The 115343-nt window shown below is 42.3% G+C and carries 91 protein-coding genes, 1 tRNA gene and 1 rRNA gene (1 of these 93 running past the window's edge); 33 read left to right on the forward strand and 60 right to left on the reverse strand.

Translation table 11 applies throughout. From position 1 onward, the window contains the following. Nucleotides 1–47: 47 nt before the first annotated feature. Nucleotides 48–1586: ribosomal RNA gene (locus BIW53_RS11995) — 16S ribosomal RNA — on the reverse strand. A gap of 641 nt (nucleotides 1587–2227) precedes the next feature. Here BIW53_RS11995 and BIW53_RS12000 point away from each other — a divergent pair. The 3 genes from BIW53_RS12000 to BIW53_RS12010 all read left to right on the forward strand — a co-directional run bounded on the left by BIW53_RS12000 (nucleotide 2228) and on the right by BIW53_RS12010 (nucleotide 5736). Next, complete coding sequence (locus tag BIW53_RS12000) at nucleotides 2228–3646, forward strand: alanine/glycine:cation symporter family protein (RefSeq protein ID WP_070992270.1); 1419 nt, start codon at nucleotides 2228–2230, stop codon at nucleotides 3644–3646. 123 nt (nucleotides 3647–3769) lie between these two features. Next, nucleotides 3770–3846 (forward strand) — tRNA-Pro (locus BIW53_RS12005). Between the two features lie 579 nt (nucleotides 3847–4425). Then, entirely contained in the window at nucleotides 4426–5736 is a 1311-nt protein-coding gene (locus BIW53_RS12010) for a hypothetical protein (RefSeq protein WP_139158838.1), read from the forward strand. A gap of 164 nt (nucleotides 5737–5900) precedes the next feature. Here the strand turns inward: BIW53_RS12010 and BIW53_RS12015 are convergent, their stop codons facing one another. From BIW53_RS12015 to BIW53_RS12025, 3 genes are all read right to left on the reverse strand, one after another. After that, nucleotides 5901–7235, reverse strand: a complete 1335-nt coding sequence (locus BIW53_RS12015; protein WP_139158839.1) for a bifunctional DNA primase/polymerase — start codon at nucleotides 7233–7235, stop codon at nucleotides 5901–5903. Nucleotides 7236–7324: 89 nt separating this feature from the next. Further along, the gene (locus BIW53_RS12020; protein WP_070992273.1) at nucleotides 7325–7561 is read right to left on the reverse strand and encodes a MerR family transcriptional regulator; all 237 of its coding nucleotides are present in this window, start codon (nucleotides 7559–7561) and stop codon (nucleotides 7325–7327) included. A gap of 301 nt (nucleotides 7562–7862) precedes the next feature. Continuing rightward, a complete protein-coding gene (locus BIW53_RS12025; RefSeq protein ID WP_070992274.1) occupies nucleotides 7863–8054 on the reverse strand; it encodes a hypothetical protein in 192 nt (63 codons plus the stop codon). 95 nt (nucleotides 8055–8149) lie between these two features. Between BIW53_RS12025 and BIW53_RS12030 the strand changes: the two genes are divergently transcribed. Then, entirely contained in the window at nucleotides 8150–8416 is a 267-nt protein-coding gene (locus BIW53_RS12030; protein WP_070992275.1) for a helix-turn-helix domain-containing protein, read from the forward strand. Between the two features lie 186 nt (nucleotides 8417–8602). Here the strand turns inward: BIW53_RS12030 and BIW53_RS21215 are convergent, their stop codons facing one another. Next, nucleotides 8603–8731: a hypothetical protein gene (locus tag BIW53_RS21215; RefSeq protein WP_281179878.1), complete on the reverse strand. Its 129-nt coding sequence runs from the start codon at nucleotides 8729–8731 to the stop codon at nucleotides 8603–8605. Nucleotides 8732–9605: 874 nt separating this feature from the next. Between BIW53_RS21215 and BIW53_RS12035 the strand changes: the two genes are divergently transcribed. The 4 genes from BIW53_RS12035 to BIW53_RS12050 all read left to right on the forward strand — a co-directional run bounded on the left by BIW53_RS12035 (nucleotide 9606) and on the right by BIW53_RS12050 (nucleotide 14153). Then, a complete protein-coding gene (locus BIW53_RS12035; protein ID WP_070986916.1) occupies nucleotides 9606–9827 on the forward strand; it encodes a hypothetical protein in 222 nt (73 codons plus the stop codon). Then, nucleotides 9820–10701 (forward strand): site-specific integrase, encoded by an 882-nt coding sequence (locus BIW53_RS12040; protein ID WP_070992276.1) that lies wholly within the window; start codon nucleotides 9820–9822, stop codon nucleotides 10699–10701. Before BIW53_RS12035 ends, BIW53_RS12040 begins: the two co-directional genes overlap by 8 nt. An 89-nt stretch (nucleotides 10702–10790) precedes the next feature. Beyond that, nucleotides 10791–12914, forward strand: coding sequence for a retron Eco8 family effector endonuclease (locus tag BIW53_RS12045; RefSeq protein WP_070992277.1), 2124 nt, complete (start codon nucleotides 10791–10793; stop codon nucleotides 12912–12914). Nucleotides 12915–13049: 135 nt separating this feature from the next. After that, on the forward strand, nucleotides 13050–14153 hold the full coding sequence (locus BIW53_RS12050) for a reverse transcriptase family protein (protein ID WP_070992278.1): 1104 nt from the start codon (nucleotides 13050–13052) through the stop codon (nucleotides 14151–14153). Nucleotides 14154–14215: 62 nt separating this feature from the next. Here the strand turns inward: BIW53_RS12050 and BIW53_RS12055 are convergent, their stop codons facing one another. The 7 genes from BIW53_RS12055 to hrpB all read right to left on the reverse strand — a co-directional run bounded on the left by BIW53_RS12055 (nucleotide 14216) and on the right by hrpB (nucleotide 24985). Then, nucleotides 14216–15397 carry a helix-turn-helix domain-containing protein gene (locus tag BIW53_RS12055; RefSeq protein ID WP_070992279.1) on the reverse strand — a complete coding sequence of 394 codons (1182 nt, stop codon included), beginning with the start codon at nucleotides 15395–15397 and terminating at the stop codon, nucleotides 14216–14218. 3 nt (nucleotides 15398–15400) lie between these two features. Beyond that, complete coding sequence (locus tag BIW53_RS12060; protein ID WP_070992280.1) at nucleotides 15401–16096, reverse strand: hypothetical protein; 696 nt, start codon at nucleotides 16094–16096, stop codon at nucleotides 15401–15403. Nucleotides 16097–16275: 179 nt separating this feature from the next. Further along, complete coding sequence (locus BIW53_RS12065) at nucleotides 16276–17535, reverse strand: tyrosine-type recombinase/integrase (protein WP_070992281.1); 1260 nt, start codon at nucleotides 17533–17535, stop codon at nucleotides 16276–16278. A gap of 1065 nt (nucleotides 17536–18600) precedes the next feature. Beyond that, complete coding sequence (locus BIW53_RS12080; RefSeq protein WP_245699406.1) at nucleotides 18601–19326, reverse strand: glutaredoxin; 726 nt, start codon at nucleotides 19324–19326, stop codon at nucleotides 18601–18603. 407 nt (nucleotides 19327–19733) lie between these two features. Beyond that, nucleotides 19734–20672 (reverse strand): S41 family peptidase, encoded by a 939-nt coding sequence (locus BIW53_RS12085; protein WP_070992284.1) that lies wholly within the window; start codon nucleotides 20670–20672, stop codon nucleotides 19734–19736. A gap of 527 nt (nucleotides 20673–21199) precedes the next feature. Continuing rightward, nucleotides 21200–22405, reverse strand: coding sequence for a hypothetical protein (locus BIW53_RS12090; RefSeq protein WP_070992285.1), 1206 nt, complete (start codon nucleotides 22403–22405; stop codon nucleotides 21200–21202). A 153-nt stretch (nucleotides 22406–22558) separates the two neighbouring features. Further along, nucleotides 22559–24985, reverse strand: coding sequence for an ATP-dependent helicase HrpB (hrpB, locus tag BIW53_RS12095; RefSeq protein ID WP_070992608.1), 2427 nt, complete (start codon nucleotides 24983–24985; stop codon nucleotides 22559–22561). 345 nt (nucleotides 24986–25330) lie between these two features. On the opposite strand from hrpB, the gene BIW53_RS12100 reads away from it, so the two are divergent. Next, a complete protein-coding gene (locus tag BIW53_RS12100; RefSeq protein ID WP_070992286.1) occupies nucleotides 25331–26674 on the forward strand; it encodes an ABC transporter permease in 1344 nt (447 codons plus the stop codon). 8 nt (nucleotides 26675–26682) lie between these two features. Beyond that, complete coding sequence (locus tag BIW53_RS12105; protein WP_070992287.1) at nucleotides 26683–27897, forward strand: ABC transporter permease; 1215 nt, start codon at nucleotides 26683–26685, stop codon at nucleotides 27895–27897. Nucleotides 27898–27980: 83 nt separating this feature from the next. Here the strand turns inward: BIW53_RS12105 and metH are convergent, their stop codons facing one another. Genes metH through BIW53_RS12120 form a run of 3 tightly spaced genes read right to left on the reverse strand, consistent with a single transcriptional unit; the run spans nucleotide 27981 to nucleotide 32613 of the window. Then, on the reverse strand, nucleotides 27981–30611 hold the full coding sequence (gene metH, locus BIW53_RS12110; RefSeq protein ID WP_070992288.1) for a methionine synthase: 2631 nt from the start codon (nucleotides 30609–30611) through the stop codon (nucleotides 27981–27983). Between the two features lie 9 nt (nucleotides 30612–30620). Next, complete coding sequence (locus BIW53_RS12115; RefSeq protein WP_070992289.1) at nucleotides 30621–31676, reverse strand: homocysteine S-methyltransferase family protein; 1056 nt, start codon at nucleotides 31674–31676, stop codon at nucleotides 30621–30623. Next, a complete protein-coding gene (locus tag BIW53_RS12120) occupies nucleotides 31666–32613 on the reverse strand; it encodes a homoserine O-succinyltransferase (RefSeq protein ID WP_070992290.1) in 948 nt (315 codons plus the stop codon). The genes BIW53_RS12115 and BIW53_RS12120 overlap by 11 nt, the downstream gene beginning before the upstream one ends. 166 nt (nucleotides 32614–32779) lie before the next feature. Between BIW53_RS12120 and BIW53_RS12125 the strand changes: the two genes are divergently transcribed. Then, nucleotides 32780–33103 carry a cupin domain-containing protein gene (locus BIW53_RS12125; protein ID WP_415839079.1) on the forward strand — a complete coding sequence of 108 codons (324 nt, stop codon included), beginning with the start codon at nucleotides 32780–32782 and terminating at the stop codon, nucleotides 33101–33103. Between the two features lie 29 nt (nucleotides 33104–33132). Here BIW53_RS12125 and BIW53_RS12130 read toward each other — a convergent pair whose 3' ends face one another. Then, entirely contained in the window at nucleotides 33133–33525 is a 393-nt protein-coding gene (locus BIW53_RS12130) for a tellurite resistance TerB family protein (RefSeq protein ID WP_070992292.1), read from the reverse strand. A 162-nt stretch (nucleotides 33526–33687) separates the two neighbouring features. Here BIW53_RS12130 and BIW53_RS12135 point away from each other — a divergent pair, with 162 nt between their 5' ends. Next, entirely contained in the window at nucleotides 33688–34539 is an 852-nt protein-coding gene (locus BIW53_RS12135; RefSeq protein ID WP_070992293.1) for a hypothetical protein, read from the forward strand. Between the two features lie 59 nt (nucleotides 34540–34598). Here the strand turns inward: BIW53_RS12135 and rluB are convergent, their stop codons facing one another. Genes rluB through rnm form a run of 5 tightly spaced genes read right to left on the reverse strand, consistent with a single transcriptional unit; the run spans nucleotide 34599 to nucleotide 38376 of the window. After that, complete coding sequence (gene rluB / locus BIW53_RS12140; protein ID WP_070992294.1) at nucleotides 34599–35459, reverse strand: 23S rRNA pseudouridine(2605) synthase RluB; 861 nt, start codon at nucleotides 35457–35459, stop codon at nucleotides 34599–34601. Next, nucleotides 35459–36046, reverse strand: coding sequence for an SMC-Scp complex subunit ScpB (gene scpB, locus BIW53_RS12145; protein WP_070992295.1), 588 nt, complete (start codon nucleotides 36044–36046; stop codon nucleotides 35459–35461). Before scpB ends, rluB begins: the two co-directional genes overlap by 1 nt. A 50-nt stretch (nucleotides 36047–36096) precedes the next feature. Next, nucleotides 36097–36906, reverse strand: a complete 810-nt coding sequence (locus BIW53_RS12150) for a segregation and condensation protein A (protein ID WP_415839083.1) — start codon at nucleotides 36904–36906, stop codon at nucleotides 36097–36099. Next, nucleotides 36906–37526 (reverse strand): L-threonylcarbamoyladenylate synthase, encoded by a 621-nt coding sequence (locus BIW53_RS12155; RefSeq protein ID WP_070992297.1) that lies wholly within the window; start codon nucleotides 37524–37526, stop codon nucleotides 36906–36908. Before BIW53_RS12155 ends, BIW53_RS12150 begins: the two co-directional genes overlap by 1 nt. 1 nt (nucleotide 37527) lies before the next feature. After that, the gene (rnm, locus tag BIW53_RS12160) at nucleotides 37528–38376 is read right to left on the reverse strand and encodes an RNase RNM (RefSeq protein WP_070992298.1); all 849 of its coding nucleotides are present in this window, start codon (nucleotides 38374–38376) and stop codon (nucleotides 37528–37530) included. 429 nt (nucleotides 38377–38805) lie between these two features. Between rnm and BIW53_RS12165 the strand changes: the two genes are divergently transcribed. From BIW53_RS12165 to trpA, 6 genes are read left to right on the forward strand one after another with little or no spacing between them, the layout of a single operon-like run. Next, nucleotides 38806–40386, forward strand: a complete 1581-nt coding sequence (locus tag BIW53_RS12165) for an anthranilate synthase component 1 (RefSeq protein WP_070992299.1) — start codon at nucleotides 38806–38808, stop codon at nucleotides 40384–40386. Next, the gene (locus BIW53_RS12170; RefSeq protein ID WP_070992300.1) at nucleotides 40376–40966 is read left to right on the forward strand and encodes an aminodeoxychorismate/anthranilate synthase component II; all 591 of its coding nucleotides are present in this window, start codon (nucleotides 40376–40378) and stop codon (nucleotides 40964–40966) included. Before BIW53_RS12165 ends, BIW53_RS12170 begins: the two co-directional genes overlap by 11 nt. An 8-nt stretch (nucleotides 40967–40974) precedes the next feature. Next, on the forward strand, nucleotides 40975–41982 hold the full coding sequence (trpD, locus tag BIW53_RS12175; RefSeq protein ID WP_070992301.1) for an anthranilate phosphoribosyltransferase: 1008 nt from the start codon (nucleotides 40975–40977) through the stop codon (nucleotides 41980–41982). After that, nucleotides 41975–43342, forward strand: a complete 1368-nt coding sequence (trpCF, locus tag BIW53_RS12180) for a bifunctional indole-3-glycerol-phosphate synthase TrpC/phosphoribosylanthranilate isomerase TrpF (RefSeq protein ID WP_070992302.1) — start codon at nucleotides 41975–41977, stop codon at nucleotides 43340–43342. Before trpD ends, trpCF begins: the two co-directional genes overlap by 8 nt. Nucleotides 43343–43349: 7 nt before the next feature. Beyond that, the gene (gene trpB / locus BIW53_RS12185) at nucleotides 43350–44534 is read left to right on the forward strand and encodes a tryptophan synthase subunit beta (protein WP_070992609.1); all 1185 of its coding nucleotides are present in this window, start codon (nucleotides 43350–43352) and stop codon (nucleotides 44532–44534) included. Beyond that, the gene (gene trpA, locus BIW53_RS12190; protein ID WP_070992303.1) at nucleotides 44534–45340 is read left to right on the forward strand and encodes a tryptophan synthase subunit alpha; all 807 of its coding nucleotides are present in this window, start codon (nucleotides 44534–44536) and stop codon (nucleotides 45338–45340) included. The genes trpB and trpA overlap by 1 nt, the downstream gene beginning before the upstream one ends. 7 nt (nucleotides 45341–45347) lie before the next feature. Here trpA and BIW53_RS12195 read toward each other — a convergent pair whose 3' ends face one another. Further along, complete coding sequence (locus BIW53_RS12195; protein WP_070992304.1) at nucleotides 45348–45620, reverse strand: HU family DNA-binding protein; 273 nt, start codon at nucleotides 45618–45620, stop codon at nucleotides 45348–45350. 157 nt (nucleotides 45621–45777) lie between these two features. Here BIW53_RS12195 and BIW53_RS12200 point away from each other — a divergent pair, with 157 nt between their 5' ends. Both BIW53_RS12200 and BIW53_RS12205 read left to right on the forward strand, forming a co-directional pair. Continuing rightward, nucleotides 45778–46362 (forward strand): inner membrane-spanning protein YciB, encoded by a 585-nt coding sequence (locus BIW53_RS12200; RefSeq protein ID WP_070992305.1) that lies wholly within the window; start codon nucleotides 45778–45780, stop codon nucleotides 46360–46362. 99 nt (nucleotides 46363–46461) lie between these two features. After that, on the forward strand, nucleotides 46462–47103 hold the full coding sequence (locus BIW53_RS12205) for a CPBP family intramembrane glutamic endopeptidase (protein WP_070992610.1): 642 nt from the start codon (nucleotides 46462–46464) through the stop codon (nucleotides 47101–47103). An 89-nt stretch (nucleotides 47104–47192) separates the two neighbouring features. Here the strand turns inward: BIW53_RS12205 and BIW53_RS12210 are convergent, their stop codons facing one another. Continuing rightward, on the reverse strand, nucleotides 47193–48611 hold the full coding sequence (locus BIW53_RS12210; RefSeq protein ID WP_070992306.1) for a sodium-dependent transporter: 1419 nt from the start codon (nucleotides 48609–48611) through the stop codon (nucleotides 47193–47195). Nucleotides 48612–48783: 172 nt separating this feature from the next. Here BIW53_RS12210 and BIW53_RS12215 point away from each other — a divergent pair, with 172 nt between their 5' ends. The 5 genes from BIW53_RS12215 (at nucleotide 48784) to BIW53_RS20695 (ending at nucleotide 51815) form a co-directional block, all read left to right on the forward strand. After that, nucleotides 48784–49083: a YciI family protein gene (locus tag BIW53_RS12215; RefSeq protein WP_070992307.1), complete on the forward strand. Its 300-nt coding sequence runs from the start codon at nucleotides 48784–48786 to the stop codon at nucleotides 49081–49083. A gap of 78 nt (nucleotides 49084–49161) precedes the next feature. Continuing rightward, entirely contained in the window at nucleotides 49162–49407 is a 246-nt protein-coding gene (locus BIW53_RS12220) for a PepSY domain-containing protein (RefSeq protein ID WP_070992308.1), read from the forward strand. A gap of 2 nt (nucleotides 49408–49409) precedes the next feature. Then, nucleotides 49410–50084, forward strand: coding sequence for a response regulator transcription factor (locus BIW53_RS12225; protein ID WP_070992309.1), 675 nt, complete (start codon nucleotides 49410–49412; stop codon nucleotides 50082–50084). Beyond that, nucleotides 50078–51418, forward strand: a complete 1341-nt coding sequence (locus BIW53_RS12230; protein ID WP_070992310.1) for an ATP-binding protein — start codon at nucleotides 50078–50080, stop codon at nucleotides 51416–51418. Before BIW53_RS12225 ends, BIW53_RS12230 begins: the two co-directional genes overlap by 7 nt. Continuing rightward, nucleotides 51405–51815 (forward strand): hypothetical protein, encoded by a 411-nt coding sequence (locus BIW53_RS20695; protein WP_070992311.1) that lies wholly within the window; start codon nucleotides 51405–51407, stop codon nucleotides 51813–51815. Before BIW53_RS12230 ends, BIW53_RS20695 begins: the two co-directional genes overlap by 14 nt. 2 nt (nucleotides 51816–51817) lie before the next feature. On the opposite strand, the gene BIW53_RS12240 is transcribed toward BIW53_RS20695, so the two are convergent. After that, entirely contained in the window at nucleotides 51818–52840 is a 1023-nt protein-coding gene (locus BIW53_RS12240) for an AI-2E family transporter (protein ID WP_070992312.1), read from the reverse strand. Nucleotides 52841–52970: 130 nt separating this feature from the next. On the opposite strand from BIW53_RS12240, the gene BIW53_RS12245 reads away from it, so the two are divergent. Further along, a complete protein-coding gene (locus BIW53_RS12245) occupies nucleotides 52971–53876 on the forward strand; it encodes a TIGR01777 family oxidoreductase (RefSeq protein WP_070992313.1) in 906 nt (301 codons plus the stop codon). A 99-nt stretch (nucleotides 53877–53975) separates the two neighbouring features. On the opposite strand, the gene BIW53_RS12250 is transcribed toward BIW53_RS12245, so the two are convergent. The 3 genes from BIW53_RS12250 to BIW53_RS12260 form a co-directional block, all read right to left on the reverse strand. Further along, nucleotides 53976–55040, reverse strand: a complete 1065-nt coding sequence (locus BIW53_RS12250) for a hypothetical protein (protein WP_070992314.1) — start codon at nucleotides 55038–55040, stop codon at nucleotides 53976–53978. A gap of 306 nt (nucleotides 55041–55346) precedes the next feature. Further along, the gene (locus BIW53_RS12255) at nucleotides 55347–56405 is read right to left on the reverse strand and encodes a hypothetical protein (protein WP_070992315.1); all 1059 of its coding nucleotides are present in this window, start codon (nucleotides 56403–56405) and stop codon (nucleotides 55347–55349) included. 302 nt (nucleotides 56406–56707) lie between these two features. Beyond that, entirely contained in the window at nucleotides 56708–57136 is a 429-nt protein-coding gene (locus BIW53_RS12260; protein ID WP_070992316.1) for a MarR family winged helix-turn-helix transcriptional regulator, read from the reverse strand. Between the two features lie 112 nt (nucleotides 57137–57248). Here BIW53_RS12260 and BIW53_RS12265 point away from each other — a divergent pair, with 112 nt between their 5' ends. Next, on the forward strand, nucleotides 57249–57677 hold the full coding sequence (locus tag BIW53_RS12265; RefSeq protein WP_070992317.1) for an organic hydroperoxide resistance protein: 429 nt from the start codon (nucleotides 57249–57251) through the stop codon (nucleotides 57675–57677). Between the two features lie 272 nt (nucleotides 57678–57949). Further along, nucleotides 57950–60316, forward strand: a complete 2367-nt coding sequence (locus BIW53_RS12270; RefSeq protein WP_070992318.1) for a TonB-dependent receptor — start codon at nucleotides 57950–57952, stop codon at nucleotides 60314–60316. Nucleotides 60317–60380: 64 nt separating this feature from the next. On the opposite strand, the gene BIW53_RS12275 is transcribed toward BIW53_RS12270, so the two are convergent. The 6 genes from BIW53_RS12275 to BIW53_RS12300 all read right to left on the reverse strand — a co-directional run bounded on the left by BIW53_RS12275 (nucleotide 60381) and on the right by BIW53_RS12300 (nucleotide 68270). After that, nucleotides 60381–63062, reverse strand: coding sequence for a DUF349 domain-containing protein (locus tag BIW53_RS12275; protein ID WP_070992319.1), 2682 nt, complete (start codon nucleotides 63060–63062; stop codon nucleotides 60381–60383). Then, nucleotides 63052–63333, reverse strand: coding sequence for a YeaC family protein (locus tag BIW53_RS12280; protein WP_070992320.1), 282 nt, complete (start codon nucleotides 63331–63333; stop codon nucleotides 63052–63054). The genes BIW53_RS12275 and BIW53_RS12280 overlap by 11 nt, the downstream gene beginning before the upstream one ends. 2 nt (nucleotides 63334–63335) lie before the next feature. Continuing rightward, nucleotides 63336–63662 (reverse strand): hypothetical protein, encoded by a 327-nt coding sequence (locus BIW53_RS12285; RefSeq protein ID WP_070992611.1) that lies wholly within the window; start codon nucleotides 63660–63662, stop codon nucleotides 63336–63338. Nucleotides 63663–63740: 78 nt separating this feature from the next. Next, a complete protein-coding gene (locus BIW53_RS12290; protein WP_070992321.1) occupies nucleotides 63741–65471 on the reverse strand; it encodes an alanine/glycine:cation symporter family protein in 1731 nt (576 codons plus the stop codon). A gap of 64 nt (nucleotides 65472–65535) precedes the next feature. Then, nucleotides 65536–66663: a M14 family metallopeptidase gene (locus BIW53_RS12295; RefSeq protein ID WP_070992322.1), complete on the reverse strand. Its 1128-nt coding sequence runs from the start codon at nucleotides 66661–66663 to the stop codon at nucleotides 65536–65538. 161 nt (nucleotides 66664–66824) lie between these two features. Next, the gene (locus BIW53_RS12300; RefSeq protein ID WP_070992323.1) at nucleotides 66825–68270 is read right to left on the reverse strand and encodes a glyceraldehyde-3-phosphate dehydrogenase; all 1446 of its coding nucleotides are present in this window, start codon (nucleotides 68268–68270) and stop codon (nucleotides 66825–66827) included. 144 nt (nucleotides 68271–68414) lie between these two features. Between BIW53_RS12300 and BIW53_RS12305 the strand changes: the two genes are divergently transcribed. Further along, nucleotides 68415–69215, forward strand: coding sequence for a DUF2989 domain-containing protein (locus BIW53_RS12305; protein ID WP_070992324.1), 801 nt, complete (start codon nucleotides 68415–68417; stop codon nucleotides 69213–69215). Nucleotides 69216–69277: 62 nt separating this feature from the next. Here the strand turns inward: BIW53_RS12305 and BIW53_RS12310 are convergent, their stop codons facing one another. The 4 genes from BIW53_RS12310 to BIW53_RS12325 form a co-directional block, all read right to left on the reverse strand. Next, a complete protein-coding gene (locus BIW53_RS12310) occupies nucleotides 69278–69862 on the reverse strand; it encodes an MlaC/ttg2D family ABC transporter substrate-binding protein (RefSeq protein ID WP_070992325.1) in 585 nt (194 codons plus the stop codon). A 282-nt stretch (nucleotides 69863–70144) separates the two neighbouring features. Then, the gene (locus tag BIW53_RS12315; RefSeq protein ID WP_084228149.1) at nucleotides 70145–71140 is read right to left on the reverse strand and encodes a zinc-binding dehydrogenase; all 996 of its coding nucleotides are present in this window, start codon (nucleotides 71138–71140) and stop codon (nucleotides 70145–70147) included. Between the two features lie 104 nt (nucleotides 71141–71244). Next, complete coding sequence (locus BIW53_RS12320; RefSeq protein ID WP_070992326.1) at nucleotides 71245–74412, reverse strand: efflux RND transporter permease subunit; 3168 nt, start codon at nucleotides 74410–74412, stop codon at nucleotides 71245–71247. 3 nt (nucleotides 74413–74415) lie between these two features. Further along, nucleotides 74416–75600 carry an efflux RND transporter periplasmic adaptor subunit gene (locus BIW53_RS12325; protein ID WP_070992327.1) on the reverse strand — a complete coding sequence of 395 codons (1185 nt, stop codon included), beginning with the start codon at nucleotides 75598–75600 and terminating at the stop codon, nucleotides 74416–74418. Nucleotides 75601–75721: 121 nt separating this feature from the next. Here BIW53_RS12325 and BIW53_RS12330 point away from each other — a divergent pair, with 121 nt between their 5' ends. Then, nucleotides 75722–76693, forward strand: coding sequence for a LysR family transcriptional regulator (locus BIW53_RS12330; protein WP_070992328.1), 972 nt, complete (start codon nucleotides 75722–75724; stop codon nucleotides 76691–76693). A 78-nt stretch (nucleotides 76694–76771) separates the two neighbouring features. On the opposite strand, the gene BIW53_RS12335 is transcribed toward BIW53_RS12330, so the two are convergent. The 4 genes from BIW53_RS12335 to glk all read right to left on the reverse strand — a co-directional run bounded on the left by BIW53_RS12335 (nucleotide 76772) and on the right by glk (nucleotide 81071). Further along, nucleotides 76772–78376, reverse strand: coding sequence for a putative bifunctional diguanylate cyclase/phosphodiesterase (locus BIW53_RS12335; RefSeq protein ID WP_084228150.1), 1605 nt, complete (start codon nucleotides 78374–78376; stop codon nucleotides 76772–76774). A gap of 245 nt (nucleotides 78377–78621) precedes the next feature. Next, nucleotides 78622–78861: an HP1242/YdcH family protein gene (locus tag BIW53_RS12340; RefSeq protein WP_070992329.1), complete on the reverse strand. Its 240-nt coding sequence runs from the start codon at nucleotides 78859–78861 to the stop codon at nucleotides 78622–78624. 176 nt (nucleotides 78862–79037) lie between these two features. After that, nucleotides 79038–80051, reverse strand: a complete 1014-nt coding sequence (locus BIW53_RS12345; protein WP_070992330.1) for a LacI family DNA-binding transcriptional regulator — start codon at nucleotides 80049–80051, stop codon at nucleotides 79038–79040. A 21-nt stretch (nucleotides 80052–80072) separates the two neighbouring features. Continuing rightward, nucleotides 80073–81071, reverse strand: a complete 999-nt coding sequence (gene glk / locus BIW53_RS12350) for a glucokinase (RefSeq protein ID WP_070992614.1) — start codon at nucleotides 81069–81071, stop codon at nucleotides 80073–80075. A 298-nt stretch (nucleotides 81072–81369) separates the two neighbouring features. Here glk and BIW53_RS12355 point away from each other — a divergent pair, with 298 nt between their 5' ends. Next, nucleotides 81370–82389 (forward strand): LacI family DNA-binding transcriptional regulator, encoded by a 1020-nt coding sequence (locus tag BIW53_RS12355; RefSeq protein ID WP_070992331.1) that lies wholly within the window; start codon nucleotides 81370–81372, stop codon nucleotides 82387–82389. 275 nt (nucleotides 82390–82664) lie between these two features. On the opposite strand, the gene vioE is transcribed toward BIW53_RS12355, so the two are convergent. The 6 genes from vioE to BIW53_RS12385 form a co-directional block, all read right to left on the reverse strand. After that, nucleotides 82665–83270 (reverse strand): violacein biosynthesis enzyme VioE, encoded by a 606-nt coding sequence (gene vioE, locus BIW53_RS12360; RefSeq protein ID WP_070992332.1) that lies wholly within the window; start codon nucleotides 83268–83270, stop codon nucleotides 82665–82667. Between the two features lie 12 nt (nucleotides 83271–83282). Next, a complete protein-coding gene (gene vioD / locus BIW53_RS12365) occupies nucleotides 83283–84407 on the reverse strand; it encodes a flavin-dependent violacein biosynthesis monooxygenase VioD (RefSeq protein WP_070992333.1) in 1125 nt (374 codons plus the stop codon). Continuing rightward, complete coding sequence (vioC, locus tag BIW53_RS12370) at nucleotides 84407–85696, reverse strand: NADP-dependent violacein biosynthesis oxygenase VioC (protein ID WP_070992334.1); 1290 nt, start codon at nucleotides 85694–85696, stop codon at nucleotides 84407–84409. Before vioC ends, vioD begins: the two co-directional genes overlap by 1 nt. Nucleotides 85697–85699: 3 nt before the next feature. Beyond that, nucleotides 85700–88735: an iminophenyl-pyruvate dimer synthase VioB gene (gene vioB, locus BIW53_RS12375; protein WP_070992335.1), complete on the reverse strand. Its 3036-nt coding sequence runs from the start codon at nucleotides 88733–88735 to the stop codon at nucleotides 85700–85702. 53 nt (nucleotides 88736–88788) lie between these two features. Next, entirely contained in the window at nucleotides 88789–90081 is a 1293-nt protein-coding gene (gene vioA / locus BIW53_RS12380) for a flavin-dependent violacein biosynthesis tryptophan-2 monooxygenase VioA (protein ID WP_070992336.1), read from the reverse strand. Nucleotides 90082–90599: 518 nt separating this feature from the next. Beyond that, entirely contained in the window at nucleotides 90600–92015 is a 1416-nt protein-coding gene (locus BIW53_RS12385) for an MATE family efflux transporter (RefSeq protein ID WP_070992337.1), read from the reverse strand. Nucleotides 92016–92236: 221 nt separating this feature from the next. On the opposite strand from BIW53_RS12385, the gene BIW53_RS12390 reads away from it, so the two are divergent. After that, entirely contained in the window at nucleotides 92237–92686 is a 450-nt protein-coding gene (locus BIW53_RS12390) for a YtoQ family protein (protein WP_139158840.1), read from the forward strand. 76 nt (nucleotides 92687–92762) lie between these two features. Here the strand turns inward: BIW53_RS12390 and BIW53_RS12395 are convergent, their stop codons facing one another. The 6 genes from BIW53_RS12395 to BIW53_RS12420 form a co-directional block, all read right to left on the reverse strand. Next, nucleotides 92763–95186, reverse strand: a complete 2424-nt coding sequence (locus BIW53_RS12395) for a glycoside hydrolase family 15 protein (protein ID WP_070992339.1) — start codon at nucleotides 95184–95186, stop codon at nucleotides 92763–92765. Between the two features lie 9 nt (nucleotides 95187–95195). Beyond that, nucleotides 95196–96689 (reverse strand): MFS transporter, encoded by a 1494-nt coding sequence (locus tag BIW53_RS12400; RefSeq protein ID WP_070992340.1) that lies wholly within the window; start codon nucleotides 96687–96689, stop codon nucleotides 95196–95198. Nucleotides 96690–96691: 2 nt separating this feature from the next. Beyond that, nucleotides 96692–98581, reverse strand: a complete 1890-nt coding sequence (locus tag BIW53_RS12405) for an alpha-amylase family glycosyl hydrolase (RefSeq protein ID WP_070992341.1) — start codon at nucleotides 98579–98581, stop codon at nucleotides 96692–96694. Nucleotides 98582–98690: 109 nt separating this feature from the next. After that, nucleotides 98691–100496, reverse strand: a complete 1806-nt coding sequence (locus BIW53_RS12410) for a glycoside hydrolase family 13 protein (RefSeq protein WP_217495712.1) — start codon at nucleotides 100494–100496, stop codon at nucleotides 98691–98693. Between the two features lie 54 nt (nucleotides 100497–100550). Beyond that, complete coding sequence (locus BIW53_RS12415; RefSeq protein WP_070992342.1) at nucleotides 100551–102044, reverse strand: tryptophan halogenase family protein; 1494 nt, start codon at nucleotides 102042–102044, stop codon at nucleotides 100551–100553. 79 nt (nucleotides 102045–102123) lie between these two features. Next, nucleotides 102124–104946 carry a TonB-dependent receptor gene (locus BIW53_RS12420; RefSeq protein ID WP_070992343.1) on the reverse strand — a complete coding sequence of 941 codons (2823 nt, stop codon included), beginning with the start codon at nucleotides 104944–104946 and terminating at the stop codon, nucleotides 102124–102126. Nucleotides 104947–105598: 652 nt separating this feature from the next. Between BIW53_RS12420 and BIW53_RS12425 the strand changes: the two genes are divergently transcribed. Then, on the forward strand, nucleotides 105599–107218 hold the full coding sequence (locus BIW53_RS12425; protein WP_070992344.1) for an alpha-glucosidase family protein: 1620 nt from the start codon (nucleotides 105599–105601) through the stop codon (nucleotides 107216–107218). 18 nt (nucleotides 107219–107236) lie between these two features. Here BIW53_RS12425 and BIW53_RS12430 read toward each other — a convergent pair whose 3' ends face one another. From BIW53_RS12430 to BIW53_RS12460, 7 genes are all read right to left on the reverse strand, one after another. Then, the gene (locus tag BIW53_RS12430) at nucleotides 107237–108850 is read right to left on the reverse strand and encodes an EAL domain-containing protein (protein ID WP_070992345.1); all 1614 of its coding nucleotides are present in this window, start codon (nucleotides 108848–108850) and stop codon (nucleotides 107237–107239) included. A gap of 131 nt (nucleotides 108851–108981) precedes the next feature. Next, nucleotides 108982–109281, reverse strand: a complete 300-nt coding sequence (gene ihfA / locus BIW53_RS12435) for an integration host factor subunit alpha (RefSeq protein WP_010362644.1) — start codon at nucleotides 109279–109281, stop codon at nucleotides 108982–108984. 2 nt (nucleotides 109282–109283) lie between these two features. Further along, nucleotides 109284–111671 (reverse strand): phenylalanine--tRNA ligase subunit beta, encoded by a 2388-nt coding sequence (gene pheT / locus BIW53_RS12440; protein ID WP_070992346.1) that lies wholly within the window; start codon nucleotides 111669–111671, stop codon nucleotides 109284–109286. 16 nt (nucleotides 111672–111687) lie between these two features. Continuing rightward, on the reverse strand, nucleotides 111688–112668 hold the full coding sequence (gene pheS, locus BIW53_RS12445) for a phenylalanine--tRNA ligase subunit alpha (RefSeq protein WP_070992347.1): 981 nt from the start codon (nucleotides 112666–112668) through the stop codon (nucleotides 111688–111690). A gap of 181 nt (nucleotides 112669–112849) precedes the next feature. Then, nucleotides 112850–113560, reverse strand: coding sequence for a DnaA inactivator Hda (gene hda, locus BIW53_RS12450; protein ID WP_084228152.1), 711 nt, complete (start codon nucleotides 113558–113560; stop codon nucleotides 112850–112852). Then, on the reverse strand, nucleotides 113557–114612 hold the full coding sequence (locus BIW53_RS12455) for a DUF2066 domain-containing protein (protein WP_070992348.1): 1056 nt from the start codon (nucleotides 114610–114612) through the stop codon (nucleotides 113557–113559). Before BIW53_RS12455 ends, hda begins: the two co-directional genes overlap by 4 nt. Nucleotides 114613–114691: 79 nt before the next feature. Beyond that, nucleotides 114692–115343 carry the 3' portion of a GGDEF domain-containing protein gene (locus tag BIW53_RS12460; RefSeq protein WP_070992349.1) on the reverse strand. Its footprint extends 533 nt past the window's final position, so 652 of the gene's 1185 nt are visible here — the last part of the coding sequence; its start codon lies beyond the right edge, outside the window — the gene reads right to left on this strand; the stop codon is at nucleotides 114692–114694.

Consider the following 115343-nt stretch of genomic DNA (forward strand, 5'->3'; position numbering starts at 1 on the left):
AACAATCATCTGTGTGGACACTACGAACAAATTAGTTCTAAATCGTATAAGGAGGTGATCCAGCCCCAGGTTCCCCTAGGGCTACCTTGTTACGACTTCACCCCAGTCATGAATCACTCCGTGGTGAACGTCCTCCCTAAGGTTAGACTATCCACTTCTGGAGCAACCCACTCCCATGGTGTGACGGGCGGTGTGTACAAGGCCCGGGAACGTATTCACCGCGGCATTCTGATCCGCGATTACTAGCGATTCCGACTTCATGGAGTCGAGTTGCAGACTCCAATCCGGACTACGACGTACTTTAAGTGATTCGCTTACTCTCGCAAGTTCGCAGCACTCTGTATACGCCATTGTAGCACGTGTGTAGCCCTACACGTAAGGGCCATGATGACTTGACGTCGTCCCCACCTTCCTCCGGTTTATCACCGGCAGTCTCCTTAGAGTTCCCGACCGAATCGCTGGCAACTAAGGATAGGGGTTGCGCTCGTTGCGGGACTTAACCCAACATCTCACAACACGAGCTGACGACAGCCATGCAGCACCTGTATCAGAGTTCCCGAAGGCACCAATCCATCTCTGGAAAGTTCTCTGTATGTCAAGTGTAGGTAAGGTTCTTCGCGTTGCATCGAATTAAACCACATGCTCCACCGCTTGTGCGGGCCCCCGTCAATTCATTTGAGTTTTAACCTTGCGGCCGTACTCCCCAGGCGGTCTACTTAATGCGTTAGCTTTGAAAAAGTTGTCCGAGGACCCCAGCTTCTAGTAGACATCGTTTACGGCGTGGACTACCAGGGTATCTAATCCTGTTTGCTCCCCACGCTTTCGTACATGAGCGTCAGTGTTGACCCAGGTGGCTGCCTTCGCCATCGGTATTCCTTCAGATCTCTACGCATTTCACCGCTACACCTGAAATTCTACCACCCTCTATCACACTCTAGTTTGCCAGTTCGAAATGCAGTTCCCAGGTTAAGCCCGGGGCTTTCACATCTCGCTTAACAAACCGCCTGCGTACGCTTTACGCCCAGTAATTCCGATTAACGCTCGCACCCTCCGTATTACCGCGGCTGCTGGCACGGAGTTAGCCGGTGCTTCTTCTGTAAGTAACGTCACAGCTGAATGCTATTAACATCCAACCTTTCCTCCTTACTGAAAGTGCTTTACAACCCGAAGGCCTTCTTCACACACGCGGCATGGCTGCATCAGGCTTGCGCCCATTGTGCAATATTCCCCACTGCTGCCTCCCGTAGGAGTCTGGGCCGTGTCTCAGTCCCAGTGTGGCTGATCATCCTCTCAAACCAGCTAGGGATCGTTGCCTTGGTGAGCCATTACCTCACCAACTAGCTAATCCCACTTGGGCCAATCTTTAGGCGTGAGGCCCGAAGGTCCCCCACTTTGGTCCGTAGACATCATGCGGTATTAGCAGTCGTTTCCAACTGTTGTCCCCCACCTAAAGGCATGTTCCCAAGCATTACTCACCCGTCCGCCGCTCGTCATCTTCTAGCAAGCTAGAAATGTTACCGCTCGACTTGCATGTGTTAGGCCTGCCGCCAGCGTTCAATCTGAGCCATGATCAAACTCTTCAATTAAAAGTTTTTTCTGTCCCGAAGGACATGCTCAATGAATTCTGATTTTTGATATTCACCTAATAAAAGATGAGATATCGAATTGACTGTGCTGCAACAAGTAAACTTGTTGCTGTTGGTCACTCACTTTCCATTTAAGGAAAAAACATTGAGACTCTAAATTTGTTTGCATCCCTACCGAAGTAGTTCTGCTGTTAGAACTCAACCTGTACGAGTGCCCACACAGATGATTGCTTCATATTTTTAAAGAACGTTTCGAAATGCTTTCGCGTTTCGAGGGATGTGCATTCTAAGCATTCCCTATTTTTTGTCAACACTTAATTTTTAAGTTTCTTGAGAAGCTTTAAAGTTAAGTTTTACTCGACCCTGACTCAGTTCGATTTGCTTAAGTTGCTTAGCGCTCCGTGTCAGTGGGGTCGCATTATAGGGCGGCGAATAAAAAGCGCAAGCGGTTTTTTGCAGAAAATCACTCTTTTTTTAATCCTTTTTACCTATACACATTTACACACCAGCAGCGAACAAGTTACCCACAAAACCCTGTGGATAACCCTCCTGTTATGACCTTTGAAAAGACTCTTCTATATATATGTGGTAGATTAGCCGCCCTAATTTACTCGTTCATATAATAAGTAGGCTTTGTAGTTATGGCTGATATATTAAACTTTATTAGTGGATTGCTTTGGGGACACGTTCTCATCTATCTATTAATAGCAGCAGGTTTATTCTTTACGCTCCGTTTGGGCTTTATTCAATTTCGACAATTCCCTTATATGGTCAAGGTGATGACTAATAGCCGCAGTGGTGCCGATAATGGGATCTCCTCCTTTCAGGCATTTTGTACATCACTTGCTGCCCGTGTTGGTACAGGCAACATGGCAGGCGTTGCGGTTGCACTTTATTTAGGGGGTGCCGGCGCAATTTTTTGGATGTGGCTTATCGCCCTAATTGGTATGGCCACCAGCTTTGCCGAAAGTACCCTTGCTCAGCTTTACAAAACGAAAGATGAAGACGGTAACTTTCGTGGTGGTCCTGCTTATTATATGGAATATGGTTTGGGTAAACGCTGGATGGGTGTTTTGTTCTCGCTATGTTTGATCCTGGCTTTTGGTTTAGTGTTTAACGCCGTACAGGCCAACTCAATTGCCGCCGCGTTTGAGGTCGCCTTTGATGTACCGAAATATGCTATGGGTGGTATCTTAGTCGTTGGCTCTGCCTTTATTATTTTTGGTGGCTTAAAGACTATCTCGCGCTTTGCGGAATTAGTAGTACCATTTATGGCACTCGCTTATCTGCTCGTTGCTATCTATATAAGTGCTATTAACTACGATTTGCTTCCAGATGTGTTTATGCAAATCATCTATAGTGCATTGGGTATAGAACAAGCAGGCGCTGGGGCCATTGGCTACGCAGTGATGCAGGCGATGATCCAAGGTATTAAGCGTGGCCTATTTTCAAATGAAGCGGGAATGGGTAGTGCTGCCAATGCCGCAGCAACCGCCACACCTAACCCTAACCACCCTGCTTCACAAGGCTATGTACAAATGCTAGGTGTGTTCGTAGATACTGTGGTGATCTGCTCTGCAACAGCTGCACTCATTCTATTGTCGAACCAGCTTGTGCCAGAGTCTGGAGTAACAGGTATTGCGCTGACCCAAGCCGCTTTGGTTGAGCATGTGGGAGAATGGGGCGCGACCTTTATTGCAATCGCCATTTTATTCTTTGCATTTACCTCTATTGTGGCAAACTACTCATATGCAGAAACCAACTTGATGTTCTTAGAGCACAATCATAAACACGGCATGTTGGTTTTCCGATTATGTGTTTTAGGCATGGTAATGTTTGGCTCGATTGGTGAGCTAGGAGTGATCTGGACCATGGCCGACGTATCTATGGGCTTGATGGCAATCGTGAACGTGGTTGCTCTGTTTATGCTTTCAGGTTCGGTTATCTGGCTATATAAAGATTACAACCAACAACTTAAATCTGGCAAAACTCCCGTGTTTGATGCTAACCAACACCCAAAGATTAAGAAGACCCTGCCTGAAGGTATTTGGTTTAAGTAACCCATACGAAAAGTGTGACTGCTTGTTTAGCAGGCAGTTACACCTCAACAAGCTTATTTAATGTCCAAACAAACCAACTACTTATTGCCTTTCAAAAAAATATCCGTATAGTTACACCCAAGTCGGCATATAGCGCAGCTTGGTAGCGCACTGTCATGGGGTGTCAGGGGTCGCAGGTTCAAATCCTGCTATGCCGACCAGCTTTTCCTTACCCTAATCAATAAGTTATATCAATTTGCTTTCTATTTTTCGCACTAAGCGTAAGCAATATCTAACTCTATATCGCACATTTATCGCACCATATTTATCTAAAATTATTTTCTCATTTTTAGGTTGGATTAGGTGTTGATTGGGGGGGATATATAGGAAGACAGCTAATGGCACCTTTGTTACCTTCCTCACGATAGAGTTTTATAAAAGCTTTTCAAATACAAAGTTTCCAATTAACTAACTATTGATTGTAGTAGCTCATACCGAACCATTTACTTTAATTAATTAGGCTGGGATTTAGCCTGACAGGCAAGTTTGAGTGATAAACGGTCAGCCAGGTGAGTTATTTGACGAAGTAATAAAGAGGTTTATTGTTATTCCTCACTCATTAAAATAACCTTCAAAAAGTATTGACCACTACACAATATTTATATCTGGTAATAAGTTACACCATTTGCTAATGATAGAAACTGGTAAAATAAGGACGTATTCTTGCCAAAATAGGCAATATGTCCTCTGATAAAGGTACTAATTTTCAGTCATTAAAACTAGTGGTCCGAGGCATACAAATGAAAATTGATGAATTTACTGATACATATTCTGATGATCTCATACATCTACAAGAAGCTCGTACAGCTCTACTCACACACCCTCTTCGTAATGAAAACAGCGATTTGTGCAACGCTTCTTTCTGCAGGATTTATTCTATTATGATGATAGGAAGCATAGAGGCAATGCTGGAACGATGGTGTGAACGTGATAACTTTAATATTTTGAACGAATACTTTGCTCCGGGTATACCTAATGAAAATCGTATAAAGAATCTGCGAGAGGTTTTCGTTGAGAAAGGAATCAATGTTCAAGCTAAAGTGTTCGAAGATTATCTAGCAATAAAATATATTCGCAATGCTATTGTCCATGCTAGTTGGAAAACTGCCAAAGGTAAACTTAAACAAGACCAACTTGACTGGATCAATGAAAGAGGCTTTCCAACCGATACTCGCAAACTTACGTCTAAAGACTTGGAGCGTTTCGAATGGGTAAACGAAAATATGATGTTCTATATCGCCCTTACTGGATTAGATGGTGTTCGAGCTAGACCTGATTTAGTTGATATCGCAATCTCTCCTTCTCAGTTACATGATACAAATGGCATTATTAATCAATCAGATTGGCCTAAAATGTATTGGTCTAACATTGAAAGGATATCTTCAGAAATAAATAAAATGATCGAAAGTGCAGCTAACCGACCAGGTCTTGGCTGGGCATGTGATTTTACAGAAGTTCAACTTGAGAAAATGCCAAATGATAAATTGGAAAAGCAATTTTACCTTTCAGCATTATCTGCGAAAAAAGACAATTTTGATGGTCTAGTAGACAAGAACAATCTTGCGGATAATGCACTAATGTGCTGGGAACAATTTGTTTCGCAGACTCCAGTATTTGAGACGTTTAATGAAAAAACTGTAAAATTAGCTTTAAAGACTTTGAGAGTAATGCTTCAAAATAATATTCATCCCAAAGATCATATTTTACCACCATTATCTAAAGATGCGCCGTTCGAGATTAAAGAAAAATTGTTTAGTATGTGCTTTGAGCATTTAGGATCTTTGACCATATTAGAAATTATTGAAGCATATGACCTAGGGGAAAAAGCAAAATTTGCTATTGGTAATATTACACCACTAAATTTATTTGCTATTCAGCTACCAATACTTGCACCTGAAAGAAACGATGAATGGCGACAAAAGGCCCAATATATTGCTGACATTTTCGAGATAGGTCAATCATGGTACTCATCAATAGAGGGGTATTCATCACCCCAATCAACTATTGAGTTTTACCGTGAAATGAGCGCTCTTCTAACTAAAGACAGTTAACAACTCAATCTCAGTTACGCCTACGACTCAACTGAATAAGGCGTTACCTATATTCGCGCGTGGCACTTATGTGACTGTAAGAGTTGATAAAGTACTATTTATCAATATCTGACAGAACAAGAGAATTACATCAAACTTTGAGTTGGAAATGCAGGTATTCACCCTTAGCAAAACCAATACCTCTTTACAGTTCGTAACCCTACCCCAGCCCTTTCCGCAACTTGTCTCTGAGTGGGCTTTTTGCCTGTTTCTTTTGTTAGCTGTTTAATGGCTTTCGCCACAATCTCCTGAGAGTTATTTCGCTTTTTAGCAGCCGTACTTTTGGCAGCTTTACTCTGCCTTTGCGTTATTTCATCTTTTGATAGCTTAACTTTGGGTTTCGTACATAAATACTCTGGACAGTAACCAAGCAACTCTTCTAAGTATTCAGCTAAAGTTTCTTTTCTGTAGTTATAAATTGTTATTTTAGCGGTTTTTGTTAAACCGTCTAACTCTTCGAGTGAAAAACCTATCAGCTCCTCATTGATTTTTATCAGCTTTTCAAAAGCTGTCTCTTTATTCAAGTGCTGAAAGGCAACAAATAGAATGAACGCTGTTTTATCTCGTTTGCCTTTAGGCACCTTGCCTTGCTTGCGAAAATGAATTTGAATGGTGTTAATACACTTTAGCCACCAATCCTTGATGTTGTGTCCGTAACGCCTCTGAATTTGTTGTTTGCCTTCATTGCTTTTAGGTTTAAATGGCAACCTAACAACTCTGGACTCTTTTTTGATTTTTAATTCATCTCTTAATGACTCCAAGTTGAGGCAATTTAGTAACTTTTTAAATTGATACTTTGGCCCGCCACTAAAAAACCTTGCTTGTAAGCCTGTGCGTCCATGAACAGAGCCTGGTATGCGCAAATTTCCATAAGCTCTTTTTGATGCAATAGTATCGATATGCCAAAAAGAACTTATGTTTTTTAAACTCTTAATAAATATGTTTGCTACCAACTTCCACAGCTCTTTATTAACTTCTGAAGCTTCTACAGGGTCATAAATCCAATATAAATGTACCCCACCAGAACCAGAGCAAACATAACCTGTAAAGGGTGGTAATTGATTCTTTTTTAATTCTTGAAATACTTCTTCAATCAGATCATGTTCAAGCTCGCGCACCCTTCTTACATCAACTTTTTCAGTAACATCAATATCAATCCAATTAGCCCTGAGGAGCGCTAAATTTATCGCTTTTGGCCAGCTGTAAAACTCGTTTGGACTATAATAATTATTAACCGCTTCACTTTTGCAATTTAATACTCCTTGGACATACCTCGTTGTTTTCCTTTTAAAAGTCTTTAAATCTGTGACCTTACTGGACTTTCTGTTTCCCAATAAAAAGATCTTTCTACCTGATTCGTGATTATTACTAAAAAGTGCCCTCACATATTTGGGTGAATGAAAATCTATTAACTCGTAAAAGTCTTTTGGTGAGGCAATAGCATACTCTGGCCACGACACAGGTGGCCTTTCTTGTAAGGCAAGCATATAATTTGAAGATGCAAAGTGCGGTTGGGGTATCGCCGGTCAAGCAACCCCTTTCGCCTTTCTTACATCTTCACCCCTTCAAAACGAGCAAGCCATTGCTCAACGGTTTCCCATATAAACAAACGTGACTTGCCTAACTTGATTGAAGGTGGCGCTAAACGCTGTATTTGGTAGCTTTCTGGATTTTCACCAGCTTCTATTGCTTTTAATTGAGCACTAATTCGGTTGTGGATTGTGCGAGGTGATACTTGTAGTAGCTCAGCTAAGTCTTTTACTGAAATAATTTGAGGTGATGACATGACAGCCCTCCAATACGTTTAATGGAGCGAAGGGCATCATTCATGCACTTATGCACGACGCTGCATATGCAGCAATGTCTTTCCTCTTTACGTATTGAAGGCAGCCATAAAGGCGCCTGTTTTCAGTCACCGAAGTGACTCCCTTCGCAGGAACGCAGCAAACGTGCGCATTCGTGAATATAAATGATTGAGTGTGAGGTATCAAGAAGTTGGGAGTAACTTTTGCGCTAGTAATTTACTAGTCTTCTAATTTAAGATAACCGTGTATAACACATCAGTCTTTAAAGTCGTATGTACGCTGCTAATAATAAAACTCCCCCCTGTCGTCAGCTTCTCGTGCTTCTTGCTCTGTATATTCGTCACCATAGAAGTTTACGTTACCCATTCCATCATTGTGTTCATCAATAAACTGGTCTTGGTCTGATTTTTTATAGTCATCGATCATGACTTCAAGCGCTATTAACGCGGTTGCTTTCAGTGCTTTTAAAAACATGGTTTAACCTCTCACTTTAAAACTAAGGATTCCTGAGTATCAGAATACCATTAAAGCTAAGAGACTCTTAGTTTTCAAGAATTAATTGATTTACGATGAAAACAAATGACGAGTCGCCCTTTCCAAAGCGCTTAAAAGAAGCACGAAAGAGGAAAGGTTTATCTCAAAAACAGTTAGGTATTTTGGCGGGAATGGACGAGTTCTCAGCCTCTGCGAGAATGAACCAGTATGAAAAAGGGGTTCATGCGCCCGATTTCAAAACTGTCAAAGCACTCGCTAAAGTTTTAAACGTACCAACTGCCTTTTTGTTTTGTGAAGAGGATGATCTTGCTGCGCGAATAGGCATGTATAGAGATGATTAGGTTATTAGTATCCTATCAGAACTTGTTATCACGAATACGAATTTTTTCTAAATGAAGCGCGTAAGAGCATTCTGGGGATCTTTATTGACCCTCATTATGTAAACTGCGAGTCACTTCTTCAGAGTCACTGTAAACAGAATAGTTAAAAGAAAAGCTACCTTCGGGTAGCTTTTCTTTTAACTAATACTACTTTTTTGAAGATTTACTTGGCTTTAGATCTGGGGTATTTCCCGGAGTGTTTTTATTATCGCGTCGTCGTTGATCAGGCTTACCTGTAGAATCAGCAATTGGTTTTGGACCTGGTTTTAGAGCCATTGTGATTTTCCTTAATTATCTGAGAGCAAGTCGCTCCATTACTATATATGAACGACACCTCATATTATCAATGGGCAAAATATAACCAAACATTCACTACAATGTGATTTAATTACTAACAGTATGAATTTATTCCACATTTATACATGATAAAGAATTAAAAATTCTCACACTCATAAAGTCATTGATCAATTAAGTGCAAACAGCTTTGTGTGACGTTTTTAATTTGCGTATTCAGTAACAGTAAAGGACTAGTAACCTTCCTTGCTTACATAGTGAAACAACACTGCAAAAAACACGACCAAACTCAAAATTAAGATATTACCGACAATAACGGGACCCATATTTTTACTCCAACGCTCGCTACTTCACTAAGCCTAATTGAGTTTTTGTACACCTGCAAATTTGCTAAAAACCAAGCCCTTTTAACCGAGGCATCATGAGCAATTTCCTCCTCTTTTAAAAGGGGCTACGCCCCCCGCTATGTCGAAGCGATAAATCGCTCGCTTCATAGCGGGGGGCTTGGATTTGCTGAGCTTATACGCAGATTTTTATTTGCAGATTGAAAGCGATCTTATTTAACGCTAACCTAAACTTGATTTAGCCCTTTGGGCATTGAAGAAAAACGGCGCTGCTCAGCTGCCGACAACACGTAGTGAGGACCCTCACTGTTTTAATATTTATGTCATGCCGCGCCACATTTATGGCGCTTTTCAAATTCGGCGCTTAGTTGCTGCCGCTTCCACGTATCTGAGGTTTTTATTTTAGGCGAGATCAGTCCGAGCCTTGCGCTGTTGCGCTTAACTGGGGCGAATAGGCTTTAGTGCCGCTGAGCAACTGTGTTGCCAGTTAATCTTACAACCAAGGAACAAGCATGACTTTTAACCCAAATACTGAAGTCGCTTTATTAAAAGCGCAAACAAAACTACGTGCCCGTAAACGTCATAAATCATCCAAACTTGATAAGTACCGCACTCAACTTTGTAAACTATATGACGAGGGTGCAACTAAAGCTGAGTTACAACGCTGGCTTGCTATGAGAGGTATCGTTGTACAATGGACGACCGTTAAGCGGTGGCTCGATAAAAATGCCTAAATTTGCCAAGCCCAGTACACAAGCTAAAAACGTAATCAAAGGGCTGACCAAAGCAAAACATATACGCTCTTTAGGCACAGCTAGAAACTACGAACAGGCACTAAAAACGGTTGCCAGCTGGTCAAAGGATATTGGTATAAACGGTATTCAATCTATGACGATTGAGCAAGCTCGTATGTATCTCGATTACAGAGCCGAGATCGTTGGCCAAAAAGCCCTAGATATGGAGCGTCAAGCAATACAAGCTATGATGCAACTAAACGGTAAGCTACAGCCAAAAGAAACACTCTATCGAGTAAAGTCATGTTTAGAAGAAATCAAGCGCTCTCGAGCTTACACTACAGATCAAGCCAGAGCTATTTCACATCGGCAAACAGCAAAGCATCAACTCGCTACACAAATCGCCTATGCCGCAGGCCTGCGCGCCCATGAGCTTTTAACGCTTGCCAAAGCTAGTGAGCGAAGCCCAGACAAACGCCCTGCCCTAGATTCAAAATGGCATGGTCGAAGCGGCGAGCTGTATACCGTGCAAGGTAAAGGCGGCTTAATTCGCCATGTGCTGATTCCAACCACACTCGCTAATAAACTAGAACAACAACGTTTAGCGCAACCGATAACTGATGTAGACAGAAAAATTAACTACCTTCAGCGCTATGACATCGCTGGCGGTAAAAAATGGTCTGATTCTTTCTCTAAGGCGTCAAACCGCGCACTGTTATTTTCGACTGGCGCGCATGGTCTTAGACATAGTTATGCTCAAGAGCGGATGGTTGAGCTGAAAAGCTTGGGGTATAAGTATGAAACGGCCTTAGAGACCGTTTCGCAAGAGATGGGGCATTTTAGGGCTGAGATTACCGAGGTTTACTTATATTAAATATTGGTTACCAAAATGGGTAGCCTTACAGCAATGTATTAGGTAAGGTTAGACTCATTCAATAGAAATAGCTAAATAATTACTTTCTAATGGCAATTAAGAATATAAAAATAACAAACTTGCTATCTTTTGATGAGCTAGAAATAGATGATCTAGAGGATGTCAATTGTATTGTAGGTAAAAACAATGTAGGTAAATCTAATCTACTCAAAGCCTTAGCGTTTTTCTATAACAAACTAGGTGGCTTAGAAGAACTCCCACCTAAATTAAACTCTAACTACTCATTTAAAGGAAGTATATCGTTAACATTCGATACTACGAGGTTGTTTAGGATTTCTAGGCGTAACACATCCAGCAAGTATTTTGATTTTATTAATAGAAAATTAATTCCTTTGCATAAGAGAAGCCCTTTTGCGCTGCAAACCTATGACAAAGACCAAACACTATTCACTTTGACACTATTTGTATATAGCAATGGCTCTGTAAAATGGTCAACCAAAGACAAGAAAACTAGAGACCTAATATTATATCTTTTCCCATTTTTTTATATTGAGCCTCGCCACATGAATTTACATGAATGGGATGGGTTGTGGGATCTCATTGCAAGAATAAAGTCGTTTAACCTATCAAATATCAAAAATGATGATGTAATAGACTTTTTTGATGACATCATAAGTTCCGGAGGCGAAAATTCTTACAAAAAATATATTATGGAGTTGAATGAGGTATTTTCAACAAAGCCAAGCACCCAGAAAGAAAAGGTTTTGAGTTATATTAAAGCTGGACTAAGAGGCTATAGATTTGAAATTGATGACAACGATTTAAAGCTTCAATCAGATGGAACAAACTCCTTCCATTTTATCAACACATTTTTAAGAGTTTTAATTACCATTTCAAGGAGAGAGTACATAACGCCTTTTGTATTCATTGATGAACCTGAAATCGGTCTACACCCCAAGATGATCGAGGTTTTAATTCATGGTATTTATGAGAGTTATAATTATAATATAAATAACAAAAACAATTTTACTAGACCAAAGTTATTTATTACCACACACTCACCGAGCATTGTAAAAGAGGCAATAAAGTGCTTTAGGGATAAACAGCGCGTATTCTGTTTCCAAAAGCAGAAGCAGTCGTCAACGAAAATTCACCCACTTAATTCAACCTACGACAGTGAAAGTTTCATCAACATATTTAGTGATAACGAATCTAGGCTCTTTTTTAGCAGCTTCATTTTATTTGTAGAAGGAGAAAGTGATATGGAAGTATTCGGTAATATGAGGCTATCGAGACACTTTCACCATCTAAAAAGCATCGATATATACAAGAGTAGTAGTAATGTAGTTGGAGAAAGAATTAACCCATCCTATTCAAACTCCTCTATTCCATATTTATTTTTATTTGATGCAGACAAAGCGATTACAATAGCTGGAAACCCGAACAACTATACTTTAAATTTGGAAAAAAATGGGAACTATTTTAGCTTAAAAAAAGAAGCTCTCGAGCTCGAGTATAGAAAGTACAAGTTTGGTTTCAGCCGTCAGTACAAAGAAAGAAAGATAAACATAGGCATGATAATAAAATATTCAAACACGGATCTAAAAGTAGAATTAACGAAACAGATTTTTTCAAAAGACAGTCAATTTGATGTTATTTTCGATGCTATAAAGAGGCATTTGCTTCTTAAAAATGTTTACTTAAATCGAACAACCATCGAAGGTTGTTTAATTCAAGAAGCTAGCGCCCCAATTTTATATAAGTGGCTAAACTATAAGTATAACATCGATATAAGCCCTGTTATAAATAGGGTTAAACAAAGTCGCTACTTAAATGAAAAGATGATAATCGATTATCTACGTGTCATTTTCGATGGTAAAACTGACACCTTAGTAGACTACAGCTCATTCAATCCAGAAGCATTTAGGCAAGCTATTTCAAATGGTAGAAAATTAAGCGCCAAGTTGAAGAAAACAAGCAGAAGAGCCAAGTTCATAATGGAAGAACTTGAAAATTGCACTGTGAAAAATAGACACTTGTCAAAAACAAGCGGATGGATAACTGAATTCTTAAACTATTCAATTATACAAATTGAAGCTGAATGTATAACAGATAAAAAGAAATTTGGAAGTATATTTAAACTGTATTTCCCAGAGTTAGATGATATAATTAAGCGGCTTCAACCCGATAGTAGAGGGGAGATAAAATTGTAAAGTCTTTATCTGAGGGCCTGTTCCTCCAGTCTTCGGACATAGTCCCATTGATTACCACTCAGTTGGCTATATTAGCGTGTAGAGGGGTCACACCTGCGGTGTAATGATGTTCTTTTGTATCGGGTTGAAGCACCTATGAATAATAAAATTATCAAAAACGACTTTTTTGAACAAGCTGTTCTTAAAGGCAAGACACAACTTTTAAATAAATTTACTCCCAGTGCAGTAGAGCGAACCGTTGGCAATGATATATTTTTCGAAATCCCCAAAGATAGTGACCATTTTCTAATTAACAGAAGGATAGAGCAGCTTATTCTTTCGTCTATCCCCGTTAACTCCTCCTGCTGCGGCTTTGTAAAAGGAAAATCTTACCTCGACTTTCTCAAACCACACATTAAAGGCTATTATTTTTTACGGTTGGACATAAAAGATTTTTTCCACTCTATACAGCTTTCTGATATCAAAGCACTTCTTGGTGATTATTTTGAAGATGATAAAAAAAGTTTCAAATATTCGCCGTTAGACATCGCACTAATGAGTTTAACGCACTCTGTTAGCTCAACACATCCTGCAAAAGATATGAGAGGCAAGACAATTTTGCCTATTGGCTTTCCTTCGTCTCCTGTTATTTCAAATATTTTGTTTCGGAAAGTAGATATTACAATACAAAAGTTTTGTGAGGATAAGAAAATAACTTACAGCAGATATGCTGATGACCTACTTTTTTCTTCAACAAGCAGTAGGTTCCTTCATAGTGAGCAGTTTGAGAAAGAGATATCTATCTTCATCTCAATGTTGACGCTAAGGTTGAAAAGAAAAAAAAGAATCGCTGGTGAAAATACTATTTCGTTAAATGGCTACACAATACAAAACAAGAAAAAAAGCAATGTATCATTCCTGAGAGACTACCAGCAAGATCCAATTGGCAGTATTCGATTATCAAATAAAAAGCTCAAAACTCTAAAGAAGCTAGCGGCTAGCCTTATTAAAAAGCATTCTGCCGTTTCAATAATGGAAAATTTATTCGGCTTATCTTTCCAAAAGTTTAAAAGGAATCACTTCCCTGATAAAAACTTTTACAGGAAATACGCTAGGGATCAGCTGCAAAATAAACTAAAAGGGTATCGCTCGTACTTAATATCTTGGGTTATTTTTGACGATAAACACTCTTGTGTTGCTAGTGATTTTTTATTAACCGCAAGGTGCTTGATTGATATTTATGAAAAAAATATCGAATAAACACTCCTTATCCAGATGATTCAAACATATTTAACATGTTCCCCGCCATTACGGGGAACACCCTAAAAAATTTTTACCACATCCGCTTTTTCACTTTTCACATTCCCTGAGCGATAACGGCTTTTGAGCTCTACAACATTATCCATATGGTGTGCGTCGTCAAAGTATCCCATTGGCAAACTCATTAGTTTTTCAGCGATATGAGGCGATAAAACCAACTCATGCACCAACTCAAGTTTGCTCATTAAATTTTCAGTGATCAGGTTAACCGTTCTGGGCAATACTCTAGGTATCTCAAACTCAATTTTGTCATCAAAAGGTTCTTTAGTACGCCACTTCCTCGCCGATAAACGCTTATAAAGATTTAGCTTTTGAGCATCATCAATTACTTCAAGATGATGCAAACGCATAATCATCGCAGCAATTGAAACCTTCCACTTCATTTTTAAAGCAAGTAAAGATTCAACCGTAACGTATTTAACCTCGTTTAAAAACGCCCTTTCAGGCATCAAAAAAGCGCCAGCAAATAAATGCGCCTGCCGTTCAATTTCTGCATGATGCTTCTTGTGTTCGCCATCAGTCACAAATTTGTGTAATACCAAATGTCCTAATTCATGCGCTGCATTAAACCTACTTCTACACCCATTACTTTTGTCGTCAGCTAAAAAAACGAATGGCCGTTTGGTATTCGGGCACCAAAAAGAAGTTCCATCAATTTTTTGATAGCCAATTTCATCCCGAGTAACAAATGCACCACAATTTTCAATAGCCAATACCATATTTGGCACAGGTCCAGATTTAACACCAGCAGCCTCACGAGTAGCCAAAGCAAATACTTCAATTTCCTCGTCAGATAGCTGCAAAAAGTGGGTGCTATTTTCTGGTAACCGTATATCAGGCCAGCTCACATATTTTGAAAGCGTTTCAGTTAACTCAGATAGCCAATTAAGCCTAACTTTTGTTGTCATCCTACCTCTACGAGACGACGAAGCCATGCTCCTATAAAAATACGTACTATCTGCACCATCACTCAACTCCTTGATAAACCACTCAATTGGCTGGTTAAGACACCTACTCAATGCCTCAACCTTCTCAATTTCAGGTTTTAGTTTCCCACTTTCCCAGTTGGTAACAGATGCAGGTGATACGCTAACCATAGTTGCAAGATCGCTTTTGGATATACCTAAAACCTCTCTCGCTTGGGTTAACCGCGCGCCTTGAAAACCACCTATACCCGCTCTCATTTTTTACCTTTTAAATATATCTTTTTCTCGGTCAATCATGACGTCTTTCAGCGCTGGCATTGCCATATCTTCCATCGCTTCCAACTCTTCATTACCATACATACCGAGAATTAATTGCAAACTTACGAATAAATGATAGTCCGTCCAATCTGAATAAGGAACTGCTACATATATCCCCTCAGGCTCCGTAGCATCACTCGCTATTTTACTTTTATGCAGAATATATAAAGCAATATGAATCGTATTTTTAACAGCACTTTTCTGAGTGTTATCAAGAATGTCATCAAAATGCTCGAACCTTAATTGATGCGGCTCAATCACCTCGTTCTTCTTCGCCATCTTCTTTCTATGCTTGGCTGGGCGCTTCTTCTCATCCGTATGTGCTTCACAGTGACTCATCGAAATCGACCCATTACTATAAATAGTATAATACTCCCCTTTTGGCTCCGTGCTTTGAAGAGCATCGGGACCAAACATATTAACGAAGACCTGATCCACTGCATATCGGTGCATCTGTGGCTTAGCTCGATTGGCAACATCAGGGCGGTGCTCTAATGCATATGACACATCACGTGCATACTCTACATGAATCGCATTTTCTAACTGTTCTAAAACTTCTTTGTCTAGATTATCAACAATAAACTTAACAATTCGTTGTTGTGATTCATTAAGACGTTCAAACTTACTTCTATCAACCATTAAATTGAGTCTCCGCAGGTGATTTAGTTAATGTGAAATGTTGGGTTATTTTTTTAGTTATAACGAATATAGCACATTTCACAACTAGTTTTGCAACTACTATGGCTGTTTCTCGAAATTACTTTTATATGTTTATTTGACCAGTAAGAACTTAATCCGGTTGATGTCAATACTAATTATCAGATCTTATTAAACTTTCGCTCCCAAGCCGCTAGTACTCGTACTCTTTTCTCCATATACTCCTGCAAGTTATAAACCTTTTGCATCCCTTGCAATTGGTGGTTGAGTATCTTCTCAACCACTATCGGATCAGCGCCAATATCATCATCACCAAGTCGTGTAGCCATTGTTCTGCGCAGGTCATGGGGCACAAATTTAGGCACACCTAGCTCTTTTTGTTTTCGGTTTACCGCTCTTGAAAGTGAATGCCTATCGATGGGCTGTTCACCTACAGCGCATGTAGTACAGGTGGTACTTGGGAACACGTATTTTGAACCTAAATAGCTGAATGAAGCGCGTAGTTCATCAAGCATAATGATCATATTTTGGGTGATGGGTACTTTGTGGATTCGCTCCCCGCCTTTGTTTTGCTTTACTCGCTCGGCGGGAATGGTCCATATCATTCTATCAAAGTCGAATTCTTGCCACTGCGCGCCCGTCACCTCTATCGGCCTGCAACCAGTTAGAGCTATAAACTTCAAAGCGTAGATCACTTGCGTGCTTACGCCGAGCTTTGGTAGGCGCTCGAATACTTGTATCAGCTCTTCAAACTCAAGAGCGCGTGTACGTGGCTTTTCAATACCGCCAACGTTCTTTTTCTTGGCGGTGCTAATGGGGTTGCCCTGCATTAGGTCACGCTCTACCGCAAAATCAAACATCTGCTTAAGGATCGAAAGGGTTTTATTGGCTTGAGTACCTGCTCCCCTGTCGGTGATTGGGTCTAATACTTTGCTTAAAATGTCTCGGCGGGTAATGTCTTTTAATTTAACGCCCCCTATCGCTGGTAGCACGTCTTTTTCAAACATACGCTCAACTTCTAGAGGATCTTTGCGATTCACCTTGATATAGCGCTCTAGGAACTCTGTGAATAGCAATTCCACCGTTGGCGAGTGATCTTCAATAAATTGTTGCTTAATGCTTTGCTGTTTGGTTTCGTATACGTCTTCACCCGCAGCGATTCGCCCTTTTAAGCTTTCTACCTCTTTACGGACTTCTTTTAAATCTCGTTCGCCAAAATAGCCTAACAGGTAATTACGCTGCTTACCTTTTGCACCACCAAGTCGGTAGTTTAAATAAAGCGCTATACGTGGCTTACTATTGCCTGAAGCTTTTCCTATACGAGCGTGAAACCCACTTAACTTAGTATCATTTATTCGCTTTATTTGAGCAGGAACATTATTGAGCGTAGAGTCACTAAGCAGCATTTTTATCGTAGACATATGTAGCACCAATCTGACTAAATGAACTACATGCAGCATATATGTAGCATAAAAACAGAACAACTACTTATTTCTAATCGTAGCTAATCCCCCCTAATTTAAAATGCAAACAATTGATCTAATTAGCATTAAATGTTGACTTGGTAACTAATTAAATCTAATTAGAGCTACTTAAAACTAATCGCTATTTTTATGGGGTGTCAGGGGTCGCAGGTTCAAATCCTGCTATGCCGACCAGCTTTTCCTTACCCTGTTCAATTAATTAAGTCACTTTTCGCATACCTTCACTTAAGCCTTGTGCAAAATAAGTGCAAACGCCCAGCCAAAAAAACTGCAAAATACGCAGCAATTTTTGTGTGGCTAACACATCAAAAAAACAATCAAGTTACTGGCAGTGAGTAATAAATTTATTCCTTATCGACCTGCTTCTCCCTTTGTTGCTCAGTACTTGCACGACTGCATTATTTGCAACAAATACAGCGCGCAGGGTAAAACCTTAGCAAGTTTAAGTAACTACCCTATTTATCTATCCCTCCTCTATTGACCAATTAACAATCAGCTGATAGCTTGAAATTGCAGTGAGAAGCCAACCAACTTAGTTGTCGCTGCAACATAGCTTCAGTTATGGGCTCCAACTCAAATATAACGAGACACGGCAAGAGCTAAGTCATCGTACATTTCTAAAAAACAGGCGCTGAGATTATCAGCTGCCTTCAAGCACATATGTGCATGTTTTACGCATCAAAAATTCATATACAATTTTAGGAAGGAACTATGACTTTTAAATCATATTGCTATTTTGCAGGATGGTTGTTTATTGCCATCGCCCTATACTGCATTTATCACCTCTTCTTTATCACTATTGGGACCAGCTTGCTTGAAGGAACCCCCGTAAGCGTTAAAGAAGCTATGATAAATTTTGTGATATTGGCGTTTTTTGGGGGGCTTGGGACATTGTTAGTACACTTTAATAAGTCGTAAAGGGGCTACACCCCTTATCTAAGTACATATAAAGAACTCATCTATATAAAGAATCAACACTTTAAAGCAACTCTTAGTTTCTGCTCAAAAATAGCGAACCAACATAAACACTCCGGCGCCAAACATAGCCACATTCTCTGTCAGAGATATAAAGCCTAGAGGCACATCGGTGTCGCCACCAACACAGGCACATTTTAGTTCCTTTTTATCAAGATAAACGGCCTTAAAAACTGAGAATCCGCCGATAAGCCCTATGAATATTGCGATGGGTGCATAATAAATAGCAGGCAAAGTTGTGAGCATACAAACACCAGCGTATAACTCTAAGTAAGGGTACGCATAGGCGTATCTTAGCTGTCGCATAGCTAATACATCGTAAGTGATAAAGGAGTTTGTGAAACTATGAATGTCTCTTATCTTTTGTACCGCGAGTAAAACCATAGTAAACCCAATAAAGGACATCACCCAGCCTGTTACATTATCCGATGGGAACCGTATAGCAAATGTAACCAATAGCGCGACCAAAAATATTGAAATGACCGGCCAATATACGTTTTTCTTTGCCTTATTTGATGGCTTACCTAAATGCTCGCGTAGCGCTTCATAGCCACCAATTCGTTGGTCGTTAATAAACACTTGTGGTGTGGTATCGACATTGTGGGCGGCTTTAAACTCATCCGTTTGCTCTGTTGATTCGAGCAGTCGGTCATCGACTTTGAAGCCTTCTCGCTCTAACAAATCTTTGGCTCTTAAACCAAATGGGCAAATATGCGATGAGGTATGCATTCGATAAAGTGTTACGTTTTTCATTGGTAGCTCTCCCTATTTCATGACAAACATAGGTAGAAATTACCAACCAACTAAATCTCTTAGGTAAAGCCTACCGATTTTGCCGAAAGTTAAGCTTAGTTACTGTACACAATAACAGCCAAAACAAAGAACAGCCACTTTAAAGCAGTCAACTTAGCCTCGCTGATGTTCGTACGATTTACTTATGAATTTATCTTCACACATAAAAACACTCAGCGAAAACAGCATTTCACAGTGATGATAACAGGTATATGGAAAACTGATTTGTCGCTACTATATACGATATTGAATACGATATTGATTTATAGAAGCAACCATATCTTCTAATCTCTAGGTCTTTTTTTTTGCTGTTGCCAGAATAGTCATTTGCGTGGCTTTTGGCTCTGCTCCTGTGCCTGAGCTGCTACCTAATATGCTGTGGTTTGCTGAATAAGACTATACGCCCTTTCAAGTGCACTTTCTCTTGAGGTTATGTAGTCAGGCACAACGCCTTCTTCGTTCCAGGTCATGGATGGGTCTCGGCCTGTTATCAGCGCGCGGGTCATGGCTAACGTCAGGTTGTCTCCTACATTAATGAGTGCTTCTATGCTGGCCAACCCTAGAGTTTCCTCTCCAACAATAACGGCTCGGCCCATTTCTTGTAATGAGTAACTAAACAACTCCCATGGGCCACTAACAAATGAGGAAGTCAATATATAAAGCGGCATATCTGTATCAAACTGTTTGACACCTTCGGTGCCTACAGCAGTGATTTTTTCAGTACCATTTCGCGAATAAATTAACCCAACCGTTTCATTAGGTTTGATAAAAAACCCCAACATCTTTTTGGTCAGCGCTAAGTTACCTTCATCAACAGAACGTAAGTCTACTATTAATGCATCTACATCATGCAATGCTTTAAAATACTGCTCGGCCACTTCGCTACTTTTAAAAAATGTAAAGTTTCCTGAGATTTCAATGTAACCTACATTGTTATCAAGCACTTTGGACTCAATATTTGCTTGAGCGTGACCTAGTGAGCTTGCATGTCCATCGAGTGAAAAGCGGATGAGTTCAAAGCCGCTGTCTCCTGTTGCACTGTATAGCGCGCTATGAACCTGCGTTTTAAGCCAATGATAATCATCGCTTGCACTAAACCCACCAGCGGCGAGTTTGGCCTGCAGTATATCGGCAGCATGTTTTGCTTTTTCAGAGTCGATGTATGTGTCATTTACTGCTTGAGCAATATTTTTAATCACAACATCTGTTTGTGTAAGAGTAGCATCGGGTGTTTGACTGGCTGCAAGTACACTCGCAAAGGCTAAACAACCCACCATCCATAAAGCAGGTAACACTTTGATACGCATTATTTACTTTCCTTGTAGATAACAATTGAGAAGTAGAAACTCTTTTTATACCGAAAGATCTATGGCAACTCTGTTACTTTTCAAGGGGTAAGCACAACTTATTCAGATGAAGCATACAGCAAGCGTAAGAATAGAAACTGTATTTTAAATAATAAACCGTGATATTAAATAGTGAGTTATGTAAAACCACTCGTTTAAGGTGATGAGATTCTGAAACAAGTTCAGAATGACTAAACAAGTTCAGAATGACTAAACAAGTTTAGAATGACGAAACAAGTTCAGAATGACGAAGCAAGTTCAGAATCACGAAGCAAGTTCAGAATCACGAAGCAAGTTCAGAATCACGAAGCAAGTTCAGAATCACGAAGCAAGTTCAGAATCACGAAGCAAGTTCAGAATCACGAAGCAAGTTCAGAATCACGAAGCAAGTTCAGAATCACGAAACCAATTAGGAAAACGTCACTGCTCAAACACACATGTCGTCCTCCTGACGAAGGTCAGGCTCTCTTAAGCAAGTCGCACTAACCTTATTCAGCCCCTTTACCGCGCTCTTCATACTCACTGTGAAAATACTCTCCAAGGCCTTGCATGAGTGCAGCATGAACTTTTTGGTCTTTTTCTATTTGCTGAGACACAATAGCTGGGAGGCCTGATAAAAAGGCATCAAGAAGTCCAGCAGAAAAAGCCTCTGAAGCTGCATCAGAGACGTTATCGTAATTTTCAATCGCAATGTCAACAATATCTCGGGTTGCATCATCTATGTGTTCTTCTACAAATTCATGGGGATCTGCCATTAGCTTATTATAAGCATCGCTCCAAACCTGAGATTCTCCTGTTGTTCCACTGGATGTGGCCGCAAGTGCGTGATATCCAGATTGTGAGTCTATTTGTAAGCCAGCAGGTTGATCCGTACGGTGCTGCAGTTCGTCATTTGACAAGTCACCAACTAACTTAGCGGGATCTTGCTTGGGCTTTAATCCATACGCTGAAGTATTCCCAAGGGCTGTACCTTGTCCATCAGTTGCCTCTCTGATTTTAGGGCTGCCCAGATCTGAGGTAATATTTGCTGTGTAGGCGGTAGCCCCCACCTTACTCGTGTCGGTCACGTCATTCCACGGGCTGACCGTGGCATGAAATGTCGCTTTGGCGTTGCTCGCATTAGCGCTGGTATAATTGGTAGACCCTGATACAGAAACAGAGTACTTCACAGCGGTGTTATGTTTCCAAAGCGCATTTTTTACATAGTTCTCAGAGGTTGATAAGTGTTTACCATTGGCACCTTTTGAGATGGGGTACAGGTTATTATCAAGCGCCGTCCCGCCCAAATTATCATTCAGTAGGTGCCCCTTGACCGACATCGGTCCTTTCGCCTGCGGATAAACACTTTTGATCCACGCCATCAATCCATCTTGCGATGCGTTAACGCTGGCGCTTTGCCCCCTGACTGGATCGGCGGGGTCAAGCCAAGCATTCATGGTATGGCCAACAGTCACTGTTTGTGCGTTATTTGCAGGCCCATAACTACAAGATTGGCCAATATTCTCAATCACCGTTTTGCGCTGAATCGGCTGCTGATTTGCAGCCGCTTGTATTAACGTATTACCCGCTGAAGAGGTGGCTCGGTTATCTTCTAGATATCGGCCCTTGCTCGCAGATTTTGACTGCGCACCGGCACGCTGTAGTGTTGTTTGCTGGGGAGCAACATGCTCGGCATGCTTATTTGTGAGTATCAAGTCCTTGAACCTCTCTAGGATAACGTTTATCTCTGTTTGATGAGAAAACTCTCAACCTCAGATTCACCATCATATAACTATATTATTAAACTATCATGAGATAAAAACAGTGCAAAGTTTAAACTACGAAGCACACGTATTTATTCAATACAGCTACATACGGCTTTTTACCTTATTGGTCGCTTGCGCTGTAGCCGGATCATCGGGCCAGAAATGCTTCGGATAACGTCCTTTCATCTCTTTTTGCACCTCTTTATAGCTAGTTTGCCAAAAGTGAGCCAAATCCTGAGTGAGCTGTAGTGGTCTGTGGGCTGGAGATAACAACTCCATCAACAATGGTAGCTTACCATTACACAAAACTGGAGTGGCCAACAGGCCATATACCTCTTGCATCCTTACCGATAGCTTAGCAGGCCCATGCAATGGGTATTCAATTTTAATACTCGAGCCACTTGGTACTTGAATACGCTTGGGTAAAATCTCATCAAGCCGTTGCTGCTGGTTCCAATCCAGTAGGCCTTTAACGGCTGACATCAAATCAAGCTTTTTCAACTCGGCCAGCTTTTTCACGCTTACTAAATACGGTGCCAACCAATTATCGATACCTTCTAACAATGTAGGTTCGTCTAACTTTTCAAATTCCTGAGGATAAAAACGCTGTGCCAACGTCATGCGGTTAAGTAGCGGTTGTACCTGCTGATATTCATTAAACAACGCCAAACCATGCTTAGCGACTAGATTCAACCAAGCTTGCGTTCTGGCCTCAACGTCCAGCGCTTTAGTGCTTGGCTTAGACTCAATTACTAACGTCCCTAGCTGCACTCGCTGTTCGTGTAAAAAGCGCTCTGACTTTTCGTCAAACTCACATATGTCTTTTTCTACAAACAGGTGTGGTAGTGACTCTTGTAGTAATAACAGGTTAAGCTCTGTGGCGCTAAAGATGCGTTGTCCTTTGTGTCCACCAAGTGACGCAATGGCGATATAGTCACAATCCAACCAATGGGTCTCATGCGCATTCACGCCTGCACCATTAGCCAACACGAAACCTTGCCCTCGACTTTTAGCTAATCTGTCCGGAAACGCCAGCGCTACAAGCAAGCTCAGGTATTCGCAGTTAAGCGTTGAGCGCTCATTGATTTTTAAACGCTTTAACCAAGGTTTTAATGCCTGTGAGAACGATTTGTGCGGCTTTTCAAATTGGCTTTGCAGCGCAACACGCAGCTCGGGAGAAGCAGATACCCGACATTCCAACAAGGCAACTAAATAGCAGGCTAAATGACTGATCCCAGGCTTACTTTGCTCTAATTCCATTGCTTTTAAAAGCATATGAGCAAGACGCGGCTCAGTACCAAATTGGTGCATTTTACGACCTAGTTCCGTCACCTTACCTTGCTTATCAACCGCTTCAAGCATGTTAAGTAACTGATGTGCTTGCTGTAATGCACCAGACGATGGCACATCCAATAAAGGCAATTGCTCAACCTCTGAGCCCCAAATTTTCGCTTCGAGAACAAGACCCGCAATATCTGAGCTTAAGATTTCTGGCACATCGTGTCTGTCTCTGCGCTCAAACTGCTCATGTGAGCCTAGCCGGTATACAACTCCGGGTTCTATCCTGCCTGCACGCCCCGCCCTTTGCACAGCTGATGAACGTGAGATTGAAACAGTCACCAATTCGGTTACACCCGTTTTTAAATTAAATTGCGCCGCTCGACGCTTACCACTATCGACCACGATACGAATGCCTTCGATAGTCAACGAGGTCTCGGCCACATTGGTAGTGAGCACAACTTTGCGCAGACCTGCTTTTGGTGGCGCAATTGCCGCTTGCTGTGTGGCCTTATCTTGTTCACCAAATAGTGTGACGACTTGAATATCGGACGTCACATTTCCTTCAAGGCTTTGGTATATAAAGTTAATGTCTCTTTTTCCCGGTAAGAACACCAAGGCACTTCCGGATTGTTGTTGGAGGGCATTTAATATCAAAGAGGGCATGGCTTCGAGCCATTTTGACTCATCACGCAAAGGATGATAAACCTCACTGACTGGGTGGCTGCGGCCATCCGATGCCACGACTGGACAGTCTAAAAAGGCTTGATAGCGTTCGCTGTCTAATGTTGCAGACATCACTAGAATTTTAAGGTCATCTCGAAATGCAGCTTGGGTTTCCAAAGCAAATGCCAGCGCGGTGTCGGCAGCCAAAGAACGTTCGTGAAACTCATCAAAAATAAGCAAATCGACCCCTGCAAGCTCAGGATCGGATTGTAACATTTTTGTTAAAACACCCTCGGTGACGATTTCTAGCCTTGTATGTTCTGATACAGCAACTTCATTACGAATTTTGAGGCCAATACTTTGGCCTAAAACTTCATTTTGCTGGAGTGCCAGAAACTGAGCGATATTACGCGCAGCAAGGCGTCTGGGTTCTAGCATAACGATACGCTTAAAATAGTTATTTTTCACTAAATTAAGTGGTAACCAAGTCGATTTACCAGCCCCTGGTGGAGCCTGAAGTAGCACTGTATTATGTTGCTGCAACTGAGCAACTAACTTCTCATAAACGGCTTCAATAGGTAACACAACAACACTCAACATCATCTTTTTATTAATGTTAACATGTACAGTCAAGTAGGTATAACCATGACTCTTTCAAACTGAACAACAATCAACCACCTAACTTGCTATCTTTTAAGAAAAATATTATTTTTTCATAAAATTTTCTGTATAAATAAATAAATTCCACATTTAGATTAACTTTTGGTTATTTTTTTGTAAAAATAAGACATCGGATAGGTACCAGTATCCAAAAAAAAGGAACTTTGACTACTTTTAAGGAAAAAGTGATGAATATCAAGCCTTCAACCTACACACGCAGTACAACGTACCAATGCTCATGTCATGTTTTTCTGAGTGTTAAGGAGCATCATGGTTAATTATTATCTCAAACTAGCATGGATTAGCATACGCAAGACGCCTATGCTCAGTGCTCTCATGGTGCTTATTATTGCGATAGGGATAGCTATCACAATGATCACATTCACCGTGAGCTATATGATGTCAAAACATCCGATCCCAGAAAAAGCCGATACACTTCAACTTGTTTATTTAAGTAGTTGGTTTTCTGAGCAGCCTTATAGTGAATATCAAGGTAAGGAAGAAGCCCCTCACCGTATAACCTATCGCGATGCAGTAAATTTGACGCAGGCCAATAAGCGCAGCGACTTAGTAAAATCGCAAACCCTTATTGCAGATCATAAAGCGCTGATCCGCACACCATCACAATCAAAGGCTGAAGGAAAAATGCAGTACATGTATGCAACGACCAACAAGTTTTTTGATATGTTTAATGTGCCGTTCTTGTTTGGTGCTCCTTGGCTAGACAGCGTTGATGAAAATGGTGAGTTTAATGTTGTGATCAGCAAAGAGCTCAATGATAAACTATTTAATGGTGAGAATTCCGTCGGCAAGCAAATTCTTATGGATCAGCATTCGCTAACAATCTCGGGCGTTTTAGATGACTGGAATCCTACACCCAAGTACTTTTTCTATTCTTCCTCTGCGTTTGAAAAGCCGCTGGATATATACATCCCAATAAAAACAAAGATCAACCATGAATTGTATTTAAGTAGCAGTTTTTCAATGTATTGCGGAGTTACCCCAGAAAACCCGAATTTCAAAACTATTTTGGAGTCAGAATGTATTTGGATGTTTTTATGGGTAGAGCTGAACAGTGCCAAAGACAGACAACCTTACACAAGCTTTTTACACGACTATGACGCTCAACAAAAACAACTTGGTAGATTTCCAAGAGACTTGCCCAGTTATACCCGAACCGTTGAAGAATATCTGGTAAGTGAAGAAGTCGTGCCCGATAACAGTAAAGTCGCAGTTTGGTTGGCATCAGCCTTTCTCATTGTCTGTTTACTCAATTGTATGAGCTTGATGATAAATAAATTTTACAATAAAAAAGGCGAAATTGGCTTACGCAGGGCGGTCGGTGCCAGCAAGCTAGACATCGCTATACAATTTGCCTATGAAACGGTGCTAATAGGTCTACTTGGCGGCCTGCTGGGATTACTATTGGCACAGCTAGGTTTGAAGGCAGCGCAAAATGTATTTCACTTTATCAACGCCAGCGTAATGCAAATGAATGGCTCACTTGTCATCGTCACTATCATTTTGGCTGTTTTATCCAGTTGCTTATTTGGACTTTGGCCTATTTATAAGGCAGTACAAATACAACCTTCCAGCCAACTAAAGAGTTTGTAGGAGTGATCATGAATGACATTATGCCTATTTTGAAGTCTCTTTATCAGCGAAAAACCGCCACGTTATTACTGATTTTGCAGATCTCAATCACCCTGACGATTCTGGTGAACACCATTTTTATGTTGCTGCAAAAATGGGACAATATAAATACCAGCACCGGCTTAGAAGAAAAACACACCTTTTCATTCACAACAAATATCCAAGGCGAAAGAAGCGAAATAACTAACTTGATAAAACAGGATATTGAGAGAATTAATCAATTAGATGCTGTTAAAATCGCTTCCAAAATTTCTGACGTCCCGTATACATCTTGGGGGTCAACAACTCAAATAGGCTTGCCTCCTTCTCCTGAGGATGTGCTGCTAAGAGCCGGATATTATGAAGGGGATTACAACTCTTTAGAGGCCATGGGACTTAAACTTGTTGCAGGGGAATGGTTTAAGCCTAGCGATATTTTTTACTATGATAATGCAAACTCAAATGATCGTAGTATGCCAAAACTCATTATTTCCAAAGCTCTTGCACAGAAGCTATATCCTGATGATTGGCGACAGGCATTAGGTAGCACAATATATTCTGGAATGGATGCCTGCAGCGTAGTGGGTATTGTTGATAAACTGCCGAGCGCCTGGAATTGGTGGAAAAACAACTGGCACACGGTATTAAGTAGCGGTAATTATGTCGACTCCGAACCAATTTACATGGTCAGAGCGCAACCTGGTATGCGTGAACAAGCAATGGAACAAGTAACAGAGCTGTTACTGCAAACACCAGGTCGGTGGTTGGATAATATGGCAACATTTGAACAAACCCGTGCCAAAAGTCATCAAGGCGATTTTGCTGTGGTGGTCACGTTGATAGTACTCGTGTCTATCTTAAGCACTATCACTGCTTTAGGTATTTTCGGCCAAGTGCGCTACACCATTATTACCCGCAAGAAGCAAATCGGTACTCGTCGAGCGCTTGGTGCCAGTAGGTTGCACATTCTGCGCTACTTTATGCTTGAGAGCTTTATTATAACGAGTATAGGTATAATTATAGGAGTGCTGCTATCGCTTATTTGCAATACCTATTTGATGGTTTTGTTTGAGTTGCCGCCAATTCCAAGTGAATATTTGATAGCTGGCGCGCTAGCTATGTGGGGGATTGGACAACTGGCCACGTTGCAACCTGTCTACCAAGCGAGTTTGGTCTCCCCCGCCATCGTTACTCGCCTTGGCTGACTGTGAAAGTTATTAACTAGCAAATGAAAAAGCGCCGGTTATATCCGGCGCTTTTGTGTGCTCTATTCCAACTAACTGAGTATTTAAGCTTCGTAGCCAAGATTTGGTGATAGCCAACGCTCAGCCTCGACCAATGTCATTCCTGTGCGTCTTGCATAGTCCTCAACTTGGTCTTTTTGAATACTTGCAACCGCATAATACTTTGAGTCAGGATGAGAAAAATACCAACCAGAAACCGCAGCACCCGGCCACATAGCATAGGAACTTGTTAGTTTCATACCAATACGTTGCTGTGTATTAAGTAGCTGCCAGATTTTCTTTTTCTCTGTATGTTCCGGACAAGCCGGATAGCCAGGCGCAGGACGAATGCCCTGATAGTTCTCACGGATCAACTCTTCATTACTCAAACTCTCACCAGGGGCGTAGCCCCAATAGTGCTTACGCACTTGCTCATGAAGATATTCAGCAAAAGCCTCTGCCAGCCTATCGGCAACAGCTTTGACCATAATTTTGTTGTAATCGTCATGCTTAGCATCGAACGCTTCAGCTAGCTCATCTTCTTCTAAACCACCTGTTACAGCAAACGCCCCAAAGTAATCTGCAGTCCCTTTAGGCGCGATATAATCCGCTAAGCAATAGTTTGGAAAGTCAGTTTTTTCTGTTTGTTGACGCAAATGACAAGACAAAGCTAACACTTGCGTGCGTGTTTCATCGGTGTAAATCTCAATGTCGTCACCCACTCTGTTAGCAGGAAACAGGCCTATCACACCCAGCGGTTGCAGCGCGCCTGAGCGCTCAAATTCATCCAACATTTCATTTGCATCTTTGAATAAGCTTTGCGCCTGCTCACCAACAATTTCGTCATGCAAAATTCTGGGGTATTTTCCAGCGAGCGACCAAGTCATAAAAAATGGTGTCCAGTCGATATATTTCCTAAGCGTTTTGATGCTCACATCGGTAAACTCCGTAACCCCTAATTTTTTAGGCACTGGAGGAGTGTAGTTATCCCAATCAATCTTAATGGCGTTGTCACGGGCTCTCTGTATAGTCACAGGTTTCGAACGAGGCTTTTTACGGGCCTGTTGTTCCCTAACTTTGACATACTCTTCTTTCGTTTTAGCTAAAAAGCTCGTCTTTTGTGACTTGCTCAACAAATTCGAAACTACACCCACGGCTCGGCTAGCGTTATTGACGTACACCACCCCTTTGTCATACTGAGGCTCGATTTTTACCGCTGTGTGCGCTTTGGATGTCGTTGCTCCTCCGATAAGTAACGGTAGCTCAAAACCACGTCGTGTCATCTCCTTGGCCACATGAACCATTTCATCTAATGAGGGCGTGATCAAACCAGATAAACCTATCACATCGGCTTTTTCATCAATGGCTGTTTGCAAGATCTTCTCCGCTGGCACCATAACCCCAAGGTCGATTACTTCATAGTTATTACATTGCAGTACAACGCCGACAATATTTTTGCCAATATCATGTACATCACCTTTTACCGTTGCCATGATGATTTTGCCGTTAGTATCACCTTCTTGTTTTTCTTCTTCAATGAAAGGGTCAAGATATGCGACAGCACGTTTCATAACACGAGCTGATTTAACAACTTGAGGCAAGAACATTTTACCTGCGCCAAACAAGTCACCAACCACATTCATGCCGTCCATCAACGGCCCTTCGATAACTTCTATGGGTTTGGCCATACCAGCTCGGCATTCTTCGGTATCTTCATCGATGAACTCGGTGATCCCCTTAACTAGGGCATGTTCCAAACGCTTGGCAACGGGCCAAGAACGCCATTCCAAATCTTCAACTTTCGCAGCCTGTGCCATACCTGAATATTTTGGCGCAAGTTCAACTAAACGTTCACCCGCCAGAGGGTCTTTATTTAAAATAACATCTTCTACCGCATCTCTGAGCTCTTTAGGTATGTCGTCATACACCGCAAGCTGACCGGCGTTAACGATACCCATATCCATACCCGCTTGAATGGCATGATAAAGGAACACAGAGTGAATAGCTTCACGTACAGGATTGTTACCACGAAATGAAAACGATACATTTGATACACCACCAGAGACCTTGCAATGGGGCAACTCGGCTTTAATGCGTCTTGTACCCTCTATAAACTCTATCGCGTAGTTATCATGCTCTTCAATCCCCGTTGCCACAGCAAAAATATTGGGATCAAAAATAATGTCTTCTGGCGGAAAGCCAATCTGATCAACCAATATACGATAAGACCGTTCGCAAATTTCAAACTTCCGCTTTGCGGTTTCTGCTTGCCCTACCTCATCAAACGCCATCACTACTGCCGCAGCACCAAAGCGCTTGATAATTTTAGCTTGACGGATAAAAGGCTCTTCACCCTCTTTTAAAGAGATGGAGTTTACAATCGCCTTACCTTGAATACATTTTAGACCCGCTTCAATCACTTCCCATTTCGATGAATCCACCATAATGGGCACGCGTGAAATATCCGGTTCTGAAGCAATCAGATTTAGAAACTTCACCATGGCTGCTTTTGAATCCAACATAGCTTCGTCCATGTTGATATCAATCACTTGCGCCCCGTTTTCTACTTGCTCACGGGCAACATCCAAGGCTTTTTCGTATTCTTCCTCTAATATCAGGCGCTTAAAACGCGCAGAGCCGGTCACATTGGTACGTTCACCAACGTTAGTAAAAGTGGCTGTAGATTGTTGCGTCATAAGTACTTCCTAATTCAAATTACATGCTTCTAAACCGGCTAAGCGCATGCGCACTTCAAGCTCAGGTAGAGGTCTTGGGGCAACCTGTGCGAGACCATCGGCAAATGCTTTAATGTGCTCCGGCGTCGTGCCACAGCAGCCGCCAACAATGTTAATTAACCCTTCTTTACCCCAGTCAATAATTTCTTTTGCCATTTCAGGGGCTTCTAAATCATATTCACCAAATTCGTTCGGTAAACCTGCATTAGGGTGTACCGAAGTAAACGTTTCGCATACCCGCGATAATTCAACAACGTACTGGCGCAGTAAATCCGGTCCTAACGCACAGTTTAGGCCAATTGACAGAGGCTTAATATGACGAATCGAATTGTAGAACGCCTCTGTTGTTTGCCCCGATAAAGTGCGTCCAGAAGCATCGGTAATGGTGCCAGAAATCATTACCGGTAAAGTGACTCCGCAACGCTCAAATGCCTCTTCAACCGCAAATGACGCGGCTTTTGCGTTAAGTGTATCAAAGATGGTCTCGATTAGAATTAAGTCGACCCCACCTTCGATCAGCGCAAGCGTTGACTCAATATAAGCTGCAACCAACTGATCAAAAGTTATATTACGATAACCTGGGTCATTCACGTCTGGGGAGATAGAGCAAGTTTTTGATGTAGGCCCAAGCACGCCCGCCACATAACGAGGTTTATCAGGAGTTTGCGCCGAAACCTCATCGCATAGCCGACGCGCCAGCTTCGCCGACTCTAAATTGATTTCTTTGCTAACGCTGGCCATATCATAATCTTCCATAGAAATCGTGGTCGCGTTAAAAGTGTTGGTTTCAATAATATCTGCGCCTGCTTCTAAAAACTGACGGTGTATTTGCTCAATGATTTCAGGTTTAGTAATACTGAGCAAATCGTTATTACCTTTGACAAGCACATGCCAATCTTTGAATCGCTCACCTCGGTAGTCCTGCTCTTCTAACTTGAATTCTTGGATCATGGTGCCCATCGCACCATCCAAAATCAAAATACGTTGTTTTAATGCCTCTGTTAAGGCAGCGCGTTTATTCGGCATAATTGTTAGTCCTTACATCTTGGCTAACGAGGTTAATATCATAAGGTGTTGTTTGGTAAACGTAATAATTTAACCAGTTGGAGAATAACAAAAAGGCGTGACTTTGCCATGTTTTCGACGGTTTTTGTGACGCATCATCATTAGGAAAATAGTTTTCTGGTTTTGGCGCATCGGCATTTTTTTCCAGATCTCGCAGGTATTCCTTAAGCAAAGTATCCGCATCATATTCTGGGTGACCTGTAATATAAACCTGACTACCAGAGACATTTTTTATCAGGTAAGCACCCACGGTAGGCGAACCGGCTAGCACAACCAGATCGCTTTTGTCAGCAATTTGTTCTGGACTGATATGCCCAAAACGCGAATGAGGCACCAAAAATTCGTCGTCAAATCCACGGGTCAGTGCTCCGTGTTCAAAATAACATTTATGTTTAAACACACCACTGAGCTTTTCAGCTCTGATCTCACGCTTTAGCCCGTGGTGATGGAATAGTCCAGCGTGTGCGGCCCAACACGAAAACAAGGTAGATGTCACATGGTGTTCTGCCCAATCAAAAAACTGCTGCAGCTCTTGCCAATAAATCACGTCGTCATATTCTAAATGAGCCAATGGCGCGCCTGTAATGATCAAAGCATCATAGTTTTGTTCTTTAACATCTGAAAAATATCTATAGAACATATCTAAATGTTGTTCTGAACTATCAGATGTTCGATGCGTATCTAAACGTAGAAGGTCAACATTTACCTGCAATGGAGAGTTAGCCAGTAATCGAATGAATTGCACCTCTGTTTCCACCTTGTTTGGCATTAAATTTAATATAGCCAAACGCATCGGACGGATCTCTTGGGTTTGTGCACGACTTTTTGGCATCACGAACACATTCTCTTGACGCAAACGTACAATAGCTGGCAATTCGTCTTTTACTGTAATTGGCATACTTAACTCCCAAGTGTAGATGTAGCTGACATTATGAATGGAAATAGAAAAATATCAACCTCTAGATGTATAGACGTCCATATATTTTAAAGTGCTGCTAATCCCCACTTTAAAAGCGCTTTACATAAAGGTATGGTATCGAACTGTAATATAGCTTTAGGGTGACATGATGTTGCAAAATTTACTCGCTAACTTGCCAACAGACACTGACAAGGAACACTTTGAAGACTTATTGTCAGCCAAGCACCTACGCATTGAAAGAATTGTCTCTTACGGGCAAACATCACCCGATTCATTCTGGTATAACCAAGACGAGCATGAATGGGTAATAGTTTTGTCAGGTTGTGGCACTGTTGAGTTTTTCGACGGCCAGGAACATATACTAAAATGCGGCGATTTTTTAAACATTCCAGCTCACACTAAGCACCGCGTAAGCCATACAGCAAACACTGAGGCCACTGTCTGGCTCGCAATTTTTTATCAAGATTAGGTTGAAGCCACGAAACGAGTATTTCTTGTTTATACTTGTGCTTCTAAAAATTCCATCGCTGTTTGCTCACGACGGTCTATTTTACCATCGGCAGCACACACTTTTTGCACGATTTTCAGCGCCAATTCGCGCATAGGTTGGTCAATGATAAACTTCATACTGTGCTGTATAAATGCTTCTACATCGTCAACTTTGACTGCGTGTACACACTTTGCGACCATATCCGAAATGTAGTTGTCAAGACTCAAAGCTGAGTTCCAATTTAACGTTGCCGCCCACTTTTTTACCACTTCTAGTTCAGAATCAGATACGCTTCCATCGACAGCCACAAACAATAACGCTAGGTCCAGTAATGATTCCTTTTGCAATTGTTCGACGCAAATGCCACTGTCAAAGTGATTGAGTAATTGTTCAAATTTCATAAGTCCTTGCTCCTTGAAGTCAATAACCGAGGTACATAATCACTTCATGACCATCGTGCTCTCTCTACCATATTAGACAAAAATCAAAAAGTCACATTAAAAACTCTCATCATCCCCTGTTGGGCTACACTAAAGGTGAGTTCTGTCGATTTTGGAGGTGACATGCGTGGCTTATGCGCCTTACTTTTTATATTACAAATCAATGTAGTGCGAGCAGTAACTATCCCAATCACCATCGAAGAAGATATTTATAATTACGCGCAAATTATTTTGGCTGATAAGTCCATTGAGAGTGTGAATGATTTCAGTCACCCTCTGTGCCAAAGAGACATCGTTGAGTTTGTACTCCTACAAAAAGCATTAAAGTTGGGTGGGCTAGAACTTACATTTCAGTTTGAGCTGGGGAACTATGACGCCAGAAATATTAAACTATTAGTTGACGGACTGTTACTAGTCAGTTTTGATACCTTATGGTATCAAGAAGCACAGCAACACATTGAGCGGTTATATATTTCCGATGCAATTATTCGCAAGGGCGAATATTTTGCAGGTCTGTATGTCTCTCCTAAAAATGTTACCAGCATAAAAAATAAAATTACCGAAGATCTGTCTCAAGTCTCAGTGATCTCAAGTCGATCATGGTATACCGATTGGGATACCTTATCCGCGCTAAGTCCAAAACAGTTACATGATGAGTCCGATTGGATTGTAATGGCCAAAATGGTGAGCCGAGGCTGGATTGATACTATGCTGGTATCTTTCAACAATAAAATGCCCTTTGAGTATAGCGGCACAGATTATCGAATTATTGCGATTGATGGTATCAAAGTACCACTGCAAGACAGCAGACATTTTGTTGTGTCACGTCTTCACCCTCTCGGAGAAGAAACATTTAAGGCGCTTCAAGAAGGTATTAAGCAATTACGCAACTCGGGCTTTATTGAGCAATCCTATAAACAATGTGGGTTCTTTAGCCCACATGTTGATTCTTGGCGAACATTAACGCCAAAATAAAAAACCTCACGACTATAGTGAGGTTGATTCATTGGATACTGCTAACTAATTAAAATTAGTTAGCGTTTTTTTGGCTTTTGCACACGCTGATTATGCTTTTTAACAGCCTTGCGGATCTGGTTGATCTTGGCGCGTTTATCTTTGCGCTTTTCAGGCATTACAGAGAGTTTAGTCTCAGTTTCATTGCGAAGCTTCACCGACTTACGTAAATAGTTTACATCTTCAAGTTTAAGCTCTTCCCAGCCCCCCTGCGGCAACCGTTTGTTGAGCTCCAACTTACCGTAACGAATACGAATAAGGCGCGAAACTTCAACGTCTTGAGATTGCCACAAGCGACGTACTTCACGGTTACGGCCCTCGGTCAAGGTCACGTTAAACCATTTATTGATCCCCTCTCCACCCATGGGCTTAATTTTTAGGAACTTGGCAGGACCATCTTCCAATTCAACACCTTTGGTTAAATTGCTTAAAGTCTCATTGGTTACTTCACCAAACACCCTTGCCGAATATTCCCGCTCCACTTCATATTTCGGATGCATCAGACGATTAGCCAGCTCACCATCGTTAGTGAACAATAAAAGCCCGGATGTGTTGATATCTAAACGACCAATGGCAATCCAGCGGTCACCGTCTAAGCGTGGTAAACGGTCAAATACGGTGCGACGCCCTTCTGGATCCTTGCGTGTACACAACTCCCCCTCAGGCTTGTGATACATGATCACACGGCAAATTCTATCTTCTTTTTGCTCAATTTTTACTATGTGTCCATCAACGCGGATCACCGCGTTTTCTTCAACACGATCGCCTAACTTTGCAACCTTACCGTCAACACTCACACGGTTGGATTCAATGTACTTTTCCATTTCACGGCGTGAACCCACGCCAGCACGGGCCAATACTTTTTGTAACTTTTCACTCATTAAGATGGTTCTCTCACAGAAGGATCGTTCAGCATCTGGTCAATTTTAACACTGTGCTGCTCTGGTAATTTGGGCAGCATATTAAGACCAGACAAAGAAAAATAATCTAAAAATTGCTTTGTGGTGGCATACAGTGCGGGTTTACCCGGCACTTCTTTGTAACCAACCACCTTTATCCACTCACGCTCTTGTAAACTCTTGATAATATTTGAACTTACAGTCACGCCTCGCACTTGTTCTATCTCACCACGGGTAATAGGCTGTCGATATGCTATCAATGCGAGTGTTTCCAGGGTAGCTCTGGAATATCTCGGGGCTTTTTCCTGCCATAAATTGCTTAACCACGGACTCAAGCTTGCACATGCTTGAAACCTAAATCCGGTTGCGACTTCAACAAGGCGAATACCACGGGTTTGATAGTGTTCAGAAATACTGCCTAATGCCTTATCTATTCTAGCATTAGACACTAATATATCTTGCAATACGGTTTCTTTAAGACGCTTTTTTGACAACGGCTTGTCTGCAACAAAAATAGCAGCTTCTATCAGCTCAATTAGTTGCTCATCGCTAATTCGACGCGTTGTCATACACTTGCAGCCTTATCAACACATAAACGTCTATTATGACAGAGGTTGCGCTACTCTTGTAGCTGCAAACTCAAATAAATTTGGCTATCAGGAGCGACTTGTAAAAAAGTTATCAGTTGCTCTTTGATCAGTTCAAGCATTGCAATAAAGGTAACAACTACACCACTGCGCCCCTCTTCAACCGTAAAAAAGGCATGAAACACACATGGGCCATTATGCTCAGACAAGTACTGTAAAATATGACTCATTCGTTCTCGGGTCGATAATGCTTCAGCACTGATATGATGATGCTCGAAGGTTTTGGCTCTGGCCATTACATCACCCAGAGCCAGAAGTAACTCTTTTAGCGCAATATCGGGAAACAGTGTATCAGGCTCTGCGGACTCGTCTACCAAGGCATGTGCGGTAAAAATGTCGCGCCCTACACGAGGGATCACATCGAGGTTTTCTGCTGCTTGTTTAAACTGCTCGTATTCTTGTAAACGCCTGACCAATTCAGCTCTTGGGTCTTCTTCTTCTTCTAACTCTTCATGCACTGGCAACAACATGCGGGACTTTATTTGCGCTAACAATGCAGCCATCACCAGATACTCGCCCGCTAACTCAAGTTGAAGATCTTTCATTAACTCAACATACGCAACATACTGCTCTGTGATACTAAGAATCGGCAGTTGAAGAATATCTAATTTGTGGCGTTTGATGAGATACAGCAACAAGTCTAGCGGCCCTTCAAAGGTTTCTAAAATTACCTCCAGCGCATCTGGCGGAATATAAAGATCTTCGGGCTTGTCGACTACCGCCTCGCCATTTAAAAACGCCAGCGGTAGCTTTTGCTGTTGAAGAACGTCATTCACTACAATTACTCAAATGGCGAAGTATCACCACACCCCACTCTTAGAATTTCTATCTCGTCTTCAGATAAATCAATAACAGTGGTTGCTTGTTCAATTAAAAATCCGCCGTGAATAATCAAATCAACTTGCTTTTCCAGTCTCATTCTTATTTCGTCTGGATCCGACTCTGTAAACTGCTCATCAGGCAAAATCAATGAACATGACATCAACGGCTCTCCCAACTCAGCCAACAGAGCTGTGGTGATGGGATGATCTGTTACACGAATACCTATGGTCTTTTTCTTGTCGTTTAGTAGTCGTTTAGGCACTTCTTTTGTGCCTTTAAAAATAAACGTGTACGGCCCAGGTGTATTGTTTTTCATTAGTCGAAACATTTGATTATCAACTCTGGCATAGGTCGCCAGCTCGGATAAATCACGACACATTAAGGTGAAATTATGGTGTTTTTCGATACCTCGAATACGCTCAATTCGCTCTTTCGCTTGTTTGTTACCAATATTACACCCTATCGCGTAACCAGAATCCGTAGGGTAGACCACTACCCCACCTTGCATTATGATTTCAGCAGCCTGTTTAATGAGCCTTGCTTGTGGATTCTCGGGATGAATATGAAAAAATTGGCTCATGCTAACACTCCTCGTTTGCTTGCCAAAATTGCCAAACCCCTTGGCAATCTTTTGGTAAGTATAGGTTTTTTCCTAAATCTAACCAAGGCATTGGATAATGGAAATCCGAACCTTGGCTAGCTAGTAAGTTAAATTCACGGCTAAGCTGCCCTAAAAATTGTCGCTCTGATGGAGCCTGCTGAGGTTGCGCTACTTCCATCGCCTGACCGCCACTGAGACTAAATTCACTCAACAACTTACGTAACCACTTATTTGACATTTGATAACGTGCAGGATGTGCCAGCACACTCACACCTCCCGCAGCTTTAATTGCAGAAATAGCCGTTGCCATGTCACACCATTCACTGGGCACATAACCTGTTTTGTTACGCGCTAAAAACTTTTTAAACACGCCTTGAATATTTTTTGCAACACCGCGCTCTACCAATGCAGCAGCAAAATGCGCTCGCGTAATTTCGGCCTCACCGGCCAGCTCTTTGGCGCGTTCGAAAATGCCCTCATAACCTCTTTTTTCTAGCCGTTTACCAATTTCCTCTGCTCTGGACTGACGTTTGGCTTTTTGTATTTCAAGTAGCTTAACCAGCTCACGGTGGTGAATATCAACCGCAAGCCCGACAATATGGATCTCGAAGCTCTCCCATTTAGTGGAGATTTCAACGCCAGATATCAGTTCTAACGGAAGCGAATTTTGCACTATATATTGCTGTGCGGGTGTGATTGCTGCGGTGGTGTCATGGTCAGTAATAGCCAGTACTTCCACGCCTTTTTCTGTTGCGCGCTCAAGCAATTCAGCCACGCTTAAACGACCATCAGAAAAAGTGGTATGGCTATGTAAATCGTATTTTATCAATTTAACTCTTTATCAAATTAGTTACTTTCGAGGCCACAGTATACCACTGTTGTTTGTGTCGTTTCTGTGAAATTTATTGTTTTTGCCAGTATAGGGGTTGACAGAATGTGAAGCAGTACGGTTTACTGTACCCACTAAAGACAAATAAACAATGAAATCTAAAACCATGATTACAACTACAAACAAAAACATTTGGTGGTGGCACTCGTAAAAGCGGGTGATTCGTTGTGTCTTAACGAAAATATCAACCCGCTTAATGTAAGCGGGTTTTTTTATATCTAATTTTCGGAGAAATCTATGTTCAACAATGCAAAAACAACTTCTTGGTGGTGGTGCCTGGCTTAGCGGGACGGCATTGTTGCAACTATTTTAACGACCCCGCTAAGCCTAAACAGCTAGTGGGGTTTTTTATTTAAAGGGGAATGAGGTTTGATATTTAGTCACATAACGACCACACCAGGTGAAGTGACCAGTATACGGCAAAGGAGGGACTATATTAGTAGCCCCTTATCTTTGTACGCTGCGCTGGGAAAGAAAAATTCACTGTTGCTAGAATCAGCAGAAATAGATTCAAAAGATAATGTAAAAAGCATTATTCTTGCGGATGCGGCGCTGCGTATCGAATGTATGGGAAAACAAGTTGTTGTTAAAGCACTATCTAACAACGGTCAGCAACTCCTGTGCTTTTTGCAAGCGAAAGTAGCTAACTGTACTACTACTTTGCATGACGATACGCTGACATTAACCTATCAAAGTCTAGATGAAGAACTGGACGAGTTTAGTAAGTTAAAAGCAGATAACGCGTTCAGTGCCTTGCGTACCTGCATTAACAGTATCAAGCGTAACTCTGAAACACCGCTCTCGGTCTTTCTGGGTGGTGTGTTTGCTTACGACATGGTTGCTAATTTTGAACAGCTTCAAGATGTACCAAATGGGGAAAATGCCTGTCCTGATTATGTATTCTATCTAGCAGAAACATTGGTACTTATCGATCATCAAGCACAAACCACCGAACTAATTGGTAATGTGTTTAACGGCCCAGATGTACACGCGAACTGCTTCGAAGTCGGTAAGCAACTTGAGCAACTTAACGCTCGCTGCGATACACTGACACCTTACTTTGCAGCACCAAATGAAGGCCTAGCGGATGTTCGTGTCAATATTGATGACCAGACATTTTGTGAACAAGTGTCTCGACTCAAACATAACATTGTTGATGGCGATATCTTTCAAGTTGTTCCTTCTCGCACCTTTTCATTGCCCTGTGCGCAACCACTGGCAGCTTATCAACAACTCAAGCAGCAAAATCCAAGTCCTTACATGTTTTATATGAATGACCAAGATTTCGTGCTGTTTGGCGCATCACCAGAGTCGGCTCTGAAGTATTGTGTCGATAGTAATCAGGTGGAAGTGTACCCAATTGCTGGTACGCGTGCCCGAGGAAGGTTTGCTGATGGTCACATCAACCCAGATCTCGACAGCCGCATTGAGCTGGAGCTTAGAAACGATAAGAAAGAACGTGCTGAGCACCTGATGCTAGTTGATTTGGCTCGTAATGATATTGCACGGATAAGCGTAGCTGGCACACGTCATGCGAAAGAGTTGCTAAAGGTTGACCGCTACTCACAGGTGATGCACCTCGTATCTCGTGTGGTAGGCCAGCTTAAGCCGGACTTAGATGCATTACACGCCTATCAAGCATGCATGAACATGGGCACCTTAGTTGGCGCCCCAAAAGTGAAAGCTGCACAACTTATCCGAGACGTTGAGCAAAAGCGCCGTGGTAGTTATGGCGGCGCAGTTGGCTACCTAACTGGTGATGGCGCAATGGATTCATGTATCGTGATCCGCTCAGCCTTCGTCAAAGATGGTATCGCTTATGTTCAGGCGGGTGCAGGGGTTGTGTATGACTCTGTACCGCAAGCTGAAGCCAATGAAACTCGCGCCAAAGCTCAGGCCGTGATCAAAGCGGTGCAATCAACTTATCAGGGGGCGACCAATGCACACTAATGCGAAAGTCTACTTTCTAGATAACTTTGATTCGTTCAGTTACAACTTAGTTGATGAACTCACACTGCTTGGTATGGATTTGGTGGTATACCGTAACCATCTCAGTGCACAGCGTATTTTTGAGAAAATGACGCAAGAACAACAGCCCGTTATTTTGGTGCTTTCTCCTGGGCCCGGAAACCCAGCCCAAGCCGGCTGTTTACTGGAACTCATTGCACTGTGTAAAGGTAAGTTCCCTATGCTGGGTATTTGTTTAGGTCAACAGGCTTTAACCCAAAGCTACGGTGGCGAAGTGGGCCATGCTGGCGAAACGGTGCATGGTAAAGCCTCCATTATTGATGCTTCACCCCACCCTGTATTCGAGGGACTCGGCACGCAATTTCCGGTAGCACGTTACCACTCTCTAATGGCAACCTACGTTCCAGACTGTTTGGAGGTTATTGCAAAGTATCAAGATATTCCGATGGCGATTTATCACCGTGAAGATAAAATTTTGGGCTACCAATTTCACCCCGAATCAATCTTAACCCCGGATGGTGCCCGCTTGTTACAGCAAAGCATCGCATACTTAACACAGTAGGATTTACTATGGATAGCATCAACAAGTTAATTTCACAACAATCACTGGACTTCGTACAAAGTAGTGCGCTGTTTGATAGTATCATGCATGGTCAACTCAGTGAGATTGAGCTAACGGCTGTACTGATCGCATTAAAAATCAAAGGTGAGAGCGCACAAGAAATCGCTGGTGCCGCAAATGCCATGCGAAGCAATGCTAAGCCATTCAATAACAATGGATTACGTTGTGTAGATAGCTGTGGTACGGGAGGTGACGGAGCTAATACCATCAACGTCAGTACCACAGCAGCAATTGTTGCCGCCGCGTGTGGACTCAATGTGGTAAAACATGGTAACCGTAGTGTTTCCAGTAAGTCTGGCTCTGCTGACTTATTGAAAACATTGGGCATAAATCTAGATATGAGCAGCGATGCTGCCAGTGAATGTCTAGCCAAAACTGGCTTCACTTTTTTGTTCGCTCCAAACTACCATCAAGGCACTAAGCATGCGATGCCAGTGCGAACAGCCCTTAAAACTCGCACTATTTTCAACATCCTTGGACCACTTGCCAACCCTGCGGCACCGCAAGTTCAGCTCCTTGGGGTTTACGACCCAGCGCTTTGTGAGCCGATGGCTGAAACCCTAAAAACACTGGGTACAGAGCGCGCGATGGTGGTACATGGCGCGGGGACAGACGAAATCGCATTGCATGGTGAAACCCAAGTCACCGAACTTAATCAGGGCGAGTTGACACACTACACCCTCAGTGCACAAGACTTTGGCCTTGAAAACTATTCGCTTGCAGATATAGCCGGTGATACGCCAGAGTATAACGCCAAAGCCAGTTTGAATATTTTAAAAGGCAAAGGCAAAGATGCCCATAACGCGGCGATTGCAGCTAACGTGGCAGCTCTTTTGGTAATGGAACAAAAAGCAGCGAGCCTTAAAGAAGCCACTGCACATGTACTTGAAGTACTTGCATCTGGTAACGCATACGACAAGCTCACACACATTGTTGAGGTAAGTAATCATGGCTAACGTATTGGAAAAAATTGTTGCCGATAAGCGTGTAGAGTTAGAACAAAGAAAAGCAACACTGCCATTAGAGAGTTTCATTCACGCCGTGGAGCCGACACAACGCGACTTTTATGCAGCGCTGGCCAAATCGGGGACACAGTTTATTTTAGAGTGTAAAAAGGCTTCACCGTCAAAAGGGCTTATTAGAGCGCATTTTGACCTTGATGAAATTACGTCAGTATATAAGCGTTATGCTAGCTGTATTAGCGTACTGACTGATGAAAAATATTTTCAAGGTAGTTTTGATTATCTAAGCTACGTACGCCAAAGGGTCGAGCAACCACTCATTTGCAAAGACTTTTTTATTGATGAATATCAGGTTTATCTCGCCCGTCTGCATGGTGGTGATGCTATCTTGCTAATGTTATCTGTATTGGATGACACGCAGTATACCGCTTTAGCAACCATCGCCGAATCGCTAAACATGGCCGTGTTAACAGAAGTGAGCAATGAACAAGAAGTAGAACGCGCGCTTGCACTAGATGCGAAAATCATCGGCATCAATAACCGAAACCTTCGAGACTTGAGCACCGATTTAGCAACCACAGAGCAGCTACGTAAGCTTATCCCACAGAATAAAGTCGTTATCTCTGAATCAGGTATTTATACTCATCAAGACGTTAAACGCCTAGCGCCACTGTGTGATGGTTTTTTGGTTGGCAGTTCATTGATGGCAGAACACAACTTAGATGCCGCATGTCGCAAATTGATCCTAGGAGAGAACAAGGTGTGCGGTCTGACTCGCAGTCAAGATGCACAAGCAGCCTATCAAGCTGGTGCGCTCTATGGTGGACTTATCTTTTATCCAAAATCTCCAAGATATGTAGACTTGGATTGCGCCAAAGCGGTCATTGATAGCGCACCACTTCACTACGTGGGCGTATTCGTCAATGCCGACATAGAGCAAGTGGTGGAATACGTACAAGTTCTTAAACTCAGTGCAGTACAATTGCATGGTCAAGAGGACGAAACCTACATTGCCACATTGCGCAGCCAATTGCCGATAACCTGCCAAATATGGAAAGCTCAAGGTGTCCAAGATGTGCTACCAAGCCCAATCCAAGGTGTAGATAAGCATCTATATGATACAAAAACCAAAGATGGTTTTGGCGGTACAGGCATGCGATTTAACTGGCAATTGTTAAGTTCGCAAGTGGCCAATAACTTTATGCTTGCCGGTGGTATCGACCCCGACAATGTGCTTGCAGCAAGCAAGTTGGGGGCACAAGGAGTCGATTTGAATTCAGGGGTGGAACTAAGCCCTGGTAAAAAATGTCAGCAAAAATTACAAAACGCTTTTTCAAACATTAGGAATTATTGAGGTGGAAATGAACAACGCAGCTTACTTTGGCGACTTTGGAGGCATGTTTGTCCCAGAGTTACTCGTCCCCGCGCTCAAACAACTTGAGCAAGAATTTAACAAAGCCCAGCAGGACCCTGAGTTTTTGAGAGAATTTCAGCAGTTACTTAATGAATACGCTGGTCGCCCTACACCATTAACATTGACCCGCAACTTGATTAGTAATCCAAAGGTGAAACTTTACCTAAAACGTGAAGACCTACTACATGGCGGAGCTCATAAAACCAATCAGGTGTTAGGTCAGGCATTACTTACTAAACGCATGGGTAAAAATGAGGTCATAGCAGAAACTGGAGCCGGACAACACGGCGTGGCAACAGCGCTTGCTTGTGCACTATTAGGACTAAAGTGCCGTGTTTACATGGGCGCAAAAGATGTGGAACGTCAACAACCTAACGTATTTAGAATGCGTTTGATGGGTGCCGAAGTGATCCCTGTTACAGCGGGTTCCGGCACACTCAAAGACGCGGTTAACGAAGCGATGCGTGATTGGTCTGCTAACTATAAAACGGCACACTATTTGTTAGGTACCGCCGCAGGGCCGCATCCATTCCCAACGGTTGTTCGTGAGTTCCAAAAAATGATTGGTGAAGAAGCTAAGCAGCAAATACTTGAAGCAGAAGGCCGCTTACCGGATGTGGTAATGGCTTGTGTGGGTGGGGGCTCAAACGCGATTGGTATGTTTAGTGACTTTATCGAAGAAACCGGGGTTAAGTTAATCGGTATCGAACCTGCGGGTAAAGGGCTTGATACGCCAGAGCATGGCGCGGCTTTATGTAAAGGTACGAAGGGGATCTTACATGGCGCTTATACCTACATTATGCAAAATAGCGACGGTCAAATTGAAGAATCACACTCTGTATCTGCAGGGTTAGACTATCCCGCAGTTGGCCCTCAACACGCTTATCTACATGAGAGCGGCCGTGCAGAGTATGTAGCCATCACAGATACCGAGGCGCTAGATGCATTCCAGTCATTAGCAAAAAATGAAGGAATTATTCCTGCTCTCGAATCAAGTCACGCCTTAGCATACGCCTTGAAATATGCAGAACAGCAAACGGATGAAACAATCATCGTGGTTAATTTAAGCGGTCGTGGCGACAAAGATTTAGCCCATGTACATCAAGTTTTAAGTGAGCGAGGAGAACTGTAATGAGTCGCTATGCACAAATGTTTAGTACCCTAGCCCAAAACAATCAAGGGGCCTTCGTTCCATTCGTCACCATTGGCGACCCAAACAAAGCACTCAGTGTTGAAATTATTAAACGCCTGATTGATGGTGGCGCTGATGCACTAGAGCTGGGGATCCCTTTCTCAGATCCTATTGCTGATGGTCCAGTGATCCAATCGGCCAATATTCGTGCTCTAGAAGATAATACCAATACCGAGGATTGCTTTGAGATAATCAAGCAAGTACGTCAATACAACAGCGATATTCCCATCGGGCTGTTACTGTACTCAAATCTCATTTTTGCTAAAGGTATTGAAACATTTTATCGCCACGCTAAAGAAGCTGGTGTCGATTCAATTTTAGTCGCTGATGTTCCACTAATTGAGTCAAAACCATTTCGAAGAGCTGCACAAAACGTGGGAATTGAGCCTATTTTCATTGCGACCCCAAATGCCGATGACGATACACTTAGAGAATGCGCAAGTTATGGCCGAGGCTATACTTACCTGCTTTCTCGTTCGGGTGTAACAGGCACAGAAACCAGTGCTCAAATGCCTGCGGATTCGATGATCACAAAACTTATTGAATATCATGCAGCGCCTACCCTACTGGGTTTTGGTATTTCGACACCAGAACATGTTAAAGCGGCGCTCGACTCTGGTGCTGCCGGCGCTATTTCGGGATCCGCTGTGGTTAAGATCATTGAGAAAAATATCAATGAGCCCAACAAACTGCTCGAAGAAATACAATCCTTTGTCTCACAAATGAAAGATGCAACATTGCGCTAATAGTTGCTTAGGCTAAGGCGTCTTTAAGCGCCTTAGCTGCTTTAAACTGCACTTTATTCGCGCCTTCTATTGTGATCGCCTCACCTGTTTGTGGGTTACGCCCCACCTTTGCTGGGTGATAGCTCAATGCAAAAGTACCAAGTCCAGAAATTGGCATTTGATCACCTTCTGACAAACGCTTTTGAATAATGGTTAAAAGGCTGTTTAATGCGGCTTGGCTATCCTTTTTGCTCAACTCGCTATTTGCAGACATCGCTGTGATCAATTCAGATTTATTCATTACCACTCACTTTCTGAAAAAGTCTAATTATGCAACAATACCGCTGCATTCTTGTAAAAAGCGCAGAGGCTAAGGAGTTAGCTTACAAATGTCAATCTTGAACTTCCCTTCGGAACTTGGTAAAACCAAGACACTGTAATTAAAAAGGTAACCTTAAATGGCTACATTGCTTGAATATCTCCCTCTCATTATATTTTTTGCTGTTTACAAATTTGTCGATATCTACTGGGCCACAGGGGTGCTAATCGTCGCCTCCGTTATTCAATTAGCATATCATTATTTTCAAAGTGGTCATATTGCGACCCGACACTGGATATTTTTTGCCATAGCATTGGTGCTAGGCGGCATGACTATTCTATTCCAAGATGAACAATTCATAATGTGGAAGGCTACGGTCATCTATGCAATATTGGCCTTGTTACTATTGGTTTCTCGTTATGTTTTTAAAAAGAACCTAGTCGAAAAATCACTGATAGGCTTACTTAAGTCGGTTAGCGAAAAAGAACAAGGTGACAATACAGACACACCCATAGTGATCCCACAATCTATTTATGAGCAACTAAATGTGATGTGGATGGTATTACTCGCATTTGTGTCCGCTCTTAATTTATATGTTGCGTACAACTTCTCGCTTGATACCTGGGTAAACTTTAAAGTATTTGGACTGATGGGCATTACCTTTGTGGCGATATTGCTGACCATAATGCGCATTTATAAATATTTGCCAGAAGATAACAGTTAGCTCTGGCTTCAATATCTACCATATCTTCTAAAGAATGTAACTTTCGAGGGCATTTTTGCTGCTATAGTTTTTGTAAAACAATACAAAGCGAGAATGTCCTTGAACGCAAGTCAATACCGCTGGTGTGAACTGTTTTTAATTTTTTTCTGTTTACCAAGCTTGGCATATATTTTTCGTGACTATTTGGCAAATTGGTTGATCCCAGCACTTATTATCTTGATGATAATATGCTGCTTTTTACTCTTAAATGACCCACACTTCAAACGCTTTAGGCTCACCAGCTTGGGACAGTTCTCGACCATCAAGCGACGTTTATTTACTACCTTCTTGAGCGGTGCGCTGTTTTCAGCCATGCTGTATGGTTTATTTAATCAAGATAACTGGTTTGCCTTACCACTGAATTCCACAACTCAGTGGCTCTACTTGCTCGTGGCTTACCCAATTTTGTCGGTGCTACCACAAGAACTCATATTCAGAAGTTATTTCTTCCACCGCTACAAGCGTATTCTGCCGAAAAAAAACTCGCGTATCATTCTTAGTGCAACCGTGTTTGCCCTCGCCCATAGCGTCTACGATAATTGGGTTGCCATCGCCTTATCATTCGCAGGTGGTTTATTGTTTTCATACACATATGCCCATAGTCGTTCCCTGATGGTATGCGTTCTTGAGCACAGCTTATGGGGTTTATGGATATTCACACTTGGATTGGGGCGGTATTTAGACTCAGGGATCACCTTTTAAAGTGCAGCAGCACTGATCAAAATGATTGTGATTCAGACATTAAAAAACCGGGGAATACCCCGGCTTTTATAAAGCGATAGTGTTTATAATCAAAACAAACTAAAGGCAAAAAACTTGGTAGTGACTGTGTTTGCAAAAATCACTAACAATACCACTGGGATGAAAGTGGACAATGAGAAGTTAACGTACTTCTCCACAAAGCTTCCTGTATAGCTTTCACAACCTTGTGCAAGCTCAGCTGATAGGTTTGCCTTCTTCCAACGATAAATCACAAATAGGCAAACCATAAGGCCATTGAGCGGCAAGATCGTGTCGTAGAATACGTCATAGACAAGGTCGAACATGCTCTTATCAGCTCCACCATAACTGACAAACTTGGTTAACTCATCAACCATGCCAAAAGACATAGTACACAACACGGTTAATAAACCTGTTGATGCAGCCAAAATCAGTAGCGCCATCTTACGGCTAACATTTTTTTCTTCCATTAATGCTGATGTTGGCACTTCAACAATTGATACCAAAGAGGTAATTGCCGCGAAAAATACCAGTAAGAAGAATATGAAAGCAACGATAGACGCCCCCATATAACCGATGTCTGTCTGCAGTGCTAACAGAATCTTTGGTAAGAATTCAAATATCATAGACACAGACGACTCGGATAATTCGTCAGTATTAGTTGCTGGATTAAAGCTGAATATGGCTGGCAACACCATAAGGCCTGCTATGAAGGCTACTAATGAATCTGCAATAGCCACCATTTTAGCTCCCCCTACAATATCGTCTTTTTTAGAGATGTAGGATGCATAGGTCATTAAAATACCCATACCTAAAGATAGCGAAAAGAAAGCTTGCGACAATGCTCCGTTAAGCACACTGGCATTCATTTTAGAAAAATCAGGTACAATGTAATAGCGTACACCAGCCATGGCATTATCAAGAGTTAAGACATACGCAACCAGTCCCACCAACAACACGAACAAGGTTGGCATCAAAAACTTAGCTGCTTTTTCAATCCCCTCCTTCACACCACCAACGAGAATCAAATTTACAATGACGCCCACTAATAACATGTACCAAAACACACTGGTTTGATTAATAAATTGTCCAAAGTGGCTGGGGTTGGCCAAGGCATCAAGATTACCCATTGCCGTTTGCACCAAGTATCCAAAAATCCACACTGTAATCACCATGTAGAACACAGCTATCATAAATGGAGTTAATACAGCTAATGCCCCTGCAATAGACCAGCGCTTATCGCCACCAGAAAGCTCTTTGTATGCACCGTAAGGATCCTTTTGCGACTTACGGCCCATGGCCATTTCAGCCATCATTACAGGCAAACAGATAAAAGCAACGAACAAGGCATAAACCAATAGAAAGGCGCCACCGCCATTTTTTGTTGCTGACACGGGAAAACCAACTAGGTTACCAATACCAACCGCTGATCCTGCGGCCGCTAAGATAAAACCCAGTCGAGAGCTAAAATGCTCACGATTTGCACTCATGCGGAAAACCTTATTATTATTTTTTCGGAATATCCGAGCGACTCTACCAGCCTTGACGTGCGGTTTTCAAGTGTAAAAGGACAAAGGAGCAGACAAATTCCCTGAAGCATTTACATTACAGAGCAAAGCAGACTAATATAAGCGTTTATTTAATTTACCTTGATTCGCTCCTATGCTGTATATGATTTACTCCACTGACGTTGAAAACTCTTTGGAAAAACGTCTCGCTACTCGGCCTGCACATCTTGCTCGCCTAACTGATCTTAAAGAACAAAACCGCTTGTTTGCAGCGGGTCCATTACCCGCAATTGATAGTGAAGATCCAGGTCAAGCAGGCTTTACCGGTTCATTAGTGATTGCGGAATTTGCCTCCTTGGCTGATGCTCAAGCTTGGGCTAATGCAGATCCATATATAGCCGCTGGTGTATACGCACATAGTGTTGTAAAGCCATATAAAAAAGTACTGCCTTAGTTCAGTTTTGGTTAATAACGCCCGTCATAAACTGGGCGTTAATTGTTAAGCAACCCAAACCTCGTGGAGCTTAGTAGAATGCGATTGTCAGTTTGTTCCCTGCTTTTTATCTGCCTTACATGTACACAAGTACTTGGTCAAACACCAAAAAGTAAACCTATTAGTAAAAGACAAGCCGTCGAGCTTGCCTTAGCTGAATGTCAGGGTAGAACATTAAAAATCACTGAACAAAGTGACGATTACATAGTCAGAATCTTGCGAGATGATGGCCGTGTAGTAGATATCCGCGTCGATAAGAAAACTGGGACAGTCAAGAAGGATTAAAAATGCGAATTTTAGTAATCGAAGATGATATACAGTTGGCTGAAAACCTGCGTTCGGCTCTGGAAAAAGAAAAATACAGTATAGATTTGTGTCACGATGGCGAGTCAGGTCTATTCCACTTAACTGAATACCCACTAGACATGGCTGTGATCGATCTTGGCTTACCTAAACTTGATGGTATTGAAATTATCAGACGCGCCAGAGCCGCCGGTATAAAAATCCCAATTTTAATTTTAACAGCTCGCGACCGCTGGCAAGATAAAGTTGAAGGTCTAGATGCGGGTGCTGATGACTACTTAACAAAACCTTTCCATGTTGAAGAGCTTATTGCACGCTGTAATGCTTTGATCCGCAGAAGCGCAGGCCAAGCTAATCCAGAAATTAGTATTGGACCCATTAAAATTCACACCCGTTCTCAACAAGTGTGGGTGAGCGAACAAGAACTGTCTTTAACAGCATACGAATATAAAGTGCTTGAATACATGATGGTAAATCCTCAAAAGGTGATCTCTAAATCTGAGCTGACTGAGCATATTTATGATCAAGATTTTGATTTGGACTCTAATGTAATTGAAGTGTTTGTACTACGACTGCGCAAGAAACTTGACCCGGACGGTGTGCTCAACCCCGTCGAGACCCTACGCGGTAGAGGATACAGGTTTAAAACTCAGTGGTAAAACCAGCACAAATCTCCCTAAAAATAAGGCAAGGATTCATCCTTGTCTTTGTGCTTGTAATAGCACTGCCTGCACTTTTTTTCTCAATTGGCCGTGCCTATCATGCATCTTTAGTAGAGGCGACAGAAAAAACTCTTGAAGCGCATCTATACTCGCTTATTTCTGAAGTGGAGTTTTTAGAAGATGGCATTGAAATGCCACGTACTATTCTCGCCCCAGAGTTGAATCGAATAAACTCAGATACCTTCGCTCTCATATATCAAGGGCAAAGTTTAGTATGGTACTCGGAGTCAGCGGTGAATCTTTCCATCTCGCCCATATTTGATGACTCTGAAGCAGGTGCTGCTGAATTTAAGCTGGTTGAATATGGCAAACAAAAATATTGGCAACTTAGCTTAACCGTAATTTTAGGGAATGCTGATTACTCCCAACATGCTAGATTCATTTTGCTAAAAGATAACAGAGCGCTACTCGAACTGATGTCTGGTTTTAGAACTACTCTTATTAATTGGACGCTAGTCATGGGCGTGATAATCGCCGCTCTGATGGCGGTTGGATTCATATGGAATGCAAGACCTCTACAAAGATTAGACAAAGAAATAAAAGAAATTGAAGCCGGAAAAATTGAGAAAATCACAGGGACCTATCCAAAAGAACTATTAACCATTAAATCTGATCTGAATCTACTGCTTGATTCTCAGCGTCGACAAAAAGAGCGTTATCGGGCCTCACTAAGCGATTTGGCTCACGCGCTAAAAACACCATTGGCAGTGTTAAAGTCCAGTAAATTGGCTGATGATGAGGAAGCTCAGGAGCAATTAGACCGTATTAACGCCATGATAGAACATCAGCTTAAACGCGCTGCCACCGGCGCATCAGACACCTGGAAAAAGCAAACATTGATAAAACCTGTGCTCGACTCAATTTTAAATGCGATGAAAAAGGTCTATCATGATAAGGACATCACTTTTAATTCGCAGTGCACAGAAAAACTCGCCTTTTTGGGTGATAAAACAGATTTAATGGAGATTTTGGGTAATATTATCGACAACGCTTGTAAAGCATGTAAGACACGTGTAGAGATTTGTGTGCGTTTTGATAAAAACCAAACCCTTGTGCTCGAAATTGAAGATGATGGCCCAGGTATACCAGAGCACCAACGTTCTGAGTTGCTCAAAAGGGGTAGCCGTTTAGATACGTACGAAGCTGGCCACGGAGTCGGGATGGCGATTGTATCTGACTTAGTTAATTCTTACCACGGTACGATGGAGATAGGAAGCTCTAAGTTTTCAGGTGCGAGGTTTTTAATTGAATTCAATTATGAGAAAAATTAGCTCGGCGATACTTTGTCTATCTCCACTAATGGTCAATGCAAATCCTATAGACGTCTCCTTAACCGACTGCTCGGGGCTTGAGAGCTTCCACCCTATTGACTCTAAAGTCTATATTCAATGCCTTGATAGCAATATAGATATGTTGCGTAGATACCAGCAAAGCTGGATCAATAAGTTACTTCATGACATAGAAATCATTCAAGAGCAAACAGGCAACACGCAATTGATGCCAATAATCAAAAGAGCGGTTGTTTATCAAGAGCAATATATGGAAGACACCTGTAAATGGCGTTACCTGTATACTTTACCAAACTCTATAAAGGCATCTATTGTACATAAAAAATGTACCGTACGAATGCTAACTAGGCACATTGAAGATTTACAGATGCCTTACTAGGGTCACTGCTCTGAACTACCTAACAGGGTCGATAACCAATGCCCATCTTCGCTATTTTCTAATGCAATTTTTACCACCATAGTGAGTGGCACTGAAAGCAACATACCAACGGTACCAAGCAACCAACCCCAAAAGATCAAAGATAAGAATACCACGAGCGTGGATAGTCCCAATCCCCGCCCCATATACTTAGGCTCCACAATATTGCCCATCACTGTATTTATAGTGACATAGCCCACAGCAACCAAGCCTGCGATGAGTGGTCCTTGCGTGATCAAAGCCAGTAAAACGGCTGGTATAGCGGCAATAATAGAACCTATATTTGGAATATAATTGAGTAGAAAAGCGACAACGCCCCAGAGAATAAAGTAGTCTATGTCCAATAACCACAACAGCAGTGAAGCACATATACCTGTCGCTAACGACACCAAAGTTTTTATCGCTAGATAAGAGTTGATAGATTCCAAAAAGCGATCTATCTGCTTTAACTTCATTTCAGGGTCATCAAGCGCTAAATGGACCTTATTTGCAATTGTTGGTGCTTCAAACAACATGAACACTACAGTCAGAATAATCAAAAACACATTGGCCATTACGCCACCTAACCCGGTCAGCATTGACGAGGCCATATCGATCATTTTACCTGGATCAAACAAAGAAATAATTTGCTGTTTGTCTATCAGAATATTGTGCTGAGCCGCGGTGTCGACCAGCCAGATAAATTTGTTTTGCAATTGCTCTCGGTAGCTTGGTAACTGCTGAGAAAAGTCATTTAAAGATTGTCCGACTAACCCAGCTATACTGGTGCCAATTGCCAGCACTAGTGCTATCACAAGAATAATTGCGATCCCTTTTGGAATATGAAAACGCGCAAAAAACTTCAATAGTGGATTACAAATAATGGCGATAAATGCAGCGAGTATAAAAGGCACCACAATATCACTGGCTAGTTTTATGCCTGCGAGCACGATAACCAATGACGCCAAAACAACGAGACTCTTATTTATTCCAGATAATGAAGACACTTCACTTCCTTATTATTTTTTTCAAAGTGTAATGGAAACTAGCGCAAAATAAAACGTTCTGATCTTTATTCAGTATTTAACGTAAATTACCTACACTAATGATATAGAAAAAGATTTAGAGCACCGTGTTATGAATATATTGGTAACTGGCGCAACCGGCTTAATCGGCGATCAGCTGTGCCGTTTTTTGTACAACAAGCATCAAGTCAGCGTATTAACCCGAAATATAGTTAAAGCTCAGCAACAATTTAGAAGCCGTGTCACCTGTGTAGACACATTAGGTCATATCGATTTTAACGACATTGATGCTGTGATTAACCTTGCGGGCGAGCCTATCGCAGATAAACGTTGGAGCGCAAAACAAAAACGCGCAATTTGTGAAAGTAGGTTAGATATCACAGAACAATTAGTGAATAAAATTGCTGCGGCTGAGAGCCCTCCTCATACACTAATTTCTGGCAGCGCTGTTGGATTTTATGGTAGGCAAGACAACGATATGATCATTGATGAAACCTGTCAGCACCCACATCCAGAATTTAGTCATCAACTATGTAAACAGTGGGAAGATCTCGCTCTAAGTGCACAAAGCGAACAAACCAGAGTATGTATTTTGCGCACTGGAATTGTACTAAGTCAACATGGGGGGGCTCTGAAAAAAATGCTTCCGGCTTTCAAGTTTGGATTAGGCGGACCACTTGCCAGCGGAGAGCAAATGATGTCTTGGATCCACATTGATGACATGGTGCATATTATTTTATATCTACTCAAGCATCGTGAACTTAGTGGTGTATTTAACGTCACAGCACCTTCGCCGGTAAGCAATCTAGACTTTACCAAAGCACTTGGGCAAGTATTACACAGGCCAACTCTATTAAAAATGCCCGAGAAAGCACTTCGACTCATGTTTGGTGAGATGGCTGACTTGCTCATTTACGGACAGGCCGTAATGCCCAAGCGAGTACTAAAATCAGGTTATCACTTTAGGTTTAGTGATATAAATGAAGCCTTCACCAGCTTACTGGTAAGAGATAGGTAAACCTATATTACTGCTGCTCACAGCGTAACAAATCGCTGGCGGTCATGAATAAAAACGACGAGCATTTTTGAGAGCTCGCCGTTTTTATGGTCGGGGATACTATGGAAGTACGTTATTAATTAGCTCAGATACACCAAGTGTTTCTGAGTCTTTTACATAACGGTAGTGCTTTTTAAAGACCCAAAAGCCTGTGCTCTTGTCATAAGTTTGAAAACCGACGTTGTTTCCAGCCACGTCAATGTTATTTTGTGCAATAGTCACCTTGCCGTGGTGTCCTGCTTCTCGAATAGTGCCATGAGTATATCCATCTGCCATGACCAACGGGTAATGATATGGCATAAAGCCGCTGACAGCATCATCTTGAGTCTTCAATTGACCATCCATGGCGATTTGTTGTGAGCAACTACCAAATTTTGCCGCCTTACTGGCACCACATGCAGAGTGAGATGCCACCACACCATCATCACTACCTTTTAGAAATGGACTCGTTACACCATAGTAATCACTAGAGTTAGCGACAAAGCGCAGGCGTGGTGCACGGCTTGACGGCTGAGGGGCTATTTTACGAGCATTGTTTACTTTTAAATCATGTAAGATACCCAGCGCATCCACCGTAGTGCTGCCTAGCCACAATTTAATGGCTTGTTCTACAAGCGGATCCCAAAAGTGCCCGCCCATTAATGCGCTCACCGCAGTATCAGCCAGTTCACTCCCTCCACCTGCCCCTGCAATATCAAAGGTCGCAACTATGTTCAATGGTTGAAGGCCGGCATTTTCTAGCCAATTAGCCTGATTATCGATGATGTAACGTGCAACTAAGTCACCTGTGGAGTGTGTTAACAAGACACATCCCGGTTCGCAAAGATTTGATTGAGAAAACTGCTTTAATTTTGGCCATAACCAGTCTGTCGCAATTTTACCTTCTAAACGCTCGTATGATGGCCAATCTATTCGCTCATCCGCCTTATTGCCCCAAAAAGATGTCCAATACGACTGACCATCACTAACTACATTCGTACCATTGGGATTAAGGAGCTGATCCGGTTGAAACCCGTGGATCAAGATAGTTTTATATTCGTTACTGTGCGCTGCAAAACTGCTCAGTACACACAACATAAAAGCGGCTACGGCCTTTATGCTCAACTTGCTGCATTTGTTGTTCATGTAAACTCCTGAGTATTTATTTATTATTGGTTTATGAACTCAGACATCAGACCTCATATCACTGAGTCATTTCAGTATGTTTAACAAAAACTCAAATTTCAACATTAAATTTACAAAAATGATATTTTAATGAACGATAAATTGGACATTCATAAATTAATAGCAAAGAAATCAACCAAATACCTAGGCGCTAGGAAAGTAAAACTTGACGAAATAATCACCTAAAACCACCTAAAACAGCTACTTATTGAAGATAAATAAACGTTTCTATGCGTTTTTAAAGGCAATTAGATAAACCTCTATCTGCTACAATTGCCCTTCACTGGCAAGATGACGTAAAAACTCTAAGCTTTGCTGCTCTTTGGAGGACGCCTGATATGGAAGTTGTTGTAAGCTATCGAATGCAAAGTCTTTAATTTCATAAGTTTTTATGTCACTACTACCGTAGCTTGCAGGCTCTGCAGGGCTGGGGGACATTCGTTCAACAACAAAACCTGACAGTACCATATTCGATGTATTTTCCCTAAGTACTGACCAATGTGCCTTTAGCTTTAAGCTTTGCGAACCTTTTGACAGTTTTTCCTTACTCACGAGGTGCGCTAAAGGCTGCCCATCTGTTGTAAATAAATTTGCTCTTACTCGATAAGTACCTGGGTTGCTCACATCTAAATTCAGTTCAATTATCATGTTATCATTTTGTGGGTAAACATCTGATACATCGACAATTTTTGCAGTGGGTTGCATATATTGAAACTGTGCCACTACAGGCACTTTTTTATCTGCAAATTTGGCGCTCGCAACCAATTGCAAAGCACGAGGGAATTGCTTCTCCCCTTTGAAACGACCTGTAAATGGGCTACTTTGTAGAATCGTCGAGGCATATTCCTGTTGAGTATCAATATCAACCAATTTAAGCTCTACCTGTTTTAACTCAGGGCCCGTTACTTCAACCACTATGTCTTCTGGATACACATAACGATATTTGGACAGCTTAACACTTAAGGATTGCTCACTGCCTTCGACTAAACTTGTCACGGGGTAAAAGTAATTTGGATTAAGCCTATCTTCATCATGTTCAGTTAACGGCTGAGAATAAGGGGGATATTTCAGTGTCTGTTCGTATTGCGTCGCTACATGCTGTGCCGCTTCGCTCAGTTGGCGAGTTGTTTGTGTAGCTTCTGGCTTAACTGATACCTGCGCCTTTGGTTGTGTTACTGCACCGGGGAACATCCCAACCATAGGCACACTGACTTCCTTTTTAAGCTTAACAGTAGGCTCTACTTCACTGCTTGACTGCTCGTCAGATAAAAACCATATCAGCAGTACAGCAATCAGTCCTGCCATCACGAGATAAACTTTCTTCATACACAACGCGCTCCATTGTTTAGGTCGTTCTGATGAATAATGACATGCTCACCACCTCTGACCTCTTACCATTTATTTACATTCAGTATGTAAAACTTATGCACTGTATTCAAATAAAAGTTTAATCACCTTTGACATGTATGCTCCCCTAAACTCACAAGTTATTTTTAGTAGCGCCTTTATTTGCGCTATTTTTATTAGAGCGAAAGCCGTTTATATAGTATTTATTCTCACTGTGGCTGCTACTGCTAATCTAAAAGTACTTTATCCCGATAGTAACTTGGCTCACTATATCCATATTTTTATAAATCAACCAACACCTTATCCAAGAGCTGAGTCAGCTGTTGCAGCTCCTCGGTGCTGACATTTGGAAAGCCACAGCGAATTTGCTCTGGTATTTGCAACGCTTGAGATTTAAGTTGCCGCCCCTGCTGGGTTAATGTCACCCATTTTTTACGCTTATCGTGCTCGTCTCTAACAATATCCAACAAAGACTTGGCAAGCATTTTTTTTAAGATCAATGTCATTGCTCCACCATCGATGGCCGTTTTCTCAAGCAGACTCGCGATGGTTAGTTTATCGTGTTCCCACATCGCCATCATTACTACATATTGTGGATAGGTTAAATCAATGGCCTCAAGCAAAGGCCGATAACTTCTTACAATTCCATTGGCCGCCATATAAAGGCGGTGGCATAGCTGATTTTCTAGTTTAAGTTGGCTGTCATTCATAGCATTTACCTCTTATTATATTTTATTTTGCACACAAAGTATTTGCAAATTTGATTTTTACGAATATACTTTGCATGCAAACTATTTTTTTGAAATACACAAGGAGCACACTATGAATACGTTACAATCTGTCGCATACAGCGCCCATGCCACTGCCACTGGTGGTCGTGAAGGTACTGCAAAGTCTAGCGATTCACGCCTAGACGTGAAACTTTCAACACCCAAAGGATTAGGCGGTGATGACGGTCCAGGTACCAACCCTGAGCAATTATTCGCAGCAGGTTACGCAGCGTGTTTTATTGGCGCGCTTAAATTTGTTGCAGGACAAAGCAAAAAATCTCTACCTACTGATACTAAAATTGACTCGCAAGTAGATATCGGTGCGATAGAAGGTGGATTTGGTATCGCCGTGAAGCTAGCTGTCACCATCCCATCTATGTCAAAAGAAGAAGCTGAGCAACTTGTTGAAAAGGCACATCAGGTATGCCCTTACTCGAATGCAACACGAGGTAACATTGCTGTTGAACTCACAGTTAACTAGTTAAACGTTATAAATAGAATTTATACTCCATTCACAAAAGGTGTCTGTCTTTCTTCAGGCACCCTATCAAAAATAAAATAAAACATTAAATATCAATGAATTAACTATAAACCCTACTGTTTAACAACTTTACATCTATTGTAACTCTATAATTAATATGCATTTTCCCATCATTTGTAACTAGAAATATAACAAAAAGATTATTGTTTGATTAAAGAAACTACCGTAATCTGACCGTCGCAATAATTACCTATTGTTCACAAGGAAAATGTATGAATAATAATAAGTTACTTAAGAAAAGCCTGATCAGCACTGCTATTCTCAGCTCTCTGTTCATGTTACCCCCCCTTGCCGCTGCTGATGCGGGGGTCGATGAAAATCAACAATCACTAGAAGTTATCACGGTGACATCTCGAAAAAAGGTTGAGTCGATACTTGAGATCCCAATGAGTGTCTCAGCTGTGTCAGCCGCTGAAATGAGTAACCGCAACTATCTAGATGCCAGCGATATCTATCGTACACTGGCTGGTGCTGCTGCGCCGCGAGGCGAGTTGATTCTTCGAGGCCTAAGCGGTGGTAATGACACCACACCAGACACTACAGCTATTTTTACTGACGATATTCCGTACGAGTTTACCAATCTAGCAGACATCGAACGAGTTGAGATTTTACGTGGCCCACAGGGTACGCTCTATGGTTCTAACGCCATTGGTGGAACGGTTCGTGTTATCACCAACAAGCCTCGTCTTGATGAATTCGAGCTATTCGGCACCATGCAAGGCGCCGCTGAAAAAGACGTTGACGGCTACGATAGCAGCATGTCTTTGGGTATAAACATTCCTTTGGTTGACAATACCCTAGCCATGCGTGTGAATGGTAACATCAGTAACGATATGGGCCCTATGGTCAATAAAGCCACTGGTGTACAAAGAGAAAACAAAACCAGTTTCCTGCGTACTCAACTACTTTGGCAACCTGTCGAAGGGACAACCATCAATTTTGCCTATATAAGAGATGAACGTAATCCTCAAGGCGCAACACTAGGTGATACCTCAAAACCTGGTGGGTATTTCAGTCTTGATTACAAAGATGACCCTAGCGCTAAATATGGCTATAACGTATCCCATAATTGGAACGAATGTAACCCTGATTGGGGACGTGTTCGTTGTGTACAAGGCAGTGAATTTGTCACTGGTGCAATTGATAAATACTCTATTTACAACACTTTTGATTACTGGGAAGAAGAACAAACAGACCTGTTCTCTATCGCCATTAATGTCGATAATATCGCTGATGTTGCCTCATTGAGTTACACAGGTTCTTATCGTGATTACGAGACCCACTCTCTTGATGACTGGTCACGTCTTGATGCCTCTGATATGTTCAAAACATGGATCATTAATCATGACGAATATGAACGCACGACCCATGAGTTGAGATTGCAAAACCTTGACGCTAATAGTCCACTAAGCTGGACGGTGGGCTTCTTTTACGATAAAACCGAAGAACCGAATACCCCCGATAACCAATGGCAATACCTAGAGCTTGGCGATAAAGTCTCAGCTGCTGCCCAGTATTGGTGGGATGTGGATGCTCGCCAAATGGGCATCGATAAATTTGGCGATCCGGCAAAAATTTGGAACCTAAGGCGCTACAGCGCATGGGAAGAAGAGCAAGCTCTGTTTGCTGATGTAAGCTACACCTTCCAAACCCAAGACTTGGGAGAGTTTGAACTTAACGCTGGTGTGCGTCGTTTCAGCCTAGAAGACTACAGTCACACTGAAACTGAGGGGGTATGGTCAGAGGACGTAACTCTTATTGCGGGTGAAGAAGATGGTAACCGTTATAAGTTGAGTGCCTCTTGGCGCCCGGAAAAACACTACTCTGTTTATGCTCTTTACTCCGAAGGTTATCGCCCAGGTGGAAACAATGGCCCATTAGCTCAGGCTTGTGTTAGCGATCCTAAAGCAGGTAAGCGTAAAAACAGATATACTTCTGATGCAATTGATAACTATGAATTAGGTATTAAAGCTTCTCTATTTGATGGACGTTTCAGCTTCAGCTCTGCGGTATATCATATTGATTGGACAGATATCAAAACCGACATTTATATGGACACATGCGGCTTCACCTATACAGCCAATGCCGGTGCAGCTCAGTCTCGTGGTCTTGAATTTGAATCTAAAGCAAGCTTAACCAATGACCTGTCACTTATCGTCAACGCTTCATACACCAAATCAGAGCTCACTGAAGACAATGATTCAATCGGTGGAAGTAAAGGCGATGAAATGGCACTGGTTCCTAAGTACAACGCCTATATCGCTCTGGATCAAGAATTCGAATTTAGAGGTCGACCTGCATTTATTCGCGCAGATGTAAGTGCTTATGGTAAGTACAAAGCTCACTTTAATACAAAAGATGGGGACAATGTACCTGCATATCAAGTGTTTAACTTGTCTGCTCGCTATGAGGTAAATGACAATGTCAAACTCAGCTTACACCTCAATAATGTATTCAATAAAGAAGCGATTAAATATCAAAGCGATCGTAGTCGAAGTGACAGTACGACAGCTCAGAAATACATTGAGTTCTTACAAGGCAGAACATTGGCAGTACGTTTAGATTATATTTTCTTCTAAGCGAACATTGTTGTAGACATAAAAAATCCGATGCAAGCATCGGATTTTTTTATAGCTATGGTTTTTATTTTTTCAAGACTCTTAGCAGCCTATCACTATCAAGTTCAGCTTGCGCAGCACTAAGATAGTACGCTAAACATTCTTCAAAATTCATTTCTTCACCTTGAAGCTTGGCATCTAGCATAGCAACTTGCTCAACCATACGCTGCGCTTTCATTTCTTGTCCAGAATCAACATCGGCCAAAATCTCCAATCGAAGCATAAGCTGTGCAGGGGTTAGATGCGTTTTAACGTTGCTTTGCAGCCAAGTGGCAGGCAACGACTCACCCGCTTCGATTGCACTGATAAGTTCAACATACTTTTGTTTGTCTTGCTTGGCTTGCAATTGTTGATGTAGCTGTGCAATTTTGTCTAACAAGGCCCCTTTGAGTTTTCGCAAACTAGGCACCAAATCCAGTGCCGAAACTTCGCCAGCCAATTGAGCCAACTGCTCAGCCGACTCGATTTCATGTAGTTTAGAAGCATATGCATCTAATTGTGCTTGCTGCTCCACTTCATGCTCAGATTGCTGTTGTTTTTGTAACTCAAATTGCTCACTACGTTTGGCAAAGACAGCATCATTGTGCTCTCTAAAGGTTTGCCATAACGTATGTTCCTGTTTTGATCCTGCAAAACCAATGTTTTGCCATTGCTTTTGCAACGCTTTTAACTGTTCACACGCAGCTGCTAAATCTTCAGACTCTAATTGCTGCTTTGCCTGATCAACCAGTTTTTGCTTAAGTGCTGCGTTCGCTTGATGATAAGACTTCAAACGTTCATTCACTGAGCTGTAGATAGTGCGATATTCGCCATTGAGTGTTTTATACACCGAACCATCTACACTGCCTGCCGAACGCCACTGTTTTGCTAAACGATTAAATTGGCTTTCAAACTGACGCCAGTCAAAATCTTCAGCATCCGTTGGTTGTACTTCGAGTGCTTTCATTTGGTCAATGATTTGAACGCGTGCTTGCTTAGCTTCTTCACGCTGTTGTTCTTGCTGTGCGAAGAATTCACGACATGGGGCAAATAATTGTTCAATTTTGTCATCAAACTGCTGTGCCTGTGCTTTTTCTTCTTCAGTATCTATACGACCAAGCTCATTCCAGCGAACACGAAGTAATTTGACTTCTTCAGAGCGCTTTTTAGGGTCTACTTCTGTTTGCGTTAGCATTTCGTCAAGTTGAGTAAGTAATTCAGCCCGCTTAGGAGTCGCTGCGTATTTCTGCCAGTCTCGTACTTCTTGCAAAGCCTCGTCCAAGCTTGTGTACAACTTTTCGATACTCTGTTTATTGTGGGCAGTCAGCTGCTGATAATGCTCTAAGAAACCGTTAAATACACCAAAAGCAACGTTAAAACGCCCCTGGTCAATCAAACGCTGTACATCTTTGCCTTTACGCTTAGCTTGTTTTAACTGGCTTTGTTGCTCATCAAGCAAAGGCGCAATACCTTGCTTAAACTGCTTGCTTAGAACCTGTAATTGCTCTGATGCTTGCTTTTGTACGCCAGCCGGAAGTTGGCGTAAAATGGCTTTACATTCGCCAAAAGCGGCTTTTTGTGCAGCGAGTGTTTCGTCTAACTTTTCTTTGTCGTCAGTCGGTGTAATTGCCTCTAAAGTCGCCAAAGCAGATTGTATCTGTTTGCTTGCCGCAATAAGCTCAGGGATCTGAGTCAATTGCTGAGCAAAGCCTTCTACCCGCTTACGCTGTACAACTAGTTGCTGACAATCGGCAAATTGGCTTTGAGCAAGCATATTACTTAGCTGTTTTAATTGCTCATTTAATGCTTGACCTTGCTGCTCATCTAACTCGCTAATCGCTTTAGCAAGCTGTTGTTCGAACGCGTCAATCGCAGCCGTGCTCGTTTTAATCTCATTTGCTTTGGCTTGTTCTGCTAATTGTTTAGCTTGCTCAGCCTCAAATTCAGCTTTTTGCTTTTCAATGTGTACTTCAAGCTTTTTGCTAATGCTAGTGAACTTCTTGTCGAGTACTTTGATTGCTTCATCGTCTAGCCATTTAAGTTCAATCTCTTGCCACTCTTTTAGTAATGCTTTGGCTTGTTCATCAATTTGCTGATAATCAAATTTATCGCGTAATGCATTCAGCTTTGCCAAAACCATTCTGGTTTGCTGCTCAACCTGTTGCGGCATTTCTTTGGCAAGTCTTTGTTGCTCAATGCGCAGCTCAATTTCTTTTTGTGCCTCACCTTGCGCGCTTTTCAAAACAGTTTTATCTAATTGATATTGCTCTGTAAGAGGCAATAATGCGAGTTGTAATGCTTCGCTTCCTTCTTTGAACGCACGTTCGATAAGCTTCACATTTGCTAAACGTTTCAATAATTTTACGCGAAATTGTATTTCATCTTCTGAAAAAGCAAGTTTCTCTAGCAGCTTGGTAGATGCGTACTTATCAATATACTCGCTACGGATCTCTTCACTTAACTCGTCATTTTTATTGAGCACAGCACTAGAAATCTGCTGCTCAGCCAGCTCTTTTAAGTTCTGATCTTGCTTGTACGCTTGCCACCACAACACCAGATCATTAACCTTGTGCAATGCTTTTTTGCGGATCTCTGCTGAGCTATCTTGCAAGGCTAAGGTTTGTAATACCTCTGCGTCTTTCCCTGTATCTAATTTATCAACTGCTGCCAAACGTATCGCAGTTTTGGGGTGCTTCCATTTAGGCGTAAAAAGGTGTTTAAAGATCATGTTCACTGAACCTAGCTATTTCATTTTGGGTTTTAAATTCTTGTTGTAACTCACGTTTTGACTTTTGAACCATTTCGCCACGCTCATTAATAGTAAATTGTTCGTCACTCTTAGCAACTTTGGCCTGATATAGCATCACTAATTGCACCGTTTGCGCTTTTTGCGCCTCACTCAATGGCGTGCCATCTGGCCACTTGCCGGTTGATGCACCATACTGAAGACGCTCATACACTTCTGGCGTTAAGCTTTTAACTATACTGTCAATATTCATCGCTACTTTTTCTTTTTTAAATAAATCAACACAACTCGGTTTACCAAGTACCACACACAACCTATCGCAATGGCACCTTGCGCCGCGATCATTTGCAATGAATTCTGCTCAGGTTGGTGCCAGTACATATACAAAAAGCCACCAAGGAATAAAATCAATGCCAAAAACGAATGATTCATAAACTTCTGTTGTTTACTAGTACGTTCTTTTATCGCTAATCGTTCAATTTGCTCATCGGTCAGCTCGCCCAATTGCAACTGGCAATGCGGACATACCTTACTTTTATTTGAGATGGATTTGCTGCAACTAGGACATTTTACAATTGCCATAAATAACTCTCCAAATGCTACAAAAAAAGCGCCCATAGTGGGCGCCATTTTACTCGTTTTCTACTCGAATGTCTTTGTTCAATTCGACTCGTTTACACGCATGTTGCTTTTATTGTCACTTTTTTGGTCACTAGACGCTGCTTCTTTGTGTTCACGATTAAATTTCTGCCAGTAATCATCTACCGAGTCTTTCATTTCTTTGCGTAATAAGAAAATACCAAACAAGTTTGGTAGAGTCATTACCACAATAGCCACCGCGGCCAACTTCCATACTAAGGTAGTATCAGCAAATGACGCCCAGAAGAAACCAGCCACGTAGAATACTCGATAAGGCATTACTGAGCGGCTACCTAGCAAATAGATCATGGCTCTGTCGCCATAATATGACCAAGCTATAGCCGTTGAAAACGCAAACATCAATAACCCAATCGATACAATATATTGACCGTTGTCGCCAAAGAAGCCACGGCTGAAAGCTTTAGTTGTCAACTCAGCCGAGTGCACTAAGGACTCACCGCGTATACTGATGCTGTCATCAACTAATTTGCCATTGTTTACTTCGACTGTACCAGTGAAAACATGGCGCTCAGTAATGCCGAAGCGAATATTTTCACCGATGGAACGTGAGTGAATAATTGTAAAGTCTTCACTTGTCGCCTTGCCCTGTACCACTTCAATGTTACCAGTATAAGGCTCTACCGAATGATCTTTACCACCGTTAAGGTATTGATACAGTTCTTGACGTTGCTGTTCATCATTTTCACTATACTGACCTTGAATGATGGTCATTGATGAGCGCTCAAATTGGGTATCAAATTTTTCAGACCACACACCTGAAGACAAAATAACTAAACCCGTTAGCGTACAAATGATAATGGTATCAATGAAAGGTTCTAAAATAGATACCATCCCTTCTGAAACAGGTTCATCAGCCTTTGCTGATGCGTGGGCGATTGGCGCTGACCCCTGACCGGCTTCGTTCGAGAATAGACCTCGGTTTACACCTCGGTTAAAAGCATAAGCGAATGAAGCCCCCAAGAAGCCCCCTGCCGCTGCAGAGCCAGAAAATGCGTTTGAGAATACCGCAGCAAATGACGGAGCGATATTTTCAATATTATATAAAATAACCGCTAGCGCACCCACTATATAGATGGCCGCCATGATTGGCACTATGCGCGATGTGATAGCCGCGATGCGTTTGATACCACCGAGAATGACCAACGCCAACAGCACTGACAATACGCCCCCAGTGTGCCACGGTTCAATACCAAATGTCGCTTCCATACCTTGCGCAATGTTATTGATCTGCGGCAAGTTTCCTGTACCAAATGAACTGATAACAGTCGCTATCGCGAATAATATCGCCAACCATTTCATATTTAAGCGGCGGTCCATGTAGTACATAGGACCACCAGCCATTGTGCCATCATCCGTTTTAACACGATATTTGTGAGATAAGGTTACTTCCACAAATTTGGTTGTCATGCCGAAAAATGCAGTCATCCACATCCAAAACAACGCTGCTGGGCCACCAATAGAGATAGCTAACGCCACACCACCAATGTTACCGGTACCCACTGTACCTGATAAAGCCGTTGCAAGTGCCTGAAAGTGAGTTGTATCCCCTTCATCCCCTTTTTTATCAAACTTACCCGTTACCACTTTGCATGCATGCTTGAAGTAACGAACTTGTGGGAACTTGAGATAGATTGTAAAGAATAAACCTACCCCTAAAAGTACATATGGGAACCAGACTGATCCCCCTAAAATGCTATCTAGAAAATCTAGAAACTGTCCAAATGCATCCACGACTCATCCTCTTGTTGTTATACGTAAAAAGCAATCGCATAACGACTGCTTTTTGAATTGATTATTATCTTAATTTATCTACCACGCTCACAATCGCTGCAAGCGTGTCTTGTCCAAACTGGTAAGAACGTCTGTCTGACCAACCATAGTGAGGGTCTGGCAGATTTGCGTTATCCTTAAATGGCATTTCAACGGTGTAGGCTAATACTTTAAATGCCTCACCCACAGCACAAGATGCAACCGTTAAATTAGCCTCTCCCGGTGCGTCTTTATCATAGCCAAATTCATCTTGAAACTCTGGTGTAATAGTCAATAACGCAGCTTTAAAGGTGTCTTCTAGTTCTTTGATGCGCGCATCATAACTTGGGATCCCTTCTCCACCCGCTACAAAGTTATAAGGTAGCGCTTCATCACCATGAATGTCTAGATACATATCAACGCCTGTCTCATGCATCTTATTAAGCACATGATAAACCTCAGGAGACTTTTCCAAACTAGGAGTCTGCCACTCACGATTTAAGTTAATGCCTGCGGCATTGGTACGTAGGTGACCTCGAACACTACCATCAGGGTTCATATTAGGCACAATATGGAACACCGCTTTTGACAATAATGCTGCTGCATGTGGGTCTTCATCATCCAATAACTTATGTAGTAAGCCTTCCACAAACCATTCGGCCATTGTTTCACCTGGATGTTGACGTGCTGTGATCCAGATGTTCTTTTTCCCTTGTTCTGGCTCACCAATGGTCAATAAACTAATATCACGGCCATCAAGGGTTTCACCTAGTGTTTCGATAGTGCAAACGTCATGACTTTGTGCCCAATACAGTAAATCTAGGTGACGCTCATAACTATACGGCGTGAAATACGCAAAATAGGTATGTGCGAATTCAGGTTCAAAATCTATAATTAAACGGCCATTCTCATGATGACTTGGCACTCTGAACCAAGTTTGACGATCGTATGATGCAACTGCATGATAATCATCCCACCCTTCTGGGTAAGCCGACTTTTCAAGGCCATTGATATGCAATTTATGCCCTAAAAATGGCGTGCTTTCTAGGCGAAAGTGGAACCACTGAAAGAAATCCGATTCATTGTCTTTGTTAATTTCCAACTGAATATCAAGTGGCTCGCTTGCTGCTAGCACCTTGATATTACCACTGTCAAAATTACTGGTGATCTTCATCATGTACCTTAATTTTTTACCCCGTTCATTTCGAACGGGAGAACTTCACTGTTAATTCTTGTTAGCTGACTGTAACGTAATAGGCCCAAGAGTATCACAGCCTGCTACGTTCAAAAACTAAAAAAGCCAGCAAATGCTGGCTTTTTAGGACTATCAATGTATTAGCGAGGTAAACTTGGGAATGATACTTCCGCCATATCACGCATAACTCGAACAACCTGACAGCTATAACCAAACTCGTTATCATACCAAACGTATAGTACAACACGGTCGCCATCAACAATCGTTGCTTGTGAATCTACTACACCTGCATAACGGCTGCCAACTAAGTCAGTAGATACGATTTCTGTTGAAGCGGTGTAATCGATTTGATCACGTAGCTCAGAGTAAAGCGATGTGTCACGTAAAAACTCGTTTAGCTCTTCACGGTCAGTCGCTGTTTCTAAGTTTAAGTTAATGATTGCCATAGAAACGTTTGGCGTAGGTACACGGATAGCGTTACCCGTTAACTTACCTGCAAGCTCAGGAAGTGCTTTAGCAACAGCTTTAGCTGCACCCGTTGAGGTAATAACCATGTTCAATGCTGCACTGCGGCCACGACGCTCTGCTTTATGATAGTTATCAATCAAGTTTTGGTCATTGGTGTAAGAGTGAACAGTTTCAACATGACCATTCTTAATACCAAACTTGTCGTTGATTGCCTTAAGAACTGGCGTAATAGCGTTAGTTGTACAGCTTGCTGCTGAAACAATTTTATCTTCGCTCTTGATATCCTGATTGTTCACACCATAAACGACGTTTTTGATGTCACCTTTAGCAGGTGCAGTTAACAATACTTTCGCAGCACCAGTTGATTTGAGGTGAAGACCAAGTCCGTCTTCATCTTTCCATATACCCGTATTATCAACGATTAGCGCGTCTTCAATACCGTACTTGGTGTAATCTACTTCATCTGGAGAATTTGAGTAGATAACCTGAATATAGTTACCGTTAGCTTTAATCGCGCTCTTTTCATGGTCAACAGTGATTGAACCATTAAAAGGACCGTGAATAGAATCACGACGCAATAAACTTGCACGTTTTTCTAAATCACCATCACGGCCGCCACGAACAACGATGGCACGTAAGCGTAAATCAGCGTGAGAGCCGCCACGTTCAATAAGTAGGCGCGCTAATAAACGACCGATACGGCCAAAACCATAAAGAACAACGTCGCGAGGCTTTTGGCTATCGCCTTTGTTGATTAGCTCAGCAAGCTCAGCGTTAAGATATTCTTCGATTGAGCGGCCTTCACCAGCATTCTTATAAATGTAACCGTATGCTAGTTTACCTAAATCGATGCGTGCTGGTGCTAAATCCATTTTGCTGATCGCTTCTAAAAAAGGGAAGCTTTCGCGCAAGCGCAGTTTACGCTCTTCAAAACGTGCAACAGTTTTGTGTGCTTTGATCACGTCGATGGTGCTTGTGTTTACCAATGGACGGCCATAAACCGCAATTTCAATACCAGAGTTACGATATAGACGACCAATAATTGGTTGCATATTTTCTGCGTAATCTTGGCGCTCTTGCCAGCTATTTTGATATTCTTGCTCGTGAGATAAGGTCATTTTTTCTGCCTAATAAACAATTTTTTGAACGGATAGCCCTACCGGGCACCCGTATTCTAATTTAAACTGCCGTGATTCTCCACTGTTACTCATCAATTCATTGGGCTAGAATATTTATAATAAATTACGACAAGAGGAAATCTCATGGCATTAAGACAATCAATTGTCTTGTCTGTATTGCTATTGGCAGGCTGTGATAACCCAATAACGTTAAGTCGGGTTTGCGACGAAACGCCTGGATTTTGTAATGACTTAAACACAGATAGTCATTGTAGAGAAGAACGCGCGGAGGTAATTGTTGCGCGTTACCATGAATATAAAAAGCCTACCGATGAAAATAAGTACCAGTTACTTAAACTATTCGAAGACTACGATCGTTGCGTTTCTCTTGCCGCTAAAATTGAGCACATCAAACTAAAAGAAAAAACTACTTCTCGCGTTAATGCTCATTTGACAAGCCTAAAAGAAATCAACCGTATTTTTAAAGAAACACTCGACACGACTCACCCTGGGTTGCTTTATTATCATTGGTCACGCAATGCCAACAGAACTGCACTGAATAAATTGCTCAATATGCAAGAACAAAAGGTTGTTAAAGACGATCCCGAAATACAATTATTTCTAGCTACGTTTTATGCCAAAATAGACGACGATAAAACTGTAGACCTGCTGTATCGCGTACTAGAACTAAACAAAAAAGGGCAACAGCCGGCTCCGGAAGTGTACGAAACGCTAACCAGCATTTTTTATAAACAAGAAAAATACAAGCACGCTTATACCTTTGCCAAAGTCGCAAAGCTATCTGGTTTTGATAGTGTCGATATTATTCCGATTGAGCATCACATCGCAAGCCTTGGTAAATCACTCGATCCTTTGAACGACTTGGCTCAAAAAACCTACAACAGCATCCAAGAAGGTACCTTTGTGTCGCCGCGAGAATTTTAAAAAAAAGAGCAGCCATCGCTGCTCTTAAACTTTTAACTTTAAAAGTCGGAAAGTTAAAACTGTTACGCTTTGTTTTTGAGCTCTTGTGTTACCTGAGCTAAACCCACCTCAGAAATACGTGAAATAATTTCTTTTTGCTTAGCACTCAGTAGTGAAATGCCCTCTGCAACCATATCGTAGACTTTCCAGCTACCATCTTTTGATTGCCTGAATTTAAAGTGCATATCAATATCGGGGCCAGTTGTTTCTTTAATAACCACTTTTACGGTAGCGAATTCATTGTCACCACTTAGCGGCAACTCTTCAAACTGAACTTTTTGGCCTTTGTACTGCAACAAGGCGTTAGCATAAGTGGTCACTAAATAGCTATCGACCGCATCAATAAACTCTACCGCGTCGGCACGCTGCAAGCCTTTTATATGCTTGCCCAACAATTTAAACGACACAAACTTCACATCAATATGCGGCATTAAGCGACTACGTACGATGTTCTTCATGACTTCGGGTTGTGCTTTACCATCTTTATTAACCGCTTTAATGTCGGTAAATAAATCGTCACCTACTTTGGTAATTAATTGATACGGAGTGTCTGACGCAAAGCTAAATGCTGAAAATAGCATTGCCAACACAATGATTAATCTGTTCATGAGTAAACGTCCTAAATGTTTATATGGCGATATATTACGCAAACATTTCATGCATAAAAAGATGCAAACAAGCACATATTCGATGCCAAATCAGCACCAATAGATTTCCGTTTATTGTTGCTGTTCATCACGCACAAATGTTTCGCACGCATTATAGCTAATGCACGTCAAAACAAATGTTAGGATTTGTAAGGAGTGTTGAAAAAGTGTGGTAAGGGCCTGATGGTAAAATTATTTAAATACCACCTGCCATAATAGCGAAGAAATTTTTATGTACCGAAATTAAGCTACTTTTATGCTCTGAAAGGTACCTAAAGCATGTTGTGTTTGGCGTAAAGCTCGCGTGATTTCACCACTTTCAAAAGCAACGAGCTCATGTTTTGATATACGCAGATTCTCTTGCTGAAGATTGTCCATCAATATATTGCCTAGAAACGACATACGCTGCTGGGCACATATACTCTTTGCCAACCAAGCTCCAGGTAAAGACACCACACCAATATTCGGCGCCTTTTTAAATAATAGAGCGTCGTCAAGCTGTGGCAAACCAGAAATACAACTGATCCGGCCGCAAAACTGCAACAGTGATAATAACTCATTGGTGTATTTACCGGTGCTATCGATAACACCTTGCACGCCATCGTATCCATATTGACGCTGGATCAGATCGGCAAGATTTTCATCTTGCTCTGCAAACACCGCATCTGCTCCCAGCTCTTTTAAAAGCTCTTGAAAACCATCAGGGCAACTGGTAAACACCATAAGCCCTTGTTGTTTGGCAAATTGAATAGCCAACTGACCTGTACAGGTATGCCCTGCTTCAATAAAAATCGAATCACCTTCATCCAGTTGTAATTTCAGCAAGGCAATTAACGCTGTCATACCAGGAGTTGGCAAGCAAGCAGCAACAATGGGGTCAACATGTTCAGGAACCACAGCTAAGGCATAGTTAGCCACAGCGACATATTCACTCATCACCCCAGGGGTGCTGATATCATTGTGCCACATCACTCGCGTGCCAACACCCGGGTGCATTCCCTTAGGCGCATCAACTACAGTTCCAACAGCATCAAAGCCCAATACATGAGGATACTGCCAGCAGGGCGCACCTTGCTGGGCAAACTTCTCATCTAAACTACCCAACCCCGTGTATTCAACCTTTACTAACACTTGCTGTGCTGTTGGCATTGGCGTGCTCAACTGGGCCTGCTGCAAACGAAAGTGCACACCCGGCTCTGCAAGTAGGATTGCTTTCATGGTTTCAGGTATTGTTGTCACGCGATTCTCATTCTATTTTAACTGAAGGCTTATTAGCTGTATGCCATGTTCTAATAACCGTTTTAATTATTAGAACATTCATTGTTGCGCAGCTCAACTATAAGTTAATCATGTGTCAAAATCTTTATAGGATCTGGTACATTTTTAGCTTTTTTACGACTGACCAACATATAAAATACCGGTGTAAATAGCAATCCAAACAGTGTTACTCCTAACATACCAAAGAACACAGCCACTCCCATTGCGTGACGCATTTCTGCACCTGCACCTGAAGCTAAAACCAAAGGAATTACGCCAGCGGTAAATGCAATCGAGGTCATTAAAATTGGTCTGAGACGCAATCTACAAGCGGTGATGATTGCTTCTAACGCGGTTTGCCCTGCATCGTTTTGCTCTTTAGCGAATTCCACCATTAAGATGGCATTCTTACAAGCTAGTGCGACTAACACGATCAATGCAATTTGCGTGAATATATTATTGTCGCCACCTATCCACCAAACCCCAAGCAATGCAGAGAAAATTGTCATCGGTACTATCAAAATAATGGCTAACGGTAGTCTTAAACTCTCGTACTGTGCCGCCAACACCATAAATACCAACAACACCACCAGCGGAAAAATATATACCATAGTATTGCCCGCCAATATTTGCTGATAAGTCACATCGGTCCACTCAAACGCCATACCATTGGGTAAATGCTGAGCTAATATTGCTTCCATTGCCTGCTGGGCCTGATCGGAACTAAATCCCGGTGCAGGGCTGCCGTTTAGCTCGGCACTTGGGTAGCCATTGTAGTGCATAACCCTATCAGGGCCTGTAGTAGGTGTGGCTGTTAATACAGAACCTAACGGCACCATATCGCCTCGTACATTGCGCACCTTTAGCGCCAATATCTGCTGTGGGTCTAAACGACTTTGCGCTTGAGCTTGAGCTGTAACCTGATAGGTACGGCCAAACAAGTTGAAGTCATTCACGTACAAAGACCCCATATACACCTGCAATGCATTAAATACCTCAGACAGTGGAATGCCTTGCAACAATGCTTGCTCTCTGTCGATATCTATATCCATTTGCGGCACCTGAATTCTAAAGCTAGAGAACATTCCTGTTAGTGCAGGGTCTTTTCGTGCTTCATTGGTCACGGTTTGCAATGTATTAAATAACGCTTCAAACCCCTTGTTACCTCTGTCTTCAATTTGCAGTTTAAAACCACCAGTTGTGCCCAAGCCTTGTATTGGCGGGGGAGGAAAGACAGCCACAAAAGCTTCATCTATTGCAGTAAAGCGTTTGTTAAGCTCCATCGCAATCGCCATTGCTGACAAGCTCGGGTCATTACGATTCTCAAAGCTTTCAAGGGGTGTAAACACAATGGCCGAATTTGGGCTATTGGTAAAACCGTTGACCGATAACCCAGGGAACGAAACCGTATTTGCTATACCTGGGACTTGCAAGGCTATTTGCTCCATCTGCCTCGTTACAGCTTCGGTTCTGTCTAAACTCGCGGCATCCGGTAATTGGGCAATTGCGACTAAATATTGCTTATCTTGAGCTGGGATAAAGCCACCGGGCACAGCATCAAACAGCTTAACCGTCGAGCCCAAAAGCGCTACGTACAACACCATAACCACAGCAGACAATCTAATAAGCTTTTTAACCAGCTTTTCATACCCTTCACTGCTTTTATCAAAAAAGCGATTAAAAGGAGTAAAAATCCAGCGTCCAAATACCTTATCCAATACGCGTGTTAATCCATCGGGCTTACTACCATGAGGTTTTAGCAGTAAAGCCGAGAGCGCTGGTGATAAGGTCAGCGAGTTAATTGCGGAAATAATAGTCGAGATGGTAATAGTAAGTGCAAATTGTTTATAAAATTGCCCTGACAGCCCCGTGATAAATGCTGTTGGGATAAATACCGCACACAGTACAAGCGCAATAGCGATAATTGGTCCTGTCACTTCGTTCATCGCCAGCTTAGTTGCTTCTACTGGAGTATGTCCGTTCGCTATATTTCGTTCAACATTTTCAACAACAACAATAGCATCATCAACCACAATACCAATTGCCAGCACTAAGCCAAATAGTGACAAGGTATTAATAGATACTCCGAGCCATTGCATCACCGCAAAAGTACCAACCAAAGATACAGGTACTGCGATCAATGGAATAATTGAAGCACGCCAAGTTTGTAAGAATAGAATCACCACTAACACTACCAGTACAATGGCTTCAAGTAAGGTCGTAATAACCGCATCGATTGAACCACGCACGAACACTGTAGGGTCGTAAACAATGTCATACTCTACGCCTTCAGGGAACGATTCGCTTAAACGGGCCATTGTTTGACGAACTTGATCTGACAACTCAATAGCATTTGAACCTGGACGTTGAAAGATTGGCATCGCAAGCGCAGGCTGTCCATCTAGCAGTGCTCGCAATGAATAATGATCCTGACCAAGCTCTATTCTTGCTACGTCTTTGAGTCTGGTCAGCGCCCCCTGCTCACCAACTTTGATAACCACTTGTTCAAACTCTTCTATGCTACCAAGACGGCCACGCACATTAAGCAGAACTTGAAACTCAGACTCATTTGCCGCAGGTTGAGCGCCAAGACTACCCGCTGCGACTTGTTGGTTTTGCTCACGTAATGCCGTAACAACATCCATAGCCGTTAACTGGTTTGCCGCCAGTGCATCTGGGTTAAGCCAGACTCGCATGGCATACTTACCACCACCAAATAGCTGCACATCGCCAACTCCAGGCAGACGCGCTATCTCATCTTTAACATATAAATCTGCATAATTAGATAGGTACGTTGTGTCGTGACTGTTTGTCGGTGAGAATAGATGTACCACCATGGTCAAATCAGGTGACGCTTTCTCAGCAACAACGCCTAACCTTTGTACCTCTTGAGGTAAACGAGGCAGTGCGCTATTTACACGGTTTTGCACTTGCACCTGTGCCCTGTCCAAGTCCGTGCCCAACGCAAATGTAACCGTCAGCGTCATGCGTCCATCGCTGGTCGCTTGAGAAAACATGTACAGCATATTTTCTGTACCATTTATTTCCTGCTCAAGGGGTGTCGCCACGGTTTCAGCGATAACTGTCGGATTCGCGCCTGGATAACTGGCTGATACCACGACTGTTGGAGGCACAACTTCAGGGTATTCACTGACCGGAAGTTGGAACAAGCTCAAAGCACCTGCAATAAAAATTACCAATGAGAGCATGGCCGCAAAAATGGGCCGCTTAATAAAAAAGTGAGAAAAAGACATCCCTTATTCTCCTCGCTCAGCTACCAATAGAGACGGTTGGCTTGAAGCATTCATGACCAACAGTGCTTTATCGGGTTCAACTTCTACCATTTTCGGAGCTATAGGCATTCCGGGGCCAACTCTGGCGGGACCATTAACTGCGATTTTGTCCCCAGGCTTTAAACCTGTCAAAATCGCACGCATAACTCCGTAGCGCTCACCCAGTGTAACGGGTCTATATTGCAGCACATTGTGCTCATCCGTTACTAACACAAAACGATTTTTTAGGTCCGTGCCAATGGCTCTCTCTGGTACCAACACCTGTTGCTGAACATCATCAGCGGCAATACGCACGCGAACAAATGCGCCAGGTTTTAATTGTTCCGTTGCCTCAAAGACCGCTCGAACACGTAGAGTACCTGTTTCGCGGTTAATATGATTATCAACAAAATCAACCGTTCCACTATGTTCAAACCCTTGCTCACCAAGCATTTGCATCACAACCTGAGTCTGTTTGTTACCACGCAGCTGATTAAACTGTTTATGCCATGTGCGCTCGTTAATATCGAAATATGCATAAACAAAATCATTTGATACCAAGTGAGTTAACACGCTAGTACCTGCCTGTACTGTGTTGCCTGTGGTCAACTCAGCGCGAGATACGATGCCTTTAATAGGCGCTTTTACTTCGCTATAGGTTAGATCTAGCTTTGCGGCATCGAGCTTAGCTTGAGTTGCCATAACATTGGCTTGATGCTGATCTAGTAAAGATCGGCGCTGCTCCACTTCTTCTTGAGAAATCGATTTGGTATTTAATAGTCTTGCAGCTCTTTTTACATCGCGTTCAGCTTGAGATAATTGTGCCTTTGCACTGGCTAGTAAAGCTTCTAACTCAGCCACTTTGACCATGAAAGGACGTTTGTCTAGCGTGAATAGCACGTCACCTTCTTTGACTTTCTGCCCTTCTTTGAAGTTAACCTCTGCAATATTCCCTGATACACGCGCTCTAAGCTGCACAAACTCAACGGCTTCTAAGCGGCTAGTGTAAGTAAACCAAGGCTGTACTGAGTAAGATTTTACCGCTGTAACATCAATAGGTTGTTTAAATTCTTGCACACTCTGCGCTGGGGCCTCTGCATGTGATTCACTACATCCTGTCAAATAGGCTAAGCAGCCCAGAATCGCTATCGTCACGAGTGATTTTTTCATGATTTGATCTCCTAATACTGATTGCAGACAGTGTATAGATCAGAAAAGAGACAAAAAAGCATCGTTTTTTAAATTATTTAATGCCAAAATGGCACCAATAAACATTTTAGAGAAACTGAATATGGACACAAGTACACGCTTATTAATGTTTTTGGATGTTGTAGAAAGAGGCTCTTTTGCTAAAGCTGCACAAAATAGAAACATTGACCGTTCAGTTATTTCCAAACAAATTAGTAAGTTAGAAGATGAACTTAGTGTTAGGTTGTTAAATCGTACAACCCGTTCGTTTTCATTAACGGCTGCTGGTGCAGAAATGGTCAAAAAGGCCCAGCAATTAAGAAGACTACTCAGCGAAACTCAATTACTTGCAGAAAATTATCATACTGAACCCAAAGGCCTGCTGAAAATAACGAGTTCAACGATTATAGGTAGGCGCTACGTACAACCAGTTGTAAACGAGTTTCAAAAGCGCTTTCCACAGGTTGAAGTGGAGTTGCGTCTTGAAGATAGATTAGTCGATGTGGTCGGTGAGGGTTATGATCTGGCTTTTCGCGTGGGTGAGCCCAAAGACTCAACTCTGATTGCTCGTAAAATAGCGAGAAATCGACTGGTTATTCTGGCAACCTCACAGTTTATAGACACCTTTGGTGAACCAAAAACCATGCAAGAGCTTGCCAATTTGCCAGCTGCAACTTATGCCAGCGATGGGCTCAAGGTCACTGGCATTCACTACTTGGATGACCAAGACGAGCCACAAGAAATTCCGATTAAAAGTGTCTTCAGAAGTAATGATGGTGAGTTGCTTATGATGAAAGTACTCTCTGACACGGCGTTTTGCACTGTACCTGCCTTTTTGGTAGATCAGGAGATCATCAATGGTCAATTGGTCCCCCTACTAACCAATGTCAAACTGACCGATTATTCTGCTTTGTATGCTGTTTATCCACATCGAGATTTACCCGTTAGAACAAGGCTATTCTTTGATGCAATGCGTGAATATATCGGCAAAGATACGCCCATTTGGGAAAATAACATACCAGATTTTGACAAATTGTATGGCTTCAAAACCCCTATAAAAGCACCGCTTTTCTAGGAGCTAAATTACAGTGATGGACAATCATAGCCACTATACAAACAACTCACTCAGTGGCGTACAGTGCAAAGTAATTTACTAGTATTTTTTTAATACACTTTTTACCAACCCATTTGATTTGATCCACTTTGCACATTCTTCCAATGGTAGCGCTTCGCATATATTAAAGCCCTGTAAATAATCACAACCGATAGCGGTTAAGTAACTCGCCACATTGTCATGGTTAACTCCTTCGGCAACCACACTACATTTGAGGCGTTTTGCCATAAACATGGTTGTTTCAACAATGATCTGCGATTTTTCATCTTTCACACAAGCTTCAATAAAAGAGCGATCGATTTTTATTTGTGATACTGGTAGCTCTTTCAGTAGCTTAAACGAAGAAAAACCAGTCCCAAAATCATCTATGCTCACCGTAAATCCCATATCAATGAGCACCTCAATCAGTGCTTGTGTTTGTGTCATATCAGCAACTACCATGCTTTCTGTCAGCTCAAAGGTAATATGCTTAGCGGCAATTTGGTTATCGCTTAGCAAACTCGCTAACAAGTTGATCAACTCTTTATTTAAAAAGTCATAGCTAGATAAGTTAATATGAACGACTAAATTTTCGTCACACGCCAATAACGCTGGTAAGTCTGCAAACACTCTCTTAATTACAAATAAGCTCAGTTGGCGGATCAAATTACTACTCTCAGCAACGGGCACAAAATGCTCAGGCATCATAATTGTACCGTTTGCTTGTGGCCAACGAGCAAGAGCCTCCACACCATGTACCTCGGCACTCTTGGCTTTGATCATCGGCTGATAAAATACTTTCAGTGTATGCTGAGCAAATGCTTCTTTAAGACCAACTGAAATGTGAAACTCCTGGTCACACCCTTTGTGCAACACTTCGTCAAATATCACCAAAGATTGGCGTGAACGCTTAGCACTGTACATAGCGATATCCGCATCGCGTAACAAAGTGGTGCAATCGCTGAGTTCGCTACCACGATATAGACTTACTCCTGCACTGTAATATACATCAACAGCCACATCGTCAATCTGTAACGGCTGATCCAACGCCTTAATAAGCGCATTGTTTTGTGCATAAATAGTTCTTTCTGTAATGCCAGAAATAAGTATTACAAACTCATCACCACCCATGCGAAAAAGCGCACTACCAGGCAATAAAGCTTCCGTCAGCCTATGAGATAAAGCAATCAGCACTTTGTCCCCAAACAAGTGCCCTACCGAGTCATTGATCTGTTTGAAATTATTTAAGTCGACCAACATGACTGCAAACGCATGACCTTGAGAAATTTTTGCCTCGATGGAGTTGACGCAATGCTCTCTGTTATTCAACTTGGTTAGAAAATCTGTTTGCGCATGAAAGCGCTCATCTTCAACAAGCTTCGCCAGCGTTGTCAGGCTTTGATGAGCCATATGATTGACTATTAAGACAAATATAGAACCAAAAAATAGGATACTTGCCAAGCCCACATTGAGTAGCTCGACTTGCTCTCGCTCAAATAAATAGGCGGTAAAAGCGCTATAACCCAGTATAAAAAATATAATTAGCCCAAATAGCACCCGCCAACCAAATTGGTGAGAAATCTGACAGATTTTGTATGCCCAGTGAAGGGATAGGCACAGCCCAACAACTCCAGCAATAACAAGAATGAGCGCTAACAATCCCACATATCTACACCATCATAAAAGCAATGATTAGAAGTATAGTGGAAAATATTACACTCGGACTTTTAACTACTGTGTGGCTCATTGATGAACAGCATAGTAAGTAGTTTACCCAGCATCTTCGTGGTTGATACTTTAGGGTTTAAATGGAAGGCCTTGTCTGATAATACTGTGAAGCAATCTACCCAACCTACCAGATACTCAATCACTTCGTAATTTGGTAGGTTGGGAAAATTCTTTCTCTCTATCTATGCGCATTTCAATATACGATATAACTGGTCTTTCAAATATAAACGACGTTTTTTCAACGATTCCAAATACTCATCAGAAGTATTTTCTAATCCTTCTTCAATGCGAATAACCTCATGGTCTACATTGTGATAATCGTCAAACAACCTAGCGAAGTGACGATCTTTCATTTTTAGCTCATGGATTTTGTCTTTAAACTCAGGTAACTCTTTAGCAAGACTATGGCGCTCAATATTCATTGTTCAATTCCTATTGTCTGTTGTTATGTCATTTACCATTAGCTGGTAGCTTTACAGTACGCCTGAGTAGCCAATTGAACCTTGATCTAACACAAGGTTGCGTGGCTATTTACCATAAAAAAAACCCTGCGATGTGCAGGGCTTTTGGGCAAGTATAATAATTGAAATCGGAAACTTTACTTATGTTGTGCTGTTGACTCTCGGGTGATCAGTTTTGCTTCAAGCGTTGCCTGATAAACTGGCGTTTGCTCATCACCTATTTGTAAAATCAATTGCTCTACAGCTTGACGTGTCATCTCTTCCACTGGCTGTGCAATGGTTGTCAATCCAGGCCAAATATGGCGAGCAATTGGTGCATTATCAAAACCCGCAATAGAGATGTCTTGTGGTACTTTTAGTTGTCTTTGGGTTGCGAGCTTTAACACCGCGGCAGCCATGTAATCGTTTGAAGCAAATACAGCGCTTGGCCTTGGGTCTAAATCTAGTATCGCCTTGGCACTATCAGCACCGGAATGGTAGCTAAAGTTACCCTCTGCAACCAATTTGGGATTAAAGGCTATATTGTGCTCGGCCAATGCACGTTGATAACCTGAAAAACGCTGCTCGGTAGCACTATGATCTGGATGACCTTTGATAAAAGCGATATTACTATGACCTAGTTTTATCAAATGCTCAGTGATTTCATACGCGCCTAGCTCATCGTTGCTGCGCACTGATATTGACTCAGCATCATCAATGGCCGACGCAACACGCGCAAAATGCACTTTCTTTTTCTTCAGAAAATCTATTAATTCTTGTGAGTCTGAAAATGGCGGTGTTAATACCATGCCATCTAACCTAGATGTGGTAAGTAAGTGCTCGATGTTGGCAATAAGCTCTTCACCGCGCAGCTCACATGGATGGATAAGCAAATTGTAGTGATGCTTGTGGCAAGCTTCCAATGCTCCACTTTGTACCCGAGTTATATAGCTTTTACTTGGATTATCATACAGGCAACCAATAATGAAGCTTCGATTTCTCGCCAAACCACGAGCGATAGGATTGGGCGTATAGTCCAGTTCTTTAAATACTTTTAGTACTTTCTCACGCGTTGCTGGGCTAACGTTTGGCTCATTGTTAAGTACTCTGGAAACCGTTTTTTTGGATACGCCAGCGTAGGTTGCAACACTATTAATGGTTACTTTTTTCATGCAATTATTCCAGGCCCCTTGCTATGCGCGACGCTCATGCAAACATGCCGCAGCACCAATAAGAGGAATATTGTCTTGTACTACTAAAGTCACCGGGATTTGTCCAACGTACTGTGACATTAACCCTTTTTCAGTGAACCGTTCAATAAATCGACTTGATAATAAGCGATCTGTCATGCGAGGTAAAATACCACCTCCTATATACACGCCACCTAGCGCACCAAATGTCAGAGCTAGATCACCTGCTACACTGCCCATCCAGTCACAAAAGTGAGTTAAGGTTGCATCACACACTTCACACTCAGCTGCAAGCTGGCTAATTTGTGAAGCGTTCAGATCCATTGGAGTATGACCTTTTACTTCGGCCATTGCGCGATACAAGCGCGCAATTCCCGGGCCTGAGAACACACTCTCTATTGAAACATGTTGTAAATTGGAACGCAGTGCATGTAGTAGTTGCCTATCTAAAGCTGTCACTGGCGCCAAATTAATGTGTCCAGCTTCACAACTCATCACTGCACTACCATTAATATCGCGTGCTAAACACGCAGCACCAAAGCCTGTACCCGGCCCCATAACAGCGATGTTGGCATCAGGTTCAGGTTGGCCTGACTTAATAATTAAATTCTGTTTTGCGTCCAAATACGGTGCAGCATAGGCAAAAGCAGCAAAGTCATTGATAACTGCTAGCTCGTCAAACTGCATTTGAGTTTTGAGTTCCGCAATACCGAAATGCCAGCCTAGATTTGTTAAGTAGACCTGTTGAGACTTAATTGGGCCTGCAACCGCAAGACACGCTCTTTTTGGTCTGTCTATCGGTAATTGGCTAAGAAAGCGATTTAGTGCGGCTTCAAAAGACTGGAATTCTGCACTTGGGTAGGTGATCTGATGTTGTATTTCGAATTGACGAGTTTGTTGACAATAATCCGCGACGATGGCAAATCTTGCGTTCGTTCCACCAATATCGGCAACGACAATTGGATCGAAATCTTTATGTTGGTAACTTGTTGTCTGGGTCATGTTGTTTTCTCTTTTGTCATTGCGCGATAAGCGCTTATTTTTATGCACCAAGCCCAGGTTGCCAGTGCAAGTATTTCTATTGGTCATTCAGTTAATTTTGCACGCTAACTGACGTAAAAAAAGTGCTGCCCACACTTGTTGGGCAGCCAATACGTTTTGACAACAAAATGATAAAACACCAACATTATGACACCGGTGTCAGAAAGTGGCAATAAAAAATTTAGGTTTATGGCGAAATTGGTTGAAATATTTGTTCAGATCCTGACAATGACTGAGTTAACTACTGTTGAGTATAAAAATGAAGCATAAAGGTAAAGCAACATCTTTTGATATTGCCCACTACGCTGGTGTGTCGCAGTCTACGGTTTCGCGTGCGCTGAGAAATAGTCCCTTGGTCAATGAAGAAACTCGACGCAAAGTGCACGAAGTTGCAGCTAAACTTAACTACAAAGTAGATAAAAATGCCAGTAACTTACGTACCCAGCAAAGTAGTACTTTAGCGCTGTTACTGTTTGAAGACCCCACTACTGATGAGTCACAAATCAATCCTTTCTTTTTGAGTATGCTTGGCAGCATTACGCGCGCCTGCTCTAAAGAGGGATATGACTTGTTAGTATCGTTTCAATCAAGCAGCCAAGATTGGCGCGCCGATTATGAAGATAGTCATCGCGCCGACGGTATTATTTTATTGGGCTACGGTGATTACCTAGACTATCAGTCTCGTTTACAACAGCTGTTAGAACAAGACACAAAATTTGTTTGCTGGGGTGCCAAGGTTGATGGTAGGCCTGATCTGACGGTTAGCTGTGATAATTATGGTGGCGGACAACTGGCCGCACAGCATCTAATTGATCAAAAACGTACAGATTGTGCTTTTATTGGTGATGCATCTCACCACAGCCCTGAGTTTTTTGCTCGCTACAAAGGGTTTAAAGATACTTTTCAGGCGCAAGGTATTCAATTAAATGAACGCAAAATCGCCAATGCTATCTCCACTGAAGATTCCGGCTATCATGCTACTAAATCTTTAATCGCTAATAACATTCACTTTAATGCACTGTTTGCAGCCAGTGATTTAATAGCCATCGGAGCTATCCGCGCGCTACAAGAGGCGGGTATTGTGGTTCCTAATGATGTACGAGTAGTAGGGTTTGATAATATTCCTGCGGCAAGCTATGTGTCTCCTGCACTAACCACTGTGCAACAAAATACCACATTGGCGGGGCAGATGCTGGTCTCAAACTTACTCAGCCTGATCCGTGGTGAAACTGTAGAGTCTACTTTGTTACCGCCGAATTTAATCATCAGAAGTACCTAAATGTTTATAGATAGCAGCATCCAAAGTACACAAGCTAATATTTTAAAAATATATTGAATTGCACGCTTTAAACTCAAATGTATTACATTTCTCACCCTAGTGAGGATTATTTGCCTAATAATAATTCGCCAGGTTTCCATCAACTGACATCATCAACTCTGAACCTGTGTGCGTATGGGTAAAGACATTATACAATTTAGTACGATTAAAGCCTTCATGGCCAACCATGTCAGTTTACATGGTTGGCATGCCTCATTCTCAGTGCCAAAAACCGCTTATTCGAGCGATTTTAGTTTGATTACTTCAAACGTGCTAGCAGGTATGGTTAGTGTGTTAAAATTCGGAAAGTCCCGAACCGATGCATGAACACTGGGGTCCCCTGTCACCATTCTCAACAACTGATTGGTGCCTGCTGCAAAATAATACGTTGCAGGGCCTTTGCCATTCGGCCGCTCGAACGTCCACGCTTCTGCGGACTGACCTAGTACGTCGTGTAACCCCGCAAATTGCGCATCACACTGCAGCAGCACATCTTGCGTTAAAATTAACTCATGACACACATCCACTTCATCATCAAGCACCGATTCGATAAACTCACTGCCCATGTTGGTGTGCGCTCTGGTGTATGCGACTTTCGCTTTAAAAGATTCATGGCTACTTGGATACATAACTTCCGACATCCATAAACGATGGCCCTTTTGTGCTTCGCTCCAAGGATTAAATAGGCCATCAATACGACACACGTTATTCGTATAGTCAAACCAACAATAACCTGAGGTGATATCGTCTTCGCTCAGCATTGGTTGCCAGTAAGATATATAACTACTACTCCAATTATCTGGCAGTCTTGGTGGTACTTTATCTAGTTTGTTCAGTTCCATATATAATACCTACTAACGCTGTAGCGCATATTTAAGCGCTTCTTGTAATGCTTCAGGAAGCGCGGGTAGTGACGCTCGTCTTTGGGCAAATGCCTGTGCTATTTCAGGGGTTGTCAGGTGCATGTTGTCTTGTGCACTTTCAAACCAAAGTCGGCTAATTTCAGCATGTTGACTGAACAACTTCATAATAGGCATGACACGCTCATTAAAATCTTCCAACGCCACATCCATGTTCTGACTGTGTTGATGTACTGACTTAACTAATAATTGAGCGCCAACAACCGCCATAGTTGTACCGTGACCAATAGAGAAGTGACCAGACTGCAGGGCATCTCCTAGCAAAACCACATTACCATCATACGCTCTCTCATGGCTTAAGGTCATAAACTGTCGCCATTTTAAACCCGGCTGTGCAATGACAGGCTGTTGGTCAAGCTCTCGACTAAATACAGCAGCAATGAATGCTTCGGCTTGCTCTGGTGACATTTCATCTAAGCCAGACTTTTGATACGTCTGTTCACTACATTCAACAACAAAGGTACTCATTTTGCTCGAATACTTATAAGAATGAGCAACAAATACGCCACTAGAGTGGGCTTTGAAAATGAGGTTCATTTCATCAAACAGTTTTGGCGTGCCGTACCACATGTAGCGGTTTTTACCAAAATCGACTGCAGGTTTAAGCGCTTCTCGGTAAAAATGCGTGGTATGGCTAATACCATTCGATACCACTACAAGATCATATTGGTCACAAGCCATTTGCGCTTCATCTAACACAGGTTGTTCATACTCAATACGAATATCAAGGCTTTCACAAAGATCTCGAAGCGCTTTAATCATGGATTTCCGTTCTGCGCCACACAAGGTTACGCCCGTACTTTTCATCGCACTGTCGTTGTGGTGTGTCAGCTTAAACGTTTCTAAATACTGCGCATCGAGCGCTTCATGATCTAATAAATAAGATAGAGGATTCGCCGGATGATGAGGTGCTCTGCCCGGCAGAACCACACCCCACCCCACACTTTCTTCTTGGTCATTTTTTTCGATAATACGAATATGCCACTGCGGATTGAGTTTTTTAATTTGGCTTGCAAACATTAGTCCGGCCGGACCTGCACCTATTACTAAAATGTTCATTAGTTCATTCTCCCTATTTTGTACCAAACATTTTGTTTTTGTTGAACGTCCCTGAGTTCACTGTACGCCATAGAGGTAAAGTACAGCTTTTCAGCCATATCTGGCGGATAAAGATCGGGGAACTTTTTATTCATATATCGGGCAAAGCGTGCGCGCATAAAAAAGACAGGATTAGAACAAGAAAGGACTTCATAGTTAGCACGAGCCATATCTTGCATCGCATCCGCTTCTTTCTTACGCAACTGGGTAAACTTTGGCAATATCTCATCTGGGTCGCCGTCGTATTGTGCAAATAGCTGATCTAAAACAAACGCATCTTCAAGCGCCATATTCATACCTTGACCTAAAAATGGCGCGGTTGCATGTGCTGAGTCGCCTATCAGAACAGCCTTATTTTTATAATGGAAAGTAGATGAGCGAACATTAATTAAATCGTTGCTAGGTTTTTCCATAAATTGCTCAAACAAAGACTGACGAACGTCATCAGGAACCATTTGATAGTATTGTTCAAAGAAAGCACGCATCGCAGTACTATCTTTACTGTGCAAACTCACCTTACCTGTGTATGGCAAACACACCGCAAAACTGATACTCCCATCAGGAATAGTTGCCGCCCTGCCTGCAAACTCTCCACCTGAGTCCATGCCAAAGAAGTACAATAGGTCACTACGCAACCCAACCTTCGACGCATCAGGGATCACCAGTGTTTTATAGCCATGCTTAAAAAACGATTGATGAAATTCGAAGCGACGACAATGCGTTTGCATCGCATCGCGTACACATGAACGTGCGCCATCTGCAGCAATAATTAAATCCCCTTTATGGGTCGTAAATTGCCCCGTATCGTCTTGGGTTAAAATGCTGGCATTGTCTAAATCGACCTCTACACAGCGTTGATGGTAGTGGTATTTTACATCAGCCAGATGTGCATATTTATTTAACAAAACCTGAAATGCACTGCGACTAAGTGATAAGGGCTTTAACTCATCCAATGGGGGTAATTCCCTAACCTTGGCCTGAGCGTTAACAAAAAACGCCATCCCCGACACTTGCACGCCACAGGCTTGTAATTCTTCAAGTGGGATCCCCGCGGCCACAACCGCTTCGATTCCCCGGACGGTCATGCTTACGCCAATCGCCCTAGAGCTAACTTGGTCAATGTAATCTGTTTGACTGTCTAACGGATTACCTCTTTTCTCAATAATATGCACTTCATAGCCACGTCTTGCGAGGTAAATGGCGGTTAAACCGCCTGCCAAACCGCCACCGACGATAATTATTTTTTTCATTTATTAGCCTTCCCTTGAAAGATTTCCTGCTGCAAGATCTGCCATTTGCTGTTGGAAAAACTCCAGCAGTTCTATTTGCGTGTCAGGTGTTTGAATAAGATCTAAATTTCTTGCCATATCAGCCAAATATGCACAGCGCTGCGACAATTGAACACAGCCCTTCTCGTAATCCACAGCCACTGATGATTCAACGCCTTCTGGTACAGGTGGACCAGCATTGCGCCCCTCAATCCCTGAAGGTAAGGTCATCAAATGCACTGATAGTGGACGTAGAATGCCCGTCATGAGATCTATTGCCGCGTTCATCAAACGAGATCGCCGCAAACTCCCTCTTGGTTTTTGGGCAAAATGATGCATCATGATTTGAAACATCAGCTCATGGCATTCTTTGTAAAACCTCATTAACGACTGAGCTTGTGGGTTAGTAACAAGGTTACATCCAGCTCTGGCTTCAAAAACTGGGTTTTTGAGCACGGGGTATGCGCTCTCAAAAGGTATATCTTGCTGATTAAGTACTTTTGAGATCTGACGCAGCCGATTAAAGTGGCTTAGCTCAAATTGCTCGGTTTGCTCACAAACTCCCTCGCCTTGCTCGGTTACAAATTGAATCGCAAACAGTGCTGTCTCACGGTTGTAGACCTCAAACTGATAACCCGGGTAATTGCGATTGACCACTTCATTTAAGAACAGGTGATGCTCGCCGCCTGACCCGACACTGCCTTGAGGGTAAAGGTCGGGCAGTTCTTCAAAGGCTTGCTTTATATCCGCGTAGAAATCAGCAATAGAGCGACCAATGGTAGGAATAAATGTAGGCCACTCAAAACGCACAAACTTGGCTATCATCTGTGCACTAAAAGGCTCAAAAGAAAAGTCGGTATCTAAGCCAAATTTACTGTATGCCTGCTCAGCTAGAACTGGTGTACCTGCATAAAATGGCTCACCGAGCGACATGAGCAAGTTATTAACCACCAGGTAGTGGATCATTTCTTCATGAGCTATTTCCAAAAGAACACCACGCCAGCCGCTATTGTGCCTTCTATCTGAACTACCATTTACAAGCGCAAGCTGCTCGTTTGTCCAGCGTCCAGCCTTAACAAATTGCTCACCGGCAGCATAAGTTGGCAACGAATATGCGCTGTATAAATATTGCAACATGATAGACAATTCAAGATCTACCGCATCTCTTAGTGCCTGAATAAGTTGAGCTTTGTTTTTTATTTTGCCTGTTATGGCTAATTCGGTGTTACACGGAGGCAAAGACTTCGGTATGGCCGAATTTTCAACATTGCTGAGATATTTTAAAAATAGATATGACTGTGCCTGAGACATCTCACGAGTACTGGGCATGTAATAGCTCTTGTGCTTATTGTTCGGATCGCACATTTGCCACATTAGGCGAGCGTATGTCTCGCATTTGCATTTATCTGCCATGCTAAACACTTTGTCTGCCATAAACGGGTATATAAATTCATAATACGCCATGACATTTTTATACAGAAAATCATAGTCAACCTGTTCATCAGGCACATCCAACAATGCCCAATCGTCACCCAATACACGCACCTGTAACGGACTATGTTGTTCACCTAAAAAGATTTGCCCACTTCCTGGAGACAAAGCCTCAACCAAAAACTGGCCCCGACCATTCTCGGCGGTTTCAATATGCGGATCGCATGATAAGCGCTGTGTCGAACAATTGTGGCTCGCAAGTTTATTGATCGAACGAGGCGCTCCTCTGAAATAACTGTACACGTCTATAAGCTGATTACTTTTCTGATTTGATTTAGGGTTTGGAGACTCCATATAAGTAATATGCTGCTCCCCTTGCACGTACCAGTCCGTTTCATGCCAACTATGCTTGTCACTGACAAGCTGTAAAGACTGATTAGCAAGGTCAGAGGCATTCAATTCGATAGGAATGTCAATGATGCCCGCACACTTGAAGCTATTTTTATACAGTTGCTCTGGAATTATCGCGAGGGTTCGGCCATCTTTGGTCTGAAGCTTCAAATCGCCAAGTGACACTTTATCTGCCAACTTCGCAGGCAGACCCGATTCGACTGGCAAATTTTCTAAATAACCCTGATGACCAATGCTGATTGCCATATTCAAACTTAACCCGTGCTGCGATGTCTGAAGTGCGATATTCGAGAAATGTTCATGGTTCTCGGGTTGTAAAATCCTACCCACAGGGCAAGTGGCCATTTCGTGCTCACGCCATAACCCAATGCTGCCATGTAAGTCACAAAACACTGCCATATTCGGCTGGCTTGGTGGCGACAAATTACTCACGCAGTATTGCACAATCAGTCCTTTAACATCTGGTTGTGCCAGTGCTAATTTAAGGTGTTCTAGAAACTCAGACTCTAAATTCAGCTGGTTAATAATAAAGTCTTTAGAGTCTTTGCTTAGCGTGAATTGAAACAGTCGAGCCGCGGCCAGTTCAGCTGCAAAGCCATGGGGCTGAACCTGCTCGATATAGCCTGGGTTTAACCAACGTACTCCGTGAGTACAATCTATATCAGCAGATAGCACATGCGCCGTATTGGCTTCGCTATGTGGTGCACCAATGGTTAGTTGACCTGCATAAATCAGTGCTGAATCTGCTCTAGTTGGGTCATTGTCCACCCAACGGGCACGATTAAATGAGGTCCGTAAATATTCATTATAATGTCCCCATAAATTTAATGTGCCGCCTAAAAGCGGGTCATGCTGCAAACATTCACCTGGGCGAATTTGCAGCGCTGTAATTTCTGTATCATGCCATGAGAAGTGATTGTTTCCCGACATGTTGTAACCACATGCTAGACTAAACTGTCCGTCTTCATCCGCCACTCCTTGGGCGTTAAGTTTAGGCCCAAGTGACTGTAAATATTCGTGGTATGCCTTTGGGGGCATATTAATATCTACAGCCTGCCCTTCGTGTAACACTGTATTAGTGGCAATCTCTAAAGTATTATGGACATTACGATTAGCCGTTGGCACATTAACTCTTGCAACACCTTTAAAATGTATCCGTGGTAAATCTAAAACGCTCATTTATATTCCACTTCTTTTTATTTCTTTTATATTGAATTGATATTCTTGAACCATCATATGTATGCCACCTCTTTTTCATGTGTGTGATGCTGTGTGCTTTGCTTAGCGATGATTGCCTGCGCAGTATGTCTGCCAGCCAAAATCCCCCCTTCCATCCAGCCGCAGTGATGTGTATAAGCATCAGAAAGAGAGATGACGCTGTCATCTCCAAGCGTTAAATAGAAAGGGTGTTCTGGACAGCACTCTTTTGAAAACTCAACGCCATGGATCCAGAATTTATGCGTGTGAGAGTGTGCGACAGGGATAGACTCAGGTGATTGATTTAAAGCATCTGCAATGAAGTTTCTAACAGCCTGTAGATAATGCTGTTCTCCTTGACTAAACATATCTTGCCAGTACAGTGCATTTTCACCATCAGTGTAAAAAAACACATATTTACTATCTTTAAAATACAGCTTGCGGATTGGATTTCGGGTAATTACGACATGATCTGTCAACCCTAACTCTTGCCACCATGGCTCTGAGTAAAAGAAGAATCCTTTAAACAAAGGACTTGAACCATAGCTATAATCGGTCCAGCGCGTGGGAAACTCACTATCTAGTTGCTGCATTCTTGAAGGAGGCAAGGTGACAATTTTATAGCCCTCACTGAGAGTTTGTCGCAGTCCTTTGTGGTCTTCAAGGATAAGATTATGACTATCAAAACTATGCTCTATGGCTACTAATTCTTGATTAAAATGAAAGTTCACACCAAGCAGTAAAGCTTGCTCGTATAGTGCCTGCGTCAAAGCAGAAAAGCCCTCTTTCAAGTTGTACCACTGATAACCAATGTTCTCAGAAAAGCCCTGTGTCTCTGGGTGCTTCTCAATAATATCGTAGGCAATAGAAGGTGAAATAATGGGTAGCGAAAGAGAGTCATAGCCCAACGCCATAATCACATCTAACGCTTTGTTTTTTCCCAAATAGGTAGATAAAAAGTGGCTGAATGACTCATTACGATGCTCTTTAATCAACGGCTTTAAATTATCGAGCAATTGCTTAAGTTCTTTCTGAATCGGCTGTGACGCTTTTAGCTGCGTGAATGGAAATGTTTCGTACTCAAGATTAAGTGTTTTCACTAACTCATAAACGTTTACATGTATTTGTGAGCAAAACCTGCCAGCGCCCAAATCAAGGAATTGATCATTTATGAAGGTCGTGTGTGCTCGCCCACCTACTCTTGATTTTTGCTCATAAACATTAATAGACCAGTTTTTGCAAGTTTGAGAGCGAGCAAGTGTCAGCGCGCATATGATTCCTGAAATACCAGCTCCAACGATAGAAACTGAGTGTTCAATATTAGACATCGTTATATTCCTTGATGATTCTGAGCCATAATTCGTTAAATTTTCATAGTATTTACTGCTTCTATATCTATGTGTTTGTTCATCTATTATTACCGGACCAAGTAATCTAGTACCTTGGTCGGGGAAGCAAGTTACGGCTTTTATGTTTCAGAAATCTTAAAGTTTTGTATACATAACAAGTCTAATCTCGATATCTTCACCCTATTATTGATAAATAACGTTTATTGAAAGGCATAAAGCCATATAAACACAACAATCAAGCTCTATTGCGTTAAATTGCATATAAAAAACACAATTAAATGAATAAAAAGAACTTTTTAAAATAAACCGTTAATATGCAATAGTTTATTTATTAATATACAGGTCAATAAAAGAGAGAAAAAAAGAGGGTAAATTTAATATCCACAACAGGAACAAGCATTTAATTTAAATTATAAAGAATAAGCTAAAATGAACATCAGCATCACCATAAAGTTATATTTGGCAATACTGAGTCCATTAATTTGCAATTAATATTTTTATATGAATTTTTTATGTTTCAGTGGCAAATCTTCACGATGCGTCAAATACTGTAAAGTTAGCAATGAGAAGCCCAGAGCAAATATCCCACCAACAACATCAGCAATAGGAAACGCCAGCCAGAGATCTTCGTTAGAAAAGTATGTGGGCAATAGATACATAAGCGGAAACAGTAGAATATAGTTCCTAGCTGCATCCAAAAATGTAGCAGGGAGTGCACGACCCATCCCCTGAAACAGCCCGCTGGACATCATACAAAACCCTGCAGTAATGAAGCCAGAAAAACACACTTTTGCAATATCTGAACCTAATTCGATCACTTCCATATCACTGGTAAACAGCACCATGAGTAAGTCGGCATTAAAGCACAATAGCCAAGTAACAAGCAGTCCCCAGAGGGTGCTTGCACAAATCGCTATGAGATAAGCACTGCGAACTCGTTGGTATTGACCCGCACCATAGTTAAACCCAGACAAAGTCTGCAGCGCAATCATCATGCCTATGATCGGTAAGAACAAAAACATATAGCAGCGCACTAAAATACCGTGAGCTGCAATAATGGTATCAGGCTGTTCACTAAAAAATGTCGAAATAGAATATACCGTAGCAGCCAATGTCAGTGAAAAACCACCATGAGACATCAACACAGGTAACCCTAAGCTAAGGATTTTAAAATGTATTTTGATGGGACTAAATAAATAAGCCTTATTAAAGCTAACCTTACTCTCCCCATTATTATGTAGTTTAATCCCAAACAACAAGGCCATAAAAATAGCGATAATTGTGGCCCAAGCAGCTCCTGACACACCCCAACCAAAACCAAATATAAACACAGCATCTAGAATGATATTTAAGATAGATGCGCTGGACAAAACCTGCATCATTGCCTTGGGATTACCTGATGCTCGAAAACCCTCTGTTATTTGATTACTCGCAAAACCTATCGTCCAAAATAATACAATTGGCGTGATATAGTCCGTGGCATTTTCCCTAAGATCTGGTGGTACTTTTAAAAAGTCAAAAATTGCCACTAAGTTAAAATATATGAGTAAGCACAAAACAATCGAAATGGTTATCGCCAATAAAAATGAAGCACTAAATACCGTATCAGCATCTTGCTGGCGTTTGGCACCTAAATAACGAGAAATCAATGATGCCATACCGCTACCAAGCATGGTGCTGATAGCTATTAGTAACATCTGGATCGGAAACACTGCTGATACCGACGCCATAGCGTGGCTACCAATGCCTTTTGAAATAAAAATGGCATCCACAAAACTATAAAGGCCATTGATCACCATACCAAGTGTTGTTGGAATGGCTATCAGTAAGAATTGCTTAGTGATATTGCTCGTAAGTAACGGCGTGTCCGTGTGTTCTAATTCAACGTCAACACTTGATGACTGTGTGCTCATAATTATCCTTAAATTTAGATATGGCTAAACCAAGGAAGTATAAAGATGAATTGTTACCAATGTTAAACAGGTATGAAGTTTATTGATTTTAGCGGCCCTTCTCTGATAACGAACAACTCTAGTGGTGTTTTGCACAAATTAACGCCTTTATTTTGATAATGAACATAAGCACGTTACTCTGTTGATAGAAAAGCAACTACAGAGTCATAATGGAGATAAGCGTGACACTTAAAGTATACCTGAGTGGAGAAATTCATACCGACTGGCGCGAACGAACTATCGCGCTCTGCAAAGCCGCCGATCTGGATATCAAATTTTCATCCGCAGTGACTAATCATGAAGCGAGTGATGCGGCGGGTGATTGCCTTGGTGAAGAACATAACGGATTCTGGCGCGATCATAAGTCAGCCAAGGTCAATGCTATCCGCACTAAAACACTCATCGAGCAATGTGATTTGGCTGTGATTCGGTTTGGTGAACAATACAAACAATGGAATGCGGCTTTTGATGCGGGCTACTGCGCAGCAATTAACAAGCCTTATATCACACTACACAGCGAAGCATTAATACATCCATTAAAAGAAGTCGATGGTTCAGCTCAAGCGTGGGCAACAACACCCGAACAGATTGTTGAAATATTGATGTATCTATTATCCGATCAGTTAAGCTAACATGGCCGTATAAAAACGTAAAAAAACAGCAGACATTGGTCTGCTGTTTTTTTATCTTTCTTCTAGTACGTTGCTACTAGTTAAGCTTTTGTTCCACTATCGGGTAGTGATCCCACACTTGCTTATCAGCAAGCGAGCGAACCAGCTTAATATATTCTGCATGAGTCCAAGCAAGTGGAGTCGCTGAGTTTGTTCCCTCACCAAATTCATATCCATGAGGATTTACACCAACATTGTCCCAGACCTGCTCTGGCAGCATCATGCCCTCGTTTGCAAACAGTTCCATGCCTTTTACATAGGTTTGCTTAATAAACTGCATTTTTTGCGTCGAGAAACTGTTGTTTAACGAGGCCGATGCAATTTCGTAATGCCCACGCTCACCGGTGAAGAAAGGCCATACGCGACCGCGCTGTCCAGGTGTATTTTGTCCACCTTCAGCGTAATTGCTACCTGTTACTTCGTCTTCGCCATAACCATCATTACCATAACGACGATATCCAGGGAAACTTCCCTCAACACCATCGAAAGTAAAGCTGTATTTAACACGTAGGTTGTCAGCCATGCTTTCATCTTCATACTCAGGCAAGGTCGCCAAAATACTCGGCGCGTCAGCAGCACGCACACCATAGCGTACTAGCTCTAAAAAGCCACCATCAATAATGGCTTTCTTATTCATCCCTTCTCGGCCATTATTGCTATTTATTTTACTATTGCTGTTCGGATCAGAGTCTTGACCTATCCTGAAAAAATAGCGTCCGTCACTTGCCTGACTTTGAGCCAATTCTTTAAGTACACCCTTGCTTGTGAACATGAATGCTTCAACTTGCTTATCATATTGCTGCGCGACTTCAAGATATCGCTCAGCCGCGGCAATATCACCGCTGCGCTTAGCTATTTCAGATGCGCTTACCAAACCGGAGATCACCGCCGCAGTAGTTGATGGAGAGTAGCCATTTTGCTCTTCCCAACGCTCCTGCTGCGTGCTTGGCGGTGTAATTTGTGTGTCATTCCATAGGATCTTGGCCTTGCCGCCATGCACCAAAAAATCAGCCGCTGGTTTAAGCATTTTGGTATACCAGTAGCTGAGCTCTTTTTCGCTCAGCACCTTCGCCTGATAAAGCTTCCAAGCAAGCATAATAGGCATAGCGGTTTGATCTAACTGTACACCAACCCACTCAAGCTCGCCGTCCACATGTGTTTTTTGTAAAAACCAACCAGTATCACCTTTATTACCTGGTGTATCGTCTTTCACTTGTACTTTTTCTAAATATTCGAACGCAGTTTTGGCTGTGTGAGCATCGCCCATTGCCATAAACGCCATCGCAACTTGATAGAAATCTCGCACCCATACAGCCTTGTATCCGGTTGAACCTTCGACCGCTGATACGGTATCACCCCATGGGTTTGATAGTGAAGCAATCAAAGCCCCTGCATAGGTTTTGTCTTCTTGTGCTTTGAGCACCATGGCGCTGGTATGTAGCAATTTACCTTGATCTGCACTAAATTGTGTTAAACGCTGTAGTGGGGTTAACTGTGATAGATAGGCTTCCCAGCCGCCATTATAGGCATCGAGTACCGCCTGATAGCCTTTATTGAGTGTTTGTTCGGCTTGCTTGGCACTTTGCGCCTGTGACTTACCAAAACTCAATACAAAATCAAACTGTGCAGACTGATTAACTTCACCTAACATACCGAGTAGACTTACGTTACCCGCGGTTTCACCTGTGGACGTGTAAGATTGTGCCAGCTGTTGCTTGCGCATCAGCGATGTTAAATTATCACTTTTTCCAGTAAAGCCTACCGATGCTTGGGCAAAACCACCTTGTGCCTGCATGGTAAGGTAGTTATCACCTTCATTGGCAACCAAGCCTTTGGTCGTGACTTTTGCAAAGTCATTCACGCCATTATTATTAATGTATGGATTTGCCGAAACATATGCCTGCATAGGTGATTTGAGCGCACTGTTGATTTTCGTGCGTACAAACAAACTTTGTCCGTCAGGGTCCGTAAAAACATGTTTCTCCAGCACAAAACGACCTTGTTTGTCTTTACTGGTGATTTTGTATGCCAATGACAATGGTCGGCCCGCTGAGTCTTTATGCAGATAATCAACACTCACATCTAGAGCGTCAACATCACTTTCTTTGACGCTAAATGCATTGCCCTCATCATCTGTGCCGATGACTACCATTTGTAAGTCTTTTAACTGCGCTTGGTGGATCAACCCAAACATGGTTTCTGTTATCATGCCCTTAGCAATTGAAAACCAAACTTTTGATACTTCGCCAGTAAGCGCCTGATCACTGTATTGACCATCTTTGTAGGCTTCGTATGAAGTACCAATGCCCGTTTTTCCCGAATAAGCCCAAAATGGCTTATCCCCAGGGGCACCCGGCGCAATAGTATCGACATCAGTTTGACTGTTGTAAGTGGCATTCCCACAACCGACCAGACCCGCAGTCAGTAATGCAATCGTGAGTTTATTTATCGTTGTTCTCATTTTGTTCCCCTAGGCGGTTTGGGTTTTAACACGCAGCACAGATACGGCAGCAAAAATAAATGACACACCCCCTATCATTAACGCGTAGATAGGTTGATTATCAAAAAGGTGTCTTAGGATGAGGCCCAGAATACTGGCAGCTAATAGCTGAGGGATCACGATAAAGAAATTAAAAATTCCCATGAAAACCCCCATTTTATTGCTAGGCAAAGAGTTGCTTAGCATCGCATAAGGCAAAGACAAAATGGACGCCCAAGCAAACCCCACACCTATCATAGGCAGCCACAGTAGTTGTGGTTGCTGAATAAACATAAAGCTTATCAAAGCACCTGCGCCGAGTAATAAATTTATACAATGCGCCCATGCAAGCCCCACCCTTTTAACTATCATTGGAATTGCAATAGCAGCTAAGGCTGCAAAGCCGTTATACGCGGCAAATAATACTCCAACCCAGTCGGCTCCATCGTTATAAGCCTTAGTGGTTACATCTGTTGTCGCATAGTGAAAGCTAGTCACCGCGGAGGTAGTGTAAATCCACATAGCAAACAATGAGAACCAACTGAAAAATTGTACAATTGCAAGTTGCTGCATGGTTTTTGGCATAGTGAACACGTCATAAATCACCTGATAGAAGCCACCGCTAACACGTTGCTTATTTTGTAAAAACCCAGCGATAAGTTGCACCAAAGCGAAGCTCAATAATAATGCCGCCAACAAATACAGCTCTTTTTCCATTTCCAGTGCCACTACACAACCAAGTAAGCCACCTCCAAGTAACGCAAATACAAGTGCGCCTTTGGCAAAGTTAATCACTCTAAGTGGCTCGCTCGTTAGAGCTGTATCGCTAGTTTGAGTATCAAACTTAGCCAATTGCTCTGGAGTGTACTCTTTGGTTTTAATCACGGTCCATGTCACTGCCGCAAATAAAATGGCACCACCGAAGTAAAAGGCATATTTTACAGATTCGGGAATTTGTCCCTCACTGGCGGTATTGCTAATACCAAACCAGTTAGTCATCATCCAAGGTAATGCAGAGGCAACAACAGCCCCAACTCCGATGAAAAAGCTTTGCATGGAGTAGCCAGTAGCGCGCTGCTTTTCATTCAGGTTATCACCTACTAACGCGCGAAAAGGTTCCATTGTCACGTTTATAGAAGCATCCATGATCCATAGCACACCAGCCGCAATCCATAGTGTTGGGGAGTTTGGCATGATGAACAACGACAATGTTGTTAAAATAGCACCATACAAAAAGAAAGGACGACGACGCCCTAAGCGTCCCCAAGTTTTATCACTCCAGTAGCCTACAATAGGCTGTACGATTAAACCGGTTAGTGGCGCTGCAACCCAAAGAATGGGAATATCGTCTACTGATGCACCTAATGTCTGAAAAATACGGCTTACGTTGCCATTTTGCAGCGCAAAGCCGAACTGAATGCCCAAAAAGCCAAAGCACATATTCCAGATTTGCCAAAAGCTTAAATTCGGTTTTTGTTGTTGCATGGCTAATCCTCAAGTAAATAAACTACGCTTGCGCGTGGGGCTAAAGTAATCATAATTTGCCCATCCTTTATCTTTTTCACGGGATGGTCTTCTAATAAATCACGAACAACAGTGTCGGCGTTGTGCTGCCAATCACTGGGCAATTTCAAACTGAATGTATGTGATTTATTTGCATCAAAGTTGCTGGCAACCACCATTTTTTGTGTTGCATAATGACGAGCAAACGCCAAAACACGCTGTCTGGCATTGGTATCTTCACTGTTAACTTCTACTGGCAGTAAATTCCCCGCCACCACGACAGGTAACGTGCTGAGCGACATCAACTTAACGTAATAGGCGCGTAACGCTTGCTGCCCTTGTGTTAGCTGACCGCCATCAAACTTGCCGCCATTCATCCAGGCTTGATGGGCTGGTACACCAATATAGTCAAAAATACTCGTGCGACTGGGCTTTCCAAAACCAGCATCTTGTGAGCCTTCTTCACCCACCGTTTGTCCAAAATACAACATTGTTGGTGCTTTGCTGATCAGGTGGGATACCACCATGGCGGGTTTTCCCATGCGCGCATCACCTGCAAATTCAGCACTGGCAATACGCTGTTCATCATGGTTCTCTAAAAAGTGCAACATGTGTTTGGAGATGTCCTGAACACTTTGATGTGCAGCTAATACATCCTGCGCATGGCCTGTTTGCTGCATTAACGCTTTCAAGCTGTCGTAAAAGCCAACTTTGTCATACAAGTAGTCCATCTTCCCTTGTTGGATATAATCACGATAAAGCGCTGGGTTATATACCTCTGCAAGGATGAACGCTTCTGGGTTTTTCATTTTGATCGAGGCGTTTAAAAAGCTCCAAAACTCTACCGGCACCATTTCCGCCATATCATATCGAAATCCGTCAACCCCTCGATTCAACCAGTAATAAGCAATATCGCGAAACTTATACCAGCTATCGGGTAAATCATGCTGTTGCCAAAATTCGTAATGGGCCTGAATATCACGCTGTGCATAGTCCTTCGGCAGGCGCACAAAGTCATAGCTGCCATCGGGCTTCACACCGTAATTAACTTTAACAGTTTCATACCAATCATTGATATCAGGCTGGGCCGTACGAGCACCATTTCCTGTCCATTTGGCGGGAGATTCTTTAAATTTACCGTCACTTTTAGGATGCGTTTCGTCCCCCAAAGGCTGATAATCTAAAGAGCTTGGCACCTTAAAGTCTTCACCCACAACATAGTAAAAGTTATTATCCCGTGCGTAAGTTTTTGAGGTGTCATCATTTTCACCAAAGTCTTTAACACCTTCTGGAGCCGACATCGATTGATAGTTACGAGCAACATGATTGGGTACGATATCAATGATCACCTTCATACCCGCTTGATGGGTACGTTCAATCAATGCATCAAACTCAGCCAAGCGCTGACTTGGGTCTATTGCCAAGTCAGGATTAACATTGTAATAGTCTTTAACGGCATAAGGTGAACCAGCACGACCTTTTACAACATCAGGATCATCAGCAGCAATACCAAACTTGCTGTGATCGGTCACCAATGCATGGTGTAACACGCCGGTATACCAAATATGGGTCGTACCAAGTGCTTTGATTTCTTGTAAGGCTTTGGGTGTAAAGTCCGCAAACTTACCCACACCATTTTGCTCCACTTTGCCCCAGGGCACATTCGCGGTTTGCTGATTTCCAAATAGGCGCGTGAATACTTGGTATACCACAGGCTTACTGACGGTTGCTTGAGTGCTTGTCGATTTGCCCTGTTGGCTAGTCTGAGCGTTTTGCTGCGGCTCAGTACAACCGAGTATCAACACACTGCACGCGGCACTCAATGCCGAATATCTTAGCTTGTTGAACACAGCCTTAGATTTTAGATTTCTCATTACACTTGTTGTCGCTTGTTGTTGTCATAATGTGGCGTATTGCAGTCTACCTTGGCTTATTACTGAGGTTGAACCTTCTGCATACGTATTCAGGGCAAGGATTCATAACCTAGTCATGCTTTAGCAGTAGCACTTTTGAGCCCATTTTAGGTATTTCCATACTTTCCGACACATTAGTCTTCACATTATTCAGTAAATCTTGCGCTGTTTTTACGCCTTGAAGTACTTCTTGATAACGCGTCATGTTGATGGTTGTTGACGTTTGGTTCTTATTAAGTAACACCAATATACTGTGTGATTTATCGCGTCGAATGTAGCTGTATACTCCATCATAGGGACTAAAGTGCACCAGTTCGCCGTCGCTCAATGCGGAGTATTTTTTCCTTAACTGAGCCAAGGTGCGCACATGTCGTTGCATTGCGTGTTGCTCTTTGCTCAGTCCTGTTCCTGATACCGCATCTTGCTTGTGGCCTTCGAACCCGCCAGGGAAATCAATTCTAATATCGCCATGATCATGTGAGCCGGTGTTATCAAGTAAAACCTCACTACCATAGTAAATTTGTGGAATCCCCCGAGTCGTTAACAATAGGGTCATGGCCAATTGTGTTTTTTCTACGTCTTGACCCAACTCAGTAAATATTCTGCTCATGTCATGATTGTCTAAAAATATCAGTAAATTATTGGTGTCAGGATACAGAAAATCATTGGCAATGGATTGATATACTCTCACCCATCCGGTGTTCCAACTTTCCTCTTCATTCAGAGCCTTGACGAGCGCTTCTTGTAGCGAAAAATCCATCACACTCGGCAAGTACGATATGTAGCCATCCTGATTCACCTTGCCACGTTGCCAGTATGAAACGGTCGCGGGATTAGTGCTCCACTCTTCACCGACAATATTGAAATTGGGATATTCATTCATTACACGTTCGGTCCACTTGGCAAGAAATGCTTTATCTGAATAAGAGTAAGTATCCACGCGAATTCCGCTTAAGTTGGCATATTCCACCCACCAAATAGCATTTTGGATCAGATAGGTCGCCAAAAGTGGCTGACGCTGATTAAGATCTGGCATGGTGGGAACAAACCAGCCATCATTAAATTGCTTCTTATCAAACTCACTAGCATGAGGGTCTTGAATGGTTTGTCTGGCATGGCTCGTGCCACTGAATTCACCACCAAAGTTAAGCCAATCTCGTGTTGGTTTATCCTTAACCCACCAATGATTTAAGCCGCTGTGATTGAGCACCATATCCATGATCACACCAATCCCTCGACTAGCCGCAGCTTGTGTAAACATACGATATTGCTCATTGCTCCCCATGCGAGGGTCGATTTTATAAAAATCAGTCATTGCGTAACCATGGTATGAATATTCACTCATGTTATTTTCACGCACTGGAGTCAACCACAACTGTGTGAATCCCATGTCTTTAATGTAATCCAGGCGTGCAATGATCCCTTGCAAATCGCCCCCATGACGTCCGCCTTTAAAATCGGGCCGAGCCTGTTCATACAGCCCTTTAACACTATCATTATCGGGATTGCCATTTGCGAACCTATCAGGATTGATGAGGTAGATTATGTCTTTAGTAGAAAACCCTTGACGCGCGGCGCTTTGGGGGTGGCGGGTGAGAAGTGGGTAGCTAAGCACATCTGTTGCGTGCTGATAACTTACATCAAATTGCAATTCACCTGCTTGCGCACTTTCATCGATGTGTAAATTAATAAAGACGTAGTTATCGCTGTCACCACGCTCTACTCCTAACAGCTTTACCCCTTCATAAGGGCGTAGGCTGACCTTGGCATTGGCGACGTTGGCCTGACGAATCATAATTTGCAAATCTGGGTGATGCATACCCACCCACCAATTTTGTGGTTCAACTTGGTAGGCTTTTAGTGCTTCATGACGCATTAGGCTGCACGCTACGAACAAGAAATATAAAACTGCTAGATGAACTTTCATAGATTAATTATCCGCCAAAAATTGCTTGTGTGTTGGCATGGCAGCCACGGTTTGCTCGATTAGGGTTCTGAGACTAGTGAATAACTCTTGTCTTTGTTGATCCGACAACGCATGTAATAACGGATGTAACTGCTTTGGCTTTAGCCCTTGACCAATAAACACTTGTTGCCAAGCTACTTCGGCGAATAATTCGTCATCTTCACGAAGTAACTTACCCGTTTCTTTGAACAGAGTTATTTTTTGTTTTAAGCTGGCGGGGATCTCCATATCTTGGCATTGACGCCAAAAATCTGAATCATTACGATCATTGAGCTTGTAATGCAAAATGATAAAGTCACGAATACGTTCAAATTCAGTTTTCGACTGTTGGTTATACAAGGCTACCTGACAGGCCTCGATGCCATTATGAGGAAACAACTTAACTAAACGTACAATGGCAGTTTGAATTAGGTGAATACTGGTTGATTCAAGGGGCTCCAAAAAGCCACTTGATAAGCCTATCGCCACAACATTTTTATGCCATGGCGTAATTCGTCGCCCAGTTCTAAAACGAATTAACTTAGGTTCAGCTAAAGCTTTACCTGGTAAATTACTAAGCAGCTTTTCTTTGGCTTGCTCGTCGCTCATATGCTTACTGGCGTAGACTAATCCGTTGCCAACTCGATGTTGTAGGGGAATTTGCCACTGCCAGCCAGCTTCATGGGCAATAGAGCGAGTATAAGGCGCAATCTCCGTGTTTGCGTGCTCACAAGGAACCGCCAAAGCACTATCACAAGGTAGCCAATGCGACCAGTCTTCAAACCCGCTGTTAAGGGCTTTATCTATCAACAGAGCGTGCATCCCCGTACAATCAATAAATAAATCGCCCTGTACCTGCTGACCATTGACCAACTTAAGCGCTGCAATGTTACCCGAAACTTCATCTTTAATTACTTGCTCAACTGTACCTTGAATATGACATACGCCCATTTTTTGCGCATGTGAAGCCAAGAAATTAGCGTATAAACCAGCGTCAAAGTGATATGCGTAAGAGGTTCCCGGTAGTTTGGTGCCCGGTATCGTATTGAGCTTGGAAAATTTATGATGTTTTGCAGCTTGGTAATTTAAAGAGTAATCCCAAAAGTCTCCACCAATGCCTTGGTGTTGAGCATACAGCCAATGATTGTGAAATTCACAAAATGGAAAGTCTTTGCCGATAGCCCCAAAAGCGTGCATATAGCTGCTATCTTTTGTGCCCCAACCTTCAAATTGAATGCCAAGCTTAATGGTCGCTTTTGTCGCTTTCATAAACTCGGCTTCGTTGATACCCAGCGCGCTGTTGAAAGGCTGTAAAGGTGGAATGGTCGCTTCACCAACACCAACTGTGCTTATGTCCGCTGACTCTAACACGGTTATATTGATGAGCTTCCCCATCACTTTGGCTAAAAAAGATGCACTTAACCAACCCGCGGTTCCCCCTCCAACAACGACAACATTTTTAATCTGCTGAGTAGACATAAAACAACCTCACCTTAGCTTGAAACAAAAAAGCCCTTGTGATTAAGACAAGGGCTTTGCTTTATTCGCGTGTCAGCGATTAAAACTTATAACTTAAACCTAGCATGTAAGTGCGACCATAATCTTGGTAGTCACGTACTTGCAGGGCATTATCACCAGAAAGCGCAGTAAACGGCTCTTCTGTGATGTTTTGAATTTGGAAGCTTACCGACAAACCATCTAGTTGCTCAAAGCCACCTTCACCAAAATCATACCCGAACTGTGCGTCCCAAATGGTTTCGCCTAAAATATCAACTTGGACAGTTTTAAACCCTAGGCCGTATACATCACCTTTAAACTCACTACGCTTACGCATACTTGTACGAGCTTGGAAACCGTAGTTCTCGTAATAGAATGTTAAACTTTGAATACTGTCAGACAAGCCTGGTAGTTCGTACTCATTGCCGTTAGGGTCATTGATATCTGACTTAACCCCTGTATGGCTGGCAATAATACCAAAACCTTCAAGGCTATCGTGGAAGATATTAAACGGTAATGCAACCGATAGTTCATAGCCCCAAAGATCACCACCACCGCCATTGACTTTACCTTTACCTGAACCTCCAGCATTGGGTGGAACTTCACCAGATACAGGGTCAACAACACCAGTCATATCAATTTCATATGTTCCGTCAAAGATCCATTCTTTTAGTTCTTTATGGAACAACGCAACGGAGAAATAACCTTCGGCACTGAAGTAGTTTTCATACGTCAAGTCAAAACCAATTGCTTCTTTTGGTTCAAGCGTTGGGTTACCACCTGATACTTCCCAGTTATTGCCATTCTCATCAGGGCGCTGGTTGTATTTAGCACTGATAGACGCATTCATCTCATCAAGACGAGGGCGAGAAATTGTTTTCGCAGCACCAAAGCGTACCGTTTGCATTTCGTCAAGCGCAACGGATAAGTTCAAGCTTGGTAATAAATGTGAGTAATCATGCTCAACGTGAGTTGGTGTAGTAACCACTTTGCCACCAACGGTGTTGAAAGCATTACCTTTACCAGTTTGTTCAGTTTTTACGTAGCGTAAACCCGCATTACCTGTCACAGGGAAGCCTGCGATTTCAGCATTGATATTTGCTTGTACAAAGGCTGCCGTCACCTGCTCTTCTACCTTCCATGACATAGTAGCATGGCTTGGATTAGTAAGGCTTTCTGCCAATAAATCAAACTGCCCATCAGCAACCATTGCACGTGAATCATATGCAATCATGTCACCCATGCCGATAAAGTCTAAGTTTGCACTACCTAGTCGATATTGCTCTGGAACAGTTAACATACCTGGGTTATCTGGGTATGAGAAATCCGCTACTGTCATAAAGTAACCTTCTGACATTTTAGACTTCTCTCGGTCGCGGTACGACAAACCAAACTCAACACTACTGACAAATTCATTATCTAGCGCTTGCTTTGCTGCAAATTTCAAGGCATTTAGTTCGTCTTCAATGGTCGGCGCGTTAATGAAACCATCCTGTAGCTGGTTTTCATATGGATGATATTCATAATCACCATCAGCATTTTCTGAGCCAACAACACCATATTTTTCGTTAAGTGCTGAACTCCAGCCCCAAGATAATGGACCTCCAATTTTGATTAAGTCATAGTCGCTGTAATCTAATTCATGGCTGAATTGTGCACCCGTGTTACCGCCAGAGAATGTATAGCCAAGGTTATCTGCTTCGCCTCGTTCATTACCACGTCCAGTACCTGAATAGCTCTCTAAGCTCCAAATTTTCTTTTCTACACTCGAGTGACTTGCGTCAAATTCCAGCGTTAAAGATTCATTCACGTTGTATTTTGTATTGAAGCCAAAAGCACTTAATTCAGCTTCACGGTCTTCATAGTCATTACGTACTACAACGCGTTGACCTTCAGTAACAGCGCTAGTAACAAAACCACTTGCTGCATCAACTGTTGCTGATTGTCCAGAAATAGAGCCTTGGCCCCATGCAAATGGAATTTCAATCCCGCGTAAGATTTTTTCGTCTTTAAAGTCAACATATAAGGCATCGAAAACCATAGATAGGTTATCGCTAGGGGCCGCTTCAAATACGAACATCACAGAGTCACGCTCAAGCGTTGATGAGCGAACAAATGGCTTAGCACCACCTAAGATTGAGTATTGCTTACCATCGGCTTCAAATTCTGGGTAACCCCATGCATTCCAGCGTTTCTCCTGGTTTGGCGAAGTCATGGTTGTTAATGCCAGTGCCACACCAATTGTGTCATCGGCAAACTTGTCTACATAAGAGAAAGTACCACGCAAGCCTGCATCTTCACCATCTGGGTTCAGCTTATCAAAGCTGGTTTTTTCATACATGGTATTTAGTTGGAAAACACGCTCATCAACACTCAATGGTTTAATAGTTTGCATGTCGATAACACCGGCAATACCTTCCGCTTCTAGATTTGCACTGGGTGTTTTATAAACAGTAACGCCGCTCATTACCTCTGAAGGGTATAAGTCAAACTCAACGCCACGGTTGTCAGAGATAGAAACTTGTTCGCGACCATTAAAGGTTGTAGCACTCTCATCTTCACCGAAACCACGTACACTTACTTTGCTGGCACGGCCATCAAGACGCTGTGCTGTTAACCCTGGTAAACGAGCGATTGACTCAGCGATTGAAGAATCAGGTAATTTACCTATGTCTTCCGCAGAAATTGATTCAACGACTTCAGAAGAAAAGCGCTTCGTGTTGATTGATTCAACAACGCTGGCACGAAAACCTTTCACTTCTATCACTTCTACTTTTTGATCTTCTTGTGCTTTTGCAGTTTCTTCAGCTGCATACGCAGAATGTGAAACAACACCTGCACTAATCAGTGCCAGTGTAAACATACTTGGTTTGAACATAGACATAGTGTTTTATCCCAATTACCCAATTTATACCGAAACATCTTTTTCTTATCTGCTTGCTTGGATAACAAGCGCATTGATGTCCAGCTACTTTTGTTGTCAGGATGCATATTAGCGCTGAGCCAATTTTATAAACAACTTTATGCATACGTATTCAAACTATAGCTAACTTCACTGGGTTTACATTTATTTCACACAAAACCAGGATAACACTCTGTTTTAAAAGAAATTAATATATTTGAAAAGTGAAATTTCTGATCACAAATATATAGCGGATTTTTGCTGCAAACTTAACCTGATTTCTTTTTTATGTCACAAAAAAGTAATAGCATTAGCACCTCACATCTGTTGATCTTTTTACAATGATAAATTGGTCTTACCATTCACATCACCCTTGCCATGAAGAATATTAGGGCCAAATAGCTTCCCTCCCCAGACAAGGCACAATTGGTAAACTTTTCTTACAAAAACAACATTAGCTTTTCCCCGTTTTATTTTTGCCTCCAATTTCGGTATTTACGATGCATACGTATGCAACCTTTTTACAGTATTTGGGCGATAACGTATGCTTTTTGCCATAAATGCCCCATGTTGGTTCGGTTTATATAACTTCCTTCATAAATGGCAGTATTGAGCAGAAACTTGGAGAATATACATGGCTCAACAGCAATGGTGGAAAGGTGCGGTTATCTATCAGATCTACCCTCGCAGTTTTCAAGATACAAATGGCGATGGTATTGGCGATTTGCCAGGGATCATAAATCGATTAGATTATATAAAGTCACTTGGCGTTGATGCCATTTGGATTTCACCGTTCTTTAAGTCTCCCATGAAAGACTTTGGCTATGATATCAGTGACTACCGCGATATCGACCCAATGTTTGGCAATCTAGATGATTTTGATACTTTAATAGCACAAGCACACCAACGTGACATTAAAATAATTATTGATCAGGTACTTAGCCACACATCTAACGAACATCAATGGTTTGTCGAAAGCCGTGAAAATACCAGCAATGATAAAGCCGATTGGTATGTTTGGGCGGACGCCAAACCTGATGGTAGCGCTCCGAATAATTGGTTATCTATCTTTGGTGGTACAGCTTGGCAATGGGAACCAAGACGCTGTCAGTACTACTTACATAATTTTTTAACGGAACAACCGGATCTGAACTTTCACAACCCAGACGTACGCCAAGCAGTGCTAGATAATGTGGAGTTTTGGCTTAAAAAAGGCGTTGATGGCTTCCGTTTGGATGCAATTAATTTCTGTTACCACGATGCACAATTACGCGATAACCCTGCTAAACCAAAGGAACTTCGCCAAGGTCGAGGATTTAGCGAAGATAACCCCTACGCTTTCCAATATCACTATTACAACAACACTCAGCCGGAAAATTTGTCATTTATGCAAGAGATCCGCAGCTTGTTAAACCGCTATCCTGGTACAGTTAGCTTAGGTGAGATCTCATCAGAAGATTCGCTGCAAACCATGGCAGAATATACCGCCGATGGCGATAAGCTGCACATGGGTTACAGCTTTGAATTGCTCACAAAAGACTATAGCGCGCAATATATCCGCGAAACAGTTAGCACGTTAGAGTCCGTAATGACACAGGGTTGGCCATGCTGGGCATTCAGTAACCATGATGTTGAGCGAGTTGCAAGCCGCTGGAACTCAGCTGGTGATACCGACCCTAAACAAGTTAGTATGCTAACCGCATTACTTGGCTCACTGCGGGGCAGCGTTTGTATGTATCAAGGTGAAGAGCTAGGGTTGGGTGAGGCGCAGGTTGCTTTTGAAGATCTTCAAGACCCATACGGCATTACTTTTTGGCCTAACTTTAAAGGTCGTGACGGCTGTAGAACACCCATGCCATGGCGGATGGAGCAACCCCATGCAGGGTTTAGCACTCAAGCACCTTGGCTACCTGTTGAGCAGCAACATCAAGCACTTGCGGTTGACGTTCAGCAGCAGGCGGAAGACTCAGTTTTAAGGCGCTTTCAACATTTTATGGCATGGCGAAAAACGATGCCTGCCCTGCAATATGGTGATATTGAGTTTATCGACACACCTGAACCGGTGTTAGCTTTTTATCGTCGCTATGAGCAACAGCGCATATTGTGCGTATTTAACCTAAGTGGCGAGTCACAAACACTCAAGCTAGAGGACAAAGTTAGCTCTGAACATACTGAGTTACAGCACCATAATTGTACGCTTAGCTCTGGCATTCTAAGCATGCCAAGCTATGGCTGCTACTTTGCAGCGGTGTGATTGCATAAACCATAGCGGTTAAGAGTATGAAGGGAGCGTAGATGGTTCCCTTTTTACCATTGCTATCAACGCTTCAATAGCCAATGCTTTGGCATACAACCACCCCTGATGTACTTCAACTCCCTGCTTGAGTAAATAATCAGCCTGATAAGCTGTTTCTACGCCCTCTGCAATCAACTTTTTATTTAGTTTGGTCGCCATTTCTATCACCGCGTTGAGTACGGGTGATTGCAAGTTATCTAGCCCGATTGAGGCCACAAAGCTTTGATCTATCTTCAATAAATCAATTGGGAAGCTTTGCAAGTACTGCAAGCCGCTATATCCAGTACCAAAGTCATCAACCGCAACCTCAATACCTTGCGCAACAAGTTGCTCTAAAGTGTGTTTAACCTGTACTTGAGATAATACATCTCGCTCAGTCAACTCGATAGTAAGACAGCGGATATGCTGTTTCGCTAGCTCAAGCGTGGCTAGATAAGCAGGACAACTCAATAGCTGCCCATTCACATTGAAAGAAACCTTGAGCTGTGGATTTAGCGCCAGCAGCGGGGCTAATTCCTTTACTGCATTATTTACTTGAACAATAGAAATTTCGACGATAGCGCCACTTCTTTCAGCCTCAGGAATGAAATAAGCGGGCCCCAGCTCCCCTTCACTTGGGTGCTGCCAACGAATAAGCACTTCGACTCCAACAATGTGTTGCGTTTTCGCATCTATAAGCGGCTGATAGACGTTGAATAATTGATGCTGTGCAATCGCATGTTTCAATTGAAATTTCAAGCTCAACTGCCGTTTTTCAATGAAGTAAAGTAGATAGCTTAGTCCCCCCCAAGCGATCATATACACAGCCAGAAGCGCAACAAAAGTTGTTGATTGAACAGTAAAGATTGGACTGCTGTTGCTTGAGGCAACCACCGAAAGCCTTGGAAGTGAGATTATTGGTTTAGCAAACAAATACTTGTTTTTCCCATCATCAAACTTGCCATGAGCCTGTAGAGGGCGCTGAACCGGAAATAATGACTGGTGCAGTGGTAAACTATAGTGACCCTGCAACAAAATAGGCACACCTGTTTCACTATCAACGAGTGCTATAAAATCAAGCTGTGAATATTGTTGTAAATCGAGTGTATGGCGCAGCCAATCACTCGGTAACAGCACATTGACCGCATAACCATCCTGTCTTGTTCTAGCAAGCACAAAGGCTGACATTTCCATATACTCGCTTATGATTGGGCCGTGGTAGCGTAGCTCATTGCTTCTTACAGGTTCAGTAGTTTGAATTGGCGGATTAAGAACACCGTATGTATTGCACAACAATTGACCCTTTTGATTAACGATACCAATCTCACTCATTGCAGGGTTTTTAAACACCTGTTGCCTAAGTCGGAATAGTGTTTCTTGGGGGCAAGTAACATCAAGCGATTCAGCCTGACGCAAAAATGAGTCAATCTCTTTAAGCTGAGTATTAAGCTCGAAGTGAACCTTCTGGGCAATACTTTGAATATGTAACTGCTCTGCATCACGATGCTGAATGTAAAGTAGAACAAGCAACATTCCAAACACAACACTGCAAATCAACCAAGCAAATGCAATATTTTTCAACTGCTTTGCAAACAAACGTGCCCTTGGCATGATTTAAACCTCAGCCTGCCATATATGAAAGGCGACAGTTTAGTGAAGATTTATGACTTTTTTATGACAAAACAAAAGGCCTCAAGCGTGAACTCAAGGCCTTAGGAATAGCTTTCAACTTTTAAAAAATATTAACTTTCTTTACTAGTACCAACTTCGACGCGAGTCTTCAGTTTTTGGCCCGGACGGAAAGTTACTACGCGACGCGCAGAGATTGGAATGTCTTCACCTGTTTTAGGGTTTCGACCCGGTCTCTCTTTTTTGTCACGGAGATCAAAGTTACCAAATCCAGAGAGCTTGACTTGCTCTCCTTTTTCAAGCGCTGAGCGGATTTCTTCAAAAAACGCTTCAACTAAGTCTTTGGCATCCTTTTTATTTATCCCCAATTTTTCAAATAGGTGTTCAGCTATGTCGGCTTTAGTAAGCGCCATATCTAGTCCCTCAACGATGCATTAAATTGTTTGGCCAGTTCGGCCACCACGTTGTCTACAACTTGATTGATGTCTTTCTCTTCGAGTGTTCTATCAACCGCTTGTAGTGTAAGAGCAATCGCCAAACTCTTAAAATCTGGCTCAATACCTTTGCCCTTATACACATCGAATAAGTTTAGGTCAACTAATTGATTTCCGCCAACTTTCTCAATGCTATCTAAAATATCGCCTATTTTTACATCATCTGCAACTAAAATAGCGATATCTCTTCGATTTGATGGAAATTTAGACACACTTACTGCTTCTGGCAACTTACGAGTACTCAATGCATCCACTTCAACTTCAAACACATAGGCCGTGCTATTCAAACCTAGAGACTTTTGTAATTGTGGATGAATAGCGCCAATAAAGCCAACTTTTACATCATCAAAATAAATTGCTGCAGACTGCCCTGGATGTAATCCATCACATTGCTCTGCTTTGAAGCTGAAACGCGCACCATCGTTAGTCAATGCAAGTAAGGCTTCAACGTCACCTTTGACATCGAAAAAGTCTGCTGGACGCGATGCGATTGACCAGTGCTCATTATGAGTGTTCCCATAAACAATTCCACCAACAACAGCAACTTGAGCAACCCCATTCTCTGCAGATTCATCTTTGAGGAACTTAAGACCATGCTCAAATAAACGAATACGCGACTGTTGACGGTTTTGGTTATACACTACTGCATTCACTAGTCCTGTCATCAAGCTCACGCGCATCGCTGACATTTCTACAGAAATCGGGTGTGGTAGTATTAAAGCGTCTGACTCTGGGTGCAGTAGCTTTTGTGCTTTGGGCTCAACGAAGCTATAAGTGATGGCTTCTTGATAACCACGTGCAACCAACTCGTTACGCATGCGCGATACTGGTAGGTTCGCTTCGCTGTGGTTAGTCATTTTCAACGCTGCTTTTGGCGCTACATTTGGGATATTGTTATAACCAAATACACGAGCGACTTCTTCAATCAAGTCTTCTTCGATACTGATATCAAAGCGATAACTTGGCACCACTGCATGCCACGTATTGTTTGCAAAAGTTATTGTCAACCCTAAACGCGTTAGAATGTCAGAAACCTTTTCATCAGCGATATGGTAGCCAATGACTCTGTCTAAGCGCTCACGACGCAATGTAACTGACTTTTCTTTAGGTAGGTCAGCTTCTGATACAGCCTCAACCACAGGACCTGCTTGACCACCAACAATCTCAAGTAGCAAGGCTGTTGCACGCTCCATCGCGTCGCGCTGTAGCTTGTAATCAACACCACGCTCGTAACGGTGTGATGCATCTGTGTGCAAACCATAGCTACGTGCTTGACCTGCAATGGCCAGCGGAGCAAAGAAGGCACTTTCTAGAAGGATATCTTTTGTACCTTCTGTTACACCTGATGCTTCACCACCAAAGATACCTGCCATTGCAAGTGCTTTTTTATCATCTGCAATCAACAATGTTGTCGGATTTAACTTCGCTGTATTTCCATCAAGTAGCACCAATTCCTCACCTTCATTGGCGTTACGTACTTTAATGCCTCCCTCAATGGCGTTTAAGTCAAACGCATGCATTGGGTGACCAAGTTCAAGCAACACATAGTTAGTAACGTCTACAACTGGGTCAATTGAACGTACGCCTGAGCGACGTAATTTTTCAACCATCCAAAGTGGAGTCGTTGCATCTAGGTTAATACCCTTAATAATACGACCTAAATAACGTGGGCATGATTGGCTGTTTACAAGCTCAATAGAGATTGTGTCATCAATTGTAGGCTGAACAGCCTCGATTGCGGGCTCAGTAACATCTAATGAGTTTAATACGCCTACCTCACGTGCTAAGCCTTTAATACCTAAACAATCACTGCGGTTGGCTGTAAGATCAACATCAATAGTTACATCATCTAACGAGAAATATTCACGGATGCACTGGCCGATTGGCGCATCACTTGGTAGCTCTAAAATACCGTCTGAGCTTTCAGCCATACCAAGTTCTTCAAACGCGCAAAGCATGCCGTGTGAAGGTTGACCGCGAAGCTTGGCCTTTTTAATTTTGAAGTCGCCAGGTAATACTGCACCCACTTTCGCTACCGCAACTTTAAGCCCCGAGCGACAATTTGCAGCGCCACAAACAATATCCAGTAATTCATCTTCGCCAACGTTAACTTTGGTAACACGTAGCTTGTCTGCATCTGGGTGTTGGCCACATTCAACCACTTCGCCAATCACCACGCCAGAGAAGTCACCTGCTACGCCCTCTAGTCCGTCAACTTCTAAACCTGCCATAGAAAGCTGTTCAGATAGAGTCTCAGTATCAATGGCTGGATTAACCCACTCGCGTAACCACTTTTCACTAAATTTCATATTATTAACTTCACTCTTATCTGAATTGGTTTAGGAATTTTAAATCGTTTTCAAAAAATGCGCGTAAATCGTTTACGCCGTAACGCAACATGGTTAAACGCTCAACGCCCATACCAAAAGCAAAACCGGTATACTTTTCAGGGTCAATACCTACAGAGCGCAATACATTTGGATGTACCATGCCACAACCTAGTACTTCCAACCACTTACCATTTTTACCTTTTACGTCAACTTCAGCCGAAGGTTCAGTGAATGGGAAATATGAAGGACGGAAGCGAATTTCCATGTCTTCTTCAAAGAAGTTACGCAAGAAATCGTGCAAAATACCTTTAAGTTCAGTAAAGCTCACGTCAGTGTCAACCATCAAGCCTTCTACTTGGTGGAACATAGGCGTGTGAGTCTGATCGTAGTCATTTCGGTATACGCGACCTGGAGAAATTATACGCAATGGCGGCTGCTCAGCTTCCATCGTTCGGATCTGCACACCACTGGTTTGAGTACGTAATACCAATTTAGGGTTAAAGTAAAAAGTATCATGCTCAGCACGTGCTGGATGGTGTTCAGGAATATTTAGCGCATCAAAGTTGTGGAAGTCATCCTCAACTTCTGGACCAGACTTAACAGCAAACCCCAATTCACCAAAGAATGACTCAATGCGCTCTATCGTGCGCGTCACTGGGTGCAAACCACCAACAGGCATATTGCGACCCGGTAAAGTCACATCTATTGTCTCTGCCGCCAATTTTTTCTCAAGTGCCTGTTGAGTCAATTGCTCACGCTTTTCATTTATTGCATCTTGCACCTGAGTTTTAGCCTGGTTGATAACGGCGCCGGCTTCTTTTCGCTCTTCTGGTGCGAGTGTGCCCAGAGTTTTTAGTAATCCTGTGATCTCACCTTTTTTACCAAGGTAATTAACTCGGACATCCTCAAGGTGCGCAATTTCGCGAGCTACCGATACGGCTTCTAACGCTTGCGCTAAAATATTCTCTAAGTTCATTCTATACCTGATCTTTATGGAGGTAATTTGCTGTTGTATTAATCGCGTATGATAACTGAAAGCAAGGACTAGATTCTAGCCCTAACTAGGGTTCAGTTTACTATTGTGGGTGAATATTTGTAAAAACTCGCACCTTTTAGGTAAATCCAAGAGAAATTCACCTACTTTGCGTGCAAATTCATCATAATCGCAGCGTGGTTTTAATAAATGGAATGGTTAGCTTTCTTTGTGCTGCCATAGACGCATGATCAAGTTTATCTAGCACATCTAACAGCGCTCGCATGTCACGACTCAATCTTGTGAGCAAAAAGCGGGCACATTCATCGCTCAACTCTAAGCCGCGCATATTTGCTCTTTTAACCAGTGCCTCGGCCTTATCATCATCGCTCATAGAACGAATTTGAAATGTGGTTCCCCATGCCAAGCGGGATTCAAGATCTGGAAGATTAATATTTAGCATGTTGGGTAAAAGATCTGCCGTCACAACCAAACACTTGTTAGGCTCATTAAATCGATTAAAAAAATTAAACAGTGCTTTTTCCCAATGTTCGATACCTGCAACCAAGTGCACATCATCGATACATACGACATCCAACGATTCCAAACCATCTAAGACCGCTGGACCAAAATCAATCACTTCTCTTAAACTCAGTAGAATAGTCGATAATCCCATTTCCTGAGCATGGATACAAGTAGCGTAGAGTAAGTGTGATTTACCTGAATCTGCTAATCCGCATAAATAAGTATATTGAAAATCTTTGACTAAATTGCTCAATGACGCCTTTAAATGATTTACCTCTAACGACTGAGCACCACCAAAGTAAGATTCAAATGTTTCATCATCTGGGAGCGTAACTGGCAACGCCATTTGCATGGGTTCATTATTCATCACTGGCCAGCCCAGCTGTAACGTAAATTCGAGGCATTGGCGATTTGATAAAACGCATGTGGGTCAACATAAATACTAAATGCTTGCTCTAGATTTAATGATTTTACGAGATCTTCTAATGTGGAGCTATGTTTGACTTCAAACCTAACCAGATCCCCAGAGCGGTAAATCACATCAACATCCACCACGGTGCTTAAACTTGCTAATTGTCTTTTAGCCAGCTCAATTGAGGTAAATGTTTTTAAATTATCCACTACTAAAGAAGTACTTTGGGTCGCCAAGGATACATTTGGGTCGATGGCATAACTTCTGGCTAATTCCGACGAAAAGTCATTTACCATTCTAATTAAGATCTGCTGCTTGTCGCCCACTAGTTTGTTCATTTCAAACATGTCCGCATCTGTGTAGCGCCACTCTAATTGCCAACTACTGCTGTTGCGCTGCTGGAACATACGCGCCGTGATAGCTCGTTCCGCATTATATCTTTGCGATGCCAACTCTACTGGTTCAGAGAAATTACCCCAAACTTCTGCAACACTTACTTTGGCCAGGTCATCAAGATCTAACAAAGGGACTATGACAGGAACGCCCCACTCTGATGCCGTATCATAAATTAAGCGCTCAAGCTGCGGATAACTATCTTGTGTTACAAATTCTCGGCGAAAGTTATCTTCTATGGCAAGCCAAATAGCTATCAGTGGTCGACGGTTTCCCCATAGCGGTAACTGAGCGTCCCTAACTAATTCTTCGACTCTTGTTGGCTCAAACTTTACTCGGATTTTAACCGTTCCGTCTTCCCCATCTAAATACTCATACTTGAGCATATAATCGGAAATCGAACGCATAGCTTGCTTGATAAGCCTAGAGTCTCCACCCTCATGGCGGCCAGTGAGTTTTTTTATCACGTTATATAGCGCTTTTTTGCTGGCTTCAACTCGCGTATCACGACTTTTATCAGTGACATAAAGCTCACTTTGATATAAATCAGTCACTTCTACTGCGTTACCATGAAATGACCACAACCAACAAAAAATAAACAGTATTCTCAATGCCATAACTTAAGCTACAGGAAATCTTTGTGGTTCGATCCTAAAGCAAAGACAGACTAAAGCAAAGTCTTAAAACCGTTTGGTTCTACTTTGATACCGAAAAAGAGATTTGTTTTTTACCATTATTCTTAGCTTGATAAAGTGCATCATCTGCTTGGTGTAAAATTGCTTCAGCGCTGAACGCCTGTGCATAATTACCCGTCACTCCAATGCTACAACCACACTGAACATGATTATTTTCAGTGATCTCAACCGGCATACAAACGCTCTGAAGAAGTCGTTCACAAACTTGCTGCAAGACTCCAAAATGAAGAGGTTCTGTCATCAACACCACAAACTCATCACCACCTAAACGAGTAACCAGATCGTAATCTCTCACTTCCTTTAGTAGTCTTTTTGCTACTGTTTGTAGGACGATATCACCAGCTTTGTGACCATAATTGTCATTGATTGGTTTAAAGTCATCTAGATCTATGTACAGTACATAGATTTCCAAATTGCAACGCTGAGATTTAGCGGCTAACCGAGATAGCTCTTTAAACAAGTACTTTCTGTTTGCCAAACCAGTTAGGTTGTCATGTAACGACTCATATTCCAATTGCTGCTGTAACTGCTCACGCTTAGTCACTTCCAAACGAACTTCTTCAAGACTTTTTTGTAGCTCTTGCGTGCGCGCCTGCACTCTTTCCTCTAATTCTCTTTGATAGATTTGCAGTGCTTCATTTGCTTCAAGTAAA

The sequence above is a fragment of the Pseudoalteromonas byunsanensis genome (assembly GCF_001854475.1).
Lineage (GTDB): Bacteria > Pseudomonadota > Gammaproteobacteria > Enterobacterales > Alteromonadaceae > Pseudoalteromonas > Pseudoalteromonas byunsanensis.

What these genes read in the sequence shown, in the direction of transcription:
- BIW53_RS12010 (WP_139158838.1), top strand. Translation starts at nt 4,426, where the DNA reads ATGAAAATTGATGAATTTACTGATACATATTCTGATGATCTCATACAT.
- BIW53_RS12425 (WP_070992344.1), top strand. Translation starts at nt 105,599, where the DNA reads ATGGCTCAACAGCAATGGTGGAAAGGTGCGGTTATCTATCAGATCTAC.
- BIW53_RS12130 (WP_070992292.1), bottom strand. Translation starts at nt 33,525, where the DNA reads ATGAAATTTGAACAATTACTCAATCACTTTGACAGTGGCATTTGCGTC.
- BIW53_RS12050 (WP_070992278.1), top strand. Translation starts at nt 13,050, where the DNA reads ATGAATAATAAAATTATCAAAAACGACTTTTTTGAACAAGCTGTTCTT.
- BIW53_RS12395 (WP_070992339.1), bottom strand. Translation starts at nt 95,186, where the DNA reads ATGAGAACAACGATAAATAAACTCACGATTGCATTACTGACTGCGGGT.
- vioD (WP_070992333.1), bottom strand. Translation starts at nt 84,407, where the DNA reads ATGAACATTTTAGTAATAGGTGCAGGTCCGGCCGGACTAATGTTTGCA.
- BIW53_RS12355 (WP_070992331.1), top strand. Translation starts at nt 81,370, where the DNA reads ATGAAGCATAAAGGTAAAGCAACATCTTTTGATATTGCCCACTACGCT.
- rluB (WP_070992294.1), bottom strand. Translation starts at nt 35,459, where the DNA reads ATGAGTGAAAAGTTACAAAAAGTATTGGCCCGTGCTGGCGTGGGTTCA.
- BIW53_RS12220 (WP_070992308.1), top strand. Translation starts at nt 49,162, where the DNA reads ATGCGATTGTCAGTTTGTTCCCTGCTTTTTATCTGCCTTACATGTACA.
- BIW53_RS12420 (WP_070992343.1), bottom strand. Translation starts at nt 104,946, where the DNA reads ATGTCTATGTTCAAACCAAGTATGTTTACACTGGCACTGATTAGTGCA.
- BIW53_RS12155 (WP_070992297.1), bottom strand. Translation starts at nt 37,526, where the DNA reads ATGAGCCAATTTTTTCATATTCATCCCGAGAATCCACAAGCAAGGCTC.
- BIW53_RS12215 (WP_070992307.1), top strand. Translation starts at nt 48,784, where the DNA reads ATGCTGTATATGATTTACTCCACTGACGTTGAAAACTCTTTGGAAAAA.
- glk (WP_070992614.1), bottom strand. Translation starts at nt 81,071, where the DNA reads ATGACCCAGACAACAAGTTACCAACATAAAGATTTCGATCCAATTGTC.
- vioC (WP_070992334.1), bottom strand. Translation starts at nt 85,696, where the DNA reads ATGAAAAAAATAATTATCGTCGGTGGCGGTTTGGCAGGCGGTTTAACC.
- BIW53_RS12060 (WP_070992280.1), bottom strand. Translation starts at nt 16,096, where the DNA reads ATGGTTGATAGAAGTAAGTTTGAACGTCTTAATGAATCACAACAACGA.
- BIW53_RS12035 (WP_070986916.1), top strand. Translation starts at nt 9,606, where the DNA reads ATGACTTTTAACCCAAATACTGAAGTCGCTTTATTAAAAGCGCAAACA.
- BIW53_RS12275 (WP_070992319.1), bottom strand. Translation starts at nt 63,062, where the DNA reads ATGATCTTTAAACACCTTTTTACGCCTAAATGGAAGCACCCCAAAACT.
- BIW53_RS12100 (WP_070992286.1), top strand. Translation starts at nt 25,331, where the DNA reads ATGGTTAATTATTATCTCAAACTAGCATGGATTAGCATACGCAAGACG.
- metH (WP_070992288.1), bottom strand. Translation starts at nt 30,611, where the DNA reads ATGACGCAACAATCTACAGCCACTTTTACTAACGTTGGTGAACGTACC.
- vioA (WP_070992336.1), bottom strand. Translation starts at nt 90,081, where the DNA reads ATGTCTAATATTGAACACTCAGTTTCTATCGTTGGAGCTGGTATTTCA.
- BIW53_RS12285 (WP_070992611.1), bottom strand. Translation starts at nt 63,662, where the DNA reads ATGGCAATTGTAAAATGTCCTAGTTGCAGCAAATCCATCTCAAATAAA.
- vioB (WP_070992335.1), bottom strand. Translation starts at nt 88,735, where the DNA reads ATGAGCGTTTTAGATTTACCACGGATACATTTTAAAGGTGTTGCAAGA.
- scpB (WP_070992295.1), bottom strand. Translation starts at nt 36,046, where the DNA reads ATGACAACGCGTCGAATTAGCGATGAGCAACTAATTGAGCTGATAGAA.
- BIW53_RS12300 (WP_070992323.1), bottom strand. Translation starts at nt 68,270, where the DNA reads ATGACCTTATCTCACGAGCAAGAATATCAAAATAGCTGGCAAGAGCGC.
- BIW53_RS12415 (WP_070992342.1), bottom strand. Translation starts at nt 102,044, where the DNA reads ATGTCTACTCAGCAGATTAAAAATGTTGTCGTTGTTGGAGGGGGAACC.
- BIW53_RS12430 (WP_070992345.1), bottom strand. Translation starts at nt 108,850, where the DNA reads ATGCCAAGGGCACGTTTGTTTGCAAAGCAGTTGAAAAATATTGCATTT.
- BIW53_RS12310 (WP_070992325.1), bottom strand. Translation starts at nt 69,862, where the DNA reads ATGAACAGATTAATCATTGTGTTGGCAATGCTATTTTCAGCATTTAGC.
- ihfA (WP_010362644.1), bottom strand. Translation starts at nt 109,281, where the DNA reads ATGGCGCTTACTAAAGCCGACATAGCTGAACACCTATTTGAAAAATTG.
- BIW53_RS12170 (WP_070992300.1), top strand. Translation starts at nt 40,376, where the DNA reads ATGCACACTAATGCGAAAGTCTACTTTCTAGATAACTTTGATTCGTTC.
- BIW53_RS12125 (WP_415839079.1), top strand. Translation starts at nt 32,780, where the DNA reads ATGATGTTGCAAAATTTACTCGCTAACTTGCCAACAGACACTGACAAG.
- BIW53_RS12305 (WP_070992324.1), top strand. Translation starts at nt 68,415, where the DNA reads ATGGCATTAAGACAATCAATTGTCTTGTCTGTATTGCTATTGGCAGGC.
- BIW53_RS12065 (WP_070992281.1), bottom strand. Translation starts at nt 17,535, where the DNA reads ATGTCTACGATAAAAATGCTGCTTAGTGACTCTACGCTCAATAATGTT.
- BIW53_RS12325 (WP_070992327.1), bottom strand. Translation starts at nt 75,600, where the DNA reads ATGAAAAAATCACTCGTGACGATAGCGATTCTGGGCTGCTTAGCCTAT.
- BIW53_RS12200 (WP_070992305.1), top strand. Translation starts at nt 45,778, where the DNA reads ATGGCTACATTGCTTGAATATCTCCCTCTCATTATATTTTTTGCTGTT.
- BIW53_RS12260 (WP_070992316.1), bottom strand. Translation starts at nt 57,136, where the DNA reads ATGAATGACAGCCAACTTAAACTAGAAAATCAGCTATGCCACCGCCTT.
- BIW53_RS12250 (WP_070992314.1), bottom strand. Translation starts at nt 55,040, where the DNA reads ATGAACAACAAATGCAGCAAGTTGAGCATAAAGGCCGTAGCCGCTTTT.
- BIW53_RS12280 (WP_070992320.1), bottom strand. Translation starts at nt 63,333, where the DNA reads ATGAATATTGACAGTATAGTTAAAAGCTTAACGCCAGAAGTGTATGAG.
- BIW53_RS12320 (WP_070992326.1), bottom strand. Translation starts at nt 74,412, where the DNA reads ATGTCTTTTTCTCACTTTTTTATTAAGCGGCCCATTTTTGCGGCCATG.
- trpCF (WP_070992302.1), top strand. Translation starts at nt 41,975, where the DNA reads ATGGCTAACGTATTGGAAAAAATTGTTGCCGATAAGCGTGTAGAGTTA.
- BIW53_RS12385 (WP_070992337.1), bottom strand. Translation starts at nt 92,015, where the DNA reads ATGAGCACACAGTCATCAAGTGTTGACGTTGAATTAGAACACACGGAC.
- BIW53_RS12055 (WP_070992279.1), bottom strand. Translation starts at nt 15,397, where the DNA reads ATGAGAGCGGGTATAGGTGGTTTTCAAGGCGCGCGGTTAACCCAAGCG.
- BIW53_RS12265 (WP_070992317.1), top strand. Translation starts at nt 57,249, where the DNA reads ATGAATACGTTACAATCTGTCGCATACAGCGCCCATGCCACTGCCACT.
- BIW53_RS12105 (WP_070992287.1), top strand. Translation starts at nt 26,683, where the DNA reads ATGAATGACATTATGCCTATTTTGAAGTCTCTTTATCAGCGAAAAACC.
- BIW53_RS12025 (WP_070992274.1), bottom strand. Translation starts at nt 8,054, where the DNA reads ATGTTTTTAAAAGCACTGAAAGCAACCGCGTTAATAGCGCTTGAAGTC.
- BIW53_RS12045 (WP_070992277.1), top strand. Translation starts at nt 10,791, where the DNA reads ATGGCAATTAAGAATATAAAAATAACAAACTTGCTATCTTTTGATGAG.
- BIW53_RS12340 (WP_070992329.1), bottom strand. Translation starts at nt 78,861, where the DNA reads ATGAATATTGAGCGCCATAGTCTTGCTAAAGAGTTACCTGAGTTTAAA.
- pheS (WP_070992347.1), bottom strand. Translation starts at nt 112,668, where the DNA reads ATGAACTTAGAGAATATTTTAGCGCAAGCGTTAGAAGCCGTATCGGTA.
- pheT (WP_070992346.1), bottom strand. Translation starts at nt 111,671, where the DNA reads ATGAAATTTAGTGAAAAGTGGTTACGCGAGTGGGTTAATCCAGCCATT.
- trpB (WP_070992609.1), top strand. Translation starts at nt 43,350, where the DNA reads ATGAACAACGCAGCTTACTTTGGCGACTTTGGAGGCATGTTTGTCCCA.
- BIW53_RS21215 (WP_281179878.1), bottom strand. Translation starts at nt 8,731, where the DNA reads ATGGCTCTAAAACCAGGTCCAAAACCAATTGCTGATTCTACAGGTAAG.
- BIW53_RS12245 (WP_070992313.1), top strand. Translation starts at nt 52,971, where the DNA reads ATGAATATATTGGTAACTGGCGCAACCGGCTTAATCGGCGATCAGCTG.
- BIW53_RS12225 (WP_070992309.1), top strand. Translation starts at nt 49,410, where the DNA reads ATGCGAATTTTAGTAATCGAAGATGATATACAGTTGGCTGAAAACCTG.
- BIW53_RS12330 (WP_070992328.1), top strand. Translation starts at nt 75,722, where the DNA reads ATGGACACAAGTACACGCTTATTAATGTTTTTGGATGTTGTAGAAAGA.
- trpD (WP_070992301.1), top strand. Translation starts at nt 40,975, where the DNA reads ATGGATAGCATCAACAAGTTAATTTCACAACAATCACTGGACTTCGTA.
- BIW53_RS12410 (WP_217495712.1), bottom strand. Translation starts at nt 100,496, where the DNA reads ATGCGTCATGAAGCACTAAAAGCCTACCAAGTTGAACCACAAAATTGG.
- BIW53_RS12400 (WP_070992340.1), bottom strand. Translation starts at nt 96,689, where the DNA reads ATGCAACAACAAAAACCGAATTTAAGCTTTTGGCAAATCTGGAATATG.
- BIW53_RS12405 (WP_070992341.1), bottom strand. Translation starts at nt 98,581, where the DNA reads ATGAGAAATCTAAAATCTAAGGCTGTGTTCAACAAGCTAAGATATTCG.
- BIW53_RS12120 (WP_070992290.1), bottom strand. Translation starts at nt 32,613, where the DNA reads ATGCCAATTACAGTAAAAGACGAATTGCCAGCTATTGTACGTTTGCGT.
- BIW53_RS12210 (WP_070992306.1), bottom strand. Translation starts at nt 48,611, where the DNA reads ATGAGTGCAAATCGTGAGCATTTTAGCTCTCGACTGGGTTTTATCTTA.
- BIW53_RS12115 (WP_070992289.1), bottom strand. Translation starts at nt 31,676, where the DNA reads ATGCCGAATAAACGCGCTGCCTTAACAGAGGCATTAAAACAACGTATT.
- BIW53_RS12195 (WP_070992304.1), bottom strand. Translation starts at nt 45,620, where the DNA reads ATGAATAAATCTGAATTGATCACAGCGATGTCTGCAAATAGCGAGTTG.
- BIW53_RS12000 (WP_070992270.1), top strand. Translation starts at nt 2,228, where the DNA reads ATGGCTGATATATTAAACTTTATTAGTGGATTGCTTTGGGGACACGTT.
- BIW53_RS12085 (WP_070992284.1), bottom strand. Translation starts at nt 20,672, where the DNA reads ATGCGTATCAAAGTGTTACCTGCTTTATGGATGGTGGGTTGTTTAGCC.
- BIW53_RS12295 (WP_070992322.1), bottom strand. Translation starts at nt 66,663, where the DNA reads ATGAAGATCACCAGTAATTTTGACAGTGGTAATATCAAGGTGCTAGCA.
- BIW53_RS12020 (WP_070992273.1), bottom strand. Translation starts at nt 7,561, where the DNA reads ATGTCATCACCTCAAATTATTTCAGTAAAAGACTTAGCTGAGCTACTA.
- BIW53_RS12455 (WP_070992348.1), bottom strand. Translation starts at nt 114,612, where the DNA reads ATGGCATTGAGAATACTGTTTATTTTTTGTTGGTTGTGGTCATTTCAT.
- BIW53_RS12135 (WP_070992293.1), top strand. Translation starts at nt 33,688, where the DNA reads ATGCGTGGCTTATGCGCCTTACTTTTTATATTACAAATCAATGTAGTG.
- BIW53_RS12270 (WP_070992318.1), top strand. Translation starts at nt 57,950, where the DNA reads ATGAATAATAATAAGTTACTTAAGAAAAGCCTGATCAGCACTGCTATT.
- BIW53_RS12030 (WP_070992275.1), top strand. Translation starts at nt 8,150, where the DNA reads ATGAAAACAAATGACGAGTCGCCCTTTCCAAAGCGCTTAAAAGAAGCA.
- BIW53_RS20695 (WP_070992311.1), top strand. Translation starts at nt 51,405, where the DNA reads ATGAGAAAAATTAGCTCGGCGATACTTTGTCTATCTCCACTAATGGTC.
- BIW53_RS12345 (WP_070992330.1), bottom strand. Translation starts at nt 80,051, where the DNA reads ATGAAAAAAGTAACCATTAATAGTGTTGCAACCTACGCTGGCGTATCC.
- trpA (WP_070992303.1), top strand. Translation starts at nt 44,534, where the DNA reads ATGAGTCGCTATGCACAAATGTTTAGTACCCTAGCCCAAAACAATCAA.
- BIW53_RS12255 (WP_070992315.1), bottom strand. Translation starts at nt 56,405, where the DNA reads ATGAAGAAAGTTTATCTCGTGATGGCAGGACTGATTGCTGTACTGCTG.
- BIW53_RS12080 (WP_245699406.1), bottom strand. Translation starts at nt 19,326, where the DNA reads ATGAAAAACGTAACACTTTATCGAATGCATACCTCATCGCATATTTGC.
- BIW53_RS12040 (WP_070992276.1), top strand. Translation starts at nt 9,820, where the DNA reads ATGCCTAAATTTGCCAAGCCCAGTACACAAGCTAAAAACGTAATCAAA.
- vioE (WP_070992332.1), bottom strand. Translation starts at nt 83,270, where the DNA reads ATGGAACTGAACAAACTAGATAAAGTACCACCAAGACTGCCAGATAAT.